The 110715-nt window shown below is 62.5% G+C and carries 92 protein-coding genes and 3 pseudogenes (1 of these 95 running past the window's edge); 49 read left to right on the forward strand and 46 right to left on the reverse strand.

What is annotated here, in order from left to right; genetic code table 11:
- Positions 1-242 carry the beginning of an alpha/beta hydrolase family protein gene (locus ACVJNE_RS20440; RefSeq protein ID WP_499568579.1) on the reverse strand. The gene continues 694 nt to the left of window position 1, outside the view, so only the first 242 of its 936 coding nucleotides appear in the window; the start codon lies at positions 240-242; the stop codon falls past the left edge of the window.
- A 166-nt stretch (positions 243-408) separates the two neighbouring features.
- On the opposite strand from ACVJNE_RS20440, the gene ACVJNE_RS20445 reads away from it, so the two are divergent.
- On the forward strand, positions 409-966 hold the full coding sequence (locus ACVJNE_RS20445) for a TetR/AcrR family transcriptional regulator (protein WP_499568581.1): 558 nt from the start codon (positions 409-411) through the stop codon (positions 964-966).
- Positions 967-1317: 351 nt separating this feature from the next.
- On the opposite strand, the gene ACVJNE_RS20450 is transcribed toward ACVJNE_RS20445, so the two are convergent.
- Positions 1318-2199, reverse strand: a complete 882-nt coding sequence (locus ACVJNE_RS20450; protein ID WP_499568582.1) for a LysR family transcriptional regulator — start codon at positions 2197-2199, stop codon at positions 1318-1320.
- A 106-nt stretch (positions 2200-2305) separates the two neighbouring features.
- Between ACVJNE_RS20450 and ACVJNE_RS20455 the strand changes: the two genes are divergently transcribed.
- The 6 genes from ACVJNE_RS20455 to ACVJNE_RS20480 all read left to right on the forward strand — a co-directional run bounded on the left by ACVJNE_RS20455 (position 2306) and on the right by ACVJNE_RS20480 (position 6036).
- Positions 2306-2833 carry a VOC family protein gene (locus ACVJNE_RS20455; protein ID WP_499568584.1) on the forward strand — a complete coding sequence of 176 codons (528 nt, stop codon included), beginning with the start codon at positions 2306-2308 and terminating at the stop codon, positions 2831-2833.
- Between the two features lie 93 nt (positions 2834-2926).
- Positions 2927-3190: a P-loop nucleotide/nucleoside kinase family protein gene (locus ACVJNE_RS20460; RefSeq protein ID WP_499568586.1), complete on the forward strand. Its 264-nt coding sequence runs from the start codon at positions 2927-2929 to the stop codon at positions 3188-3190.
- Between the two features lie 329 nt (positions 3191-3519).
- Positions 3520-3996, forward strand: coding sequence for a hypothetical protein (locus tag ACVJNE_RS20465; protein ID WP_499568588.1), 477 nt, complete (start codon positions 3520-3522; stop codon positions 3994-3996).
- 188 nt (positions 3997-4184) lie between these two features.
- A complete protein-coding gene (locus ACVJNE_RS20470; RefSeq protein ID WP_499568590.1) occupies positions 4185-4556 on the forward strand; it encodes a hypothetical protein in 372 nt (123 codons plus the stop codon).
- Positions 4557-5193: 637 nt separating this feature from the next.
- A complete protein-coding gene (locus tag ACVJNE_RS20475; protein WP_499568592.1) occupies positions 5194-5679 on the forward strand; it encodes a DUF421 domain-containing protein in 486 nt (161 codons plus the stop codon).
- Between the two features lie 39 nt (positions 5680-5718).
- Positions 5719-6036 carry a YrhK family protein gene (locus ACVJNE_RS20480; protein ID WP_499568593.1) on the forward strand — a complete coding sequence of 106 codons (318 nt, stop codon included), beginning with the start codon at positions 5719-5721 and terminating at the stop codon, positions 6034-6036.
- A gap of 184 nt (positions 6037-6220) precedes the next feature.
- Here ACVJNE_RS20480 and ACVJNE_RS20485 read toward each other — a convergent pair whose 3' ends face one another.
- Positions 6221-6679: a DUF1772 domain-containing protein gene (locus tag ACVJNE_RS20485; RefSeq protein WP_499568595.1), complete on the reverse strand. Its 459-nt coding sequence runs from the start codon at positions 6677-6679 to the stop codon at positions 6221-6223.
- A gap of 629 nt (positions 6680-7308) precedes the next feature.
- On the opposite strand from ACVJNE_RS20485, the gene ACVJNE_RS20490 reads away from it, so the two are divergent.
- The 3 genes from ACVJNE_RS20490 to ACVJNE_RS20500 all read left to right on the forward strand — a co-directional run bounded on the left by ACVJNE_RS20490 (position 7309) and on the right by ACVJNE_RS20500 (position 9279).
- Positions 7309-7794, forward strand: a complete 486-nt coding sequence (locus ACVJNE_RS20490; RefSeq protein WP_499568597.1) for a DUF1772 domain-containing protein — start codon at positions 7309-7311, stop codon at positions 7792-7794.
- 47 nt (positions 7795-7841) lie between these two features.
- A complete protein-coding gene (locus tag ACVJNE_RS20495) occupies positions 7842-8474 on the forward strand; it encodes a TetR/AcrR family transcriptional regulator (RefSeq protein WP_499568598.1) in 633 nt (210 codons plus the stop codon).
- A gap of 349 nt (positions 8475-8823) precedes the next feature.
- A complete protein-coding gene (locus tag ACVJNE_RS20500) occupies positions 8824-9279 on the forward strand; it encodes a Ros/MucR family transcriptional regulator (protein WP_499568600.1) in 456 nt (151 codons plus the stop codon).
- Positions 9280-9366: 87 nt separating this feature from the next.
- Here ACVJNE_RS20500 and ACVJNE_RS20505 read toward each other — a convergent pair whose 3' ends face one another.
- Together ACVJNE_RS20505 and ACVJNE_RS20510 are read right to left on the reverse strand one after the other, a co-directional pair.
- A complete protein-coding gene (locus ACVJNE_RS20505; protein WP_499568601.1) occupies positions 9367-9774 on the reverse strand; it encodes a VOC family protein in 408 nt (135 codons plus the stop codon).
- A gap of 150 nt (positions 9775-9924) precedes the next feature.
- The gene (locus ACVJNE_RS20510; RefSeq protein WP_499568603.1) at positions 9925-10524 is read right to left on the reverse strand and encodes a Crp/Fnr family transcriptional regulator; all 600 of its coding nucleotides are present in this window, start codon (positions 10522-10524) and stop codon (positions 9925-9927) included.
- Positions 10525-11171: 647 nt separating this feature from the next.
- Here ACVJNE_RS20510 and ACVJNE_RS20515 point away from each other — a divergent pair.
- The 7 genes from ACVJNE_RS20515 (at position 11172) to cysG (ending at position 21614) form a co-directional block, all read left to right on the forward strand.
- Positions 11172-11777 (forward strand): ANTAR domain-containing response regulator, encoded by a 606-nt coding sequence (locus tag ACVJNE_RS20515; protein ID WP_499568605.1) that lies wholly within the window; start codon positions 11172-11174, stop codon positions 11775-11777.
- Positions 11774-12985, forward strand: coding sequence for a CmpA/NrtA family ABC transporter substrate-binding protein (locus tag ACVJNE_RS20520; protein ID WP_499568607.1), 1212 nt, complete (start codon positions 11774-11776; stop codon positions 12983-12985). The genes ACVJNE_RS20515 and ACVJNE_RS20520 overlap by 4 nt, the downstream gene beginning before the upstream one ends.
- Before the next feature lie 367 nt (positions 12986-13352).
- On the forward strand, positions 13353-14654 hold the full coding sequence (locus ACVJNE_RS20525) for an MFS transporter (RefSeq protein WP_499568609.1): 1302 nt from the start codon (positions 13353-13355) through the stop codon (positions 14652-14654).
- A gap of 20 nt (positions 14655-14674) precedes the next feature.
- Positions 14675-17125 (forward strand): nitrite reductase large subunit NirB, encoded by a 2451-nt coding sequence (nirB, locus tag ACVJNE_RS20530; RefSeq protein ID WP_499568611.1) that lies wholly within the window; start codon positions 14675-14677, stop codon positions 17123-17125.
- A 4-nt stretch (positions 17126-17129) separates the two neighbouring features.
- Entirely contained in the window at positions 17130-17459 is a 330-nt protein-coding gene (nirD, locus tag ACVJNE_RS20535; protein WP_499568612.1) for a nitrite reductase small subunit NirD, read from the forward strand.
- 5 nt (positions 17460-17464) lie between these two features.
- Positions 17465-20140 (forward strand): nitrate reductase, encoded by a 2676-nt coding sequence (locus ACVJNE_RS20540; protein WP_499568614.1) that lies wholly within the window; start codon positions 17465-17467, stop codon positions 20138-20140.
- Positions 20112-21614, forward strand: coding sequence for a siroheme synthase CysG (gene cysG / locus ACVJNE_RS20545; RefSeq protein WP_499568616.1), 1503 nt, complete (start codon positions 20112-20114; stop codon positions 21612-21614). Before ACVJNE_RS20540 ends, cysG begins: the two co-directional genes overlap by 29 nt.
- On the opposite strand, the gene ACVJNE_RS20550 is transcribed toward cysG, so the two are convergent.
- The 3 genes from ACVJNE_RS20550 to ACVJNE_RS20560 all read right to left on the reverse strand — a co-directional run bounded on the left by ACVJNE_RS20550 (position 21602) and on the right by ACVJNE_RS20560 (position 24803).
- Complete coding sequence (locus ACVJNE_RS20550) at positions 21602-23383, reverse strand: sodium:proton antiporter (RefSeq protein WP_499568617.1); 1782 nt, start codon at positions 23381-23383, stop codon at positions 21602-21604. The genes cysG and ACVJNE_RS20550 overlap by 13 nt on opposite strands.
- Before the next feature lie 317 nt (positions 23384-23700).
- A complete protein-coding gene (locus tag ACVJNE_RS20555; protein ID WP_499568619.1) occupies positions 23701-24483 on the reverse strand; it encodes an SDR family oxidoreductase in 783 nt (260 codons plus the stop codon).
- Positions 24480-24803, reverse strand: coding sequence for a nuclear transport factor 2 family protein (locus ACVJNE_RS20560; protein ID WP_499568620.1), 324 nt, complete (start codon positions 24801-24803; stop codon positions 24480-24482). The genes ACVJNE_RS20555 and ACVJNE_RS20560 overlap by 4 nt, the downstream gene beginning before the upstream one ends.
- A gap of 100 nt (positions 24804-24903) precedes the next feature.
- On the opposite strand from ACVJNE_RS20560, the gene ACVJNE_RS20565 reads away from it, so the two are divergent.
- From ACVJNE_RS20565 to ACVJNE_RS20610, 10 genes and pseudogenes are all read left to right on the forward strand, one after another.
- Positions 24904-25797 (forward strand): LysR family transcriptional regulator, encoded by an 894-nt coding sequence (locus tag ACVJNE_RS20565; RefSeq protein ID WP_499568622.1) that lies wholly within the window; start codon positions 24904-24906, stop codon positions 25795-25797.
- Between the two features lie 95 nt (positions 25798-25892).
- Positions 25893-27008 (forward strand): nucleotidyltransferase family protein, encoded by a 1116-nt coding sequence (locus tag ACVJNE_RS20570; RefSeq protein WP_499568623.1) that lies wholly within the window; start codon positions 25893-25895, stop codon positions 27006-27008.
- Positions 27009-27705: 697 nt separating this feature from the next.
- The gene (locus tag ACVJNE_RS20575; protein ID WP_499568625.1) at positions 27706-28560 is read left to right on the forward strand and encodes a PRC-barrel domain-containing protein; all 855 of its coding nucleotides are present in this window, start codon (positions 27706-27708) and stop codon (positions 28558-28560) included.
- Between the two features lie 1235 nt (positions 28561-29795).
- Entirely contained in the window at positions 29796-36935 is a 7140-nt protein-coding gene (locus ACVJNE_RS20580; protein WP_499568626.1) for a hypothetical protein, read from the forward strand.
- Positions 36936-36942: 7 nt separating this feature from the next.
- Positions 36943-40626: a hypothetical protein gene (locus ACVJNE_RS20585; RefSeq protein WP_499568628.1), complete on the forward strand. Its 3684-nt coding sequence runs from the start codon at positions 36943-36945 to the stop codon at positions 40624-40626.
- A 1-nt stretch (position 40627) separates the two neighbouring features.
- The gene (locus tag ACVJNE_RS20590; RefSeq protein ID WP_499568630.1) at positions 40628-43798 is read left to right on the forward strand and encodes a phospholipase D-like domain-containing protein; all 3171 of its coding nucleotides are present in this window, start codon (positions 40628-40630) and stop codon (positions 43796-43798) included.
- A gap of 77 nt (positions 43799-43875) precedes the next feature.
- Positions 43876-44595: a GAF domain-containing protein gene (locus ACVJNE_RS20595; protein WP_499568631.1), complete on the forward strand. Its 720-nt coding sequence runs from the start codon at positions 43876-43878 to the stop codon at positions 44593-44595.
- A 151-nt stretch (positions 44596-44746) separates the two neighbouring features.
- The gene (locus ACVJNE_RS20600) at positions 44747-44944 is read left to right on the forward strand and encodes a hypothetical protein (RefSeq protein ID WP_499568633.1); all 198 of its coding nucleotides are present in this window, start codon (positions 44747-44749) and stop codon (positions 44942-44944) included.
- Positions 44944-45162: pseudogene (locus ACVJNE_RS20605) on the forward strand (aminotransferase class III-fold pyridoxal phosphate-dependent enzyme); the annotation flags it as partial. The gene ACVJNE_RS20600 and the pseudogene ACVJNE_RS20605, both read left to right, overlap by 1 nt.
- 28 nt (positions 45163-45190) lie before the next feature.
- Complete coding sequence (locus ACVJNE_RS20610; RefSeq protein WP_499568739.1) at positions 45191-45370, forward strand: hypothetical protein; 180 nt, start codon at positions 45191-45193, stop codon at positions 45368-45370.
- On the opposite strand, the gene ACVJNE_RS20615 is transcribed toward ACVJNE_RS20610, so the two are convergent.
- The 7 genes from ACVJNE_RS20615 to ACVJNE_RS20645 form a co-directional block, all read right to left on the reverse strand.
- Entirely contained in the window at positions 45371-46363 is a 993-nt protein-coding gene (locus tag ACVJNE_RS20615) for an SIS domain-containing protein (RefSeq protein ID WP_499568635.1), read from the reverse strand. It lies immediately after the preceding gene.
- A 19-nt stretch (positions 46364-46382) separates the two neighbouring features.
- On the reverse strand, positions 46383-47336 hold the full coding sequence (locus ACVJNE_RS20620; RefSeq protein WP_499568637.1) for an N-acetylglucosamine kinase: 954 nt from the start codon (positions 47334-47336) through the stop codon (positions 46383-46385).
- Positions 47337-47341: 5 nt separating this feature from the next.
- Positions 47342-48436, reverse strand: a complete 1095-nt coding sequence (locus tag ACVJNE_RS20625; protein ID WP_499568638.1) for an ABC transporter ATP-binding protein — start codon at positions 48434-48436, stop codon at positions 47342-47344.
- A gap of 20 nt (positions 48437-48456) precedes the next feature.
- On the reverse strand, positions 48457-49329 hold the full coding sequence (locus tag ACVJNE_RS20630) for a carbohydrate ABC transporter permease (protein WP_499568640.1): 873 nt from the start codon (positions 49327-49329) through the stop codon (positions 48457-48459).
- Positions 49326-50213 carry a carbohydrate ABC transporter permease gene (locus ACVJNE_RS20635; protein ID WP_499568642.1) on the reverse strand — a complete coding sequence of 296 codons (888 nt, stop codon included), beginning with the start codon at positions 50211-50213 and terminating at the stop codon, positions 49326-49328. The genes ACVJNE_RS20630 and ACVJNE_RS20635 overlap by 4 nt, the downstream gene beginning before the upstream one ends.
- A 79-nt stretch (positions 50214-50292) precedes the next feature.
- Positions 50293-51552, reverse strand: a complete 1260-nt coding sequence (locus tag ACVJNE_RS20640; protein ID WP_499568644.1) for an ABC transporter substrate-binding protein — start codon at positions 51550-51552, stop codon at positions 50293-50295.
- A gap of 131 nt (positions 51553-51683) precedes the next feature.
- Positions 51684-52850, reverse strand: a complete 1167-nt coding sequence (locus ACVJNE_RS20645) for an ROK family transcriptional regulator (protein ID WP_499568646.1) — start codon at positions 52848-52850, stop codon at positions 51684-51686.
- 163 nt (positions 52851-53013) lie between these two features.
- Here ACVJNE_RS20645 and ACVJNE_RS20650 point away from each other — a divergent pair, with 163 nt between their 5' ends.
- Positions 53014-54096, forward strand: coding sequence for a DSD1 family PLP-dependent enzyme (locus ACVJNE_RS20650; protein ID WP_499568734.1), 1083 nt, complete (start codon positions 53014-53016; stop codon positions 54094-54096).
- Positions 54097-54443: 347 nt separating this feature from the next.
- Here the strand turns inward: ACVJNE_RS20650 and ACVJNE_RS20655 are convergent, their stop codons facing one another.
- The 6 genes from ACVJNE_RS20655 to ACVJNE_RS20680 form a co-directional block, all read right to left on the reverse strand.
- On the reverse strand, positions 54444-55178 hold the full coding sequence (locus ACVJNE_RS20655; protein ID WP_499568648.1) for a FadR/GntR family transcriptional regulator: 735 nt from the start codon (positions 55176-55178) through the stop codon (positions 54444-54446).
- Positions 55179-55184: 6 nt separating this feature from the next.
- Positions 55185-56165: a galactofuranose ABC transporter, permease protein YjfF gene (gene yjfF / locus ACVJNE_RS20660; RefSeq protein ID WP_368805163.1), complete on the reverse strand. Its 981-nt coding sequence runs from the start codon at positions 56163-56165 to the stop codon at positions 55185-55187.
- The gene (locus ACVJNE_RS20665; protein ID WP_499568649.1) at positions 56162-57151 is read right to left on the reverse strand and encodes an ABC transporter permease; all 990 of its coding nucleotides are present in this window, start codon (positions 57149-57151) and stop codon (positions 56162-56164) included. Before ACVJNE_RS20665 ends, yjfF begins: the two co-directional genes overlap by 4 nt.
- Complete coding sequence (ytfR, locus tag ACVJNE_RS20670) at positions 57148-58692, reverse strand: galactofuranose ABC transporter, ATP-binding protein YtfR (RefSeq protein WP_499568651.1); 1545 nt, start codon at positions 58690-58692, stop codon at positions 57148-57150. The genes ACVJNE_RS20665 and ytfR overlap by 4 nt, the downstream gene beginning before the upstream one ends.
- 72 nt (positions 58693-58764) lie before the next feature.
- The gene (gene ytfQ / locus ACVJNE_RS20675; protein WP_499568652.1) at positions 58765-59721 is read right to left on the reverse strand and encodes a galactofuranose ABC transporter, galactofuranose-binding protein YtfQ; all 957 of its coding nucleotides are present in this window, start codon (positions 59719-59721) and stop codon (positions 58765-58767) included.
- Between the two features lie 84 nt (positions 59722-59805).
- Complete coding sequence (locus ACVJNE_RS20680) at positions 59806-60798, reverse strand: LysR substrate-binding domain-containing protein (RefSeq protein ID WP_499568654.1); 993 nt, start codon at positions 60796-60798, stop codon at positions 59806-59808.
- 173 nt (positions 60799-60971) lie between these two features.
- Here ACVJNE_RS20680 and chvE point away from each other — a divergent pair, with 173 nt between their 5' ends.
- The 7 genes from chvE to ACVJNE_RS20715 all read left to right on the forward strand — a co-directional run bounded on the left by chvE (position 60972) and on the right by ACVJNE_RS20715 (position 69500).
- Positions 60972-62042 (forward strand): multiple monosaccharide ABC transporter substrate-binding protein, encoded by a 1071-nt coding sequence (gene chvE, locus ACVJNE_RS20685; protein WP_499568656.1) that lies wholly within the window; start codon positions 60972-60974, stop codon positions 62040-62042.
- 79 nt (positions 62043-62121) lie between these two features.
- Complete coding sequence (mmsA, locus tag ACVJNE_RS20690) at positions 62122-63651, forward strand: multiple monosaccharide ABC transporter ATP-binding protein (RefSeq protein ID WP_499568658.1); 1530 nt, start codon at positions 62122-62124, stop codon at positions 63649-63651.
- A 4-nt stretch (positions 63652-63655) separates the two neighbouring features.
- Positions 63656-64858 (forward strand): multiple monosaccharide ABC transporter permease, encoded by a 1203-nt coding sequence (gene mmsB, locus ACVJNE_RS20695; protein ID WP_499568659.1) that lies wholly within the window; start codon positions 63656-63658, stop codon positions 64856-64858.
- A 10-nt stretch (positions 64859-64868) separates the two neighbouring features.
- Positions 64869-65873 (forward strand): AraD1 family protein, encoded by a 1005-nt coding sequence (araD1, locus tag ACVJNE_RS20700; RefSeq protein WP_499568661.1) that lies wholly within the window; start codon positions 64869-64871, stop codon positions 65871-65873.
- A gap of 36 nt (positions 65874-65909) precedes the next feature.
- A complete protein-coding gene (gene araD, locus ACVJNE_RS20705) occupies positions 65910-67652 on the forward strand; it encodes an L-arabinonate dehydratase (protein ID WP_499568662.1) in 1743 nt (580 codons plus the stop codon).
- Positions 67639-68565, forward strand: coding sequence for a Gfo/Idh/MocA family protein (locus tag ACVJNE_RS20710; RefSeq protein WP_499568663.1), 927 nt, complete (start codon positions 67639-67641; stop codon positions 68563-68565). Before araD ends, ACVJNE_RS20710 begins: the two co-directional genes overlap by 14 nt.
- 74 nt (positions 68566-68639) lie before the next feature.
- Positions 68640-69500: an SMP-30/gluconolactonase/LRE family protein gene (locus ACVJNE_RS20715; protein ID WP_499568665.1), complete on the forward strand. Its 861-nt coding sequence runs from the start codon at positions 68640-68642 to the stop codon at positions 69498-69500.
- Positions 69501-70055: 555 nt separating this feature from the next.
- Here the strand turns inward: ACVJNE_RS20715 and ACVJNE_RS20720 are convergent.
- Both ACVJNE_RS20720 and ACVJNE_RS20725 read right to left on the reverse strand, forming a co-directional pair.
- Positions 70056-71396, reverse strand: coding sequence for a cation:proton antiporter (locus tag ACVJNE_RS20720; protein ID WP_499568667.1), 1341 nt, complete (start codon positions 71394-71396; stop codon positions 70056-70058).
- Positions 71397-71878: 482 nt separating this feature from the next.
- A complete protein-coding gene (locus ACVJNE_RS20725; protein WP_499568668.1) occupies positions 71879-72793 on the reverse strand; it encodes a LysR family transcriptional regulator in 915 nt (304 codons plus the stop codon).
- Between the two features lie 120 nt (positions 72794-72913).
- Here ACVJNE_RS20725 and ACVJNE_RS20730 point away from each other — a divergent pair, with 120 nt between their 5' ends.
- The gene (locus tag ACVJNE_RS20730) at positions 72914-73810 is read left to right on the forward strand and encodes a polysaccharide deacetylase family protein (RefSeq protein WP_499568670.1); all 897 of its coding nucleotides are present in this window, start codon (positions 72914-72916) and stop codon (positions 73808-73810) included.
- Positions 73811-74324: 514 nt separating this feature from the next.
- Positions 74325-75866, forward strand: coding sequence for a Fic family protein (locus ACVJNE_RS20735; RefSeq protein ID WP_499568671.1), 1542 nt, complete (start codon positions 74325-74327; stop codon positions 75864-75866).
- Between the two features lie 7 nt (positions 75867-75873).
- Here ACVJNE_RS20735 and ACVJNE_RS20740 read toward each other — a convergent pair whose 3' ends face one another.
- The 11 genes and pseudogenes from ACVJNE_RS20740 to ACVJNE_RS20790 form a co-directional block, all read right to left on the reverse strand.
- A complete protein-coding gene (locus tag ACVJNE_RS20740; RefSeq protein ID WP_499568673.1) occupies positions 75874-76074 on the reverse strand; it encodes a helix-turn-helix domain-containing protein in 201 nt (66 codons plus the stop codon).
- Between the two features lie 441 nt (positions 76075-76515).
- Entirely contained in the window at positions 76516-77430 is a 915-nt protein-coding gene (locus ACVJNE_RS20745; RefSeq protein WP_499568675.1) for a MurR/RpiR family transcriptional regulator, read from the reverse strand.
- A gap of 7 nt (positions 77431-77437) precedes the next feature.
- Positions 77438-78481 (reverse strand): C45 family autoproteolytic acyltransferase/hydrolase, encoded by a 1044-nt coding sequence (locus ACVJNE_RS20750; RefSeq protein ID WP_499568676.1) that lies wholly within the window; start codon positions 78479-78481, stop codon positions 77438-77440.
- Entirely contained in the window at positions 78471-79199 is a 729-nt protein-coding gene (glnQ, locus tag ACVJNE_RS20755) for a glutamine ABC transporter ATP-binding protein GlnQ (protein ID WP_499568678.1), read from the reverse strand. Before glnQ ends, ACVJNE_RS20750 begins: the two co-directional genes overlap by 11 nt.
- Complete coding sequence (gene glnP, locus ACVJNE_RS20760) at positions 79196-79852, reverse strand: glutamine ABC transporter permease GlnP (protein WP_173194089.1); 657 nt, start codon at positions 79850-79852, stop codon at positions 79196-79198. The genes glnQ and glnP overlap by 4 nt, the downstream gene beginning before the upstream one ends.
- Positions 79853-79933: 81 nt before the next feature.
- Positions 79934-80671 carry a glutamine ABC transporter substrate-binding protein GlnH gene (gene glnH, locus ACVJNE_RS20765; RefSeq protein WP_499568680.1) on the reverse strand — a complete coding sequence of 246 codons (738 nt, stop codon included), beginning with the start codon at positions 80669-80671 and terminating at the stop codon, positions 79934-79936.
- A 278-nt stretch (positions 80672-80949) separates the two neighbouring features.
- Positions 80950-81378 (reverse strand): annotated as a pseudogene (locus ACVJNE_RS20770) (IS91 family transposase); the annotation flags it as partial.
- A gap of 501 nt (positions 81379-81879) precedes the next feature.
- On the reverse strand, positions 81880-82671 hold the full coding sequence (locus ACVJNE_RS20775; RefSeq protein WP_499568681.1) for a phosphodiesterase: 792 nt from the start codon (positions 82669-82671) through the stop codon (positions 81880-81882).
- 82 nt (positions 82672-82753) lie between these two features.
- On the reverse strand, positions 82754-83962 hold the full coding sequence (locus tag ACVJNE_RS20780; protein WP_499568682.1) for an MFS transporter: 1209 nt from the start codon (positions 83960-83962) through the stop codon (positions 82754-82756).
- Positions 83959-85383: an NAD(P)-binding domain-containing protein gene (locus tag ACVJNE_RS20785; protein WP_499568684.1), complete on the reverse strand. Its 1425-nt coding sequence runs from the start codon at positions 85381-85383 to the stop codon at positions 83959-83961. Before ACVJNE_RS20785 ends, ACVJNE_RS20780 begins: the two co-directional genes overlap by 4 nt.
- Positions 85384-85433: 50 nt before the next feature.
- Positions 85434-85766 (reverse strand): ArsR/SmtB family transcription factor, encoded by a 333-nt coding sequence (locus ACVJNE_RS20790; protein WP_499568686.1) that lies wholly within the window; start codon positions 85764-85766, stop codon positions 85434-85436.
- 298 nt (positions 85767-86064) lie between these two features.
- On the opposite strand from ACVJNE_RS20790, the gene phnD reads away from it, so the two are divergent.
- From phnD to ACVJNE_RS20815, 5 genes are all read left to right on the forward strand, one after another.
- On the forward strand, positions 86065-87012 hold the full coding sequence (gene phnD / locus ACVJNE_RS20795) for a phosphate/phosphite/phosphonate ABC transporter substrate-binding protein (RefSeq protein ID WP_499568688.1): 948 nt from the start codon (positions 86065-86067) through the stop codon (positions 87010-87012).
- Positions 87013-87094: 82 nt separating this feature from the next.
- A complete protein-coding gene (gene phnC / locus ACVJNE_RS20800) occupies positions 87095-87916 on the forward strand; it encodes a phosphonate ABC transporter ATP-binding protein (RefSeq protein WP_499568690.1) in 822 nt (273 codons plus the stop codon).
- Entirely contained in the window at positions 87913-88722 is an 810-nt protein-coding gene (gene phnE / locus ACVJNE_RS20805; RefSeq protein WP_499568692.1) for a phosphonate ABC transporter, permease protein PhnE, read from the forward strand. Before phnC ends, phnE (ACVJNE_RS20805) begins: the two co-directional genes overlap by 4 nt.
- Positions 88722-89537 carry a phosphonate ABC transporter, permease protein PhnE gene (gene phnE, locus ACVJNE_RS20810; protein WP_499568694.1) on the forward strand — a complete coding sequence of 272 codons (816 nt, stop codon included), beginning with the start codon at positions 88722-88724 and terminating at the stop codon, positions 89535-89537. The genes phnE (ACVJNE_RS20805) and phnE (ACVJNE_RS20810) overlap by 1 nt, the downstream gene beginning before the upstream one ends.
- A gap of 103 nt (positions 89538-89640) precedes the next feature.
- A complete protein-coding gene (locus ACVJNE_RS20815; RefSeq protein WP_499568695.1) occupies positions 89641-90045 on the forward strand; it encodes an OsmC family protein in 405 nt (134 codons plus the stop codon).
- A gap of 12 nt (positions 90046-90057) precedes the next feature.
- Here ACVJNE_RS20815 and arsH read toward each other — a convergent pair whose 3' ends face one another.
- From arsH to ACVJNE_RS20865, 10 genes are all read right to left on the reverse strand, one after another.
- Entirely contained in the window at positions 90058-90789 is a 732-nt protein-coding gene (gene arsH / locus ACVJNE_RS20820; protein ID WP_499568697.1) for an arsenical resistance protein ArsH, read from the reverse strand.
- A 117-nt stretch (positions 90790-90906) separates the two neighbouring features.
- Positions 90907-91329 carry an arsenate reductase (glutaredoxin) gene (gene arsC / locus ACVJNE_RS20825; RefSeq protein WP_499568698.1) on the reverse strand — a complete coding sequence of 141 codons (423 nt, stop codon included), beginning with the start codon at positions 91327-91329 and terminating at the stop codon, positions 90907-90909.
- A 5-nt stretch (positions 91330-91334) separates the two neighbouring features.
- On the reverse strand, positions 91335-91994 hold the full coding sequence (locus ACVJNE_RS20830) for a hypothetical protein (protein ID WP_499568700.1): 660 nt from the start codon (positions 91992-91994) through the stop codon (positions 91335-91337).
- 78 nt (positions 91995-92072) lie between these two features.
- Positions 92073-93155, reverse strand: a complete 1083-nt coding sequence (gene arsB / locus ACVJNE_RS20835) for an ACR3 family arsenite efflux transporter (protein WP_499568702.1) — start codon at positions 93153-93155, stop codon at positions 92073-92075.
- An 11-nt stretch (positions 93156-93166) separates the two neighbouring features.
- Complete coding sequence (locus tag ACVJNE_RS20840; protein WP_499568703.1) at positions 93167-93676, reverse strand: arsenate reductase ArsC; 510 nt, start codon at positions 93674-93676, stop codon at positions 93167-93169.
- 11 nt (positions 93677-93687) lie between these two features.
- Positions 93688-94020, reverse strand: a complete 333-nt coding sequence (locus ACVJNE_RS20845; RefSeq protein WP_499568705.1) for an ArsR/SmtB family transcription factor — start codon at positions 94018-94020, stop codon at positions 93688-93690.
- Between the two features lie 65 nt (positions 94021-94085).
- The gene (locus ACVJNE_RS20850) at positions 94086-95330 is read right to left on the reverse strand and encodes a molybdopterin molybdotransferase MoeA (protein ID WP_499568736.1); all 1245 of its coding nucleotides are present in this window, start codon (positions 95328-95330) and stop codon (positions 94086-94088) included.
- A gap of 2 nt (positions 95331-95332) precedes the next feature.
- Positions 95333-95668 carry a c-type cytochrome gene (locus ACVJNE_RS20855; protein ID WP_499568707.1) on the reverse strand — a complete coding sequence of 112 codons (336 nt, stop codon included), beginning with the start codon at positions 95666-95668 and terminating at the stop codon, positions 95333-95335.
- A gap of 115 nt (positions 95669-95783) precedes the next feature.
- On the reverse strand, positions 95784-98303 hold the full coding sequence (locus tag ACVJNE_RS20860; RefSeq protein ID WP_499568709.1) for an arsenate reductase (azurin) large subunit: 2520 nt from the start codon (positions 98301-98303) through the stop codon (positions 95784-95786).
- Between the two features lie 11 nt (positions 98304-98314).
- Positions 98315-98839 (reverse strand): arsenate reductase (azurin) small subunit, encoded by a 525-nt coding sequence (locus ACVJNE_RS20865; protein WP_499568711.1) that lies wholly within the window; start codon positions 98837-98839, stop codon positions 98315-98317.
- A 244-nt stretch (positions 98840-99083) separates the two neighbouring features.
- Between ACVJNE_RS20865 and ACVJNE_RS20870 the strand changes: the two genes are divergently transcribed.
- From ACVJNE_RS20870 to ACVJNE_RS20880, 3 genes are read left to right on the forward strand one after another with little or no spacing between them, the layout of a single operon-like run.
- The gene (locus ACVJNE_RS20870; RefSeq protein ID WP_499568712.1) at positions 99084-99974 is read left to right on the forward strand and encodes a substrate-binding domain-containing protein; all 891 of its coding nucleotides are present in this window, start codon (positions 99084-99086) and stop codon (positions 99972-99974) included.
- Positions 99971-101434 carry a sensor histidine kinase gene (locus ACVJNE_RS20875; RefSeq protein WP_499568714.1) on the forward strand — a complete coding sequence of 488 codons (1464 nt, stop codon included), beginning with the start codon at positions 99971-99973 and terminating at the stop codon, positions 101432-101434. Before ACVJNE_RS20870 ends, ACVJNE_RS20875 begins: the two co-directional genes overlap by 4 nt.
- Positions 101424-102746, forward strand: coding sequence for a sigma-54-dependent transcriptional regulator (locus tag ACVJNE_RS20880; protein WP_499568738.1), 1323 nt, complete (start codon positions 101424-101426; stop codon positions 102744-102746). The genes ACVJNE_RS20875 and ACVJNE_RS20880 overlap by 11 nt, the downstream gene beginning before the upstream one ends.
- 436 nt (positions 102747-103182) lie before the next feature.
- Here the strand turns inward: ACVJNE_RS20880 and ACVJNE_RS20885 are convergent, their stop codons facing one another.
- Positions 103183-103875: a DUF4336 domain-containing protein gene (locus ACVJNE_RS20885; protein ID WP_499568716.1), complete on the reverse strand. Its 693-nt coding sequence runs from the start codon at positions 103873-103875 to the stop codon at positions 103183-103185.
- 53 nt (positions 103876-103928) lie between these two features.
- Here ACVJNE_RS20885 and ACVJNE_RS20890 point away from each other — a divergent pair, with 53 nt between their 5' ends.
- Entirely contained in the window at positions 103929-104534 is a 606-nt protein-coding gene (locus ACVJNE_RS20890; protein ID WP_499568718.1) for a TetR/AcrR family transcriptional regulator, read from the forward strand.
- A 185-nt stretch (positions 104535-104719) separates the two neighbouring features.
- Here the strand turns inward: ACVJNE_RS20890 and ACVJNE_RS20895 are convergent.
- Positions 104720-105347, reverse strand: a pseudogene (locus tag ACVJNE_RS20895) (tyrosine-type recombinase/integrase).
- A 286-nt stretch (positions 105348-105633) separates the two neighbouring features.
- On the opposite strand from ACVJNE_RS20895, the gene ACVJNE_RS20900 reads away from it, so the two are divergent.
- The 3 genes from ACVJNE_RS20900 (at position 105634) to ACVJNE_RS20910 (ending at position 110331) form a co-directional block, all read left to right on the forward strand.
- Positions 105634-106593, forward strand: a complete 960-nt coding sequence (locus ACVJNE_RS20900) for a helix-turn-helix transcriptional regulator (RefSeq protein WP_499568720.1) — start codon at positions 105634-105636, stop codon at positions 106591-106593.
- A 207-nt stretch (positions 106594-106800) separates the two neighbouring features.
- On the forward strand, positions 106801-109599 hold the full coding sequence (locus ACVJNE_RS20905) for a vWA domain-containing protein (protein ID WP_499568722.1): 2799 nt from the start codon (positions 106801-106803) through the stop codon (positions 109597-109599).
- A 3-nt stretch (positions 109600-109602) separates the two neighbouring features.
- Positions 109603-110331 (forward strand): hypothetical protein, encoded by a 729-nt coding sequence (locus tag ACVJNE_RS20910; protein ID WP_499568723.1) that lies wholly within the window; start codon positions 109603-109605, stop codon positions 110329-110331.
- The last annotated feature ends 384 nt before the right edge of the window (positions 110332-110715 follow it).

Genomic DNA, 110715 nt, shown 5'->3' on the forward strand with positions numbered 1-110715 from the left:
TGTGTCGGCTGGATCACGACAAAGCCGTGTGCCGCCCAATGATCAGCCAGGGGACCATAGGCGTGAAGCGACTGACCATTGCCATGCGAGAAGATGATAAGGGGCAGTGCGTCGCCTTTGATCGGCGCGGATAGCCGTACCTGCAGGTCAATGCCCCGTCCGGTGGACGGCACCGTGATGGGAGCGATGGAAACCACGGGGGGCGTGCTGGATGCGTGGGGTGCGGGAATCGGGCTGGACATGGGGCGGCGAGCCTCCTAACTATCAAACGGATCAATGTTCCGATAGGCTATATACGGATCGATGTTCCGTTTATCAAGGGGGGTGAAAGTGGCCATGCCTAAATCCCGAAAACCGACGGGGTCAGCCTCACTGACCGGGTGCGATGGCGAGACGTCTGCGCCGCGAATGCGCGCCGACGCCCGCAGAAACGAGGAGGCGGTTCTGGAGGCCGCGAAGATCGTGTTCGCCCGGTCCGGAGTCGATGCGCCCATCCGCGAGATCGCATCGCAAGCGGGTGTCGGATTAGGCACGCTCTATCGCCGTTTCCCGACCCGCGCCAACCTGGTGGCAGCCGTGTTCCGCCGCGAGGTCGATGCCTGCGCCGATGCGGCCGCGCCGCTTGCCGCCCAGCGCGGGCCAGCCGATGCGCTGTCAGCGTGGCTGATGCTCTACACGCGCTTCCTGGCCACCAAGCAGGGGCTGGCCGCGGCGCTCCATTCCGGCGATCCCGCATTCGCTGCCTTGCCGGACTATTTCCGAAGCCGGTTCGAACCCGCTCTGTCGATGCTGCTGACCGCCGCTGCCGATGCCGGCGAGGTTCGTGCCGATGTCGCGCCCTATGATCTGCTGCGCGCGATCGGGAACCTCGCGGTGGCTTCCGGGCAAGATGGAGAAGCGCACACAGAACGCATGGTCATGCTGCTGCTGGATGGCCTGCGTTACGGCGCGGCCACGCCAAAATGACCGCCATATTGTGACATATAATGTCGCTGTCTGCCTTCCCTTTCCAAACTGAGGGCCTTTATTGCGACAAAGGTACCTTCTGGTCCTCCCCCGCTAAGACCTAAATGGGGCCGGGAACGGACAGTCTGGTTTTGGTGATTGCGCAGCGGTAAGCAGCCGTTCGGGGAGCCTGGATCGCTTGCCGAAGATGTCGCTCAGAAGGGCCCATTTTCCACTTAACGGCGCCATTGGCGATCGTCTGCTTAGGAAAGATCCGACACAGCAGCAATGTGGCTTGGTCGGACGTCTGAGATTGCGGCACAACTTCTGTTCGTTCGGGCGCCAACCGGATCAACATCATTGATCCCAGGCCTAGGCATGAAGCCCCTCACGCTTGACAGTGGAAACGGCGACTTCCATGAACTCCCTGACCCGCACCGGCACGAATTTCTGGGCCGGATAGGCAAAGTAGAGTCCCGTAAATGGTGATCGCAGGTCAGGCAGCACCCTCACGAGATCCAGCTGATGGGCGAGATAGCCGGGCAGGAAGCTGATTCCGAGCCCCATCGTGACGAGCGCCCTGACGGTCAACAAGTCGTCACATGCCACGCCACCAGACAGGTCGACGGAGATTTTCCTGTCGTCGGCCAGCATCGGCAATGGCCGCGCCCAAGGCTTGGTGATCGCGATCAGATCGTGATTCCGGAGTTCCTCGACTGTGTCAGGAGTTCCCCGACGATCCAGATAGGTCTGACTGGCAAACAGGCCTGACGGGCCTGTCACAAATGAACGTGCGATCAAACTTGAATCGCGCAAGGGGCCCACGCGCACGGCGAGGTCGATGCCATCCGCAACAAGATCGGCAACACGATCGGTGACAACGAGCTCAAGATTGACCCCGGGATGGGTACCGCGAAACGCGACGATGACGCGCGGCAGAAGGGTTTGCGCGATGTCGACCGACGCCGTCAGCCGAAGCGATCCGACCATCTCCGTCGACTCCGCGCGAAGCTCCGCTTCGGCGGTTTCGATCGAGCGCAGTGCGACGCGGCAGCGTTCGAAATAGGCCTGTCCCTCTGAAGTAGCGCGCAGCTTTCTTGTCGTGCGCCGGATCAGGGTCACTCCGAGGCGTTCTTCAAGCGCCGCAACCTTGGCGCTCACCGTCGTTGCGGGCATGCATAGACGCCGGGCCGCTCCAGCAAAGCTGCCGGCTTCGAGAACGTTGATGAAGACGCTGATTTCGTCGATGCGCATGTTACAATTATGCAGTTTTCTGCATGATCACTCCAGATTATTCCGTATTTCCCAAAAGGCGTAGTTGGGTGACCTTCCCCGGATCAGAGACTGGGAAGTGATGCTCATGACCACGCACCTCAATGCCTCCAACCCAGCGACCCCCGTTGACGAAAATTACAGAATCGACGCGCGCGTTAGGGTAGGTCACGTCCACCTCAAAGTCGCCGACCTAGAGCGATCGCTCGTCTTCTACCGCGACATGCTTGGCTTCAGCGTCACCATAATGCTCGGTGGTGAGGCTGCGTTTCTGGCTGCGGGCGACTATCATCATCATGTTGCCCTCAACACTTGGGAGAGTCGGGGCGGTGCTGCGCCTTCCGGCGGTACGACAGGTCTTTATCATGTCGCATTCCTCTACCCGACACGAGCCTCACTGGCCGCCGCGCTGCGCCGCCTGCAGACAGCTGGAGTGGCGCTAACCGGCGCAAATGACCACGGTGGGTCAGAGGCGATTTATTTTCGCGATCCTGACGGCAACGGCGTGGAGCTGTACTGGGATCGCCCGTCAGCGGAATGGCCACGCAACCCCGACGGCACGCTTAAGCTGGTCAGCAAGCCGCTTGATATCGAGGAGCTCGCCCGTTCCTTGTAATGCACCTCAAGGGGACCGGTCCTCCGGCCTTTGCTGCTCGGCGAGATGCAAAGGAGGCCGGGCAAGTTCAGGCGCGAGTGGGAGATTGTTTTGGTGGCGCTTCATTTCATCTGCGGAACGGCGGGATCCGGAAAGACCACGCTCGCTCGCGAAGTCGGTTATCGACTTCCCGCAGCGGTGTTCTGCGAAGACGAGTGGATCGCCACACTGGGCTTCGAAATGCGCACGGTTGAGCACTATACAGCTGCGTCGAAGAGATGCCGCGGCCTTATGGCATCGCTCGCTGTACAGCTCCTCCGCATGAATATTTCTGTCGTGTTCGATTTCGGAGGAAACACCGCAAGAGCCAGAGCATAGGCGCGAGAGGTTTTCGAAGCCGAAAATGCGGAGCATGTCCTGCATGTCATTCCTGCGAGTGACGAATGGTGCCTTTCTAACATCCATCGCCGAAACGAGGAGAAGCCGCCCGGCATCTATTGGGGGGAGCGTGAGTGATGAAATGTTCCATTCCGTAACCCGCTTTTCATGACGCCGCAGCCTTCGGAAGGGTTTAACATCAGGACGCATCACCCACGAGGCGATAGAAACAGGGGCGCGCCGTAGTGCGGCCCACCTCCTTCTGGAAGTCGTCCTCGGCCGACACGTTCGGAGGTCCTCGACGACTTCGCGGATGCCGCCGTTTTGGCGTGGACGATCGTCGGCTTGATCGGGACCGGGAACGGGCGGTCTGCTTTTGGCCACGCATCAAGCGAAAGCTGGCGTTCGTATTTCTGCTCCCAATTCGGATAACCTGCTCGCCACAAGCCGGCCTTCACGAACCGGGAACAGTTGGCCATATCGACAACGAGCCAAAGGAGGTCAGCTGGAATCTCGCGCCCGCTCTATCGGGGATCGAGGCGCTGGCCCGTAGGGTCGCCGTTGCCCTGCCGCTGATCGCGCTTGCGGTGCTGATCCTGCCGCTCGCGTGGTGGCTGTCGAGCGCGATCACCTCGCTCATGCGCCGGGTGCTCGCGCCGCGTGTAGCAGGACTTTCTGCGCAACGTCATCGCGCGGGCGATGGCAGTGATATCACCGAATTGCCGCAGGACATTGCAAACGCAACCATTCCCGAGGTTGCGTCAGGAAACCTCTTGTCGGGCCGAGAGCCACGACGAGATCTATAAAGCGAAATAACACTCAACTTGAGAGATGGCCTTTCAACGGCGGCGCGCATCACAACCGATATACGCCTCGTAGTATAAGCCCTTGAAGTCACTGAGAAGATTCGCCTATCGTTATCAGGGGTTGTGGCACGGGCAGGGGGCCTAAGCAGCACAATTCCGATTGTCTAATTCACAAGGGAAGTCGGAATATGAAAAGTTGGAACTTCGTTGCATTAGCAGCTGTGGCTGCGCTTGCCGGGTGTACGACAAGTGGCGCAGATGGTGGGGCCTCGTCGATGCACGCCCCCTATCAAATAAGCGACCAGGAACGCGAATTCGTCGTGAGTGCACTCGAAACCAAATTCGGCGCCAGCGGGATACAGCTAGAAGGAACCAAAGGCAGTCAGCACGTCGGAAGCGGCATGGTCGTTTACTGCGGCTACGCCTCTGGAACCGGGTTGGCGAGGACAGCCTTCGGTGGAATTTTTGGGCCCAATCGGGCTCACACGACGTTTTTGCCGTTCGCCGAAACCGAGGCGAAGATCAAGAGCTTATGCCGGACTAACGATATCTATATCTAAGCTGGCAGCAACATGAATGAAGCTGGGTGTGATGCAGGCGAAGGCGACTGCTAAGACACCGTTGATCACTGGGCCTCGCCATCCGGCAGGATGGGAGGCCGCCTGCGGGATAGGCGATCGCCCCTCGCGTTCGCATAGATGCACCGTTGGCTCAGGCTCGATTGCCAGCCGTGACCACCGCAATGGTCCGTCGTAGAGCCCATGCGCCACGAGTGGATCGTGAGATCGTAAGATTTTGACGCTCTGAGCTTTCGCTTCAAGAAGCGCGTCGGTCTGCCTGCGCGCAGGCCCTGTCCTGCTGGATCATGGAACTTCAGGCGAGCAGCTTGCGTTGGACTTCATCGAGTAAGAGAGAACGATGAGCTATGCCCGTTTCGAGCCGGTGATCGCCGTTTCGAGGCCGTTATTTTCGGGGCGATGTTGGACAACAAAACCTTCAAGGTGAGCTTTTCTTCTCTCCTCTTCTCGCCGCAGTAATCCTCTTCGCCGCTTCCTTCGGATTGGCGCGGAGTCAGGCAACTACAGGCGATGTCGCCGACAGGGCCATGATCCCATTTTACTTGCTGTCATGACCAGCGAGTCACTGATCGCCGATCTTGAAGGCCACGAATAGAACCACCGAACGCAGGAGACTCACATGAACTGGAGCGACATGTTCTTCCAGGACTGGGAGGGGATCGTGCGGGCAGTGATCGTCGGGCTTCTGGCCTACGCCGTCCTGGTGGTCTTCCTTCGCATTTCGGGCAAGCGAACGCTCGCTAAACTCAACGCATTCGACCTGGTTGTGACCGTGGCACTTGGTTCGACGCTATCTGCCATTATCCTGCAAGAGTCGATCGCACTTGCAGAGGGAGCGGTCGCACTTGCACTGCTCATCGCCGCCCAGTTCGCCGTCACTTTCACCTCCGTTCGCTCCCCGACCGCTGCGGATCTTATTCGTTCGGAACCCGCTCTTCTGGCCAAGGACGGACAATACTGCGAGGTCACCATGCGCCGAGAACGTATCACAAAGGATGAAGCTCTGAGCGCGGTTCGATCAAGCGGCGGCCATCGCATAGAAGATGTCGCGACCCTGATACTCGAGAGCGACGGAAGCATGAGCGTGGCGCTGGCCACGGGTTAACAAGCGCTTGGCGGCTTCTCAAACAAAGGAGACGGTCTCATGATCTCACGGATGTTCAATTATCACGATCCCGCGCAAACCGAACATCGCAAGCGGGTCTATGCCGCCTTCGAGCTGTGGTACACGATTGTGGACGTGGGCGCGGCCGTCAGTTTCCTCGCGGGCAGCATCTTGTTCCTTTGGGAGGGCACCAAGACGGTCGGAACGTGCCTGTTTATCGGCGGCTCCGCCCTCTTCCTGCTCAAGCCCGCAATCCGTCTTATGCGCGAATCTAAATACGCGGCCAGTGGCGAGATCGACACCCTGGCCCGTCGCGCCGGATGGGTGTCTGGTCGCACCGAAGGCTCGGGACGTTAGTGTCCGGCGAGCCTAATCGCCTTATTCACGTCAGCTTAGGCATAGATGGGAACTGTCACATTACACGCAGCTTGCTCTATTCTGTGAATTTCGGATAGCCGCCGTTGATTTCACGCGGGTGTCACAATGCAGCGCGTAGCCCGTCTCCGCTCCGCGCTCCACGGTCGGAGGGGAGCACTCTTGGTCAGCGCCTCCCGTCAATGTCGGAACCTTCGATAATCGCGCGCCCGGTGGCGAGGAGTGCGACGAAGGTACTGACTGCATTTACGGCATGTCCGTATTCCCACCTGCGTCTCAACTCCTCCCAGTTGTCCGGCGTCGAGGTCCAGTTCGCGGTCGCCTGGTTGCCCGGAAATACCCAGAGAAAAAAGAACACGAGTGTCAGACAGATGAGGATCGCTGAAACGAGCGCCCAGCGTGCCGCCCTCCTGTCTTGCCTGCGGAGCCTCCAAGCCAAAAATCCGTTTGCGGCGATCGCGGCGAAGATGGGGACCGCAAACAACGCCCACCCTTCATAGATCGGCTGGACCGTGAAATATTCAGCCTCATTCATGCCCATCTTGGCCGGAAGTTCGAAGAGGTGAGCTCCTCCGGGAATGACGATTAGGGCGGTCAGTGCAAGAGTCAGGAGTTTGAGTATCATGCCGGCCTCGATTCGGCGCGTAGGAGACATTGCGGCCAATGCGTCACCCTGGGGTACGGTTCCGCGTTGCGACAGGCCAGCAGACGATAATCCCCTGATGCCTCACCGCATGCCGCGTTTCGGCACTTGGTTTCGTCGTCGACCGAACGTTACGGGCTCCTGTCGTTTCGGCTGTTGAGCTGGCCTGCGATCTTTGGGAGCCCGTCGACGGATGGCCTTGGGCTTTTGCGGCAATAACTCAGCCAACAGGCTGCGAAAGAACGCCATCATGGTCGCCTCCTGTGTCTAAAGGTGCCAACGCGTGAGGACAGGTGCAGTTCCGAAAGTAGGCGCCCATGCATACAAGCGAAGCCGTCTAAAGCAGCGCATTTTGATCTATGAAGTTGTCGGGCTGGCATTCGTCTGCGGAAGGTCGGTCTGATCATCTACGGGCGGATGGCTGGAGCCTTTTCCAGCGTGCAGCTGCTCTTGCCGTAAAGCCCGAATGACATCTCTGGCTGTCCGGTGTCAGCACTCCCGGGACGATTCGCTATCTGAAAAACACGCTTTCGCGGCATTGCGCTTCCAGGATTCTAAATATACACTGTATATATATCTGAGATAAGATGACGCTCATGAGGTATCTATCAATGACCCAAGCGCTTGCCGTGATCGCGCTTGTCCTAGTTGCCGTCACGATGGGACTGGCCTTGGCCCACGCGCTCGAATTTCCCGGCAAGCTCCGGCTCGAGGAAAAAGACTACCGCCTTGTTCAGGCAATCTACTATCCGGGGTTCACCATCGGCGGGCTCGTCGGCGAGTTGGGTGCGCTGCTGTTGCTGCCCATCCTGCTCCTGCTCACGCCCTTCGGATCGGAGCGCTCCTGGTGGATCGCTGCCGCATTTGTGTTTCTCGTGGTCGGGCATCTGACCTACTGGTTCGTTACCCATCCCGTGAACAGTGTTTGGCTGAAGGACACACGCGTCTCAGGCTTGGGCTCGGGGTTCTTTTCCGCCTTTGCAGGTCAGGATGGGGATTGGCGCCAACTCAGGGATATCTGGGAGTATTCGCATATGGCACGCGCCGGACTTGCAACATTGAGCCTGATCGCCATGGCCGTCGCACTTACACAATAGGAGATGCGTATCCGCAGCGCCCAGATTCACCGTCCGCGAGTCGGTCTATGAGAGCCCGCGACCTAACACGGGGCAAGGTCATTGAGGCCGGCCTCCGTCTTCTCGACCGAGAGGGGGTGGAGGCCGTCTCTATGCGAGCCGTCGCTAAATCTCTGAGGGTGACGCCAATGGCCCTCTATAATCACGTCGACAGCAAGGACGATCTGTTGCGCGCGATTGCATCATATGTCCTCGACAAAGCAATGTTTGACGGCGGCGCCTCGGGCTGGCGCGACCAGGTAGTCTATTGCTTTAGTGAGTTTCGCGCCCTCTGCCTGCGGCATCCAGGCCTGAGTCGCCTGTTGGAGGGGCCTGATATCGCACCCACCAGCGCCTTCGCGCCTATGGAGATAACCCTAAGAGCTCTCGGCCAGGCGGGTCTGTCGGACCTTGATAGCGTGCGAACATATTTCACGCTCGTCAGCTTCACGCTCATGCAGGCTACCTACCAGAGCCGCGGAGACTACGTCGACCTGGAGCCAAATGCGGCCGCCCAGAGAAACCGCATTGCCGGGTTCAGTTTCAAGGTGCTGGAACAAATGGAGCTGCCGCGTCAGTGGGATTTCGATCGCGCATTCGAGTTCGGAATAGGTCTTATCCTCGACGGCGTCGAATCAGCCGTTCAGAGGAGGAGGGCTTGAAGATTGGCCGACCGCCATATTACCATCCTCATATTTCCGCCAACGATTTGGCTGCAAGCGCTCCAGACTATCTGATAGCGTCAGCGTCCAGCACGATGTTCTTGCGAAAGGATATGCTCAAACTTGACGGGGAACTGGCGTGCCTCCCCGCTCGATTTCCGCTCATCCAGACGCTAAAATAGCGTGCAGGTCTGCGCGATGAGCTACCGAGCGAGACTCTAAACGACTTCGGAACCGTTCCACCACGTACACGACGTTAGCAAAAGCGCGCGGATTGCGTTCCGCGTAAGAGCCGTCTATCGCTCCAACCGAATTCGGCAATCTCGCGAGTGACGACAGGAGTCAAGCTATGAATAAACAGGGAGAACGCGACCAGCTCGTCGCCCTGACAGCCGACATCGTGTCGGCCTACGTGTCCAAGAACCCCCTTCCGATGAGGGAACTGGCTGACCTGATCGAGAGCGTCCACAAATCGCTTGCCGGATTGACCAGCGGTGCAGTGCAGGAAACCGTGGCGGCACTGAAGCCTGCAGTTCCGGTGAAAAAGTCGGTGCATGACGACTACATCATCTGCCTTGAGGACGGCAAAAAATTCAAGTCGCTCAAGCGTCACCTCAGCGTCCATTATGGCCTCACGCCAGCCGAGTACCGCGACAAATGGGGGCTGCCGCACGACTACCCCATGGTAGCACCGGGCTATTCAGCAGCGCGATCCGCTCTAGCCAAGTCCATGGGACTTGGGCGGAAGCCGTCAGCGCCGGCTCCCAAGAAACGCAGCCGCCAGAAGGCTGCAGCCAGCGCTTGACCCGGCGCCCTGGCGCCGGAGCGACTCGACATTGGACGCGAGATCCACGATCCTTGGCGGTCCGATTTCAGGGCAGATCGATCGTGACTAATCTGTCGGCATGGTGCTCATGTCCATGTACATTGCTTCCCAGACGTGACCGTCGGGGTCAGCGAAGTTGCGGTTGTACATGAAGCCTAGGTCTTGGGCCGGGTTGATGTCGGCTGTGCCATCATGCTTCGCTGCTGCTGAATTCATTGCATCGACCGCGTCACGGCTGTCGCACGACAATGCCAAAAGCACTTCGCTTGAATGTGCGGGTGCGATCTGACGACTGGTGAAACTCTTCCATTTCGCGTGGGTGAGCAGCATGACATGGATCGTCTCCGACACCACCATGCAGGCGCTGCCGTCATCGCTGAATTGCGGATTTTTGGTGAAACCCAGCGCTTCGTAGAAAGCTTCCGACTTGGCCAGGTCGGTAACCGGCAGATTCACGAAAATCATCCTGGTCATTGTTCATGTCCCTCCATTTTCCGACGGCAACAGCTTGAGCAGTGACTGCCGGCAGGTTGAAGCGTCGGCGTGACCGCCACGGCGACTGCTTGGACATGACGCTTAGAGTGATCGGAGCGCGGGCGAATTGATGTTTGGTAAGAATGCGAGCTACCGCTTGCCCAAACGGCCAAAGGCAATCTTTTTACGCAAGCGGCTGAGGCTCTCCGGCGTGATGCCGAGCCAGGCAGCGATGTGATGCTGTTTCAAGCGCTTATGAAGATGCGGTTCCTTGCGAATGAAATCGAGGTAACGCTGCATGGCATCGTCATGGCGGAACGCGATCTCCACCGGCTCCTTTTCGATGATCCAGTGACGCTCCATGTAGGCGATATAGAAGGCTGCAATGTCCGGATATGTATAAACCAGCGCCTTGAAAGCCGCGAAGTCATATTCGAGGACATGACTGTTCTCGATGGCTGTAATCGTAAAGAGGCTGGGTTCGCGCAGCATCGTTGCACTCACAGACGCACCAATGCGGTTTTCCGGGAAGAAGTATTTGATGACCAGATCGCCCCCGCGACCGACATAGTGCTGGCACAGCAGACCTTCGACAACGAAGGCGAAAGTTGTGGGAACAGTGCCTGCCTGTACGAAGATTTCGTCCTTGCGATAATGGCGCGGACGCAGGAGGGACGCCCAGGCCTGCTCCGCTTCTCCGGACAGCTCAGCATAGGTGCGGATTTTGGCAAAGAATGCGGCCGTCGTCATTCCGTTGATCCCTTGGCGTTTGCGGATCAACTTGATGGCCTGTGGCTGCCTTGCCAAGTTGATTATGATTAGGCGGCGCGAAGCCGCCGAGAAGATTGAGGCCGCTGACGGCTGATTGTGAGGTATCCTCCGTCCGCCAATCTCGGTGACGCATTCGCGGAAGCATCGCTTTCGTGGCAATCCAGTCCTGTAGTGTGAGCTGCAGGTGATCAAGACCACCTATGGCGGGACCTCTGATCCTGGCCAGGAAGTCCGGGGGGGGAGTGCGTCGAGGCAAGAGCTGTGCAACCGACGCTAGCTTCGGGCTGGATTGAGGTGACCGCACAAGGTTGGTGCTCTCATGATTTCGCGCCGCCATGTAGTAGTGCCATTAGCGGGGTGTAAGGGCGCGCCGATCGGCTTCGTGGCTGTGACGATCGAGAAGATGGTTGTGGGCAGTGGCGAGACCCGTTGAAACGGTCCCAGGAAGGGGCAGTAGCCCCACTACAAGCCCACAAGACGGTCCTCTTTTTTGCGCGCTTATTCCGCACGGCCGTCCATGGTAGTGAGGCACTCTCCGACGCGGGGCTCACATACATGGACAGCCATATAAAGCTCAACGTATATGTTGCAACGCACAATAGGTTCGTTGATTCATGATGCTATGAATGAGTGTGCGTTCTAACCTTAAGATACTCGTCATCGACGAAAACACGATCCGTGCATCGATCATCGAGGCAGGACTGCGTGAGGCTGGCTACGCAGATGTTTGGGTCGTCAGCGAAATAGACGGGATCGCCACCAGGATCGAGACACTGGATCCAGATGTAATCGTGATCGATCTTGAGAACCCAAATCGCGATATGCTGGAAAGCCTCTTCCAGCTTGCAAAGGCAGTAAGGCGTCCCATCGCAATGTTTGTGGACCATTCGGATGCATCCTCGATCGAAGCCGCGGTCGAGGCCGGCGTATCGGCCTATGTGATCGATGGACTGCGCAAGGAACGGGTCAAGCCGATCGTAGACATGGCGATTAGCCGCTTCAACGCCTTCTCGCGCATGGCGCGAGAACTGGAGGAAGCGCGTACGGAACTGGAGAACCGCAAGCTGGTCGAGCGGGCTAGGGGCATCCTGATGAAGTCGCGCGGCATCTCGGAAGACCGAGCCTATGCGCTTTTGCGCAAGACGGCCATGAACCAGAATCGCAAGATCGCCGAGATCGCGCAGAGCCTCATCACCGCAGCCGGATTGCTCGAACCGGGAGACGAGACATGACCGCCGATTGCCGGATCACGGTCGGCTTCCTGCCACTTCTGGATAGCGCTCTGCTCATCGCCGCGCGCGAAAAGGGGTTTGCGGAAGCTGAAGGGATCGATCTCGTGCTGGTGCGCGAGAACTCCTGGGCGAGCGTCCGAGACAGGCTTGCGGTGGGCCATTTCGCCGCCGCACATATGCTGGCGCCGATGCCGATTGCCTTCAATCTCGGCCTTGCACCGCTGGCCACACCCACCATCGCGCCGATGGCGCTGGGGCTGGGCGGCAATGCGGTGACTGTTTCGGGACGACTGTGGGCGGCGATGCGGGAGGTAGGCGCTTCCCATGATCTTGACCCTGCCATCAATGGCGCGGCGCTGCGACAGGTGATCGCATCGCGGCAAGGGACAGAGAAGCTACGCTTCGCGGTGGTGCACCCGCATTCCGGGCACAACTACGAATTACGCTACTGGCTGGCCGCGTGCGGGATCGATCCACAGCGGGACACAGACATCGTGATCGTGCCCCCGCCGTTGATGCCTGATGCGCTGGCAGCGGGCCGCATCGACGGCTATTGCGTAGGTGAGCCTTGGAACAGCGCCTCCGTATTCCATGGAACGGGCCGCATCGTCACGACAAAATCGAAGATCTGGCGTTCGAGCCCGGAGAAGGTGCTGGGCGTGTCCGCCGAGTGGGCGGACGCCAATCCCGAGTCGCTCGGCATGCTGCTGCGCGCGCTCTATCGTGCAGCGCAATGGTGCGGCGAGGCCGCCAACCATGCGGAACTGGCGGCGATTCTCGCGCGGCCCGGCTATGTCGGATGCGATGTCGAATGGCTTATGCCGGCGCTGTCGGGGCAACTCCTGAATGGCGATGGGGGCGTGATCGCCGTCGACGACTTCTTTGTACCGCTTGCGCGGGCTGCCACCTTCCCGTGGCGAAGCCATGCGCTGTGGTTCTACAGCCAGATGGCCCGCTGGGGCCAGATCGAGGCCAGCGAAGCTGGCGAGCACATCGCGCGCGAGACTTATCGTCCGGATCTTTACCGCGCCGCGCTCGGCCCGCTCGGCGTCGCCCTGCCGGGTGCAAACGCCAAGGTGGAGGGATCGCTGGTCAAGGCGACGCCAGTCGGATCGGCGGGGGCAAGCCTTGTTCTGGGCCCCGACGGCTTCTTCGATGGCGGGGTCTTCGATCCGGACCAGATCGCTCGATATCTGAGCCTGTCATAGCGGCCTGGATCGCGTCCGGCACCCTGCCTTTTGTCGTGCAGTGCACAAATCTTGGGCTGGCAACAACGACGCTTTGAATAAAAAGTGGTCAGCCGCGTCAGCCCGCAACAAGTGGCGTTGGCGCGTAAATATCTGATATTGCTCGTTCTTCACTTCAATTCTGAAACTGGCACGTAAACTGCTTGGTTATTTGCAGGCCTGATGAAGGGCCTTCAGATTTCGCGTCCAATGACGGGCGCATCAGGCAAAGCCGCCGATCAGCTTCTGTCGCGTGCCCGTATACCGGTGCGCGTGAAGACTGATCGGCGGCTTTTTCTGTTTTCAGCCAGCGCACAGCCACTCCCAGGGGCTGATGATGGAGCCAGAAATGACTGAAGCCACCAAGACCACCCCAATTCCAGAAAGCCCCGCCAGCCGGGCGCTTGCAATGTCCACCATCGCTTTCACCGTCTGCTTCGCCGTATGGACGATTTTCTCGATCATCGGCGTTCGCATCAAAGACGAGCTCGGCCTGAGCGAAACGCAGTTCGGCCTCCTGGTCGGCATGCCGATCCTGACCGGATCCCTCGTCCGCATGCTGCTCGGCATCTGGACCGACCGTCTCGGCGGCCGGCTGGTCTACACCGCGACCATGCTTGCATCGGCGCTGGCGACGTTCCTGCTCGCCTTTGCCACTACCTATGCGCAGATGCTGGTCGCCGCCCTCGGTGTCGGCCTTGCGGGCGGCTCCTTCGCGGTCGGCGTCGCCTATGTCTCGCGCTTCTATCCGGCGGGGCGCCAGGGTACGGCGCTCGGTATCTTCGGCGTCGGCAATGTCGGCGCGGCCGTGACCAAGTTCGCGGCGCCCTTCGTGCTGCTGGCATGGGGCTGGCAGAGCGTGGCGCTGGTGTGGGCCGCCGCGCTTGTGCTGATGGCCGCTGTCTTCTGGCTCTCCACTGAGGATGACCCGGTGATCCGCCAGCGTCGCCTCACCGGCGCCGGCCAGCCGCGAAGCTTCCTGGCCGAATTTGCACCGCTGCGCGACATGCGGGTCTGGCGCTTCGCGCTCTACTACTTCTTCGCGTTCGGCGCCTTCGTCGCGCTGGCGCTGTGGCTGCCGCGCTACCTGATCGGCGTCTACGGCTTCGACATCGCCACCGCCGGCATGATCGGCGCGGCTTATTCCATCCCCGCCTCGATCTTCCGCGCTTATGGCGGCGTGCTCTCCGACCGCGTTGGCGCACGCACCGTGCTCTACTGGACCTTTGCGGTCTCCGCCGTGTGCTGCGCAGTGCTGTCGATCCCGGCGACCGACTATCTCGTGCAGGGCATCGACGGGCAGATCGCATTCCACATGGCCATCGGCCCGGTTGCCTTCGTGGCGGTTGCCTTCGTGCTGGGCTTCTTCATGAGCCTCGGCAAGGCGGCCGTCTACAAGCACATCCCGGTCTACTATCCCGACAATGTCGGCGCGGTGGGCGGCCTTGTCGGCATGATCGGCGGCCTCGGTGGTTTCATCCTCCCCATCGCGTTCGGCGCGCTCAACGACCTCACCGGTATCTGGTCGAGCTGCTTCATGCTGCTCTTCGTGCTGGTGGGCGTCTGCCTGATGTGGATGCATCTGGCGATCCGGCAGATGGAAAAGCGCGCTGCCGAGCCGTCGGGCTCGCTCGCCCAGGCCGCGGAATGATCGGGCGGGAGATGATGGCCATGACAGAGAAACTCGTCATCATCGGCAACGGTATGGCTCCCGGCAGGATGCTGGAGCATCTGCTGGAAGCCGCGCCCGGCCGCTATGACATCACGATCTTCAACGCCGAACCGCGCGTGAACTACGACCGCATCATGCTGTCGCCGGTGCTTTCGGGCGAAAAGAGCTTCGAGGAGATCGTGATCCATGGCGATGGCTGGTACGTCGCCAACGGCATCGTGCTCTACAAGGGCCACAAGATCGTCGCCATCGACCGCGAGGCGAAGACGGTGACGTCTAACCATGGCGTGACGGAATCCTACGACAAGCTCGTGATCGCGACTGGGTCCGTCCCTTTCATCATTCCGGTGCCCGGCAACGATCTGCCGGGTGTGCTGACCTACCGCGATCTCGACGACGTCGACGCCATGCTTCTGGCCGCCCAGTCGCGCCAGAAGGCGGTTGTGATTGGAGGTGGCCTTCTCGGCCTCGAAGCCGCCGCCGGCCTGAAGGAGCGCGGCATGGAGGTGACGGTGCTCCACGTCATGCCGACGCTGATGGAGCGTCAGCTCGATCCTGCCGCCGGCTACCTGCTGCAACGGGCGGTCGAGGCAAGGGGCATAAAGGTCGTCACGCGGGCAAACACCAAGCAGATCGTCGGCAATGGCAAGGTCGAGGGCGTCGAACTCGACGACGGCACGGTCATTCCAGCCACGCTGGTGGTGATGGCAGTAGGCATCCGGCCCAACGTGACGCTGGCAAAGGATGTCGGGCTGACGGTCAACCGGGGCATCGTCACGGACGACCGGATGCGCACGTCCGATCCGGATATCCTCGCGCTCGGCGAATGCGCGGAGGTGGGCGGGCATGTCTACGGCCTGGTTGCGCCACTTTATCAGATGGCGCGCGTGGCGGCGGCCGCGCTGGCCGAAACCGGCGAGGACCATTTCGCCCATGCAGACACGCCGACGAAGCTGAAGGTCACCGGCATCGATCTTTACTCCGTTGGTGATTTCGCCGATGGCGACGACCGCGAGGAAATCGTGCTGCGCGACGCTTCGGCCAGCATCTACAAGCGCGTCGTGCTCAAGGACGATCGCATCATCGGCACCGTGCTGTTCGGCGAGACGGCGGACGGGGCATGGTTTGCCGACCTTCAGAAGAAGCAGACCGATGTGTCGGAGATGCGCGACACGCTGATCTTCGGGCAGGCGTTTCAGGGGGGTGCCTCGGCGGACCCTTTGGCGGCCGTTGCGGCACTCGCGGATGATGCGGAAATCTGCGGCTGCAACGGCGTCTGCAAGGGTAAGATCGTTTCAACCATTACCTCCAAGGGACTGACGACGCTGGACGACGTGCGCGCCCACACCAAGGCGTCCGCCTCCTGTGGCACGTGCACCGGGCTGGTCGAGAAGCTGATGCAGCTTTCGCTCGGCGACAGCTACAACCCCACTGCGGTTCAGCCGATGTGCTCCTGCACGGAACTGGGCCATGACGAGGTGCGTCGGCTCATCAAGGCGAAGGGTCTCAAGACGATCCCCGCCGTGATGCAGGAGCTTGAGTGGAAGACCTCCTGCGGCTGCGCCAAATGCCGGCCCGCGCTCAACTACTATCTCGTCGCCGACTGGCCCGACGAATATGCCGACGACTACCAGTCGCGCTTCATCAACGAGCGGGTTCACGCCAACATCCAGAAGGACGGCACCTACTCGGTCGTGCCGCGCATGTGGGGCGGTGTCACCTCTTCGAAGGAATTGCGGGCCATCGCCGATGTGGTCGACAAGTTCGCGATCCCGACCGTGAAGGTGACCGGCGGCCAGCGTATCGACATGCTGGGCATCAGGAAGGAGGACCTGCCCGCGGTGTGGGCCGATCTCGGGCAGGCGGGTTTCGTTTCCGGCCATGCCTACGCCAAGGGGCTGCGCACGGTGAAGACCTGTGTGGGGTCGGACTGGTGCCGTTTCGGCACCCAGGATTCCACCGGTCTCGGCGTCCGCATCGAGAAGTTCATGTGGGGTTCGTGGACACCCGCCAAGGTGAAGATGGCGGTGTCGGGCTGTCCGCGAAACTGCGCCGAGGCCACCTGCAAGGATGTCGGCGTCATCTGCGTGGATTCCGGCTTCGAGATTCACTTCGCCGGAGCCGCCGGGCTCGATATCAAGGGCACCGAGGTTCTCGGTCTGGTCAAGACGGAGGACGAGGCGCTCGAGGTGATCGTCGCGCTGACGCAGATGTATCGCGAGCAGGCCCGCTATCTGGAGCGCATCTACAAGTGGGCGAAGCGCATCGGATATGACGAGGTGCGGCGGCAGTTGCTCGACGATGTCGAACGCCGCAAGGCCTATTACGACCGCTTCGTCTACAGCCAGCAATTCGCGCAGGTCGATCCGTGGTCGGAACGCGTGTCCGGCAAGGACAAGCACGAGTTCCAGCCAATGGCGGCCCTTTCCTTCCAGCAGGCAGCGGAGTGACGCGATGAACTGGCATGAAATCGGCACTATCGAGGACATTCCGGCGCGCGGGGCACGCTGCGTGACCACGCCGCAGGGCCGTATCGGCGTGTTCCGCACGGCGGACGACGAGATCTACGCAATCGAGGATCATTGCCCGCATCGCGGCGGTCCGCTGAGCCAGGGCATCGTCCACGGCGCCGCGGTGACGTGCCCGCTGCACAACTGGGTGTTTTCGCTCGAAACCGGCAAGGCGCTGGGTGCGGATGAGGGCTCCGTCAAGACCATCCCTGTGCGGGTGATCGACGGGCGCATCCTGCTGGGGCTCGAGCGCGCACTGATGGCGGCGGAGTGACGGCAATGCAGGATCTGCCGGCAACCGAAGTGAGGACGACCTGCCCCTATTGCGGGGTGGGTTGCGGCGTGCTGGCGCGTGTCGCCGCGGACGGCAACGTGACCGTCCGCGGCGACACCGACCATCCGGCGAATTTCGGCAGGCTGTGCTCGAAGGGTTCGGCGCTGGGCGAGACGACCGGCCTCGAGGGACGGCTGCTTGCACCGGAGATCGGCGGCCGCGAGGCGCCATGGGACGAGGCGCTGGACCTCGTCGCGCGCCGTTTTTCGGAAACCATCGAAAAACATGGACCGGATTCGGTCGCGTTCTACATTTCCGGGCAATTGCTGACCGAAGACTATTACGTGGCCAACAAGCTGATGAAGGGCTTCATCGGTTCGGCCAACATCGACACCAATTCGCGGCTCTGCATGGCGTCGTCGGTTGCCGGCCATCGCCGCGCCTTCGGCGAGGATATCGTCCCTGGCACCTATGAGGACCTCGATCAGGCCGACCTTGTGGTGCTGACCGGATCCAACACCGCATGGTGTCATCCGATCCTCTATCAGCGGTTGCTGGCGGCTCGCGAGGCGCGGGGCACCAAGATCGTCGTGATCGATCCCCGGCGCACGGCCACCGCAGAGGAATGCGACCTGCACCTCGCAGTCGACCCCGGCACCGACGTGCTCCTGTTCAACGGATTGCTGGCCCATCTCGATATTGCCGGCGTGATCGACCGCAATTTTGTCGACTCTTCGACGACCGGCTTTGCCGAAGCGCTTTCGGTCGCGAGCGCGGAAGCATCCTCGCCCGGCGCTGTTGCCGCCGGATGCGGGTTGGCGGAAGCCGACGTGCGGCTGTTGTACGAGCTGTTTGCCGCAACGTCGCGAACCGTCACCGTTTACAGCCAGGGCGTGAACCAGTCGGCGCATGGCACCGACAAGGTCAACGCCATCATCAACTGTCACCTTGCGACCGGTCGCATCGGCCAGCCCGGCATGGGGCCGTTTTCGGTCACGGGGCAGCCCAATGCGATGGGCGGGCGCGAGGTCGGCGGGCTGGCCAACCAGCTTGCCGCCCACATGAATTTCGACCGGCCGGAAGACGTCGAGCGCGTCGAACGGTTCTGGAGCGCCCCTGCGATGGCGCGGAAGGCTGGTCTCAAGGCGGTGGACATGTTCCGCGCCGCCGGCGACGGGCGCGTCAAGGCGCTGTGGGTCATGGGTACCAATCCGGCGGTCTCGATGCCGGATGCCACGCGCGTGCGAACGGCCCTGAAATCATGCGAGTTCGTCGTGGTCTCGGACGTGACCCGCACCGATACGACCCGCTATGCCGACGTGCTGTTGCCCGCCGCCGCATGGGGAGAAAAGAGCGGAACCGTCACCAATTCCGAACGCCGCATGTCGCGCCAGCGTCCGTTCCTGCCGATGCCGGGCAAGGCGCGGCCGGACTGGCGCATCGTCTGCGACGTCACACAGCGCATGGGTTTCGGCGATGCCTTCACCTATGAAGGGCCGGCCGACATCTTCCGCGAACATGCGCGCTTGTCGGGTTTCGAGAACCAGGGCGAAAGGCTGTTCGACATCGGTGCATTGGCGAAGATTGCCGATGCCGACTACGAGCGGTTCACCCCCCGCCAGTGGCCGCAGATGAGTAACGGCAAGCAGGCGGAGCGCCTGTTGAACAAAGGGTGGTTCCCGACGCCGGGCGGAAGGGCGCGCTTTGTCGCCGTGCGCCAGGAAGCTGTGGCCCTGCCGGTTGATGCTCAGCGCCCGATTGCGCTCAATTCCGGCAGGCTGCGCGACCAGTGGCACACCATGACACGGACCGGCAGGGTTCCGCGGCTGATGGCGAACGCGCCCGAACCGACACTCGACATCGCGCCGCGGGACGCGCATCGACAGGGACTGAAGGACGGCGATATTGCGCACCTGTCGAGCAGCTACGGATTTGCCCGCGCGCGGGTCAGGGTTTCGGACGGCCAGAAACCGGGTACCGCTTTCCTGCCGATGCACTGGAGCGGCCAGTTTGCTGCCAATGCGGGCGCGGGGTCGCTCGCCACGCCGCTGACCGATCCGTTCTCCGGCCAGCCGGAACTGAAGAACGTTCCCGTACGCATAGAACGCGAAGCCATCGCCTGGTCCGGGGTGCTGATGACACGGCGCGAACTTCGGCCGACCGGCTTCGTCCACTGGACGCGGCATCCGGTTGACGGGGGCTGGGTCTACGAACTGTGCGGCACCGAGACGCCGGACCAGGGCATCCTCCTGTCGCGACGGCTGCTGGACGGGTTCCCGCGCGATCAGTTGATGGAATACACCGACCGGCGCGGCCTGACCTATCGTGCCGCGGCCCTCGATGCGGCCGGTGCTCTCGCCGCGGCACTTCTGGTCGCACCGCCCGACCAGCTTCCGCCGCGCGACTGGCTCGTCTCGCTGCTTGGTTCGCGCGATCCGCTTCCGCCGGCGCAGCGCATGGCGCTTCTGTCCGGACGGTCGCCGGTGCCGATGCCGTCGGTCGGCCGCATCGTCTGCTCCTGCTTCAACGTCGGCGAACGTCAGATAGCGGCCGTGGCTGCGCGCGGGGTCGCTTCCGTAGAGGAAATCGGCCATCAGCTTCGCGCCGGCACCAATTGTGGCTCGTGCCGCTCGGAAATCAGGAAACTGCTGAATGAACATAGTCTCCAGGCAGCCGAGTGATCTGGCGCCGCGCATCGGTTCGCTGGGCGTCCTTCCCGTCTTCCTCGATCTCGCGGGCAAGCGGGCCATCGTCGCCGGTGGCAGCGAGGCCGCGGCTTGGAAGGCGGAATTGCTGGTGGCGGCAGGCGCCGAAGTCGACCTCTATGCCGGCGGGCTTTCAGAGAGCATGGGAGAATTGATTGCCCGCCACACGCGCGTCCGCCACTATCCGCGAAGCTGGCGAGCGGAAGACTTTCAAGGAGCGGCGGTGGCGCTGTGCGACGCCGAAGACGAGGACGAGGCGATGGCCTTCGAGCGTGCCGCGCGCGCATCGGGCGTTGCGTGCAATGTGATCGACCGGCCGGAGCACTGCCACTTTCAGTTCGGAACCATCGTCAACCGCTCGCCGGTCGTCGTCGGCATATCGACGTCTGGCGCTGCGCCGGTTCTGGGGCAGGCGATACGTCGTCGCATCGAGACGTTGTTGCCGTCCACACTCGCTGCTTGGGCCGGGTTGGCGCGGCAGTGGCGCAACCGCGTCGCCGAGGCGCTGCCGGCCGGGCCGGCAAGGCGCCGGTTCTGGGAACGCTTCGTCGACCGTGCGTTCGGCCCCGCGCCGGATGAATCCGACGAAGTCGCCCTGCTACACGGTTTGCAAGACTTCGACGGTCGCGGCCATGTCACCTTCGTCGGGGCAGGGCCCGGCGATGCGGAACTCATCACACTCAAGGCCGTGCGCGCGCTGCAGGCAGCCGATGTCATCCTGTTCGACGATCTCGTGTCGGACGCGGTGCTGGAGCTGGCCCGGCGCGAGGCAAAGCGCATTCTGGTCGGCAAGCGTGCGGGACGCCCAAGCTGCAAGCAGCACGAGATTAACGCCATGATGGTGTCGCTCGCCAAGGCCGGGCGACGCGTAGTGCGGCTAAAGTCGGGTGATCCGATGATATTCGGGCGGGCAGGCGAGGAGATAGCTGAACTGGAAAGGCATGGCATCGGCTACGACGTGGTGCCAGGGATCACTGCTGGGCTCGCATTGGCCGCCACTCTTGGCGTTTCTCTCACCCACCGTGACAAGGCGCGATCGGTTCGTTTCATCACTGGGCATTCACAGCATGGCGGCCTACCTGATGATATCGATTGGATGGCGATAGCCGACCCCTCGACCACGACGATCTTCTACATGGGCGGACGGACAGCTTCCTCGATCGCCTCGTTATTGATCTCTCATGGCATGCCGCCAGAGACGCCGGTGGTCATTGCGGCCGACATTGGCCGGATCGGGGAGACCAAGCTATGTTGCGATCTGGCGGATCTGTCCGAAGGGATCAACACCTTCCTCACCGGCCGCGCAGTGTTGATCGGAATCGGTTCCGTGTTCGCCGAGAGGGGAACGGACCAGCCACCCGCGTGGCTGCGGGGTCATCCTGGACGGTCGAGTTCGGCGGCACTTGCCCGCGAGTCCATTTGGGGCGGCGTGCAAGATCACAAACCGTAGTACAGATAGATCGCGTAACAGGATGCTAGTCCGACGACAATGTTCATCGGGAGTCCGATCTTGACGAAGTCGCTAAACCTGTAGTTGCCGGCGCCATAGACAAGCGTGTTGGTCTGATAGCCAATGGGCGTCGCAAAGCTCGCGCTTGCACCAAACATGACTGCTACAACGAGCGCCCTTGGCTCGATCCCTATTTGTTGGCCAAGCCCGATAACGATGGGCGTGAAGATGACCGCGACTGCGTTGTTCGTCACGCATTCGGTCAACGTTGAGGCGAGCGCGTAGACAATGAGCAAGGCGACGAAAGGTGAGACCACCGACATGACTGGCGTGACCGTCTCGACAACAAGCATCACGGCACCGGTCTCCTGCAGGCCTTGACCGACGATCAGCATTGCGAAAATGAGGATGAGGATTCCACCGTCGATCGAGCCCCATGCTTCGTCTTCATCGATGCAGCGCAGCACGAGAATGGCAGCCACTGCGATCATCGCTAAAATCCCGATATCCATCACATTGAACGCTGCAAGGACGACGACCAGGCCAAGCGCCAGCAGTGCCAAAGGAGCCTTGGTGCGGCGGAACGCGCGCGCCGTCGAGCGGGTGACGGAGACGAGTTCGCTCTGATCTGAAAGCTCGTCGAGTGCTTCAGGCGTGCCTTCGAGCAACAGCTTATCCGCAGGCCGCAGTCGCGTCGTGCCGAGATCGGGACCGGCGACATGCTTATGCCGGTGGACACCCAGAACCCGCACGCCGAAGCGACGACCCAGCGTCAGGCTTGAAAGAGGCGTGCCTTGGCTCATCCGGCCGGGCGCGACCACAGCCTCCACGGCAATCCGCTCGCCGTCGCCCGCTGCCCCCCGACGTTGCCCTACCCGTAGGCCTTCGCGCTCGTTTAGCGTCAACAGCTCCTGCGACTTGGCGACGACTATGAGGGAATCGCCCTTTTTAAGGACGATGTCTTGGTAATTCTTCCGCACCACGTTGCCGTCGGTGCGAACTCCCGTAATGCGGACGCCCGGCTGGTTGAAGTCGGCAATCTCCTCGATGGGCTTTTGGGTATAGATGCCGTCAGCCAGGATCGTAACCTCCGAGAGAAATTCGCCGTCGCCATCGGCGAACAGGTCTCCATTTTCCTCTCGTCGGTCCGGCAATAGGAATTTGCCGAGCACTAGCATGGTGATAATGCCCGTCGCGGCGGCGACAAGTCCGACGGGTGTGATCTCAAAGATCGAGAAAGACGCCAGCCCCTGTTCGCGAGCAACGCCATCAACCAGAAGATTGGTCGACGTGCCGATCAAAGTCAGCGTTCCGCCAAGAATGGCCGCATATGATATGGGTATCAGAAGCCGTGTTGATGCAATGTCGAGCGCAGCGGCTAGACGGATGACGATCGGGATCAACACCAGGACGACAGGCGTATTGTTCATGAAGGCGGAGGCCGCGAGCGCGGCCAGTAAGAATACGACCAGCGCCAGCCTTGGGTATTTCTTGGAGCGGTCGAGCACCACTCCGGCGACGTTCTCCAGGACACCTGTACGCACCAGGGCACCGGTGAGAACGAACATCGCACCAATTGTCAAAGGTGCGGAATTGGAGAATACCGCCATTGCCTTGTCAGTTGGCACAAAGCCGAGGACGAGGAAAAGCGCAGCCCCAGCGGATGCGGTGACGTTGGCCGGATACTTCTCCCAGACGAACATGACAAAGAGCAAAAATACGAGCCCGAGGGCAATTGGAGCCTCGTAGCTCGCAAGAAGTCCGGCCATCATTTCCTCATGCGCCCAGATCCGAGCCTCCTAAACGCGGAACCAGCGACTTTGGGTCCATCAGGAAAAGAGGGATTTATCAGTAGCAAACCGATTGACGTGGGACGCGCCCGCCGGGCTCAAGATGGCGGCTGAAGCCGGTGATCGGATTGATCTCCGTTTTGTGAGGAACTTGAGGCGCACATAAGAGCGTTGCCCGACCGCCTTGGATCGCGTCTACGTTTCCGTCTTTCGGATGTTCCATGCCTCGGGCGCTGTCGGCGGTGATCAACCGCCGACAGCCGTGGATCTGAATGTCGTGCGGTCGATTTACACGGTCAGACGGTCGGGATTGTTCCGCCGTCGATTATGTACTCGGCGCCAGTGATGCTGCCGGCGCGGTCCGAGGCAAGGAATGCGATCAGGTTCGCGACCTCCGCCGGCGAGGATGGCCGTCCAAGCGGGATACCTCCAAGTGAGGCCATAATGCGCCGCTTGCCCTCTTCAACGTCCATGCCGGCCTGCGTGCCGATACGTTCTGCAAGGTGCACAGACGCCTCGGTCTCGATCCAGCCTGGCGAAACGCGCACGACGCGAACACCTTTCGGGGAAACCTCCTTCGACAGCGCCTTGCTGTAAGTCGAGAGCGCAGCCTTCGCGGCCGCGTAGGCTGTTGTCGCCTCCGGCAGCGGCAAACTGCGCTGTATCGAGGTGACGTGCACAACCACGCCACCACCTTGAGAAATCAAGCCCGGCAGCAGCGCTCGATCAAGCCGAACGGCCGGCATGAGGTTCAGGTCGAACTCTCGCCCCCATTCTCTATCATCGAGCGCCGCGAACCCTCCGGCCGGCGCCGAGGAACCGCCGAGCATGTGGACGATTATGTCGACACCGCCCCAGCGCTCCTGTACTGCGGCTGCAAGGGTAGCGCAGCCCGCTGCCGAGGTCAGGTCAGCACCAACAAAATGCACACCGTCTTCGAGCTTGTCAGGCCGTGTGCGGGCGCTAGTGATCACCTCGGCGCCGAGTTCGCGGAAAAGCCGCACCGTTGCCGCCCCAGCGCCCCGCGTGCCAGATGTGATGAGCGTCCGTTTTCCCTCAAGGCTGAGGAAAGGGATCATGGCACGATTTCCAGTTCGGCGATCCTGTCGCCTACGAGGACAAAGAAATACCTCAGCTCGACCGGACTGCCCGGAAAGTTGCCGGTGACCGTGCTCTTCACGACCGTCCGATCTCCCTCCGTTCCAATGGTCTGCGGCTCAACCGTGTAGGTGTATGCCGTGGAAGCTTCAGCCGTCCAGCGGCGGATCGCGTCAGGTCCGACGTGAAGCTTGCGCTCATCTTTCACCATACCATCGGCGGTGAAACACATTGCAACGGCATCAGCGTTGCGGCTGCGATCGGCCTCAAAATAGCCAGCGATCGGTCTCGGTAGGTCCATCGTCTCTCTCCATGTGCACTCCGATGGAACCAACATAAGGCTCGACGTGCATCGCGATAATTGGGATAAAGATGGACATCACATTACGAAAAGCTGAACAATGTCGCGGCATGGACTAACCGAACTCGAAGCGGTTCTTGCTATTGCAACGCGCGGTTCCTTCCGCGCGGCCGCCCTCGAACTCGGCCTGTCAACCACGGCATTGAGCAACCTGATCGGCAAGGTTGAGAGGCAGCTCGGCGTGCGCCTCTTTAACCGTACTACCCGTAGTGTCTCGCTGACGGATGCAGGCCGGACGTTCGTTGACCAGGTCTCGCCGGCGGTACGCGATATCCGGGAGGCGATTGCTGCCGTTAAATCGCAGCAGGACACACCATCCGGCACGCTACGTATCAATGCGTTTGCAAGCGGCGCGCGCGAGATTCTTCAACCTTTGGTGCTCGAATACCTGCGGCGCTACCCGCAGGTCCATGTTGATCTGGTTACCGAAGGCCGGCTCATCGACATCGTTGCCGAAGGGTTCGACATGGGCCTTCGGACAGCCGACCTGGTACCAAGCGACATGATCGCGGTACCGCTCGGGCCGGCCCGCCGCTTCGCCGTCGTCGCGACGCCGCAATACCTTGAGGTCCACGGCAGGCCGCAGGTGCCGCCGGACCTCCTTGGCCATAGCTGCATTCGAGTTCGCCTTCCTAACGGTGCGCTCTATCGGTGGCATTTCGAGAAAGATGGCATCCCCATGCAGATCGACGTCACCGGTCAGATCACGCTCGATGAGACGACGCTTGCGCTGATCGCGGTAAACGACGGGATTGGGATCGGCTTCTTCATGGAAGCAGACGTTCGCAACGACCTCGTCGCCGGACGGCTGGAGCGTCTTCTGGAAGAATGGACGCCGCCGACGGCTGCCCTCTGCCTTTACTATCCTGGCCGCAGGAACCAGTCGGCCGCATTGCGCGCCTTCATCGAAATGGCGCGTAAGAGAATGGCATAAAGTTATTACCGTTTTCGCTGATATGGTAATAACTCATCTGGCGCCTGCAATGCAGCTGTGCTATTACCACTTTCGCGTAAACGGTAATAACGCAAATGCAGCACATCTCTCACAGCTACCAAACCATCTACTCAGAACTGGCTCAGCGCGCATTGGATGGTGCTTTCACCTCTGAGTTCAGCGCTGACGGCCGCTTCGTCACCGCTGCGGTAAAGGGCCGTCGCTACTGGTATTTCGACATGCCTGACGGGCAGGGGGGAAAGAAGCGAACCTATGTCGGTCCTGTCGACGATCCTGAGGTCACCAAACGGGTGGACAACTTCAAGGACCTGAAAACCGACCTCCAAGAACGCAGGAAACTGGTCTCTACGCTCGTTCGTCAAGCATATTTGCCACGACCTGAACGAGGCGTCGGCGAGATTGTCCAAGCGTTGGCCGATGCAGGCTTCTTTCGGCTTCGTGGTGTTTTAGTTGGGACCGTCGCCTACCAATGTTATCCGGCGGTTCTGGGGGTCCGTCTGCCCCGCACCTCCATGGCTACCGCCGATGCGGATTTTGCTCAATTCCATTCGATCTCGGTTGCCGTCGAAGATCAAATGCCGCCGGTGCTTGAGACGCTGAAGCAAGTGGATCCAACCTTTCGAGAGATACCACATCAAAATGACGGTCGCTTCACAACGCAGTATACGTCCCGCGCCGGATACAAAGTGGAATTTCTGACGCCGAATACAGGATCGGAAGAATATGGCGGACGCCCTGCTCCAATGCCTTCACTTGGAGGCGCGTCGGCGCAACCGCTGCGATTTCTGGATTTCCTGATATATAATCCGATCCGTGCCGTTCTGCTGCACGGGGCAGGCGTTCCGGTGAACTTGCCCGCACCTGAACGATACGCAATTCACAAGCTGATAGTCGCAAGCCGGCGCCGGACCGACGGCGATGGCACGGCAAAAAGCCGCAAAGATCTCGCACAGGCTGCAACGATCATGGAGGTCATGATTGCCCAGCATCAGGCGGAGGACCTGGCCGAGGTTTTCGTTGAGGCCTGGGAGCGCGGGCCCGCTTGGCGCGAAGCGATCCGCAAGAGCATACGTCAGATCGAAGACGGCGCCAGAACGCAGATCTACGCGGGTCTGTCTCATGGCATTCGGAATCTCGAAATAGATCCTGCTGATCTCGGACTCGACAAGATGTTGGAGAATGGCGAATAGCTGAGCAACCGACGATCGCAGCGACCGACTGGAAACTCCGGATCCTCTGACTTCATTTCGACAAGCCATCGCCGAGGGCAGGGGCTCTCGGATTACCGCGCTACGCTGATTTCTTCGGCCACAGGACGAACATCTCAACTGCGCTCGGAAGGGTCTCATTGACGTTGACTTCCGGCGGCACGGACGCTGATTGACAACAATCACTAAAACAAAAGAAGATCATATCGACACTATATATTTCCCTCAGGGTAACAACGAGACGAGTGTCGCGTCGTGCGCGCCGGTCATCGCTCGGTAGCGGTGTCGCATCAGAAAGACTGAAGTGACGGTACTTCTCTAGGGTCGGGTTTCGACATGGCGTTCTGCCAGCCAACATTATTCATGTCGGCCACGTCACTACGGCGCGCTGTTGCGTCGGCCTCAACCATTGATGCAAGGTGCTAGTAGCGTCGAGTGGCCGTCCCCGATGTGGGTGTCATTTCCGGGGCACCTATCAATTCGCCAGTGATGATAGCAATCTTGCCGACGAATGTTGAGGCATCCCGGCTATCGGTCAATTCGCACACCCGCCCCCGGACGGCCGTTCACATTACATTTCATTTTGGAACTTTTGCGGAGCGCATTCGGTTGGCCCCGTATCACCGCACCACGAGAGTGCCCAACCAACCTCGAATAGAAGGGTGGACCCACTATGTTAATGAGAACGCTGACCACAACCGCGATCGCAACAGGCTTCATTGCCGTGACAGCTACGGGCGCAGCCGCACAGACCTCCTCTGAGGAAAAGCCAGAGCTGGCTGAATCGTGCCTGACGGAGATCAACGACTTCGCGGCAACGATGAATGAGGACGAGTTCTGGCTTACCGGCTGGGGTACTGGCGGGTATGGCACGCCGCCTGGGCCGCAAGCTACTCGTTCACCGGCAAACTCGCCGTCAACGACCGACGACACAACCGCCAGAATGATGCAGGACCCGCGCGGGGAGGTGATCGGCATTGATACGCCACGATACCAGATCAGAGCGCTCTATGGAGCTAGCCGAGTGTTGCTTCATCGCGGCGACAATGAGGGTTGCGAGTACATCGTAGCCAAGATGAACGAGATTTACGACAGCTACTCACAGGAGTTGCGGGATGCGGGGGTGGACCCCGCGTCAGTCACGACCTGGCGGCAGGAACAGCTGGCGCTCGCTGAACCCTTGGATGCCCCCGGCAGTGCTACCTATCGCGTTGAAGACATCACCGGGACTGACGTGCGGAATATGCAGGATCAAGACCTCGGGAGCGTCAATGATGTGGTCATCGATCCCAAGTCAGGCACACCCTCGCATCTTATCGTAGCCCGAGGCGGCGTCCTCGGGATCGGCGAAGACTACTATGCGGTACCATGGAATGAACTGCGTGCAACTCCGGGAATGAATACGATCGTCGTAGATCGCACGCAGGCGGAACTTGAACAGGCCCCATCGGTCGATCCGGACCGGCTCCGCAATCCGGCCACAATGATGGAGGAGCGACGCAGGACCGATGAGTTCTGGACACAGCGCGGCTAGATGGCCGGCACAGTGAAAAAAAGGGGCCCCTTGACCGGGGCCCCACTGCTGATCTCGCATCTGACGTTTGGACGCTTGCGAACGTCTCGTATATCGGCGCTATCCCCGAGCCGTGGCGGTTGATTTGCAAGCCTGCTTGCCGGCGATTGCAGTGTAGAAGCGCCCTAATCCGGCGGTATGCTCCTCGCCTGACGTGAGCGGCTCAATCCGCGTCGGCGGTTGCCGCTAAGGCGCCCCGCACGGCTAGCCTCAAGAGTCTATCCTTGACCGCCCGCGACTGATCAAGCGCCGATCGCTCGAGACCGACAAGCTGGACCGGATTGGATCGACCGGCCACAATTCCCTTCCACGATAGGCTGGCCAACGCCGGCATCGATCCAGAAGCAGCTTTCTGGACCGAAAGGGCCGGGAGCAGCCTTTGCTCCACCTGGCTGAAATCAGTACCGAATGGGGAAAACCGGCAGCGAGCCGTCCCGAACGGCGGGAGAAAGCCAAGCTCGCAGCCGGTCCGGCCCTTAGCGCACCCACAGCAGCTATAGGTTTGCGCGAGACCCGCGCACTTGCTGGCCCGCCGCAATGATATCTTTACCTAGGCTGGAAGAGGCAGGCGGCAACGGGAGCCGCCTTCGACAGTTCGCAGGCAAGGCCCGCGAATCAGTTCTTCTCCGACGGGACTCGCGCTATCCACGATTGGCAGGCCTTGATTTCCTCGGCCTGCGTGTGCTGCCGAAATCGGGGATAAGCGCAACTGGCTGACGGGGTCTGTTTTCCTGGACGGCTCTGTACACACAGTAGCCAATGCATAGAATGCTGATGAATCGAAACATCTGCGGTTCTCCGGTTTGACACAGAAAGTCTCCAACGGCGCTGTAAGTTCCGTCCGTGGCCATCGCACTCTGTGCCGTTGTTTCATCCACCCATGTTTCGCCAGTTCAATCGGACGCGGATTGGAGTTCCCTTCCCCGCTACGCCTCACCTCGGCGCGGGTGATCACGCGTTCCCGAGTCAAGCTGCACGTCATCAACTGGCAAAGCGCATCGGCGGCTACAACCGGATAATCAGCGTAGCAATATTGCTCTCGAGGCCGACTGGCAAACCATGGCGTGCCTCATCCAATAAGCTCATCACCAAAGGTGATTGACAACGATTACCAAAACAGAAGAAGATCATATCGACACTTTACTTTTCCAACAGCCTAACGACGAGACAAGTGCCGCGGGGGCGGAGAGGTTCTCGTGCCACAGAGCCTTGCGCTCAGTGATCTGGTCGCTCCTTACTTCCTGAAGGGGCAGAACCTGAACGCGTTCCACGCGGCATTTTCCGTCCTACGCGTGGTCGAGCATGAGACGGCAAGCGACGCTTTCGGCATCTCCATCCGCGGCCGCGCCGAGTTTCAGGGCCGGCTGAGCATTCCCGGTCCCAACGGTGCGCTCTTCCAGTTCCGAAACGACGAGACCGATCCACCCTTCGACCCGGCGCAGCGCGACCCCGTCTTCGATCTGTCGGAGACGAGCATCGGCTTCGAATTGCATGTGCCGCGCACCGCGTCCACGATCATTGCGGCAGGCGCGGCGCAACTTGCGGGCGATGCCAACTTTGCCGCCGCTCGCGCGGTTCTGGCCGACTGGGACCCGGTCCCCCTCGACGCGCCGCCATCCGACTTTCCGGCGTCGGCCTTCACCCTGGACCTTATCGTCAACGCACCGACCTTCCGGCCCGGCGGACTGCGGCCGGCGCGGATGACCGATGACGGGCTTCTGGTTCCCGACACCACTTTCAGCCAAGTGGTGCTGAATCTCCCCAAACTCCGCTTTCGCCTTGCCCACGATCAGGGTGACGGCAGGCTGCGCTTCCTGCTTTTGTCGAGCGGTGTCGAGAGCCTCGACGACCCGACTGACATTGCCACATCCGAATTCATATCCATGGTTCCACCCTATGCGTTCGTAAACGGCACCGACATCGGCATCGGGTTCCGTGGCGGGACGCTGGACCTGTCCACCGAAAGTACCCCTCCGGACGTATTGGAGCGGATCGGCGTCGGCGACGATTGGCAGGGCATCTACCTGCCGGAACTGCGCGTGTTTGTCTCCGGCGGCCGCAACGGTTTCGCGTATCAGTTTGGCGTGCGCGATTTCCTCTTCGGCTTCGGTCCAAACGGCGGCATTTCGGGCGACTTCGAGGGCAGGATTTTCAACCAGGGCAGCGGTGACCTGACGGTGGGCGCACGCTTCTTCGACGCCTCCGGCCGGAGCTTTGGCCTCCTGGAGCGGGACGGCGCCTCCGCCTCCGCCGTGGTGCCGCCGATCACCCGGATGGTTGTGGACGTGGCGGGTGGGCGCACGCCCTATGCCGTGTCGGTCTCTGTCGACGGTGCTGCGCCAGCAACCGGTCGGATCTTCGAGATCGATTTGTCGGCCAATCCCACGGCCACAATCGCTATCGCCGTTGCGGACGCAACGTCCGGCGCGCCGGACAGCGCCGCGCTGACGATCGCCGCGCGCAGGGGCGATCCGCGCACCATTGTCGTCACCCCTGGCACCGCCGCCGAACCTGCCAGGCCGGCCACGATCGCCGTTGCCGCCGGCGCGAGCCCACGCATTGTCATAAAGGAGCAGAACGACCGCTACGTCACGTTGACCACAGAGCCTCTTGAGCGCGACGTGCGATGGTCGCTTGACGGCGCCGAAACGACGCCGCGACCGAATTTCACAGTCGAGGTCGTGGCCGGCGCATCACACCAGATTCGCGCGAGCATCCCAGGCATGACGGTCGAGGCGATGCCGGTCTATTTCTACTTCGACCTTCCGCCGAAGCCGGGCGCGGGCGCGGCTGAGCCGCAGATCCTTGCCTCCGTGCTGCCGGCGAGCAACGACCAGGTGTGGACCAGCCTGGCGCGCGGCAAATCGCCAGGTTCTGGTCGCGAGACCGGCGGCCACCGGCCGCTGACGGGCGGCAACCATCCTGCAATCTTCGAGGCGATCGATCCCGCCATCACGCAGATCCAGATCGTCGGCCATGCCAGCTTCGAGGACGATGAGAGCAAGCTGGAGCACAATTACCAGCTCGCTCGCCGACGTGCGATCGCAGTACGCGAACTGATCCACCATCACTACCCGGGCCGCTTCTCGCCCAGCATAGACCCCGAGCCACCCGTCAAGGAGAACTACGTCGCGCTGCCTGCCTGGAAGGCTGCCTGGATGACACACAAGTCGCCTTCCGATCGTGACTGGTGGAAGGCCGAGATCAAGTTCAATCCCGACCCCAGCCGTCCGCCGCGCGCCTCTGATGCAACATTGACCCGCGATTTGTCCGGCGGCGGGACGCCGCCAGTGATATCGGTCATTGACCCGCCAGTTCCGAACCCACCGCAGCGGCCCGACTGGTTCCGCAGTGCCGGCGTCAAGCTGCGAGTGATCGAAAGCCGCTTTGTTGCGATTCAGATCGACGGCGAGATCGATGTTCAGACCGCCGCCGAGGAAAAACTGCGCAATACGGGCCAGGTCCAAGGGCAGCCGGCCGAACGTGTTCGCACCCTGCAACGGGGTGTGCCGCTTGCACCCGACAATCCGGGTGACGGCATCACCGCGTTCCGGTTCCTGCTGCAGGAAAACGAGATGACCGGCGAGACGGTGGTGTCGTTCTCAATCGGCGCCGACCCGTCTGACACCGATGGCCTGCTCGCCGTCGGTTGGCTTCCCGGCGAGGCGAGGACGCAGAGTTTCTGGCGCGACCTGCTGGGCTCATACATCTCGTTCTGGCCGCTGCTTGCCAAGGCTGCCGACCGCGATGTCGGCTCGCCGGTCGATGCCGTGATCACGGGTGTCGAGCTGGCCCTTCCACCATTGATCGCCGCGCTGCCATGGTTCACGGTCGAACGCGTCATCCTGCATGGTGCTGAGTATCTGGCGCGCTGGCATGTGGCTGGCAGCGAGGGCAACGTCTACTTCGACCTTGAGGCGTGCTGGTCGGCCTCCCTGCCTTCCGAGAATGACTGGCTTGTCCGCATCGACCCTGCCGCACCGCTCTCCGTCCGCTACAAGGCAATCGGCGTGCGGCTTTCAGACTTTGACGATGATGGTGCCCCGATCGCGCCGCGTTACGAGTTCAGGCCGGTCTTCGACAGTTCGCGCGGCTACACGATCGGCCTGCAGAACTCCGGCGGGTTGATGCTGCGCCCGCCCTTCGACCGCATCTTCAAGATACTCGGCGCGCGGCTCTCACGCATCAATCCGATGACCTTCGAGGTCGAGATCGGAATGGGTGTCGATTTCGGCGTCGTCTCATTCGACAGGCTGGGCATACGTGCCTATCTCGACCAGCCCCGACCACCTGAGATTACCTCCATCGGGGCACGTGTCGACATTCCCGGGGCACTTGTCGGCGACGGTTACCTGTCCATCAGCAAGACCAAGATAGGAGGCCAGATCGACCTGACGGTCCGCGCCATCGGGTTGCGCGTCGCTGGAGCCCTTGAAATCGCGGACATCTCCGCAGCCGAAGGCGGCCCGGCGACCGGGCTCTTCGTCGGGCTTGACCTTCTCCTGCCGGTCGGCATCCCGCTTGGCTCGACCGGCCTGGGTATATTCGGCTTCCGCGGCCTGTTTGGCATGCACTATGCGCGCACGCCGATCGGCGCTGACAAATCGGTTCCATCTATCGAGTGGCTGAAGGCGGCAAAGGGGCGACCGAACCTGCTCAAGGGCGAAAACGGCGTCATTCTGTGGGAGCCGAGGATCGACCGCTGGTCGTTCGGTGTCGGGACCATAATCGGCACTATGGAAGGCGGTGTCCTCCTCAATCTTGACGGAACGCTGCTTCTGGAACTGCCGGGGCCAAACATCCTGATCGCGCTCAATGCGCGCTTTCTGACACCGCCGCCGGCGATGGAGGAGGCCGGGGGCGTTGGTGGCGTCCTGGCCGTCCTGGAGATCACCCCGCAGCACATTGCGATCGGCATCTACGCCACCTACGAGATCGAGAAGCTGATCGAGATCAAGATCCCGGCGGAGGCTTTTTTTTCCACCGGCAACCTGCGCAAATGGCACTTCTACCTCGGCTCCCGACCCGACATCCCTGGCCCTGGACCTGCAGTGGTGCGCGTACTCGGCATCGTCGACGGCACCGGGTACCTCATGGTGCGCGGGGAGGGGCTTCCCGCCTATAAGGCGCTGCCGGCCATTACGGGCTTCGGCATCGGCATCGGGGCCGGGGCTTCGTTTATCTGGGGTGATACCGACATCGGTCTCTATCTCAAGGTCGGCGGCAGCTTCGACGCCGTGGTCGGCTTCGACCCGATGCTGATCTCCGGCACCATGAGCGTCTATGGCGAACTTCGCCTGTTCATCGTTTCGGTCGGGGCGGATGCCCACCTGACAGTGACGGTACGTGAGCAGGATGGCCCCCTGCCAATCGCCGTTCGGGTCGACGGCAAGGCGTGCGGCCATGTCGATTTCTTCTTCTTCGAAATCAGCGAATGCGTGTCGATCTCCTTCGGGTCGCCTGGGATCGAACCGAACGTGCCGGGACTGATCGGCAAGGTGGCGCTCAAGAGTCGTTCGCCCGCATTGACCCAGGGAACCGGCGTCGACCGTCCCATCGACGGCAGTCTGGGCGATGCCCATGAGAACGTCGGCGTGCCGGCGGCCGATGCGCCGCTGCCGGTGGTGCCGATTGATTCCATCCCTGTCATCACCATGTTGGCGCCGCCCGCGATCGAGGGCGCTGCCTTCTTCGGGACGGCGCTCCAGCCGCCGCCGAACCTGACCGGCAGCGGCTTCGTGGACCGCGGCGGCGAGCGCTATCGCTACGGGCTGCAGGTTCTCGAGCTTGAACGCGTGGCGCCAGACGGATCGGTGGTGCATCCGCCCGTCCTCGGCATCGGCACACCGACGCGCTGGTGGACGCAGCAGGGTGCGACGGGAGACCCTTCAGCGGCCCAACTGGCGTTGCTGACCTGGGATCTCGACCCCGCGCCCAAGGCGATCGAGACGAGCGACAAGCGTACCGAGACGATCCGCGACCGCTGGGGCACAATCTGCGACGACGCCGCCCCGCCCGCCGCGGTGCTGTGGACTTTCCGTTTCGAACCGCTTGGCCCGAGCGCATCCGGTTGGGAACTTGCCGGCATCGCCTGGCCTGATCCTGATGGCACGCGGCGTTCCGAAGCGGCAGATGCCAGGCTCGTCGTCTACGAGAAGTGGCGCAGCGGTATAGCGTGGGTGGATGCCGCGCGCGGCATTTTGCCGGCGATCGTTGTGGGAGGTGCAGTTCCCTGCATCCGCCGCACGCGCCCGCTGCGTGACCTGGCCGAGATCGTGCGCGTCGGCGGCCGCGGTCCGGTCGTGCGCGACGAGGGCACCGGCGGTCGGGACGGGTTCTCGCTCGCGCCGGACGACACGGTCCTGGCAGCACTTGTGGGCTCCGACGAGGTCAAGCCCTTCAGGGTTCCAGAGGCAGTGCACGCCAAGGCGCTTGCCGACATGACGGCAAAGCCGCAGCGCGACCAATTCGCGGCGATAGCCGCGCTCGGCCGCGGCGAGGAGGTATCTCGGGCTGACATCCTGGGGGCATTTTCGCCGGTCGGCACGTTGGTTGCGGGCGAAAAACGCGCATGCGAAGCGCGGGTACTGCAATCGCCTCAGCTTGACGACGGTACCCTCGTGCGCTTCGCCGGCCCGCTGAAGGAAAAGCTGGTTGGAGAAGCGCTCGAAAAGGCCGGCATCGTACATGGACCGCTGGACGACACGCTGGTGCTTGACACAGGCGGGTTTGACCGACTGCGGCTACTTTTGTTCGTCACACCGATCGACGAGGCGGCGACGATCGTCATCCGCGTGCTGGACGAGGGCGGAAACGAGCTGGAATCGCGCCCCATCACAACCGACGATTTCCTCCCGCCACGCGAGCTGCCTGAAGAATGGAGTCGCCCCGACATGCCCTGGGCGGCGGGAATCACCGACGTGCTCGCATTTCTGAGGAGCGACAAGCGGCTCGGCCGTTATATGGCGGCGCTGGTCGAGCTTGGTCCACATGATAAGGCCGTGCGGGTGGAGATCGGCGTCAAGCGCTCCGATCCTCAGGTGCGTCCATTTCTGCTGCCTTATTACCTTGCCGCAATCGAACTGCTGCGCCAGTCCGAAACGCGTCGTTTTGACCATGACAGCACCACGATCGACCGGGAGCGAGAGATCGTCACTGAATCGCTCGGGCCGGCGAGTACCGACAACGCGTTCCTCTTCCCGTCCTCACTCTATCGTTGTCGTCTCGGCTGGGCTGGGACGCGCGAAAGTTCCGGCAAGACCGGACAGGGCGAGCAGAGCTTCTGGTTCCGCACCGATGCTGAGGCACCGGCGAGGCTGGACTCGTTCGTGCTGATGACCTCGCCGATGGAAGGCGAGACGCACTATTTCGGCGGCGAACCCCCGCGCCTGGTCTTCGCCACCGCCGACATCGATCGTCTCTACGGCGCCTACGGCAAGGAGCTGAAGGTCCGCTTTCAGGCGGCCTCCGGGCGGCACCCACCGGGACAGGATGGAACGGCGGGTCAGCTCGACATCTCGGCAGCGACGCTCGCCGGTGCGGGCGCGCTGGTCCTGTCACCGTTCGAGGACGCCCTCGTCGGCGTCCTTGATGGCCAGTGCATCCCGATCGACGGTGGCCGTACGCGCCAGACGGTGGTCGTGATCCCGATACCGCTGGAGCCTTTCACCGACTACATCATGGACGTGGTAGCGGTGCCGGTCGGTCAGCATGCGACGCACGAGACGCCGTTCATCTACCGTCGCCACTTCTCAACCGGCGGTCATGCCACGATGACGGATTTCGGCGTTTCGCTCGGCGGGTTGACGGCCGGCCATCGTGCCCTGCAGGCCGGCATGACCATGACACATCTGGCGCCGTTCGCCGGCCGTGCCCCGATGGGCCAGGAACTCGACGAGGCTTTTGCCCGCGCCGGGCTCGATGTCGACGGAGCGCCGCGGACGCCGAAGGTGACGGTGCTTTGGGAGCCTGCCCCTGGGGGCAGCCGACCGACGGCCATCCTCGTCGATGCGGACGAGCCGTTGTCGCGTGCCAGGCTCTATCCCGAAAGCGTGCCCGACCCGGACGGGCTGCCTGGCACGAGGCGCTGGAAACTTGTTGAGAAGGAATGGCTGGGCTTCCAGCCGGCGGCCGCAAGTGCGGGCCTGATTGAAGGTGAGCCTGTGATTGCCCCCGGCGGCCAACGGGCGCTGATATTGCTCAGACCCGGCGCGCTCGGCAGCCGCATCCAGCTTGAACTGGTCCGGCGACCGTTTTCCGAACCCTATCTGGCGGTTGCAGAGGAACGCAGGATTGTTGTCGACCTGCAGCTTTCCCAGCCGCCGTGGGAAGAGTGAGATCACCATGGAAGAGGAATTCATCCTCGATCCCGACCGCTTCCTGCTTGCCGCCGCGCTGGTGGACTGGGCCGCGCTTGCACGCCGCGACGAGACCCATATGGCGGCACTGAAGCAGAGCCGCGACACTTTGGTGCGAGGCGTGCAGCTGCGCTGGCTGCTGTCACCGGAGCTTGGTTACCCGACCGAACCCTTTGAAGTGTGGCGGCGGCCGGCGCTCAATGTCCATCTGGAAAAGGAGTTGCCGGTCGAGGACGAGACGCTGATCTCCCAGACGTTGTTCAACTGGCGGGCCTTCGCAGCGCCGTCGCCAATGGTTTTTATCCGTGCAACGCTCCAGGTGACTGCACCGCAGGCCAATGTCATCGCTTTTGCCGGCGCGCCCTTCGGCTCGGCTGTCGTCGGCATCGAGACCGTGTCGAGCGGCTTCAGGACGATCTCGTTTTCCGCACCGCAGATTGCCTGCCTGGTGCTTTTTGACGGGGTCGAGCTCCTGCGCTGGGTCGGCATTGACGGCCAGGACGCGAACCGGGGTGAGTGGACGCTCATCGAGCGCGTTGGGCTGCCCGTCGACCAGGGCGAGTGGAACGGCGTATTTGGCCTCGACGCGGATCAAGGGCCAGCAGGCATGCCTATGCCACCGGTAGACGCCGCTCTGTCGCGCTTTTCCCGGGGCGCTGCGCCGTTCGGATGGCAGAGCGCTTTCGCGGCAGGCCGTCTTGCCCCCCAATGGCGGAAAGCAGACCCCAAAGCCTTCCTCCGGGTGATGGAGGACGACGTCCTCGACGGGTTGCTGGAGATGGTGACCACCCGCCCGCCGAACCTGCACGGCACGCTGGAACGCTCGGTCGACCTGGACGCTGGGAACGGAGGGCAAACTGCTGCAGCCACCTTCTCGCTGCTTGGCTCCCTGATGTTCGCTGCTGCGACCGATCCTGTCGCGAGCCTGCTTGCCGGCTTTGGAACCGCGGTCGAGGAAATAGACATCCCGCCGATCTCCATTCGCGACGTCGAATATTTCAACGATCCCAACAGGAGCGACAGCGATTTCCGCGTCACTGCGCGTTTTGCCAACGGGCTCGACGGTCAGTCCGACAAGATAGCCTTTGCTGCCATTGCACTGTCGCCGCGCCGCGTGGTCCCGCCACCACCACCGGCCAATCTGGGTGTTGTGCAGGAAGGGATGCGCTCACCGCCCATGACTGATGGTGCATGGCGACCGGTGATGCGGTTGGGCTGGGATCGGTTGCCGCCCGGTCTGCCGCTTCGATCGGCCGCCTACGCCCATGCGCGCAGCGCCGACGGGGCCGGCACCGCGCAGGCGCTTATCCTGCCGCGCAGGGGCGACGAGGCGCTTCAGCCAATCGGCGTGACGACCGGCAGCGACGTACCTGCGAACGTGCCGCAACTCCGCGCCACGGACGACAGCTTCGCCATACCTGGTAGTCCGGCTGTCGTTCCGCTTCTCTACGGCGTCGCACATCAGGACATATTCGGTGTCTGGAGTGACTGGCGCACTGCCCCGATCAATGCGCAGGAACCACCCGTGCAGATCGTGCCCGTCTTGTCTGCGTCGCTCGACACGACAGCGTCGGCAGGAACCTGTCCGGCAGTGCTGACGGTGGAGTTTGCCTGGGACTGGGCAGCCCGCTCACCGGCCGATATCCGTTTCGCGGGAGTGCTCTACGTTCAGGCCCGTCGCGGCGATCCGCCGCTCGGGCCAACAGCACCTATCGGGCTGCAGAGGAGCCTTGGCGGTGCTGCGGGTACGCCGTTCGAGATCAGGTTCGACCCCGCCGGCAACGCGGCCGTCGATGCCGGAGGCACGCTCCAGCATCTGAGTGCGGACGGTCGCGACATCCTCGCTGGCCCGCTCAACGTTGCCGGCCCCCGCCGCTACCGGCTTCGCATCGACGGCTTCTCACTCGATTTCAACGCAGCCGGGCATATCGGATTGGCGCTGTCGGCAATGGCGATCGAGAGGCGCCCCCCCGGCCGTGCTGGTGGTTGGAGTGCGCCGCGCATCGCTTCGACGTCGGACCCAAGGCCACCCGTGATAACGACGGAACACGAAGATGTGCTGCTCGCCAGTATGGAAGACGCGGCCGGGCGACATCACGCGCTTGTGACGTGGCCCTCGGCACCTGGAGCGGCCGGCTATTTCGTCTATGCTGCCCAGGAGGGAAAATTAAGGGCCGACTGGGGACTCGCCGAGCCGGGGCTGGAACAAACCCTGTCGCAGCGCCTTGTGGAGTTGCGAAACGCCTTCGCGGCCAATCCGGCGAAGCGCTTCTTCACCCGGCTCAACGAGACCGCAGTCAGCGTAACGTCCTATCAGGCAACCTTGCCCCGCGGCAGCAAGGAGATTCATCTCTTCCTCGTGGTCGGAATCAGCGCCGGCGGCGTGGAATCCGAATGGCCTGGTGCCGGGGATCCGATGCTTCGCAAGCGGCCCATCGCCTATGCCGCGCCGCAGAAGCAGGTTCCCGACGCCCCGACATTGGAAGTGCGCCGCGCCGCAGATCCCGACAGCGGAACCGATGCCTTTCGCGCGGATTTGCGGCTCACCACGCTGCCGGGGGCGACGGTCGACCGCATCGACATTCACCGCGTTCGATCTGAAGCAGCCGCGATGGAGCTGGATACCATGGGACCGCCAGTGATGACGGTGCGTAGCGGTGAGCCGGCCTGGACAATACGTGCGCTCCCGCCGCGTGGGGCCGTGCCTGGCCAGGCGATCGGCGTCGCCAATGGCGTGGATCGGCCGGCGGGCAGCTGGTCGCCGCTTTACTACCGGGCCGTCGCATGGTCACTGCCGCGGCCCGAACGTGGCCTCCTGGGTGGACGTTCGAAGCCATCGGCGGCACGCAGTGTGATCATACCGCCACCCGGCCCGGCGGACCTCCAACCGCTGGAGCATTCCTGGCCTGGTGGCGACATTGCTCTGATCGAAATTGCGACGGCGACGCCGGCTCCCATCGAGGCGACGACGCTCGGGGCGCATCGACTGCGCGTGGAGGTAACCGGCCTTGATGAAAACGGGTCCGGAACCGCACTGTTCGCGTGGCCCGAGCTTGTCGATGGCGTGCCGGGAGACGGCGCACTCCGCGCATTGCCGACAGCCCCTCCAGCATCGGGAGAGAGTGGCATCTGGCGCGAGACGCCGGATGATACTACGCGAATCCGGCTGCGCATCGTGCGTCCGAATGTGGATACCGCGCTGTCGGTGCGGTTCCAGCTCGACGATCCTCTTGGCCGCGCGACGGAGCGCATTGCAGCGGTGCCCGCGGGTTCGCCGCTTCCGCCGCTTGCCTTCGGCGTGGTTGCCGTGAGGCGCATTGCCGGTAAGGGGTTCGTCGTCCGCGCACCGATCAACCTGCCGTTCAAGGTGCCTCCAGAAGCGGGATACCGACTCAAGGCAGCCTTCCGGCCGCACCTCGCTGTGCCAGGCCCGCTTCCGCGACCCATGGGGCGCGGGGTGACGCTCGACGTGGACTATGCCGACATTCCGCAATTGCGCCCTCTGGAGGACCCGTTCGCCGGCACGGTCCCGCTGCCGGTGCGCCGCGAGGCCGCCGGTCGAACGGGGACGGTGCTATCGTTCTACCTGCGCGGCCATGGCGGCAGTTTGCGTGCCACCCTTGGCGGCGTGGATGGAAACCCCGCGTCCTTCATGCATGAGGTGCCTTGACATGCTGCCTCTGATGCCGGCTCAGACTGTGCTCACCGCAAATTCTGCAGCCAACGACCTGCAGGCGCGCGGCCTCGAGGCGATGGGGCTGGCTGCGCCTGCGCTAAGCCCACTCTGGGCCGGGTCGAACCCGGCCCAGGGGGACTACGATCCGACCGCACTGACCCTGCGCCTTGCGTCCCCGCGCGCACCTTTCATGGGCATCGCAACCTGGCTTGCCTCGCCCGCCATCTATAGTGACGTCAGCGGTCAATCACTGACGGGTCCCGCCTTCGCGCTGACGTTACACCCGGAAGCCGCTCGTCGGCTTCAGGTGCTCGTCGACCTGCGCACCGGGACCAACGTCTATCCCGTGCCCGTTGCTATGCTTCTGCGCGACATCGCGCCGCCGTCTCCGCTGCCGCCCCCTCAAATCTATCTCGCAGGAGAAACACTTGACGACGGTACCGCCACCGTCAGCTTCCACGATGCGCGCGGGCTTCCCATAGATCCAGTCGCGATGGCGCATTTGTGGAACGACCTGATTGTCTTTCGTGCCGCGCTGCAGAATGCAAACACCTTCGCCGGCACACCCGCAGACCCTGGCGGCATCGGCTCGATGCTGGGCTTCGCCGCCGGCGATCTTTGCCACGTCGTAGATCCGCACGGCTGGCGCTATCAGGGCACACGCCCGGCGGCCACGTTGCGTGTACTTGACGGAGCGGGAGATGCGGTCCGCGATCTCGCTACCTTCGGTCTCGAGACGCTCGCCGCCGGTGAGACTTTCGGCCGCTCGAATGCGGATGTTGCCGCGGTACCGGCCAACACGGTTCCTCCGCTGCGTTGGGGGTTCGCGCGCAACGGCACGCTCGGGCAGGCGCGACTTGCCGCGCCTGCGCTGCCTGCAACGGTGGGGCTCGGCCGCCGCTTCTTCCGGATCATGGCCGTCGATCTGGATTGGCACATACTTGGCAATCGCACCATGGCGCCGGTCGCGAGCGTCGCCGGGGCTGCGATCCCGGCGGAGGACGGCGGCACGCCGACATTTCTGCACCCTGTCGTGCGAGACAGGGCGCCGGGCTTCGCCTATCTCGCCGATGGCGTGGATGTGTTGGGCGCGATGGCTGCGATGACGCAGGGCTTCGGCAATCCCAACGACCAGTTGTTCGCCGCCGCGGTTTCGCCGGCTCTGGACCCGGCGGTCCTTGCGCCGCCTGCACCGGGAGCGCAGTGGCCGGCCTTTCCGCCCGCCGTCGCGTCCTCGGAGATCGTGCAGACCGCGGACCCGCGTCAGGGGCTCACCGCATCGTGGCGCGCGCCGGGCGACGGCCCGGGCGCGGTGCAGGACGTGGTGCTGACCGTCGATGGAGCCCAATTGCCGCTCGGTGCTCATCTTCGCGCCTATCCGCGCAACTTTGTCGAAATCGCCTCGATCGGCGAGCAGCCATCCTTCGTACGCGGCGATGGCGGCGCGACCATCGTACAGGGAGGTCCCGCCAGGCTTCTGTTGGTCAATCCGTTCGGCCTATCGCCGGCCGAGCCGCATCCCTCACCGGCGATCCTGATCGTCGACCTGGTGGTCGTTTCGCGCAGCGGTCGGCGCCGCATGTATTCCGGCGTCCGGCTGGAGGTCGCGGCCGGACCGGACGCTTTTGTACCGGACACCAGTTTCGGCGGCGTGCCATTGCTCGCGCCGGGCACACTGGTCGCCACAATTCTCGACGGTTTCATGACACGGTCGATCGCACCGGTGCCGGCCTTTGGTCTGCCGCGTCCGCCCGCTTCCGCCGGTCCTCCGACGAGCCTTACCGAACTTTTGCGACGGCTGGCGAGCGACGAGCAGCCGCGGCAGGGACCGCGCCTGCCGACGCAGGCCCGCTTCGACACGCAATTCGTGATCGGCGTGTCGCCTGCACCTCCTGCAGGCAATCCGAACCCACCCTATAATTGGCAGGCGGTGACGACTGGTGCGCGATTGACGCCGGAGAGTCGCCACGCCCGGCCCGAACTCGCCAATGCCGGCCATCCCGCCGGACCGGACATCTTTGCCTCCGGAACGGCTTTTTCGGGCGCGCTGGCTCGCGACGCCGCACTGCATGCGATCAAGCGCGCGCAGCCGATCTTCATTCCGACCGGGGGCGCGAACTTCCGTGGCTGGCTCGCAACGACGATGGACGACAAATGGAATGACCCGCCCGGCCCACCGCCCGGTGGCACGGTGGCGGCCGCCGTTCTGGAAACGATTGCGCCCTTCTGCGACACGCCCGAGCTTGCTGCTGCACCCGCGCCCCAGCCCGGAGCGACCCTGCAGAACCTGATCAATCAGATCGCCGCCGACCTCGGCATCCAGCCGCCGACCGTGACACTTGGCAATGAGCAGCGCGTCGTGCCCATCGTCCAGCGCGAGATCGCAACCGCGCGCTCGGGCCAGCGCGATGCGTTGTGGTCGCTGGTACGTGCGATCGGTCAGGCGCGCGAGTTGATCTACGTGGAAGGCCCTGCCTTTGCCCGCACGTCACGGCCCGATGGGCCGCCACGCCCCGACGAGATCGATCTCGTAAGCCTTATAGCGGCGCGGATGGCAGCCAATCCTCGTCTCAAGCTCATTGTCTGCGTGCCGCGCGAGGGCGATTTTGCGCGCGAGCGCCCGCACTGGACAGTCACCGCATTGCGGCATCGCCGCGAGGCGCTGGCAGACCTGATTTCTGTCGACCCTCGCCGGGTCGCCGCGTTCCACCCGATCGGGTACCCCGGCCGCGCCGCGGCCATCCGTACAACCACGGTGATCGTGGACGACGTGTATTGCCTCAACGGGACGAGCCATTTCCGGCGCCGCGGAATGACGTTCGACGGCGGGCTCGACGTTGCGTCGATCGATACCGCGATAGGCGAGGGGTATTCGGCCAGCATCGCTAACTTCCGGCAACGCCTGATGGCTGCCAAGCTCGGCGTGAACCCTGCGGCGACCGTCGCGGCGGCAACGGCGCTATGGATCAGGCTCGCAAAGCCGGAAAGCGCTTTCGATGTTGTATTCGACCTGCTGGCAGGTGGTGGGGCGGGAAGGCTCCAGCCGATCTGGGCCGGGGCCGAGCCCGACAACATCATCCCGCAATCGGACGCGGTGGTCGATCCGGATGGCGTGGACACGGATTCGTTCCTTCAACTCTTCGCAGCCCTCATCGTAGAAGGCTGAACCGCACTAAGGCGATAATGGGCCAAGCCCGGCCGACACGCACAGAAAGCGTTGGGCTGTTGCAGGGATGGTCAGCTTTGTCTTACCAGCCGATCGAAGCTGCAAAACGAAGGTCCAGTTCTACCGTGAATTCGCGTTGGGGGCCGGCCAGCGGTTTTGATCCTGGATTGAAACCCGAGTGGATTGCCTTGGTGATCGCGGCAGATTCTGTCGCTGCATTCCATCCGCTTGTGACCAGCGCAGCGAAGCGGCACGCAAGGTCTCAACCTCCAGCCGCGTGCGGAACCAGAGCAGCAGTAATTCGTTATGGTGCACGCAGAAAAATTGGGGGAACGTTGAGCGCAAACTCAACCCCTGGCTACCGCAGTACCAACAGGGACGAAGCTGTTCTTGCTGCTTTGGGCGATAAAATCCGTGAGCTCAGCGATCCGGATGATCTGGCCTATGCAGCCGCCGAAATTCTGGGGAATGCGTTACAGGGCAGCCGCGTGGGATACGGCGAGATCGACATTGACCGCGAGACAATCACGATCCAGCGGGACTGGAACGCTCCTGGCATCAAGAGCCTCGCTGGCACGCTTCATTTCCGCGATTATGGCCCCTACATCGATGACCTCAAGCGTGGTGAGACCGTCGTTTTCAACGACGCCGCAACGGATCCAAGGAGCGAAGCCGGTGCGGAGGCGCTTAAGGCGATCAGCGCCCAGGCGGTGGTCAATACGCCTGTCACCGAACAGGGGGACCGTCGCTCTGCTCTACCTCAACCACGCTACTCCCAGAGCGTGGACCGACGATGAGATTGCACTGATCTCAGAGGTCGCGCAGTGCACACGGACTGCAGTTGAACGCCTACGCGCAGAGGAGGCCCTGCGGCAGAACGCCGAGCAACTCGCCTTTCTCGACCATCTCGGGAGGGCTGCAGGTCTCGCGACCGACGCCAGTGCCCTAATGGATGTGACGACGCGGCTGGTCGGCGAGCATTTGGCCGTGTCCATTTGCGCCTATGCGGACATGGAGCCTGACCAGGACCATTTCACCATCCGTGGGGACTGGAGCGCCGGGATCGGCGAGCATCGTTGGATGTTACAGGCTCGCGGAATCTGGAAAGATGGCGGTTTCGATGCCTGCCGCTTGGCGCCGTCATGATGACCGACGAGATTGCCAACACGCTGGTCTCTGGCGGATTTCTCTCGCACGGCTTCACCTATTCCGGCCATCCCGTCGCTTGTGCGGTCGCGGTACGCAACATCGAAATACTGCGCGATGAACGGATCGTGGAGCGGGTCGAGACGGTCGCCGCGCCTCGCTTCGCCGAAGCGTGGGATGGTCTGGCGGACCATCCGCTTGTTGGGGAAGCGCGGACGATTGGATTGCTCGGCGGGATTGAACTCGTTGCAGACAAAGCCGGCAACACACGTTTTGCGCCTGCGCCGCGGCGTCATCGTGCGCTCCATTGGCGACACGATCGTCGCATCCCCGCCGCTGTTCATATCCAACGACGAGATCGACGATCTTGCGAAACGCCTGCGGCTGGCGCTCGACGACACTGCGACGTCTCTAGGCACCCTTTAGCTAGTCGACGATCTTGGTGTCGGACTGTTTGTAGCGGAATTTGACGTCGGTCAGACCCGCAGCGTCCGACAGTTCTGCTGCCAGCAGCTGCGCGGTGAAAATGTCGATGATGCCGCGAAACACGAGATCGTCGCAGGCAGGCACATGCACCACTGTCAGTTTGCCTTTGTCCGAGATGTCGGTGTTGCTGGTCACCAGGAGGGTAGGGCAGCCGATATCGTTGAGGTTTTCGGCCAAGGGCAGCTCGCGGGCGTCACCGAACAGCACCACCCCCGTCGTCGCGTCCATCGCTTCCATCGGGCCATGCAGGTAGTGCCGCGTCTCATAACCGGAAGCAGGCAGGCGTGCGGCCTCGCGAACCAGCAAAGAGGCACCGTCGGCCGTCCCGATGGATGCGCCAGCACCGACACAGTCGATGGCACGGCGGTCGCGGAAGAGTTCGCCCAGACGGGGCATCTTTTCAGCTGCACGGCTCTGCACCTCTTTTGCCATAGACGGCAGGCCCGCCCAGTCGGCTCCGCCGCTCCCGTGGATGGCGTCGATGGCAAGCCCGGCAGCCAGTAGCGTCGCGGTGTAGCCGGTGCTGGAAGGGGTGGCATCCGAGCCATTGTTGAGACGGATGTGATAGTTCGCGGCCTGCGCAAGCGGACTTTCGGGATTGTTCGTGATCGCCAGGCTCTTGGCCTTGGGAAGCTTTCGTAAAGCGTCGACGGTCTCGATGCTGCGGCCGCGATGCGACAGGGCAAGTGCCGTATCGGCGATGTCGTAGCCCGCCATCATCTCGCCCGAGCGTACCGGAAATGCGCGGCGTCCGCGACGCTGCAACTCGGCGGCTACCACCACCGTGGCTGCGTAGGACGCGCCGATGCCGGTAACGGCCATGATGCCCGAGGCCAATGGCGAAAGGTCCAGCCCGGCCAGCTCGGCCTGTGCGGCGGTGAGGGTGTCGGCAAGCGATTCTGGCTGCCGGGCGACAGTGGAGCGATAGCTCATCGGATTGACCTTTCGTATGTTAGAAACGGGCGGTTCGAGGGCTGGCTTGCAGATCGGCAGCCACCCTGTCGGCAAGAACGACCGCGCCTTCGACCGGCGGCCCTTCATGCAGAGACATTGAGAATTCCGGACCGCAGAGCTCATCTACGCCGGCGCGGAACGCGTCCCACAGGCGCGGCTGCGAGGCGATGACGCTGCCGCCGGCGACGGCCGAACCGGCTTGCGAGCCACGTGCCTTGAGGCGCGCGACGAGATCGGCCAGCGCGCGGCCGCCGTCGCCTATCACCGCATCGGCAAGTGGCGAACCTTCGTCTGCCGCATCGAATATGAGGCTGGCGTGGCGGCCGACCGCCATGGCGCTGCCGAGGCTGCCGAGGCGGCTGCCTATGCGCGCGGCTGATGGAATTTCCAGAGAGGCAAACAAGCGGCGCACAAGCGGATCATCCTCTGACCCGCCGCGATCAAGATGGAGCGCGACCGCGCGTGCCGCCTCGCGCACCAGGCTCGCGGCACTGCCTTCGTCGCCGATGATCCATCCCCAACCACCAGCAACAAGCATTTCGTCATCGGCCGTCCGGCAGACAGCGATTGAGCCGGTGCCAGCCACCACGCCGATCTGCTGCTCCAGTCCGAACGCGGCTGGCATCAGCTCCGCATCATTGACCACGCGCACGGGCAGAGGGCCGGCGTTGCGGAACGCCTTCTCGAAAGCCTCGCATTCGCTCTTGTCATCACAGCCATGCGCCCCGATGCCGATTGCCGCGATCGGTGCGCCCTCGCTGAAGTGGGTGACCATCTCAAGCAGCGCGCGGGCATCGCGATGCCACTCGCGATGCCGCCAATCGCTTGTCGGCACGACAAGGTCGCGTTGGCCAGTTGCATCGCGCAGACGCAGGTGGGTTTTCGTACCACCAATATCGACGCCGACGACGCTGGCTTGCGGGGCCAGCGGCGCCACCTGACGGGTTGTCATGTTGGTCAGGCTCCACTTTCACGCAGCCGGCGGCCGTCGGTATGGAAAAGACGTATGCCGGCTGTATCGATCGCGATGGTGCAGCTTTCCGCGCCGTCATGGCGCATGCCGTCGCTGCGCACGATCATTGGCGTATCGGCCGACAGCTTGCCGTGAATGTAGGTCACGTCGCCAAGCTCTTCGGCGAAGCTGACAGTGATCGGCAGTCCGTCGGCAGCGCCGTTGCCGAGCCTGACATGCTCAGGACGGACGCCGAGCGTGACACTTCTGACGGACGCGTCAAAGCCGCGGAACGGAACTCGTAGGCTACGGTCGCTGCCGCCGATTTCTGTCAGCGTGACGTGGCTTTCGCCAACTTCCTGCACGGTCGCGTCGAGAAAGTTCATCTTCGGCGAGCCGATGAAGCCGGCGACAAAGCGATTGTCGGGATCGTCGTAAAGGTCGAGCGGGCGGCCATATTGCTGAACGACGCCGCCATTCATCACCACGATGCGGTCGGCCAACGTCATAGCCTCAACCTGGTCATGAGTAACGTAGACCATCGTCGCGCCGAGGCGGCGGTGCAGGTCAATGAGTTCCGCCCGCATTTGAACGCGCAACTCGGCGTCGAGGTTCGACAGCGGCTCGTCGAACAGGAACACTTTCGGCTTGCGGACGATGGCACGGCCTATGGCGACGCGCTGTTTCTGACCGCCCGAGAGCTGCCCGGGCCGCCGGTCGAGCAACTGATCCAGCTTCAGGATCGCGGCCGCCTGGCCCACCTTCTCGCGGATCGAGGCCTTCGGCTCGCCCGCCATCTTCAAGCCGAACCCCATGTTTTCGGCCACCGTCATGTGCGGATAGAGCGCGTAGGATTGGAACACCATCGCCGTGCCGCGTTTTGCCGGATCGACATCGTTGACGCGCTGGCCGTCTATGAAGAGGTCTCCGGCACTTTCTGTCTCGAGCCCGGTTATCATCCGCAGCAGCGTGGACTTGCCGCAGCCCGACGGCCCGACGAACACGACGAATTCGCCCGCATCGATCTTCAGGTCGACGTCCTTGAGCACCTCGACGGCGCCAAAGGATTTTGAGACAGATCTGATTTCTACTTCAGCCATGATTTTCTCACTGTGTCCGTTCAGCCCTTCGAGCCTGACATGGCGATGCCCTCGACGATCTTGCGCTGGAAGATGAGGAAGAAGATCAGCGGTGGCACGGCAGCCAGCAGGTTTGCCGTCATCACCACGTCCACCGTCTGGTGCGAGAAGGGCGCGTTGAACAGCCCGACCACCTGGGCAACCGTGTAGGTGTCCGGGCGCGGCGCCACGATCAGCGGCCAGGCGAAATTGCCCCACGTCTTCATGAAGGTCAGGATGGCCAGCGTCACCATCGCGTTCTTCGACAATGGCAGGGCGATGTACCAATAGATCTTGAAGTGGCTGGCTCCGTCGAGCCGAGCGGCCTCGATCATTTCCATCGGCAGGGAGCGCATGAACTGCACCAGCATGAAAAGGCCGAAGGCGGAAGCAAGTCCCGGCACCACCAGACCCTGCATCGTGTTCAGCCAGCCCAGATCGGCGACCAGAAGATAGGTCGGGATGATCGTCACCACCGTCGGCACCATCAGCGACAGCATCACCAGTCCGAACAGGATGCGCTTGCCGGGGAAGTCGAACAGGGCGAACTCGAAGGCGGCCATCGAGCCGATCAGCATCACGCCCAGAATAGTCAGAAGCGCATAGGCGATGGTGATGTAGTAGGCGCGCAGATATTGCGTCTCCGTCAGGATCATCTGGATCTTCGACAGGCCCGAACCGAGCGATGTCGGGTAGAGGCGCGGATTGATAGAGACCGGTGTGCCGGGGTCCGAGAAGACTACATTGATCATCCACCAGATCGGAAACACCGCCACAATCGCCACGCAGATGGCGACTACCCACTTCAGGAAGCGCCAGGTCCACAGATCGGCAATCACGTATCTGTTGTTGGCGGAGGCTTGGGTGGCGCTCATTTCGGCGTTCTCCAGGCGCGCACCGCGAACATGGCGGCGGTGAAGAGAATGATGACGGTCGTGAGGATGAAACCGTAGGCGGCGGCCTCGCCGAACCGGACCGACCCGAACGCCCGCCCCATCATGTCCATCACAGGGAACAGAAGCGCGCTGCGTCGGCCGCCATAGGCGGTAAACGACGATCCGGTGAGCAGCCAGGGAACGTCAAAGACCTGCAGCGCCGAGATGAAGCCGTAGGTGACGACGAAGAACAGCACCGGCGCCAGCATCGGAATGGTGATGTAGCGAACCTGCTGGATGCGGCTCGCACCATCGAGGCGCGCGGCCTCGTAAAGGTCTTGCGGGATGTTCTTCAGACCGGCGAGGAGGATGACCATGTTGAAGCCCGCCGACACCCACACGTCCACGGCAATCAGCGCATAGAGCATCATGCCGGTGTCGTTGAGGAAGTTGACCGAGGGCATTCCAAACCAGCCCAGAACCATATTCACCAGGCCGAAATTCGGAGCGTACATCCACCGCCAGATGGTCGCGGCAAGAAAGGCGGGTAGAACGACCGGCAGAAAGAAGGCACTGCGGAAGAAGTTGGCCCAGAACCCGCTGAAGCTGTCCACGAGCAGTGCCAGCCCGAGCGCTACCGTGATGCCCAACGGCACGGTAATGGCGATATAGGCGACGAGGTTCGACATGGAGCGCGAGAAATCGCGCGAATTCAGCACGGCTTCGTAATTGGCCCAGCCGACAAATCGTGCCTCGCTCGCGGCATTCCAATCGTGAAAGCTGTAGTAGAGCCCACTCACGATCGGGTAGAGGAAGAATGCCGCAAACAGCAGGCCGAATGGCAACACCATCGCATAATGCGGCAGAAGTCGTCTGGCACTCATGACGGCTCCAATAAGCTGACGGGCATGGACAGGTTGGAAAGTGGATGGCGCGGATGTCCGCGCCATCCTCGACATTTGCCTATCGAGCGAGGCAGTCGTTCAACTCGGCGATGAGTTCATCTGCGCCTTCTTCCGCCGTGTACTCGCCATCGGCGACTGCAGAAGCCATGTCGGTCATGATCGACCGGTAGCAGTTCGGCACCGCGCCGACGAAATAGGGCGGCATCACGTCCATGGCGTATTTCACCGCCTCGACCGACTTGACGATCAGCGGCAGCGCAGTGACTTCCGGATCGGCCATCGCGGCTGCATTGGCGTTGTAGCGCGACAGCAGCTTCGCCCAGCGCGCCATCTGGTTCTTTTCGGTGATGTAGGCGGCGAATTTCCACGCGATCTCGCGGTTTGGACCAGGAGCAATGCTGACGAACTCGTAGCTCTTAATGCCGCCGTGGTCGCCTTCCTCGGCGCCCGGCACGAGGACGAAGTCATATTTCAGGCCTGAATCAGCCGCTGCCTGTGCGTAGGTCGGATTGACCCAGGGGCCGACGACATGGAAGGCGAGCTGATTGGTGATGAACAGGTCGCGGGTGGCTTGGTCGTTGCGGCTGGTGCCGCTGTTCATGGGCGCCATGTCAACAAACATCTGCATGGTGCGCGCCATCGATTCAGGCTCGATCAGCGTCTCGCCAGCCTCGAAATCGATGCCCCACTTTTCCTTGTCACCGCGCACCGCATACATGCTGGCGACTGAGTTGAAGACCTGCGTCTGGTCCGGCACGGCGAACTTGCCGGCTTCGCTCACCTTCACCATCTGCTCATGCCATTCTTCCCAGGTGGCCGGCGGTGTGGCGGTATCGACACCGGCTTCCTCCAGCACCGTCAGGTTGCGGTACATGATTTCGCCGAAGCCAGTATAAGGAATGCAGTACATTTCGTCGGGCTTGGGCGTGCAGCTCGCTATGGCGGCAGCATCGAACTGGTCGCGAAACTCCTGCGGCATCGCCATCCATTCTTCATGGATGTTGGCCAGTGCGCCCACTTCCACGAGCTGCGCACCGACGGCGAGACCATTCATGAACACGTCGGGAAGCGTGCCCGATGCGGCACCTGCGATCTGACCGGAGGTCAGGTCGTCGTCGCCCCTGCCCGAGATCACGATCTTGACGCCGGGGTTTTCGGCTTCGAATTCGGCGATGAATTCCTGCTGAAGCGCAAGCGCATCGCCCTGCGCGAAGTCTGAATAGACCCAGTATTGCAGTTCCTGCGCCGAAAGGGCGCCAGCACCCAGAAAGGTTGCGCTTGTTGCCAGTATGGCAGCGCGGCACGTCGTTGCGATCATGATCGTCTCCCTTGTTGAACACCCTCGAAATACGGTCCGTCACAGCGACCGCTTATTATGTTAGGCAAGTTAACAAAAAAAATGGGGAGCGCAACATGAATCATCGTTGCCGGGCGTGGACGTCGAAGGATTCAGTCGTGGCGTTCGCCCAGAAGGAGGTCGACCGTCTGCTCGCAGGCCAGTTTTTCGATGCCCAGAACCGTGGCGTCCTGGCCCAGCGTGCTTGTTCGGATTTCGACAGGATAGCTGAGCTGGTTCGCGACTTCGAAGACTGTCGGCAGCAGAAGCGGACTGCTGCCCAGCCCGCCGCCCAGTACAACCAGCCCGGGGTCGGCGACGCTGACGCAGCTTGCGACAATCGCACCGATGTCCTCGGCGTGGCGCGTGACATGCGCGAGCGCGGTTGCGCAGCCCTGATCTGCCCGTGCCATCAGGTCGGCTGCATCCACAGGCGGATTTCCGGCGGCTTCGGGCCATGCCGCCACCACGCGCTGCATAAAGCCTTCGGTACCCATATATCGCTCGATCTCGCCCGCTACGGGTTTACTTCCGTCCGCCATCGGAAAGGCGAGATGGCCGATTTCGCCAGCCGCCCCGTTGCGTCCGCGTAGCAGCCGGCCTCCAAGCATCAGCCCCATGCCGATCTTCAACCCGATCTGCACATAGGCGAAAGTTTCTGAATCCTCCGCAATTCCGTTGGAACGCTCGGCGACTGCGGCGCAGTTGACGTTGTTTTCCAGCACCACCGGCACATCTGCCGGCGGCTCGAAGCAACTGAAAATTTCTTCCTGCCGAGTCGCGCTTCGATCACCGTGTGGGCCCACGACCCGGGAGGGCACCGCAATGCCGATCATGCGCAACGGCCCCCACCCGGGGTCCGTTTCGTTCAGCGTCGCCGTCACTTCGTCGGCCACGGCACGGCTTATCTCTTCGCCCAGCAGAAGCTGGCTTTCCGGCAGGCGATAAACGCGGCTGTGCAGAAGCCGCCTGTCGATCGTTGATACGCGCAGGCGCACATGGGTGGAGCCCGCGTCGATGGCGATGACATGCCCGGCCTGTGGGCCGGGACGGTAAATGGACGCTTTGCGCCCGATCTGGCCCTGCACCTCGCCGATCTTGGCGACGAGGCCCAGTTGTTCCAGCTCTGCAATGGCCGCCGACATCGTCGGCCGCGACAGGTTCAAGGTCTCTCCAAGCTGCGGTCGGGTTGCGGGACCGCCTTCTGCAAGCAGCCGGAAGATCGACCTGGCGCTCGCGGTCAGCGACCGCCCCGGGCTCGATTGGAATTGTAGCCGCAAACGATGCCTCTTTCTTTTGTTCCGCCGCTTTGCAAAACTATCTGCATTCGCTGACCGCCATCAACCTGCAACATCGACCGAGGAGATGTTTTTGACAAACTCGATCCGCCACCTGGCCCCCGTGACTGCTGAGCCTGGCTTCGATGTTCCCGCTCTGCCTGGAATGGCTTTACACGAAATTCAGACGCCGGCGCTACTGGTGGATCTCGACGCACTGGAGCGCAATATCGAGAGGATGCGTGTGGCCGCATCCCATGCGGGCGTCAGACTACGTGCGCACGCCAAGACCCACAAATCGGCCGACATCGCACGTATCCAGATGCAGCGCGGCGGTGCTTGCGGCATCTGTTGCCAGAAGGTTTCGGAAGCCGAGGCCATGGTGCGCGCCGGCATCAGCGACGTTCTCATCGCCAACGAAGTGCGCGATCCGGCCAAGCTCGACCGTCTGGCCCGCCTGGCCCGATCGGCGCGCGTTATCGTGTGCGTGGACGATCCGGCTGCCATTGCCGACCTCTCCGCTGCCGCGCAAAAGGCCGGCGCGACGTTGGAGGTGCTGGTTGAAATCGACTGCGGTGCCGGACGTTGCGGCATTGCGCCCGGCGAGGCGGCGCGTGACCTTGCAGTGGCGGTTTCCCGCGCATCCGGCTTGCGGTTTGCCGGTATCCAGGCCTACCACGGGCGCGCCCAGCATCTGGGGTCCGAGCACGAGCGCCGTGCGGCCATCTCCAAGGCACGGACGCTTACGAGCCAGACTGTCGAGCTCATCGCCCATGCGGGACTTTCTTGCGACATCGTTGGTGGCGCGGGCACCGGGACCTATCCGCTGGAGGCCGCCAGCGGCGTGTGGAACGAGCTGCAATGCGGCTCCTACGTCTTCATGGACGCAGATTATCGGCGCGCCCTCGGCCCCACCGCCAATGACGGATTCGAGCACTCCCTGTTCGTGCTGGCATCCGTGATGAGCAGGGCGCCCGGCCGTGCGGTGGCGGATGCAGGGCTAAAGTCGTTCTCGGTGGATAGTGGTCTGCCGGTGGTTCACGATCTCGACGAGGTGGCCTGCATTGGTCTTTCGGACGAGCACTGTCAGCTCGACGATCCGCATGGCGCGCTTGCCATCAACCAGCGGCTCCGTCTGATTCCCGGTCACTGTGACCCCACATGCAACCTCTATGATTGGTATGTGGGAATCCGCGACGGCAAAGTCGAGACACTTTGGCCGATTACCGCCCGGGGAAAGCTCTACTGACGTGAGCGACGGCCGATGCCGTACTTCTTGCGATCCAAGAACCAGCAGTTCTCGTTAGATCTTTGCGAGACGGGGTCTCGGGTATATAGGCCCAATTGTCTTTCAAAGAGGCCATAGTCGCCTCGTCCGAGTTCCGGTCGAAGGCGACGCATCCTACTGCCGCGGCGGGATGTTCTCGCGGAAGATGACTTCCATGCTGAGGGGGGACTGGCGCGCCTCGCCGTTCGGCTTCACGAACAGCCGATCTTTTCGCAGACGCTTAGCAATTAGACGACAGTGACCACCCACACGGCCCGGTTGTCTACTCCGGAGGGTTCATCAAGGTTTGCCGCGATGACGCCCTTCCATCAACGTCGGGGTGACAGCGCTCCGGTAATACGGTCGCGACCCACGACGATGACCGTGTTCATAGCTTCAGCAGCGTCTTCCGGATTCCGGGCCGCGATCGCATCCACGATGCGGCGGTGGGCAAGCGCGGTGTCCTGCTGGCGTTCGGGCTCGCCGAACGGCGAACTCAATCGGAAGCTCGTGGCCAATGCCGCCTCGATCAGGGCGCCGAGGGAGTACATGAAGGGGTTTCCCGAGGCACCCAGCAGGGCCATGTGGAAGTCCAGATCGGCGAGCGCGAAACTCTCCATGGAATTCGCCGTCTCCATTGCCTCGACCTGCGCGTAGAGCGACCTGACGTCCTCGCGGGACGCCCGCTCTGATGCAAGGCGGGTGGCGAATGGTTCGAAGGACAGCCGCATTTCGGAAAGATGTTCTAGGAAGCGCGTATCGGTGGCGCTCTCCAGGTGCCAGGCGAGAACGTCCGCGTCGAACAGGTTCCAGTTGTTGCGGCCGGTGACGCGGGTGCCGATTCTGGTCTTCGGGACGACCATGCCCTTTGCCGCCAGTGTCTTCATGGCCTCCCGCAAGACCGTACGCGACACCTTGAAACGCTGCGCGAGTTCTATGTCGCCGGGCAGGATGGTCCCGCTGACGAAGGTGCCGCCGACAATTGCGCGGCCCAGCTCGTCGACGACCCGCGAATGGCTGTTGCGCGGTGCGCTTCCTGAAATCGCGGATTTCAACACGTCCATTTCCTTTCAGCCGGATGCATGCCCGGCGCCTCGTCTTCGGTCGCCCAGCCAGACGAGTGCCCGCTGCAGCGCGATGAAGACGAGCAGGAGCACACCGATCGCGATCTTGGTCCACCAGCTTGAAAGGGTGCCGTCGAAGACGATGTAGGTCTGGATCAGCCCCATGATGAGGATTCCGACCAGCGTACCGCCGACGAACCCGCTGCCCCCCGACAGCAATGTTCCACCGATCACCACCGCCGCGATCGCGTCCAGCTCGACGCCCACGGTCGCCAGCGAGTAGCCGGCCGATGTATAGATGGCAAAGACAATTCCCGAAAGGCCCGCCAGAAAGCCGGAGAGGGCGTAGACGGCAATCGTGGTCCGCGCCACCGGCACGCCCATGAGACGGGCCGTGTGCGTGCCGCCGCCCAGCGCGTACACGTTCAGCCCGAAGCGGGTGCGGTGGGCTATGACCATGCCTGCCACGAAAACCACCAGCATCAATATTCCGATGAAAGTCAGCCGCCCGCCGCCCGGTACCACCCAGCGCAGGCGCTGAAGGGAACTCATGACCTCGTTGTCGATCGGCACGCTGTCGATCGAAAGCACATAGGCCATGCCGCGCGCCAGGAACATGCCGGCTAGCGTCACGATGAAGGGCGGCATCTCCAGATAGTGCACGGTGGCCCCCATCGCGGCACCAAAGAGCGTGGTGATCGCAAGCAGCATCGCGAAGACCGCGAAGACCGGCATGCCGGTGTCGCGCAGAAGCACGGCGATGAAGACGCCCGAAAAGGCGATTACCGACCCGACCGACAGGTCGATTCCTCCCGACAGGATGACAAATGTCATGCCGACCGCGGCAATGCCGATGAAAGCGTTGTCCGTCAGCAGATTGCCGATGACCCGCGTCGACAGGATCATCGGATATTGCGAATAGCAGACGGCATAGGCGGCGATGAAAATGGCGATCGTGGCCAGAAGAGGCAGGAGGCGTTCGTTCATCCGTCGCGTCTCCAGGGTTTCAGATAGAGCAGGGCGACGCGCGCCGCCGGCGACTGCACGACGAGTATGGCCAGTATGATCGCCGCCTTGATTACGAGATTGAACTCGGGCGGGAAGCCGGAGAGCAGTATGCCGGTGTTGATCGACTGGATGATCATGGCGCCGATAAGCGATGCGACCAGCGAAAACCGCCCTCCAAGCAGCGATGTGCCGCCTATGACGACCGCAAGGATCGCGTCGAGTTCCAGCCACAGGCCGGCATTGTTGGCGTCCGCGCCGCGAATGTCGGCTGCCACGATCATGCCCGCGATCGCGGCGCAGAGACCGGAGGTCATGTAGACCGTGACAATCAGCACCTTGGCGTTGACCCCGGCAAGGCGGCTCGCACGCTGATTGATACCAACCGCCTCGATGAGCAAGCCGAGCGCGCTGCGCCTGACGATGGCCGTCACGAGCAAACCCATCGCGAGCCAGATCAGCACAGGGGTGGGCAGGCCAAGCACTGTACCGGAACCGAGGAAGATCAGCCCCGGATGGTTGAAGGTGAGGATCGTGCCTTCGGTGATGAGCTGGGCTATGCCGCGCCCCGCGACCATCAGGATCAGTGTCGCCACGATCGGCTGTATCTTGAGCACGGCAACCAGCATGCCGTTCCACAGGCCGCAAGCGAGCCCCGCCGACAGGCTGAGCGCCAATGCGGAGGGCAGGCCATGGCCTTGGTCGACGGCCCATGCTGCCACTGCGCCGCAGATGGCCATCACGGCGCCGACCGACAGGTCGATGCCGCCCGTGGCGATTACCAGCGTCATGCCGATGGCCAGCAACGCGACAGGCGCGCCGCGATTGAGGATATCGATCGGGCTGCCGTACAAGCGGCCATTGGCGAAAGACACGTCGAAGAAGCCGGGAAACACGACCGCAATGAGGAGCAGCACCGTGGCGAAGGTGGCGAGTTGCGGCAGAAGGCGGCGGGCAAGGGCCATCATGTCGTCTCGTCCTTGCCATGGTCCGGCTGGTCGCCGGCAATCGCCTCGACGATGCGTTCGGCCGTGATCTCGTCGCCGATCAGCTCGGCGACATGGACCCTGTCGCGCACGACCACCACCCGGTGGCTGTAAATCACGAGCTCTTCCAGTTCCGAGGAAATCACGAGAAGCGACATGCCGGCTTCGCACAATTCCTCGATCAGCCGGATGATCTCCGCGTGCGCGCCGACATCGATACCGCGGGTGGGTTCGTCGAGAATGAGGAAATCGGGATTGGTTGCAAGCCAGCGCGCAAGAAGCACCTTCTGCTGGTTGCCGCCCGAGAGCTGACCGACCGGCTTTTCGGCATCGGACGTGCGAATGTCGAGACGGCGGATGAAGTCGTCCGCCATCGCCTTTTGCCGGTGCGAGGGGATCGGCCTCGACCAGCCGAGCCGCGCCTGCAGCGCGAGCGTGATGTTCTCGCGCACCGAGAGCTCGCCAATGATCCCGTCGGACTTGCGATCCTCCGGCAGGAAGCCGAAGCCTGCGGCGATCGCGGCGCGGGTCGAGGTGATGCGGATGGGTTTGTCGTCCTTGAAGGCCTCGCCGGTGTCGGCGGGCTTTGCGCCGAAGATCACTTCCGCCGTCTCCGTGCGGCCCGAACCCAGCAGGCCAGCCATGCCGATGACCTCGCCGCGATGCAGCGACAGGTCGAAAGGCTCGATCTGGCCGCGACGGCCGAAATGCGAGAAGGCAATGCGAGGCCCGTCCGATGTCGCGACGGGGGGCTTACCGGTCTTTCGTGTCTCCTCAGATAGGTCGCGACCCAGCATCATGTTGACGAGTTCGACCCTGTCGACTGAAGCGGTGTCCCTGCAGCCTATAAGCCGGCCGTTGCGCAGGACGGTCAGCCGGTCGCTGATGCGGAAGACCTGATCGAGGAAATGGGAGATGAAGACGATGCCCAGTCCCCGTTCCTTCAGGCGTCGTATCGTGGCAAACAGCACGTCGACCTCGTGCTGGTCGAGGCTTGCCGTCGGCTCGTCGAGGATCAGCACCTTGCCGGACAGGTCGACGGCACGCGCGATCGCCACGATCTGCTGGATGGCGACGGAATAGCCGGCCAGTATGCGAGTCACGTCTATGTGGAGATCGTATTCGGCCAGAAGCTCCTGCGCCTGCCGGTTTCGCCGTGCCGATTGCACGAAACCGAACCGGCGCGGCTCGTGGCCAAGAAAGAGGTTTTCGGCAACGGACAGGTTCGGCAGGAGATTGACCTCCTGGTACACCGTGCCGATGCCGAGACGCTGGGCGTCCAGCGTGTTACGCGGATGGATCGATCGCCCTTCGAGCCGGACGTCGCCGCCGTCGCGCAGATAGGCGCCGGTCAGGCACTTGATGAGCGTAGACTTGCCGGCTCCGTTTTCACCCAGGAGCGCGTGAACCTCGCCACGCCGAAGCGAGAAGTCGACCCGCTCCAGCGCCCTGGTGCCGGGAAAGGTCTTGGACAGGGCAGAGGCGTGCAGAAGCGGCTCGGGGCCGTGCGTCGGCTCAGGCATGGATCATCTTAGCGGGACAACGCCGACAAGTCAGGCCGGCAGCGGATGCCGCCGGCCCTGGTTGTGGCGGGCTCAGTAGCCGAGATCTTTCTTCTGCTCATAGATCGCCTGCGGGTCGTCCGCCTGCGTGTAGAGCTTCGACTCGGTCTGGATGAAATCCGGCGGTACGGTGCCGTCGTTCCAGAAGGCAGCCAGCGCGTCGAAGGCGGGGCCGGCCATGTTGGGCGTCAGCTCCACCGTGGCGTTGGCCTCACCGGCCGCCATCGCCTGGAAGATATCGGGCACAGCGTCGATGGACACGACCTTGATGTCTTCGCCAGGCTTCAGGCCCGCTTCCTTGATGGCCTGGATCGCGCCGACGGCCATGTCGTCATTGTGCGCGTAGAGCGCGCAGATCGACCCCTGTGCCTCGGCCTTGAGGAAGCTTTCCATGACCTCCTTGCCCTTGGCGCGGGTGAAATCGCCGGTCTGGCTGCGCACGATCTTGATGTTGTCGTGGCCGGCGATGCCTTCCTCGAAGCCCTTCTTGCGATCGATGGCGGGCGACGAGCCGGTCGTGCCCTGAAGCTCGACGACGTTGCAGTCGGCATCGCCGACCTCGCCAACGAGCCATTCGCCCGCGACCCTGCCTTCATGGACGAGGTCCGAGCCGACGGCAGTGAGGTACAGATCCTTGCTGGAATCGACCATGCGGTCGAGCAGCACTACGGGGATCTCGGCCTCCTTGGCTTCTTCCAGGACGTCATCCCAGCCCGTTGCCACGACCGGCGCCAGCAGGATCGCGTCGACGCCCTGGGCGATGAAGGACCGAACGGCCCTGATCTGGTTCTCCTGCTTCTGCTGGGCGTCGGCGAATTTCAGGTCGATGCCGCGCTCTTCCGCTTCCATGCGCGTCAACGTCGTTTCCGCAGCGCGCCAGCCCGATTCCGAACCGATCTGCGAGAAGCCGACCGTCTGGGCAAGCGCCGCAGACGACATCAGGCATGCGGACGCGAGCAGGCTCGCGCCGAGAGTCAATTTCCGGATCATGTGTCTCCTCCACAAGATGGGGCTGTTTGAGGCCCACGATCCAAAAAAAATCATATTATATTACTTTTGTAAACACGATTCCCCTCAGGCGCCGCCGGCCGACTGAAGCCGGCGTGCGCGCTCGCAGATGAAAGACCACAGCGTGTCGGAGGCCGGTGAGAGCGGCTTGTTCGACGATCGCAGCACCGAATAGGACGACACGGCGAGCTCCTCCGCGACGGGCAGCGCGCAGAGCTTGGCGCCCAGCCCCTCGGGCCCGGCAAAGAAATCGATGGCTGCGCGGGCGAGCGGTGCGATGGCATTGGATTGCGATATGATGGCCAGCGTCATCAGCGTGGAGGATGTGCTGACGATGCGCTCCGGCAATTGCAGCCGGCGTTCGAGCAGATACGTCTCGACCGCGTGACGCAGCAGGCTGCCGACCGGTTGCAGCACCCAGTCATAGGCGATGCAGGCCTCGATCGAGGCGCGGCCGGGACGCATCAGAGGGTGCCCGTCGCGCACGACCAGGCTGACCGGCTCAGGGCCGATCGGCTCGGCTGCAAAGTGGCTGTGGTCGAGCTCCTGGGGGATGCGGCCGACATAGAAGTCGAGCTTTCGGGCCAGAAGAAGCTCGGCCAGCTTGTCGCTGGTGTCGACCGAGACGTCGATGGTGATGCCCGGGTGGGTGACGCGTGCCTGCCGCAGCACGGGAAGGACGAGTTCGAGTGCCGGGCCCGTGACCGAACCGATGGACACCGTGCCGCGAACCCCGGAGGCCATCTCGCCGATCTCGCGGTCGGCGTGGTCGAGATCGTCCAGCACCTTGCGTGCCCACTGCACCAGCGCCAGACCCGCCTGCGTCAGTACGATGCCGCGCGCGTGCCGCTGGTAGAGCGGGGCCTCGACGATCTGCTCCAATTCGGCGAGCAGTCGGGACGCCGCCGGCTGCGACAGAGCAAGCTGGCCGGCCGCCGCGCTGACCTGGTTGGTCTCCCCGAGCTTGGCGACGAGACGCAGGTGGTTGAATTTCAGTCCTCGCCGCACGAGCCTGTCCGGACTCGTCGCGTCACGTACCGGCGTTCGGCGCCAATCCATCCTCATCCTCCCTGGATATGCCGATTCAAGCATATCAAAGCGATCGATCTGAATTTGACGGTTATATCAACAGAACCCTATCGCTTGTAGGCCGATGAAACGATCGGGAGGAAAAGCTGCGGCCGGCGGAAAGTCGGCGGAGCTGGCATCATCTGAATCGGGAGGATTCACCCATGCATTTCTTGAAGGCCGCCCTGGCGGTCACGGCTCTGTCTGCGAGCTTGATAAGCGCCCCCGCACTTGCCCAGGACAAGGGTTTCGTCGGCATCGCCATGCCGACGCAATCGTCCGCACGCTGGATTTCCGACGGAAACTCCATGGTCGAGCAGTTCAAGGAGGCCGGCTACGAGACCGACCTTCAGTACGCCGAGGACGACATTCCCAACCAGCTCGCCCAGATCGAGAACATGATCACCAAGGGCGTCAACGTGCTGGTCATCGCGGCCATCGACGGCACGACGTTGTCCAACGCGCTTGCCAACGCCGATGCGGCCGGCATCAGCGTCATCGCTTACGATCGCCTTATCCGCGACAGCGAGCACGTCGACTATTACGCCACCTTCGACAACTTCAAGGTGGGCGTGCAGCAGGCCAACACGCTGGTCGAAGGGCTGAAGGAGCGCTTTGCCGACGTGAAGCCCTGGAACGTGGAGCTGTTCGGCGGTTCGCCGGACGACAACAATGCCTACTTCTTCTATGACGGCGCGATGTCGGTGCTTCAGCCGATGATCGATGCGGGCGATATCGTCATCAAGTCCGAGCAGAGCGGGATGCAGACCGTCGGCACGCTGCGCTGGGACGGGTCCGTGGCGCAGGCGCGGATGGATAACCTGCTCTCCGCCAATTACACGGACGACCGTGTGCACGGCGTGCTTTCGCCCTATGACGGCCTGTCCATCGGCATCATCTCCTCGCTGCGCGGCGTCGGCTACGGCACCGGCGACATGAAGATGCCGATCGTCACCGGGCAGGACGCCGAGGTTCCGTCGGTCAAGGCGATCCTGCGGGGCGACCAGTATTCGACCATCTTCAAGGACACGCGCGAGCTTGCCCGCGTCACGGTCGGCATGGTCGAGGCGGTTCTCAACGATGGCGAGCCCGAGATAAACGACACCGAAACCTACGACAACGGGGTCAAGGTGGTGCCGTCCTACCTGCTCGAGCCCATGCCGGTGACCGAAGCCAACTGGCGCGAGGTGCTGGTCGACAGCGGCTATTACGAGGCCTCGCAGATCGAGGACTGAGCCAAGGGCAATCGCATCGAGGATCGGGTCCGCAGTGCCGGGCCCGATCCTGCGGCGCGGCGATGATGCGGCATACGCGATGAGCGACACCATTCTGGAAATGCGCAACATCACGAAGGCCTTTCCCGGCGTGAAGGCACTCGATGATGTAAGCTTCAAGGTCCGCCGCGGGGAGATCCACGCGCTCGTCGGCGAAAACGGCGCCGGCAAATCGACGCTGATGAAGGTGCTTTCGGGCGTCTATCCGCACGGTGAGTATGAAGGCGACATCGTTTATGACGGCGAGGTCAAGCGCTTCTCGGGCATCGCCGGAAGCGAGCGCGACGGCATCATCATCATCCATCAGGAACTGGCGCTGGTGCCGCTGCTTTCCATTGCCGAGAACATCTTTCTCGGTAACGAATGCGCGCGCGCCGGGGTGATCGACTGGCGCGAGACCAACCGGCGCGCGGGCGAGCTGCTGGCCCGCGTCGGTCTGCAGGAAAGACCCGAGACGAAGGTGATGCATCTTGGCCTGGGCAAGCAGCAGCTTGTCGAGATCGCCAAGGCGCTGTCGAAGGAAGTGCGCCTGCTCATTCTCGACGAGCCGACGTCGTCGCTCAACGAGAAGGACAGCGACGCGCTTCTGGCGCTGCTGAAACAGTTCCGTGAGCGCGGCATTTCCTCGATCCTGATTTCGCACAAGCTGAACGAGGTATCGAAGGTCGCCGATTCCATCACCGTCCTGCGTGACGGGATGGCCGTCTCGACGCATGACTGCGCGGCCGGCCCCGTGCCGGAGGACCGCGTCATCCGCGACATGGTGGGCCGTCCTCTTTCCGACCGGTATCCCCCGCGAGACCCGCGGATCGGCGAGACGGTCATGGAGGTGCGCGGGTGGAGCGTGCACCACCCGATCGACCGCAGCCGCAAGGTGGTTGACGATGTTTCGCTGGTGCTTCGTAAGGGCGAGGTGCTGGGCATCGCCGGCCTCATGGGCGCAGGCCGCACCGAACTCGCCATGAGCCTGTTCGGCCAGTCATATGGCAGCGGCATTGTCGGCGAGGCGCTTATCCACGGGCGCAAGGCGGACCTGTCCACCGTTCCCCGCGCGATCGCCGCCGGCCTTGCCTATGTCACCGAGGATCGTAAGAGCTACGGTCTCGTCCTGGACCAGACCATCCGCCGCAACGTGCCGCTCGCCAACCTCGGCGCCATCGCGGTCAACGGCGTTGTCGACAAGCATCGCGAGGGCGAAGTCGCGGAGGACTACCGCAGGCGCATCAACATCAAGAGCCCGTCGATCGAACAGCAGACGGTCAATCTTTCGGGCGGCAACCAGCAGAAGGTCGTTCTGGCCAAATGGTTGTTCGCCGATTCCGACATCCTGATCCTCGACGAGCCGACGCGGGGCATCGATGTCGGCGCCAAGTTCGAGATCTACACCATCATCCGCGACCTGGCGGCGAGCGGAAAGTCGATCATCGTCATCTCCTCGGAAATGCCCGAGCTGCTCGGCATCACCGATCGCCTCTACGTCATGAGCAAGGGCCGCTTCGTGGGCGAATTGCCTTCAAATGAAGCGACCCAGGAAAAGATCATGTCCTTGATCGTCAAGTCAGGTGGATAGAACCATGGACCAGACAGCCAATCGCGAGGAGATAGCCCATTCGCAGCCACAGGGTCGCGCCGGCTTCCTTCGTAGCCACATGCGCGAATACGGCATACTCATCGCGCTCGTGGCGATCATGGCGTTCTTCCAGTTCGCCACCGGCGGTATCCTGCTGCGACCGGTCAACCTGACCAATCTGATCCTCCAGAACAGCTACATCGTCATCATGGCGGTTGGGATGCTGCTGGTCATCGTATCAGGCCACATCGATCTGTCGGTCGGCTCGGTGCTGGGCTTCGTGGGCGCGCTCGCCGCCGTGATGATCGTGCAATGGGACATGAATTTCGTGGTCGCGGCGATCCTGTGCCTGGCCGTAGGGGCTGGGATCGGCGCCGCGCAGGGCTTCTGGATCGCATATTACCGGATACCATCCTTCATCGTGACGCTGGCCGGCATGCTTGTCTTCAAGGGCCTGACGCTGTGGCTGCTGGCCGGCCAGTCGGTCGGCCCGTTCCCGCAAGCCTTCCAGCGCATCGCCTCGGGGTTCGTGCCGGACTTTCTGGGCGGTACGGACATCAACCTGTTCTCGCTGGTGATCGGCGTGGCGGTTGCCTGCCTGCTGGTCTATCTGGCGCTGCGCGCGCGCCGGCAGGAGCAGAAGCGCGGCATCGAAAGCGAGCCGCTGACCGCATTCACCATCAAGAACGCGCTGATATTCGCGGCACTTGCCTATATGAGCTGGCTGATGGCCTCGTTCCGCGGCCTGCCCAACGTCTTCATCGTGATGGCGCTGCTGATCGCCGTCTATTCCTTCGTCGCCAACCGAACCACGGTCGGCAGGCGCATCTACGCCACAGGCGGCAACGAGAAGGCTGCGAAGCTGTCGGGCATCCGCACCGAACGGCTGGTGTTCCTGACCTTCGCGAATATGGGGATGCTGGCCGCGCTTGCCGGCCTTGTCTTTGCCGCGCGGCTCAATACGGCGACGCCCAAGGCCGGTCTCGGCTTCGAGCTGGACGTGATCGCGGCCGTCTTCATCGGCGGCGCGTCGATGTCGGGCGGCGTCGGCACCATCGTGGGCGCGGTGATCGGCGCCTTCATCATGGGGGTCATGAACAACGGGATGTCGATCCTCGGCATCGGCATCGACTACCAGCAGGTCATCAAGGGCCTGGTGCTGCTCGCTGCCGTGATCTTCGACGTCTACAACAAGAACAGGTCGTAAGGAGCGATCCATGCATTTGTCGCAAATCAGCAGGCCGGACGGCTCCGTGGCGGTGGTCTCCCGCGAGGGGACCGAGGCCTACGAGGTGCGCGGCGCCGAAAGCGTCTATCAGCTCGCGCGCGACTGCGCCGCATCCGGCGTCGACATGGCGACGAGGATCGCAAGCCTCGGCCTCGGACCCGCCGTCGACCTCGAAGACGCCTACGAAACGGGACGGTTGCTGGCTCCCATTCATCATCCCGATCCGGCCCATCTGCACCTGACCGGCACGGGCCTTACCCATCTGGGTTCGGCAGCCACGCGCGACGCCATGCACCAGAACGCGAACGCGCAGGAGGAGGAAAAGCTCACCGACTCCATGAAGATGTTCAAGATGGGGCTCGAAGACGGAAAGCCCGCCAATGAGGGCCCGGGCGTGCAGCCGGAATGGTTCTACAAGGGCAACGGCGCCAATGTCGTCGCGCCGGGTGCCTCGCTGCTTTCTCCCGTCTTTGCAGAAGACGGCGGCGAGGAGCCGGAGATTGCCGGCATCTACGTCATCGATGCAAACGGCGTTCCGCGCCGCGTCGGCTTTGCGCTTGCCAACGAGTTCTCCGACCATGTGATGGAGCGGCGGAACTATCTCTATCTGGCTCACTCGAAGCTCAGGCCGGCCTCGTTCGGTCCGGAAATCCGCATCGGCGCGCTGCCGGCGGACGTGCGCGGCGCCTCCCGCATCCGGCGCGGCGGTGCCACCATTTTCGACAAGCCGTTCCTGTCCGGCGAGGCGAACATGTCCCACAGCATCGCCAATCTGGAGCACCATCATTTCAAGTACGACCTGTTCCGGCAGCCGGGCGACGTGCATGTCCACATGTTCGGCACGGCAACACTGTCCTTTGCCGACGGCGTGCGCACCGAGCCCGGCGACGAGTTCGAAATCGAAGCCGAAGGATTCGGCCTCCCGCTCCGCAACCGCCTGACGATCGACGGCAGCATGGTGCGCACCGGGCGGGTCAGCGTGCATGCTCTCTAGCGACGGCGGGACCCTCATGCGGAAGGCCTCATTGCCATGACATTTCGAAAGGCCGAATGGCCGCGCCGGCTGCGCTCGCAGGAGTGGTTCGGGGGCACCAGCCGCGACCACATCTACCATCGCTCCTGGATGAAGAATCAGGGCCTGCCTGCCGATCTCTTCGACGGGCGGCCGGTCATCGGCATCTGCAACACATGGTCGGAACTAACGCCGTGCAACGCGCATCTGCGTGACCTGGCGCAGCGGGCGAAGCACGGCATCTATGAAGCAGGCGGCCTGCCTCTGGAGTTTCCGGTCTTCTCCACCGGTGAAAGCGCGCTGAGACCAACGGCGATGATGTATCGCAACCTGGCGGCGATGGACGTGGAGGAGGCGCTGCGCGCCAATCCGCTCGACGGGGTCGTGCTGCTGGTGGGATGCGACAAGACCACGCCCGCCCTGCTGATGGGCGCGGCAAGCGTCGATATTCCCGCCATCGCCGTTTCCGGCGGTCCGATGCTCAATGGCTGGTTCCGTGGAGAGCGCGTCGGCTCAGGCACTGCGCTCTGGCAGATGAGCGAGGCGATCAAGGCCGGCGCCATGACGCGCGAGGACTTTCTAGACGCCGAGCAGGCCATGTCGCGCAGCCCCGGCTCCTGCAACACGATGGGCACGGCCTCGACGATGGCGTCGATGGCCGAGGCGCTCGGCATGGCCTTATCCGGCAACGCCGCCATTCCCGCCGTCGACAGCCGTCGCCGCGTGATGGCGCATATGAGCGGCCGCCGCATCGTCGACATGGTCAAGGACGACCTGAAGCCTTCGGACATTCTCACACGCGAGGCGTTCGAGAATGCGATCCGTGCCAATGGCGCGATCGGAGGCTCCACCAATGCGGTGATCCATCTGCTCGCTCTCGCCGGCCGGATCGGCATCGACCTGACGCTGGACGACTGGGACAGGCTCGGCCGCGACATTCCCACCATCGTCGACCTGATGCCTTCCGGCCGCTTCCTGATGGAAGAGTTCTTCTATGCCGGCGGCCTGCCGGTGGTGATCCGTGCGCTGGGGGAGGCGGGCCTTCTGCACAAGGATGCTCTCACCGTGTCTGGCGCATCGGTCTGGGACGAGGTGAAAGACGTCCGCAACTGGAACGAGGACGTGATCCGGCCGGTCGGGCAGGCACTGACGCCGCACGGCGGGATAGCGGTTCTGAAGGGCAACCTCGCGCCCAAGGGCGCGGTGCTGAAGCCGTCCGCCGCCAGTCCGCATCTCATGCGCCATCGCGGCCGCGCCGTCGTCTTCGAGGACATCGACGACTACAAGGCGAAGATCGCCGACGAGGCGCTCGATATCGACGAGAACTCGATCATGGTGCTGAAGAACTGCGGGCCGAAAGGGTACCCGGGCATGGCAGAAGTCGGCAATATGGGCCTGCCGCCCAAGGTGCTCAGGAAGGGCATCACCGACATGATCCGCATCTCCGATGCGCGCATGTCGGGTACGGCATACGGCACCGTGATCCTGCATACGTCGCCCGAAGCCGCCATTGGCGGGCCGCTCGCGATCGTGCGGGACGGCGACATGATCGAGGTGGACGTGCCGGCGCGCCGCCTGCATCTCGACGTGCCCGAGACGGAGATCGAGGCACGCCTGAAAGCGTGGCACCCCAATGTGCCGGTTCCCGAAAGCGGCTATGCGCGGCTGTTCCACACTCATGTTCAGGGAGCCGACACCGGAGCGGACTTCGACTTCCTCACGGGCCAGCGCGGAAAGGCGGTTCCCCGTGACAGCCACTGACATCGCCATCGTCGGGGTCGGCAAGATCGCGCGGGACCAGCATGTTCCCTCGATCGGCCGGAGCGAGGCATTCAATCTCGCCGCGACGGTCAGCAGCCATGGCGGGGTGGAGGGCGTTGAGAACCATGCGACGCTGGAGGGCCTTCTCGATACGCGGCCGGACATTCCGGCTGTCGCGCTCTGCATGCCCCCGCAGAACCGCTTTGCCGCGGCCAAGGCCGCGCTCTCGGCGGGGCGCCATGTTCTCTTGGAAAAGCCACCCGGTGCGACCGTTGCGGAGGTTCACGCCCTGAAGGCGCTGGCGGAGCGTCGTGGTGTCACGCTTTTCGCGACCTGGCATTCCCGCTTTGCCGCAGGCGTGGAGCCGGCACGCCGATGGCTTGCCGACAAGACGCTCCGCCGTGTCCATGTGACATGGAAGGAGGATGTGCGCCGATGGCATCCGGGGCAGGAGTGGATCTGGCAGCCAGGTGGTCTCGGGGTCTTCGATCCCGGCATCAATGCGCTCTCCATTGTGACCGCCATCCTGCCGTTTCCGGTTCACATGACGACTGCGGAACTGAAGTTCCCCGAGAACCGAGAAGCCCCGATCGCAGCGGCCCTTGCCATGACGGGCAATGGCAATGTGGCGGTCGAGGCCGAGTTCGACTGGCGCCATACCGGAGCGCACACATGGACGATCGAGGTGGACACGACGGAAGGGCCGCTGGTTCTGGCAGATGGCGGAGCAACCCTTGCCGTGGCGGATGGGCCGCCGTCGAAGGCACCCGATCGCGAATATGACGCCATCTATGACCGTTTTGCCGAGCTCCTCGCCGACCGTCAGATCGATGCGGATCCGACCCCGCTCGTTCACGTGGCCGACGCCTTCATGCTGGGCAAAACGATCGTCGTCGAACCCTTTTTCGACTGATTTTGCCTGAGGGCCTTCCCTTCTGGCCACCATCATATCCGTCGCCCGCTTGAACCGAGACCAAGGAACGCTGCATGGAAGCGCAACTTCACGATGCCCGTCTTTGCAAGCTCGGCGAGGGGCCGCTTTGGCATCCTGAGCGTGGACAATTGTTCTGGTTCGATATTCTCGGACAGAAGTTGCTGTCGAGACGGGGCGAGGAGACCCTGGAATGGAATTTCGACAGGCCAGTCTCCGCAGCAGCCTGGATTGACCATGACACTCTGCTAATCGCGGGCGCTGGCACCCTTATGCGCTTTGACGTCACAAGCGGCCACAGGGAGCAGATTTGTCCACTTGAAAGCGACCGGCCGGGCAACCGCTCCAATGACGGCCGTGCCGACCCGTGGGGTGGTTTTTGGATCGGCACGATGGGCCGAAGCGCCGAACTGGGTGCCGGTGCGATTTGGCGCTACTACCGGGGGGAGTTGCGCGAGCTCTTCGGGTCTATCACGATACCTAACTCAATTTCGTTCACTCCCGATGGTCGGTTCGCTCACTTCAGCGACACGCACGAAAGACTTGTCTGGCGCCAACGGCTCGGAAAAGGAGGCTGGCCGACGGGTGAGCCGGAGATTTATCTCGATCTGCGAGCGCAAAAGACAAACCCCGACGGAGCGGTATGCGATGCGGACGGGTTCTTGTGGCTAGCGTGCTGGGGAAATTCCCACATTGCGAGATACACGCCCGACGGCCATTGCCACACAACGCTCGCTTTGCCGGTCGAGCAACCGTCATGCCCAGCCTTCGGAGGAGCCGACTTTACCACCCTTTACGTAACAAGTGCTCGAGACGGGCTTCAGCCCAAAGAAGAAGCGCTGATGAACATGGACGGAGCTACACTCAGTTTCAACACAGGGGTTTCGGGATTACGTGAACCCTCGGTGATACTGTAGCGCAGCCGACATTCGAAACGGCGCCGTTTGCGTGCACTTGCAACGACGCGGGAAGAATCCGACCGCCTCGCTGCCCTCCGGGTAAGGATCCGGTGTCGCCACCAAGGTGATTGGCTCTCGTTAGCCGGTGTTGAAAGCGAAGGCTTCCTTTGGTGGGTGAGCTAACGCAGCCTCGATCAAGCTGAAAAAGGCGAAGGACCTAAGGGTAGGGGGAAGATCATCGAGACGACATCTGGGCCATTCGGCATGGCGGTAGCACTCTTGGCCGCTGCTCGCTCGAATCGCCTGACGCCTGACCCCTATAACAGCCGAAAACACAATTGATCTAGCTTGCCGGCAGCATCTGGATCTTCGTTACCTCGGTCGCGCTTCTGACCCTGGACCACGATCTCTTTGCCGACATCGATGCCGGACAGGATCACATATTGGCGCTTGCCGTTCAGCCGCCCGAGGCGGGCCTAGCGCGTGTTCAGAATTTGATGCAAGCAGATGAGCGACGCCGCCTCAACACGCAACCGGGCAGCACCAGGCAAAATTCAGTTGTCGGGTGCGCAACTATGCACGATCGGCAGGTCCCTGCAGTCCAGGCGGTGGCGCCGCATCGTCGGCGTCCGGATCGCGTCCCCGCAATCTGTCGAGGCTTCGCATGATAGGCGTCACGGTTAGCCCATGCATCACAATCGAGAGCAGGACGACCAGACCAACGATAGCCCACAGTCGTTCGCCGCCTTCAACTTCGATGTGGTTTAGACCGTAGGCCAGATAGTAAAAGGATCCGACGCCGCGAATTCCAAAGAAGGCAATCGTGAGCTTCTCAGTCCAAGGGGCCTTCAGCCCAATCAGGCCGATGAGGCCGGTTACGGGCCGCACAATTATAAGGATGACAACCACAGCAACGATGTCTGCCCAGGTGAGTGGCGTGAGCAGCCCGCTGACCAGAGCGCCACCGAACAACAGCAGCAGCACCATCATTGTCAGCCGCTCGATCTGCTCAGTGATGTTGTGCATGTCGCGATGGAAGTCGTGCTCACGTTGGGAATGTCGAAGCGTCAACGCCGTCACGAACACGGCCAGAAATCCATAGCACTGGATCATCTCTGTCAGCCCGTAGGAAATGAAGGTCGCCGCAATGGCAATCAACCCGTCTCCCGTTTTTGCTAGTTTCGTGTTCGCGGGTACATGGAATGTCAGCCAGCCAAAGACTTTGCCCACTATCCAACCGCCGGCGATCCCGGCCCCAATTTCCCATATGACGCTGTGGCCAATCCATCCGATCAGCCATGGCTCTCCGGTCGCTGACGCCAACCCAAGGGCGATAGCCAGATTGACGAAGGGAAAAGCCAGCCCGTCGTTGAAGCCCGCTTCGGAGGTCAGCCCGAAGCGAACCTCGTCCTCCTCGCCCGTCCTGGGAGGCCCGACCTGAACGTCGGATGCGAGGACAGGATCGGTGGGTGCAAGACTTGCCCCGAGTAACAGTGCAATTATCCAGGGCAGGCCTAGCCACCACGCGCCTATGACCGTGATTGCCGCAATTCCAAGCGGCATGGTGATGCCCAGCAATCTCCAGGTAATTGCCCAGTTGCGGTAGCTGAACGCTCTATCGAGCTTCAGGCCGGCGCCCATCAGGGCGATGATCACCACGAGCTCAGTGAAACGCTCCGTGATCTCAGGAAAATCCATTGGCAACGGCTCGTCCGTCACCTGCGGGATGGAGAAGAGCCCGGCTCCCAGCGCAATACAAACGATCGGGAGTGATAGTGGCAGGCTCTTGATCGCCAATGGTAGCCACGCGACCAGCGCAATGAGGAACCCCATCCCGGTCAGGACGAGGATATAGGGGTCGATGGACCAATTGCTGAAGTCGAGCATGCTCCCTAACGAATTGGTCAGGATCACGATCCATTCGGTCTAGAATCGCATAGACGCCTCCCGAGCCTTCGCGAAGGCGACCATCTGGGGATCATCGAGGACACGAGCGTCTGTTTCAGCGACTACAAGTGGTTCGTCGTCGCAAGTCCCTAGGGGCCGGGCTATCGCTGGACCGCTGCCACCCATCCCACACTAACGGAAATACGCTACAGGCTCCGATTGTTCTCCCGGAACTTGGCAGCGTAGGCGTCCCTGCCGGTTGTCTTGTCCGGGACTGGAACAGACGATCTCCTTCCCCCTGCGGGTCGTAGGATGGCTAACGTTCGGCCACCGACCGCATCTTAGCCATTTAGCGGGCCCTCGTTTGGCTGTTTCCATTGCCGCCCCATTGGGCGATGGCGACAGATTGCTCCGATGTCTATCTGCCCGAGGCAGACATTGAGAACGCGACTTGAATACGAGACAGCGTCGCTGGTTGAGCTTAACGAGCCATCCCGGGTATTCGCCGGTTATGCAGCGGTCGGCTCCCGTTGAGGAGAGACTGGGAAGAGGTTCGCCGCCATGAAATCGACGAAGACTCGGAGTTTGGGCGCAATGTGACGGTTGGTCGGCCAAAGCAGGCGAAACGAACCTTCGTGCCGGACAAAGTCCGGCAGGACGGCAACGAGGCGGCCTGTGGCGAGTTGGTCGGCGATTGCGAAATCGGCCAGGGAGGCGATCCCCATGCCGCGTTCCGCCATCATGATCAGCGGCTCGATCGTGTTGACGACCGCGGTCGTCGGCAGGTCGGGGCGCAGCTCTGTTTCGCCCTCTTGGAGCGGCCATGGCTCCAATTTGCCGCTCGTGGCATAGCGATGGTGCAGACAGGCATGCCTCATCAGATCGTCTGGCACGCGTGGTGTTCCGGCCCGTTCGAGATATTGAGGGGCAGCGACCAGAATGAGGCTGAATTGCCCCAGCATGCGTGACATGAGACGGGAATCCGCCAGGTTCCCGGCTCGAACGACAGCGTCGAAACCTTCATCGATGACATCGACAAGGCGGTCCGAGAAATCGAGATCCAGCTCTATCTCGGGGTAGAGATCCATGAACCGCAGGATCGCGGGCATCATCAGCATCGACACGATCGGCATGCTGACCTTGAGTTTACCGCGCGGACGCTCGATCGTCTGAGACAGCTCCAGCTCAGCCGCTTCCACTTCCGCCAGAATGCGCCGGCACCTTTCGAGAAACAGCGCGCCTTCACCGGTCAGCGTGATCGTCCGGGTCGACCGGTGCAGCAACCGGACCTGTAGCCGCTCCTCGAGCCGGGCGACTGCTTTGCCGACCGCCGATGCCGAGATGCCGAGTTGGTTCGCCGCCGCGGTGAAACTGCGAAGTTCCGCAGCGTGCACGAAGGCGCTGAGAGATCCAAGGCCATCCATTTCAATCTTTCCGGACAAATTATCTTGAGTGTCTGGAACTATCTCTCGTTGTTCTCTAATTCAAGTCACACCTATCTTGGCGGTCACAGTCGGATTGTTCCCCAGTAAGGAGTGAATTTTATGCCTCATACCGTCGGCACTGCGCCGCAGGAGCACGGTCGCTTTGATTTCTCGGCGATCACAAGCCGCCCAAAGCTGGAATGGCCCGATGGGGCGCGAGTGGCGTTGTGGGTGATCCCGAACATCGAGCATTTCCTGTTCGATCGCCCGTCGAGCTCCATCATCCAGTCGACGACAAGCTTCGTGCCCGATGTCCTAAACTACGCGTGGCGGGATTACGGGGTGCGCGTCGGAATCTGGCGCATGATGGAGATCATGGAAAAATACGGGGTGAAGGGCACGGTCGCCCTCAACTCGGATGCCTGCGTCCACTATCCTGCCGTCATCCAGGCCGGGCAATCGCTCGACTGGGAATGGATGGGACACGGCACGAACAACTCGTCGGTGATCACCGGGATTCCCGAAGACGAAGAGCGCAGGATCGTCAGGGAGGTCGTGTCCACCATCACCCAGGCGACGGGTACGGCGCCTCGTGGCTGGCTAAGCCCCGCCCTGACGGAAACCCATCAGACACCGGATATCCTGGCGGAAAACGGCCTCCGGTACGTCGCGAACTGGACCAATGACGATCAACCCTACGAGATGCGCGTGCGCTCAGGCTCCATGCTGTCCATGCCGTATTCAGTGGAAATGAACGACTACACCGCCTTCCTCGAACAAGGTCTGTCGGGCAGGGATTTCGGCGACGCGATCTGCGACCAGTTCGATCAGCTTTACGCTGACGGCGCATCGACCGGCCGGGTCATGTCGCTTTGCCTGCATCCGTTCCTGATCGGGCAGCCGCACCGGGCGAAGCACTTCGAGCGCGCGCTCAAACACATCACCGCGCATGACGCCGTCTGGCTGGCCAAGGGCGGCGAGATTGCCGACTGGTACACATCGACCAGGGGCAGATAGCGAAAACTACGTCGCCTTCCATGACGAGGTGAGGCCGGCTGCTTGGTGCCGACCTTCTTTCCGGCGTTCCAAGCTGCGTGCTCGCGGCTGGCATCATCGAATATGGAATGGCCCATGTGAGTTCTCCTCGGCCTTGATTGGCCGATAGAGAAACGTCGCAGGACAATGCCGCACATGGGCCGTTTCCGGATCGTCCGGTTTCGGTTCGAAAAACGAGAAAGTCGGCGGTTGGCCACCTAAACCTGCTGGTCCCTCTCGGACCCACATACTCCAATGCAATCCAAGCAGTCGGAATGGCAGGTTACCAGCTGACGTCGCCAACAGCCGACGGTCCCCTCCCGTCTCCTGCCGGTCGCTAGGGCAGGGCTCAAGATTCAGATGAAATCACCGATCAGATGGAGGCGCATCAAAAATCGCATGTACCACGCTGAAAGAATCAAAATTCATTGCCTGTGAACGTTTTTCAGGCGATACTCTCCTTGTCATAGATTTTCAGGTATGAGCATCGCAAATCATGGAGCAGGGGCAGAGGAAGCCGTTTTCAGGAAGAGTCAGCGTCCTTCACGGCCGCTGGCTGCCTGAGACCGCGCTCCCTGTGGGCTATGCCGCTCTGATAGACGCCTTTGATCTGGCTGTCCCGATCCCCATCACCCTCGCTGCGATCGGCCCCCGGCATAAGGTCTATCAGGAGGCGGGATGGAAACTCTATACACCTCGCCACGAGCCTGAAGTCAGTCTGGTCGGCCACCTGACCTTTGCATTGCGCTACGAGGGGCTGGATCTCGCCGTCCTGAAAACGCTTTTTCGCGCGACGGGTCCGGAAGCCATCATCGAGATCGTTCACGCGGCCCCGACCGGGGCCTATGCGCGACGGCTTTGGTTCCTCTACGAATGGCTGCTCGACGAGCGGCTCGATCTGCCCGACGCCACCCGCGGCACCTATGCCCTTGTCGTCGATCCTGAACAGCAATGGGCATCTCAGGGCGAGACCTCTTCACGCCATCGGGTGAAAAACAATCTGCCCGGAACACGTGCCTGGTGTCCGTTGATTTTCCGTACGCCGGAATTGGACGCCTTTGTGGCCCGGAATCTCGCCGAGGAAGCTCGGCGCGTGATCGCCGATGTTCCGGCGGACCTTCTGGCTCGCACCGCTGCTTTCCTCCTGCTCAAGGACTCGCGATCCAGTTTCCAGATCGAGGGCGAAGACCCGCCTCAGGATCGCATCCAGCGTTGGGGCCATGTTATTGGCGAGGCGGGGCGCCGCCCGGTGGCCCGTGCGGAGCTGGAGCGATTGCAGCGCATCGTTATCGGCGATGCCCGCTTCGTTCACCTCGGTCTGCGTCAGGAAGGCGGGTTTGTCGGCGAGCACGACCGTGTAAGCGGTGCTCCGATCCCGGACCATATAAGCGCCCGGCATGAGGACCTGCCGGACCTGATCGACGGGTTGGCCGCTTTCGATCTGGGGGCGGCCCGGCATATCGATCCGGTTCTGGCCGCTGCCGCGATGGCTTTCGGCTTCGTCTACATTCATCCCTTCGAGGACGGGAATGGCCGCCTGCACCGCTACCTCATCCATCACGTGCTTGCCGAGCGTGGTTTCAATCCGCCCGGACTGGTCTTTCCGGTCTCGGCCGTCATCCTCGACCGCATCGATGCGTATCGCCGTGTCCTCGAAAGCTATTCGCGGCGCCTGCTGCCCCATGTCCGCTGGAGGCCGACCGACAGTGGCAATGTCGAGGTGTTGAGCGACACCGCGGATTTCTACCGCTATTTCGATGCGACACCGCATGCGGAGTTTCTGTTTCAGTGCGTGGCGCGGACGATCGATGTCGATCTGCCGGAGGAAGCCAAGTTCTTAAAAGCCTATGATGGGTTCAAGGCCAGCGTGTCGCTTATGATCGATATGCCGGATCGTCTGCTCGATCTTCTGTTCCGCTTCCTGCATCAGAATGGCGGCAGGCTCTCGAGGCGAGCGCGGGAGAAGGAATTCGCGCCGCTGACAGAAGATGAGATCGCGAGGATCGAAGCGTTCTATGCTGATCAGTTACACAGTTGATCGACCCTCAATCGAGCCGGATCGCCTCGATTGGATCGGGCGGATCCATCGGATGGTGTTTTTCCTCACAGACCTCGATCAGCGTCGCCAGAACGTCGAGCCTGTCGGCATCGGGTGTGCCGCTGGCAGAGCCCCACAGTCGTTCGACTTCGGCGAACGCCGCGTCGTAATCCGCTTCGGTATGGATGGGTTCAAGCTCAGTCACCATGTCCTAACCTCCGGTGACGGTCTGTGCAGGTTTATTCATCGCCTTGTGCGGACCGCCTAGTGCTGTTGGTCCGCCCAGGGTGCGCCACTTGAGGCAACAAAAGACATATCATACTGGCGCTACCAATGATTGTTGGCATCGGTAACTGCGAGCCCCTGCAACCACTTCTGTCATAACTTCCTGGAAATCGAGGTGCGACGTAAGCGCGACGGCATCCCCCGATGTGTCGAGGCTTGACGTCTGATTGAAGCGCCATGCCATAGGATTTCGATGTCGCTTGGCGAGTGACCGTCGAGGATCGCACGCAGGGTGGCGACGAGCGAGGCCAGCATGGCCCGGTTTTCAGCACCGATTTCGTTTCCAGCGAACAGTGCACTTTCCTCGTGAAGGCTAGCGGGCGGATCCGGTTCTCCACCGGGTTGGTATCCAGTTCGCGCGCCCTCAGGGCGTCTCGATACCCAGGGCCTCAATCAGGTTTTCGCGCCGCTGCAGCGCCTCCAAGGCCGCATCGCCCAGTTGCCAGGCGACAAGGTTCAGCAAGCCCTCGCTGAAAACGATATAGGCGCCCATGCTGTTGGAGATGAAGGAGCTGGCGTGTGGGATGAAGAACGCATGCTCGGCCAGCGCGACGAGCGGCGAACTGCGCGAATCGGTGATGGCGATAACCCGCTGGCCGTTCCGTGCGGCCGCCTTGGCCACATCGGCGACCGAGCGCGTGTAGGGTGCGCAGCTTGCAACGACGACCACGTCGCCGGGTTCGAGCTGCGAGATAGCCTCGGCCAGGCCGAGCCGCGGCGCATCCAGCAGCGCCGCATCGGACCGCAGCATGCCCAGCCCGTAGGCAAGAAAGCTTGCAAAGCCGTGGAACTGGCGCTCGCCATGAACGCGGACCCGCTTGGCCTTGGCGAGAAGTCCGGCTGCAGCGGCGAGCTTGTCGGCCTCGAGCTGGCCGATGAACCCCTCGATATTGGCGATCGATTCCCTGCCAAGGCGCGCCATCGTCTCGATCTCGCTCGCTTCGGCATCGGCGTTGTGGAGCAACTGGTCGGCCTGCCGGCTGTAGAAATAGCGGGGCTCGCCGGCGATGGCGTTGCGAAACACCGACTGGAACTCGCCGAAACCCTCGAAGCCGAGACGCTTGGCAAGCCGGGTCAGGGTCGAAGGATTGACGCCGAGCAGAGCGGCCAGTTCCGAGATGGAGCGCACCGCCGATTGTTCGGGCATGTCGACCAGCCGCGCGAAAACCTGCTGCGTCTTGCCTCCGAGCGCGTCGCCTGGCTCGGCCCGCGCAAATTTCAGCGCCAGTCCGCGCAGTTCGTCCAATGTCTTTGGTGGTGTTGGCGTTCTGGCCTGCATGGCGTGATCAGTCGGCACCCGTAATGACGCCCGAATGGACCGGCGCCCGATGCCGGCCGTCATAGACGGTCCATGCCACCCTGTCAGCAGTGAGTTCGAAAACGGCGGTCGCGAGCGTGTTCTCGTGGTCGGGATCGTCCGCCTGCCGGCGATAGATCGGCAACGCACCGGTCTGGTCGAAAAGGATGCCGAGAGCGAGCGCGCTACCCTGCGCGCGCGCCATGGTCAGCAGTGCATCCGCATGCTGTTGTCGGCTGCCCGAAGAGGCAGTGATGCGCTGGGCGAGACCTGCCATCCTGGAATGGACAAGATGATTGGCGTGGATTGCCGGTGCTTCGATCTCCAGCGTAGACAAGGCGTCGGCGTTGAACTCAACGCTGACGATCCGTGGATCGCCCATCATGGCTAGAGTCACGTGGAAACCGCCGGCGCGCGGAACATCCTGCAGCACTGCCACCGTCGCATCGATGCTTTCGCAACCCAGCATCGCCCGCGTCAGAACCATGCGCGGGAGGCCCGGCCGATGCGAGGTGCAACGGATGTTGTTGACCGTCTGCACGAGCCCCCGGCCGTTCACCGAGAAAGTATGGCCGGGGATCGAGCCTGGATAGACGAAGGCCGTGAAGGACGGACCTACCGCCGGATGGACGGTGGCGAGGGCGCAATTGCCGTCGAATTCCGGCATGCCGTCTTCGTTGTGGGCCACCAGATTGGTCGATCCTGGCAATTGAACGGTCGTGCAGCCATCGGGCGCATGCGTGCGCAGGTCACCACGGCAATTCCAGGCGAATATATCGGCAAAAGGCATGTCCAGCCCGTCTGCCAGTCCACGCAATTCTTCAAGGACTGCGGGATAATGCCGCTCCGTCAGCGCCACCATCGCCGGCACGCGCGGATCGTCCCGCGCAGGAACCACGATCTCGCGCCAGTGCGGCGAGGGCACCAGCCTGTCGTGTACCGCGCTCGCACCGAACTGGCCCAGTGCGAAGCCGGTCTCGTAGGGCGTGCCTGCGATCTTGATGGCGGCCAGGCCGCATTCCTTACTGGACATGCTGGAGGAACTCCCGCAGGCGCGGGTTTTCCGCGCGATCCAGAAGCTCGGCCGGTGCGCCGTCCATAGCGATCTTGCCGTCTTCCATGAAGATCAGGCGAGAGCCGACACGGCGCGCAAAACTCATCTCGTGGGTGACGACGATCATCGTCATGCCTTCTTCGGCAAGCACCTGCATGACCCGCAGCACCTCGTGGCGCAGCTCGGGGTCCAGCGCTGAGGTGGGTTCATCGAAGAGTACGAGCTTGGGTTTGACGGCCAGCGCGCGGGCGATGGCGACGCGCTGCTGCTGGCCGCCTGACAGTTCGGACGGATAGTGATGGGTGCGCTCGGCAAGCCCGACCTTGGCAAGCAGGTCGCGTGCAGCCTCGCGAGCCTCGGTGCGCGACAGGCCGCGCACGTGCTGCGGGCCGAAGGCAACATTGTCGAGCGCGGTCATCTGCGGGAACAGGTTGAACTGCTGGAACACCATGCCGGCTTCCTGCCGGATCAGCCGCACATTCTTGCTGCCCGAACGCACGCTGATCCCGTCGACGACCAGATCGCCGCCGTCGATCTCTTCGAGGACGTTGATGCAGCGGAGCAGGGTGGACTTGCCGGAGCCCGACGGCCCGATCACCACGACGACCTCGCCATTTTCGATGTTGAGGTCGATCTGATCCAGCACGACCAGGGAGCCGAAGCGTTTGGTGACGTTGGCGAATTCGACGATGCTCATAGGATCCGCATCCTCTTTTCGATGATCCGCAGGATCAGCGTCAGCGTGCCGGTCAGGATCAGGTAGAAGATCGCGACGGCGGACCAGACTTCGACGGCGCGGAAATTAGCCGCCATGATTTCCTGGCCCTGGCGTGTGAGCTCACCCACGCCGATGACGATGAACAGCGATGTGTCCTTGAGGCTGACGATAAACTGGTTGCCGAGCGGCGGTATCAGCCGCCGGAACGCCACCGGGCCGATCACGTAGACGAGTACCTTCCACATCGGCAGGCCCAGCGCGAGACCGGCCTCCTTCAAGCCCTTGTGCACGGAGATGAAGGCGCCGCGCACGATCTCGGCGATATAGGCGCCGGCGTTCACGGTAATGGCGATGATGGCCGCCGAAAGCGGATCGATCCTGATGTCGGCTAGCGTCGGCAGGGCGAAATAGATGAACATCACCTGGACGACGATCGGCGTGCCGCGGATCAGCTCGATGTAGAAATAGGCGATGCCGTTCACGATCGCGTTGCCATAGGCGCGCATCAGCCCTGCAACGGTGCCTATGATAACTCCGCCGACAAGGCCGGCCACGGTGATGAAGACGGTAAGCTGCGCGCCGCGAAACAGCGCCGGAAGCGCGTCGACGACGGCGGACCATTGAAAGTCCATGACGGATCAGTCCTCTCGGTCTGGAAAAGGAGCGGGCCGCCGCGCGGGAAGACGCAGCCGGCAGCGGCCCTTTGGCGGAACTCAGCTCTGGGGCTTGGTTCCGAACCACTTTTCGTAGATCGCGTCGTAGCGGCCGTCGGCCTTGATCTTGGCCAGCGCCTCGTTGACCCGCGCGACCAGCTCGCTGCCCTTCGGGAAGGCGATGCCGTATTCATGCGCCATCATCTGCTCGCCCACCGCCTTGACGCGGCCCTGGCCCGCCTTGGCGATGTAGTAGAGCACGTTTGGCGTGTCGTGCATGGCGGCATCCACGCGGCCGGTCTGGAGCTCCAGATACGCATTGTCGATGTTGGGGAACTGCCGCAGCTCGGTCTCGGTGAAGTGCTCCTTGGCATAGTCGGTCGCCGATGTGCCCGTCTTCACTGCGAGCGTCTTGCCTGGGAGGTCGGCGGCGCCGGTAACCTCGCTGTCGACCGGCACCATCAGCAGGAAGCCGCTATCGTAGTAGCCGTCGGAGAAGTCGATGACCTGCTTGCGTTCGTCCTTGATGGTGATGCCGGCCAGCGCCACGTCGACCTGCCTGGTCTGCAGCGCAGGGATGATGCCGTTGAAGTCCATCGGCTGAAGCCGGTACTCGAGGCCGAGATCGCCTGCGATTGCGTCCCAGAGGTCTATGTCGAAGCCGACATAGGTGTCGCCTTCCTTGAATTCGAAAGGCACGAAGGCCGTGTCGGTGGCGACGACAAGCTCCTCTGCTGAAACTTGAACGACGGCGAAGCCCATGGTCATCGCCGCAACGGCACTGAGAAGTCGGTTCATGGCTGGTGGTCCCTCTGGTTCTTTTTGTGAATGCGAAGCCGAGGCTAGCACGCACATTTGCATGATGCAAATTATGAATGCATTTCGCCGGTGATGCATTGTGAATTTGCGTATTGCTCCTCTGCCTGGAAGCTTTCGCCATGGAGAGACGGTCGCGATGGAAAAATTGTCTTAGCGGTCAGGCTTTGCGATCAATGTGACCGGTTTGGATTTGTCAGGAGGAACCCACGTCCCAGCGCACGTCTGGCTTCAACACGCTCGCAATCCATGGGGAGAGGAAGGGTCGCGAAGACGCCGAGCAGCACGGCCTCGTGCAGCACGAGCAGCCGTGTGAGGAAGAGCCGTCGGACCAGCTTGCCGAGCAAGCGCACCGGGAGCAGGAAGGCTGCGCGTGACGGGATCCAGTGGTTTCCGTCAGGCGCGATGCCGCCGCCCAGCACGACCATGTGCACGTGCGGGTGGCGGGTCATCGCCGAATCCCAGGTGTGGAGCACGGTGGTGATACCGATCGCGCGCCGAGGTGTTTTTGATCAGCGGCGATCGTCAGCATCGTCTCCGACGCCGCCTTGAACATCAGATCGTAGACCAACGCCCTGTTCTGGAAGGCGATGTCGGCGACCTCGGCCGCTGGGCGAACACGACGTGGAAGTAGCCGAGAGGAGCAGGTCGGCCTCGCGCTCGGCAAGCCATGTCCGCGCCAGCTGCCCGAGCCGGCGGTGTTGAAGACCGTGATGGAGACCGTCGAGCGCGTCAACGAACACCGGGGGGACTGCCGGAACGGGCCGTGATTCCGGAGAAGGTGCTCCAGCGGATCGATGACCATGTGAGGACGATGACGCCAATACTGATGACCTGCGCCGGACAACAATCGCGTTAGCTAGCCCCAAGATAGCAGCTTTGGGGCCGTCTGCTGCCTGTCCGGTTTTGGGAAACGCGCGGCGGCAAGCTGCCGTTCTGCGGCTGCCCCGTCAGGCAAAGTTTGCCCAGTCAGCTTGCGGACCCCATCCCGGTCGTTCGGCTTGGTTTGCCCGCGACTCGAAACCCGCCCTTCGAAAGGATTTCGGATTTCGGCATGAACGCGGGCGTCTTCTGCTCGTCCGGTTACGGTCAAGGCATATAGAGAGCCGCCGTCCGCTCCTCTCGTCGGTGTTAATCGCTGGAGCAGGCCAGTCAGTTGCTGGCAAGTCTACCAGTTGGAGGAGTTGGTCCTAGCTAACCGCCGATAGGATTCCAGTACCTCTGGGCGAGATATCGCGGTAATTCGTAACAGTATCGCCGTCCCGAATTTCGATTACCGCGTAGGCAGGCGGCTCGGAGGATCGGGTAAGCCTCTCACCCGTCATATCGAGAGCGAACTGAACATGGGTGCTTTTGAGAACCTGGATTGGATGGCCCTTCCAAGCCCCCGACACGTTCCTGTGCAGGTGTCCGCAAAACAGATGTGTTGGCGCCGTACGGTTCTTAAGGAGTCGCGCCAACCCATCGCTGTTGAGGAGGCGAAGCCGATCGAGCGCCGGAACGCCGATAGCGAACGGGGGATGGTGAAGAAACAAGAGCAGCGGACGACTTCCAGCCAAGTGAACCTGGTCGGCGAGCCATTCGATACGGACGTCACAGAGTTCACCGTGGTGGCTGCCGTCTGACGCCTTGGTATCCACATAGATCAATCTTCCCGCCTCTACATCTTCCGCTTGCTGAACGAATTCGCCTTGTCCGGCTTCGGGAAAGATATCGAGCAGTGCTTCTCGGTCGTCATGGTTTCCCGCAATCAACCTGACGGGGATGGAAAGCGACGCAAGCTCCTCTCGCAGGATGCGGTAGGCGCCGGGGTTACGCTGCTGCACAAGATCGCCGGAGATGACAAGTCGCACAGCGTCACTATGGAATCGCTTGATCTCCTCAATCGCGTCACGCAGCCCCGTCAACGGGTCGACACCTGCTGGAAGATCAGAGCCGCTCTCGACAAGATGAAGATCGGTCATCCACACAAGCTTGGTCATTCCTGCACTTCCTTTTTCTGATGGATCGATGCAATGCGCGGAAGGTCGATGACCGGGTCCGATCCAAGTTGGCTCCACGCGCTCAGCTCCGCGCCGCTGCGAACCAGAACCCGGCGCATAGCGTCAGCGAGCCGATGAAGATCGCGGCCAGAACCGCGCCGTAGCCGCCACTCGCCTGCCAGAGAAGCGCTGCGCCGAGGGGCGCGAGCGCGGTCATGATGTTCATCGGCGCGACGAGCGAGCCATTGACCGCGCCATAGCCGTCCCGTGTCACCATCTCCGGCACGGCCATGCCGCGCACGATGGTGATCATGCCGTTCGCCCCACCATAGAAGGCGGCTACGCCCGCGATGACGAGGACTTCGGGTGGGGCGAAGGCCAAGCCAATCACGGCCAGTGGAAAGACCACGACGACGACCGAGCCAACTGACCGCACCGGGGCTTCGGCGGCAAACGCGCGGATCAGGATGCGGCCTGCGACCTGTGCCGGACCGATGACCGTCAGGACAAGCACGGCGCCGGCCGAATCGAGGCCACGTTCGAGCAGCAGCGGAAAGAAGTGATAGGTCAGCGACGAGAAGGCGAGGGCATAGGACACCCAGGCGAGCATGAGGCCCCAGTAGGACGGTTTGCGCATGGCGGCTGCGACCGCTGCTCGTCCCGCCGCTGGCGGGGTCTCGTCGGGCTCGGCAGCCCGGATCGGGGCATCGTGCAAAGGGTCGATGGCCAAGAGATAGAGCCCGCCGCAGACGACGATGTTCACTCCGGCCATGACGAGCAGCGCACCGCGCCAGCCCTGCATCTCGATCAGGAACTGGATGACGGGGATGAAGACGGTGCTGGCGAACCCGCCCCACAGCGTTAGGGCGGTTATGCCCTTGCGGGCGTTGAGCGGACCGACGCGGCGCGCGATGACGGCAAATGCGGGCTCGTAGAGCGTGGCAGCCTGCATGCATCCCAACCCGGCGAGCACGATATAGAAGACAACGAGTCCTTCCACCTGCGACCAGGCTGCCAGAAGGATCCCCGCCAAGACCGAAGCTCCGGACATCAGCATCCGCCCATGGCCGCGGTCGATCGCGGCGCCCACAGGATAGGCCGCAAGTCCGGCGAGCAGCACGCCGAGAGTGGCCGCGCCGTAGAGCGTCGGCTTCGACCAGCCGAGATCGGCTCGCATCGCCTCGGCGATCAGGGGGAAGCCATAAAACAGCGTCCCCCACGAACAGATCTGGGCGGCACCGAGCGCGCTGATGAACCAGCCTGACGCAGCAGGTATGGATGAAACCTTCACGCCGCGCTCTGGCAGCAGGCGGCTTTGGCCGTAACAGGTTCGGCAGTCGTCGAAGCACAGCCGCAGCCGGCCTCGCCTTTGGCCTTGGCTACCGCGTCGTCGACGCAGCATGCATCGACAGCCGCCGGCACTGGACCGCCGCAGCACGATGTGGCCGTAATCTCGGTCGGCGCGCTGCAGACGCCGGTTTCGGGAAGCACGAGGTGTATCTGGCGGGCAGCGACCGGATCGCCGGCAATCTCGGCGACGATGGAGCGTACCTGCTCGTAGCCTGTCGCCATCAGGAAGGTCGGCGCGCGGCCGTAGGACTTGGAGCCGACGATGAAGAAACCCGGTTCCGGATGGGTCAGTTCATCCACGCCATGCGGAGGGACGGTGCCGCAGGAATGAAAATTTGGGTCGATCAGCGGCGCAAGCGCCGGCGTCGCCTCGACCGCGGGATCGAGTCCCAGGCGCAGCTCGCGCAGGAATGAGAAATCCGGACGGAATCCTGTTGCAACGACAATGCGGTCGACATCCTCCATGACTTTTCGGCCACCCAGCGTGGCTTCGACCCTCAGGCCGGTGCTGGTGCGTCCAACACGCTCGACGACGAAAGGAGCCAGCATGTTCAGCCTGCCCTCGTCGATCGCCTGCTTCGCGGCAAGTCCCAGCGCACCGCGCCCCGGCAATTGGTCGTTCACACCGCCGCCGAGCAGGCGCTCGATACGGTCGCGCCGGAGCGCCCACAGCACCTGCGTGCTTGGCGCCTTCACCTGCAGGTCGAGCAGCGCCAGTGCCACATTGATTGCGGAGTGCCCGCTGCCGAGAACCAGCGTACGCTTGTCCGCATAGGTGTCGCGCTCAGCATCCTCCACATCGGGAATGCCGTAAGCGATCAGGTCCGAAGCCTCGGCTTCACCCGGCACGGTAAGTCCGTCCGCCCCGATCGGGTTGGGACGCGACCAGGTTCCCGAAGCGTCGATGACTGCGCTGGCGAGCAGGCGCTGCTCGCCCTGGGCATCGCGATATCGCACCACAAACGGTGCGTCCGCGCGTCCGTCATTTGACATCAGGTCGTGCCCCTCGCGGGTAATGCCCGTCACTTCTGCGCCGAGACGAAGCCCGGCAGCGATGGAAGGGAGCTTCGAGAGCGGCTCCAGGTACTGCGCTACGATCTCCTCGCCCGTAGGCAGGTATTGGCCGAAAGGCGCCACAATACCCTCCGCAGCCAGCAGTCCTCTGGCCGCGGCATCGACATTGTAATCCCACGGCGAGAAGACGCGGACCTGGCTCCATTCGAGGATTGCCGCGCCGACGCGGGCGCCTTTTTCGAGAAGGATGGGGCGCAGGCCGCGTTCAACCAGACGTGCGGCGGCCGCAAGGCCCACCGGACCGGCGCCGATCACTGCAACGGGCAATTCTCTCGTGATCTTGTTCATGTTTCGATCCTTCCCGAATATTCGAATTAAATGGCCAAAAAAAGGGAACGCTATGCCTGCTCGGTGGTGACCCGTGGTATTTGGTCCGGCGGGCAGCTTCCGTCCGCGCAGCATTCGTCGGCGAGGTACCCAATCAGTGCCTGCATCGCCGGATACTGGGCGCGGCAGATGAGCGTCGTGGCCTGCCGCTCCTGGCTCACCAGTCCGGTATCGACCAGCCGTTTGCAGTGATGTGACAAGGTGGAGGCTGGAATGCCCAGCTTCTCCTGGATGCTTCCAACGGCCAGTCCTTCAGCGCCCGCACGCACGAGGATGCGATAGATGTTCAGTCGGGTGGCGTTCCCGAGCGCTTCGAGTTGCGTGGCTGCCTGTTCGATCCTCATGCGACAAACGTAGCTAGGGTGGAGCTTGCGGTCAATTGAATTTCGATGAACGTCGAAATTAGAATCATTTGTTGTGGACGCCAACTCGCGCTCCCGCGGTCTCCAAGGTAGTTGACTGTTTCGTGACCCACATCTGTCGAGTCAGGACGATTGTGCAGTGCGCATAGCATTTGGCGACACGCCGGCTAATGTTCGTTTTCGGGCCGCAGGTCGGACTGGGAGAATTCGAGACCGTCACAAATCTGAAATCGAACCGCGATAGCCGGCAAGGGAACAAAATCAGGAACGGGAGCCAGATATGAAACGGATGATCATCGCCCTCGCGCTCGGCACTATGCTCAGCGCGCCCGCATCGGCAGAGTTCATGCTCGACAGTCGTTTTCAGGACGCTGACGGCGACCTGATCGCTGATATTCCGGCCGACGCGGCAGATCAGGTCGATCCTGACACACTCATCTTCGCTTATACGCCGGTCGAGGACCCGGCGGTCTATGCCGAGGTTTGGCAGGAATTCCTCGACCACATGACCGAACTGACCGGAAAGCAGGTTCAGTTCTTCCCGGTTCAGTCGAACGCCGCGCAAATCGAAGCGATGCGGGCCGGTCGCCTGCATATCGCAGGCTTCAATACCGGTTCGAACCCACTCGCAGTCGCCTGTGCCGGATTCCGTCCCTTCGCCATGATGGCGGCCGCCGACGGCTCTTTCGGCTACGAGATGGAGATCATCACCTATCCCGATTCCGGCATCGACAAGGTCGAGGACATCAAGGGCAAGACGCTCGCCTTTACGGCCGAGACTTCGAACTCAGGCTTCAAGGCCCCTTCGGCACTGCTTAAGGCCGAGTTCAACATGCTGCCGGAGACCGACTACACGCCAGCCTTCTCGGGCGCGCATGATAATTCGGTGCTAGGCGTTGCCAACAAGGACTACGACGCGGCAGCGGTCGCCAACTCGGTCAAGGCCCGCATGATCGAGCGCGAGGTCGTCACCGAGGATCAGCTCAAGATCATCTACACGTCGCAGACCTTTCCAACGACAGGCTACGGCGTCGCCCACAATCTCACGCCCGAATTGCAGGAGAAGATCAAGGAGGCGTTCTTCTCCTTCGACTGGGCCGGCACCAAGCTGGAGGAAGAGTTTTCCAAGTCGGGTGAGGCGCAGTTTATTCCCATTACCTTCCAGGAGGACTGGAGCGTGATCCGCCAGATCGACGAGGCAAATGGCGTCTCATACACTTGTGGCTGACGGCAAAAGATCACCGACACCAACACCTCGCGCGGCGCCGCCGCGCGAGGTGTTGGTGTAAGGACGGCAGGAGAACCGCCACATGCTTCGCATCGACAACCTCGCCAAGCAATACAAGGCCGGCGACCGCGCCCTGCGTGGTGTTACGTTTTCAGTCGGCGCCGGCGAGGTTGTGGGCCTGATCGGACCCTCCGGAGCTGGAAAGTCGACGCTCATAAGATGCGTCAACCGGCTGGTCGAACCAACGTCCGGCAGCATCATGCTGGGCGACCGAGACATCGCCAGGATCGGCCGTGGCGAATTGCGGCGAGTGCGCCGCCGCATAGGCATGATCTTCCAGGAATACGCGCTGGTCGAACGGCTCACGGTGATGGAAAATGTGCTGTCCGGACGGCTCGGATACGTTCCGTTCTGGCGTTCGTTTTCGCGTCGTTTTCCGCAGACCGATGTCGACAAGGCCTTCGCCCTGCTGGAGCGCGTCGGCCTGACCGAGCACGCGGACAAGCGCGCCGATGCGTTGTCGGGTGGCCAACGCCAGCGCGTCGGTATCGCCCGCGCGCTGGAACAGGATCCCGAATTGCTGCTGATCGACGAACCGACGGCGTCTCTCGATCCGAAGACTTCGCGCCAGATTATGCGGCTGATCGCCGAAATTTGCCGCGAGCGCGGCCTTCCCGCAATCATCAACATACACGACGTCGTGCTGGCGCAGATGTTCGTCGATCGCATCATCGGACTGCGCGCCGGCGAGGTCGTGTTCGACGGGCCGCCCGCCTCGCTCGACAACGACGCACTGACCTCGATCTACGGCGAGGAGGACTGGACGCAGATGCGCCAGCAGCGCGACGAGGACGAGGCGGAAGAAGCGCACGCCCTTGAAGAGCGCATGGCCGGCCTTGCATGAGCGTCGTTTCTCAACCTTCCCGCAAATGGCGCCGGCCGCCTCTCTTCATTAAGCGCGACTGGCTGCGCTGGCTCATCTATCTTGGCGCGCTCGCCTATCTGGTCGCGGCGATCTCGACGGTCGATGTCAACTGGATGCGCGTCTATGACGGTCTGGACCGCGGCTTGCGCTTTATCCAGGGTTTTCTGGTTCCAGACTTTTCCAGCCGCGCGCGTGACATCTGGCGCGGCATGGAAGAGAGCCTGACGATGACGGTCACCTCGACGGTTGTCGGCGTTCTGATATCGATCCCCATCGGCATAGGCGCGGCGCGCAACGTCGCGCCGCGGCCCGTCTACGCCGTATGCCGTGCCATTATCGCGGTGTCGCGCTCGTTCCAGGAAATCATTATCGCAATCCTGTTCGTCGCGATGTTCGGCTTCGGACCCTTCGCCGGCTTCCTGACCCTTTCCTTCGCCACGATCGGCTTCCTGTCCAAGCTGCTGGCCGAGGACATCGAGGACATCGACGAGGCGCAGGCCGAGGCGGTGCGGGCGACCGGCGCGGGCTGGTGGCAGGTGATCAACTACGGCATCCAGCCGCAGGTGATGCCGCGCCTGATCGGCCTGTCGCTGTACAGGCTCGATATCAATTTTCGCGAGAGCGCGGTCATCGGTATCGTCGGCGCCGGTGGCATCGGCGCGACGCTGAACACCGCGATGGACCGCTATGAATATGACACCGCAGGCGCGATCCTCATCCTCATCATCGTCATCGTCATGCTCGCGGAATATTCATCGGGCTACGTTCGCAGATGGGTGCAGTGATGCCGGTTTCAACGTCAAACACCGGACCAATCTGGCGTCGGCGCACGAGCGCGGCGCAATGGAGCATGTGGATCGGCTGGCTGGCGCTTGTGGCCTTGTTCGTCTTCTCCTGGCAGGTGATGAATAAGAACACGATCTGGATGTTCGTCGAGGATGCGCCGCGCCAGGCCGCAGACCTTCTGTCGCGCGCCTGGCCGCCGCGATGGGCCTATATGGAGCGCCTGTGGCTACCGATCTGGGACACGCTCAACATCGCGACGCTGGGTACACTGCTGGGCATCTGCTTCGCCATCCCCGTCGCTTTCCTCGCGGCGCGCAATACCACGCCAAGCACCACGTTCATTCGACCACTCGCGCTGCTGATCATCGTCGCGTCGCGTTCCATCAACTCACTGATCTGGGCACTTCTGCTTGTGGCCATCATCGGTCCGGGTTTGCTCGCCGGCATCCTGGCGATAGGGCTGCGCTCGATCGGATTCATAGCCAAGCTGCTCTATGAGGCGATCGAGGAGATCGACGAGAGTCAGGTCGAGGCAGTCGAGGCAACGGGCGCCTCGCAGTGGCAGGTGATGGATTATGCGATCGTGCCGCAGGTGCTGCCTGCGTTCGCCGGCATTTCGGTTTTCCGCTGGGACATCAATATTCGCGAATCGACGATCCTCGGACTGGTCGGCGCCGGTGGCATCGGCGTCCAGCTCGAATCTTCGCTGGCACGCCTCGCTTGGGCCGAAGTGACGGTGATTTTCGCGGTCATCCTCGCCACGGTGGTGCTGTCGGAAGGGGTATCGGCGAAGGTGCGTCAGGCGATCATCTGAACTGGCGCAACTCGCAGGGGGAGGCGGGTGTTGTTGATCTCGATCATGGCATGCGGAGGGCGGGAAAGAGATAGTGTATCCAATGACCGGGAGGACGGTTCCCATGTTGGAGTACACTATCGAAGCTACACGGCTTGATGCGCACGGGAGCGTGGCGCATTGCAAGAACGCCGAGGTGCGGCTCGACACGGATGTGAGCGGTAGCCGCGACGCCTTCAATCCCGCCGAGATGCTGCTGGCATCGTTGGCGGCCTGCATGATCAAGGGAATCGAGCGCGCGGCACCGATGCTGAAATTCGGCTTTCGGGGTGTCGAGGTGCGACTGCACGGCGTGCGCCAGGACGCCCCGCCGAGAATGTCCGACATCGACTACGAGATCGTCGTGGATACCGACGAGGACGACCGTCGCATTGAACTGTTGCACACGAATGTCCGGAAGTATGGCACGATCTACAACACCGTGTCCGCGGCAGCCAGGCTCTCCGGCCGCATGGTCCGCAAGGATTGACGTGCCCGCGTGTCAGATCGACTTCTGGTTCACCCGTTTCGACACTTCCTCCGCGCTTTCGACGCGCTCGGAGTAGCGGTCTGTCAGGTAGTCGGTCCTGTCGCGCAGCAGGAGCGTGAACTTCATCAGTTCCTCCATCACGTCGACGATGCGGTTGTAGTAGGGCGACGGCTTCATGCGGCCCTCGGCATCGAACTCGTTGAAGGCCTTGGCGACCGCCGACTGGTTCGGGATGGTGACCATACGCATCCACCGACCGAGCACGCGCAACTGGTTCACCGCGTTGAAGCTTTGCGAGCCGCCGCAGACCTGCATTACCGCAAGGGTCCGACCCTGAGTCGGCCGCACGCCGCCAAGCGACAGGGGCAGCCAGTCGATCTGCGCCTTCATGATGCCGGTCATCGAGCCGTGACGCTCGGGCGAGCACCAGACCTGCCCCTCCGACCACATCGAAAGCTCGCGGAGTTCCTTGACCTTCGGGTGGTCCGCAGGAACGGAATCCGGCAAAGGCAATCCCGCCGGATTGAAGATGCGCACCTCGGCGCCCAGCCGGCGCAGGATGCGCGCTGCCTCCTCTATCGCCAGTCTCGAATAGGAGCGCTCGCGCAACGAGCCGTAAAGCATGAGAATACGCGGCGGGTGTGTTGAGCGCGGTGCGTCGAGCAGCGCTTCGGGATCGATTGGCCGAAACTGCTCCTCAACGAGGTTGGCGAAGCTGTCCATCGGCTGGGCGGTATCGGTCATTCGCATTCTCCAGGGCACGCGCGGCAGCGCCGCTCGCTACTTTATTTCGAGTTTTCTAGAAATAGAAATAGCGCCGCGCGAAAGCATAGTCAACTCTATTTCGAATTTGTTCGAAATTCAGCGAACGCGTCGGCCATCCGCATCGATGACGACCTCGCCGTCATCCTTCGTGAAGGGACCGATGTCGGGATTGGGTAGAATGTCCAACACGGCCTCCGAAGGTCGGCACAGCTTCGTCCCAAGAGGCGTGACGACGATTGGCCGGTTGATGAGGATCGGATGGGCCATCATGAAATCGATCAACTCGTCGTCGGTCCACTTCGCGTCGCCGAGACCAAGGTCGGCGTAGGGCGTGCCTTTCTCGCGCAGGAGGTCGCGCGGTACGATGTCCATGGCCGCGATCAGTTCGAGCAGCCGTTCGCGCGAGGGCGGTGTCTTGAGATACTCGATCACCTCCGGCTCCTCGCCGGACTGCCGGATCATGGCCAACGTGTTGCGCGACGTGCCGCAGTCGGGATTGTGGTAGATCGTGATGGTCATTCGGGTCAGAGGTCCTGGTAAGGGTTGATCGGTTGATTTGGCAGCCCGGCCGCGAGCCATCGGCCTACCGACGTTCCGGCTATTGACGCAGTCGCCCCCATGACAGCGAGAATGGCATAGTCGCTCAGGCTCCGACCTTCGCAGGCAAGGGCCAGCCCAGCGCCCGTGACAGTGGTCACGTTAAAGAAGCCGTACCAGGGCGCAATCCACGCAATTCCCACCCAGATCACGTGCACAACAGCCGATCTGTTCTGCCTGCGGCCGAGTTCGCTGAGAACCGCGAGCACGTATGCGCCTCCGGCGAAGATCGCGGGCGACCAAGGAACGGTGCTCGCGCAAAAGAACTCCTGCGGGGCGTCTGACACCTGGTTTGCGAGGAACACCACTGAATAGACGATCGCGAAAGCGGAGCCATGTTGCACAAGGGCATTTGCGGTGCGTCGAGGCTCTGCATGACGCGCCGGATCCGTGGGCCATGCGGTCAGAAGCAGGCTCGCGGCGGCGTACGCAGCGCCGCCCGCCAATGCGGCTACCACCAGGGAACTCGACGAATGAATGGCAAACGCCACCAGGAGAGCGGCTGCTCCCGCCATCGCCGCTGTGATCGGGTTATGGACCACACGATCTAACCCGGCCCCGGAGGCGCTGGAACTGGCGTTCTCCATTCTCATAGCAGGCCAGTCTTGCGTCGCAGATCCGAGTGACGGGAGGCATCGTGCTTCCAATCGATGGCCTCCATTCCCTCAGCCTTTCGGAAACCAGTGCTGGGTGCGGTTGGCGAAGGCGACGAGCGACAGCATCACCGGCACTTCGACGAGAACGCCGACCACTGTGGCGAGTGCCGCGCCCGAATGCAGACCGAACAGGCTGATCGCCACCGCTACCGCCAGTTCGAAGAAGTTGGACGTGCCGATGAGCGCGCAGGGCGCGGCGACGTTGAAAGGCACCTTCCAGGCCTTGGCCGCCGCGTAGGCGATGGCGAAGATGCCATAGGACTGGAGCACGAGCGGCACTGCGATCAGCACGATCAGCATCGGGTTGGCGAGGATCACATTGCCCTGGAAGCCGAACAGCAGCACCACGGTCGCCAGCAGGCCGATGACCGAGATCGGCTTGAGCCGTCCGGTGAACTCCGACACGGCCTGCTCGGCATTCCCCCCGCCGCCAGCGCGGCCGACGAGCCAGCTCCTGGTGATCGCGCCGGCGGCCAGCGGAATGACGACGTAGAGGACCGTCGAAAGAATGAGCGTCGCCCACGGCACGACGATGTCGGTCACGCCCAGCAGCAGCGCCACGATCGGCGCGAAGGCGAAGATCATGATGACGTCATTCACCGACACCTGCACGAGCGTGTAGGTCGCGTCGCCGCGTGTCATCTGGCTCCAGACGAACACCATAGCGGTGCAGGGCGCGGCCCCCAACAGGATCAGGCCGGCGATGTATTGCTGCGCGTCGGCAGGTTCGATCCACGGCGCGAAGATGTATTCGAAGAACAGCACGCCGAGGGCTGCCATCGTGAACGGCTTGATCAGCCAGTTTACGACGATGGTAAGCACAAGCCCCTTGGGCCGGTCGCCGATATGGCGCAGGCTGGCGAAGTCGACATTGACCATCATCGGGAAGACCATCGCCCAGATGAGCACGGCCACGACCAGGTTGACGGAGGCATACTCGATTCCCGCAAGGACGCCGAACACGCCCGGCAGCAGGGTGCCCAGCGCAATGCCGGCGACGATGCAGAGCGCCACCCACACAGAGAGCCACTTCTCGAAAAAGCCGATGCCGCCGGGCGCGGCGCGGCCCGGTTCCAAGGTCGTGTCCGTCATGGTTGAATCCTTCAGCCGGCCATCGACCGGTCTTGCCCGATCTCGCTGAGCTTCGTCTGCAGCGACATTCGGTCGATCGAGGCAAGCGGCAAGGACAGGAAAGCCGAGAGCCGGTTCGAGAGCTGCCGATAGGCCTCGGCGAAAGCCAGATGTTTCTCGACGTCAGTGCCTTCGGCCGCGGCCGGATCGGGAATTCCCCAATGCGCGGTCATAGGCTGCCCCGGCCAGACCGGGCAGGATTCGTTGGCCGCGTTGTCACAGACGGTGAAAACGAAATCCATCTTCGGCGCATCAGGTCCCGCGAACTCGTCCCAGCTTTTGGATCCGGCGAACGAAGTGTCCTGTTTAAGGCTACGAAGCAGTTCGAGCGCGAAGGGATGAACTTCGCCCTTTGGCTGTGAACCTGCGGAAAACGCGTTGAAGCGGCCGGCTCCGAGATTGCGCAGGATCGCCTCGGCGAGTATCGAGCGGGCGGAATTGCCGGTGCACAGGAAGAGGACGTTGTAGAGTTTTTGGGACATGTCGGTCGCTCCTAGCAATCGCAGGTGACGGCATCGATGACGGGGCGGCAGAGCTCGGGCGAACCGTTGCAGCAATCCTCCATCAGGTAGGCGAGCAGGTCGCGAAAGCCGGTCATGTCGGCCACGTATCGAACGATGCGCCCGTCGCGCACGGGACGGATGAGGCCGGCATGGGCGAGAATCTTCAGATGCGAGGATGTCGTGTTCTGGACCGCACCCACCCCGGTCGCGATCTCGCCGGCCGGAATGCCATCGGCTCCGGCTCGAACGAGCAGGCGAAAGATGTCGAGTCGCGTCTCCTGGCCGAGGGCTCCCAGCGCCGCCAGCGATGCCTTCTTGTCCATATATCTGCCTTTCTCGATGAATCGACTTCTTGGCAGTTAGCATGACGAGACGATGACGAAAAGGTCTAAATCGCTTCGAAGGCGAGACGCATCCCCGGCTCGATGCGATCTACGCCGGGTGGTAGCAGCGCAATGCCCTCGGCTTGCGAGATCGCTCGCAGGCTGGCGGAGGATCCGCGCCCGATCATGCTCAGGCGTTTCAACCCATCCGAACCGTCTGCGCCGACGCGCACCGGGACAAATTCCGTCCGGTCACTACGCTTCTCGTAAGCGAAATCGGCGACGGCCTGCGTCCAGATCGGTGCCGTGTTCGACAGGCCGGCCAGCTTCCGGAGCGCCGGAAGGGCGATCATGCGGAAGGTAACCAGAGTGGCGTTTGGATTGCCGGGTAGGCCGAGGACCAGCGCCGTACCGAGCCTTCCGACCTTCACAGGTTTGCCCGGGCGCATCGCAACCTTCATGACATCCAGCATGCCGCCCACGGCCGCCACCGCGGAGGTGACATGGTCTTCCTCTCCAGCCGAGACGCCCCCTGTCGTGATGATCGCGTCGCAGTGCGTCGATGCGTCGGCCAGCGTCGCGGCGATCGTCTCGCGCCTGTCGGGAACGATGCCGAAGTCAATCACTTCAACCCAATGAGCCCGCAGCATGACGCGGTTCGAGTTGAAAATCTGTCCCGGATGAAGCGGTTGGCCCGGCTCGCAAAGTTCCGTTCCGGTCGAGATCAGGCCGACACGAACCTTCCGGCGAACTTCGATCTTGGCGATCCCTTGCCCGGCAAGAAGGGCAAGCTGCTGGGCCTTCAGGAGGTCCCCTGACTTCACGAGCATATCGCCGCGACGCAAATCTTCGCCCGCGATCCGCACGTTCTGGCCAATGCGCGGTCTCTCTCCAACGATGATGACGTCGCCCTCGACGCGGCATTTCTCCTGCATGATGACCGTATCGAATCCTCGTGGAACCGGCGCTCCGGTCAGGATGCGAACCGAGCTTTCGAAGGATTGCCTGGGAACGTCACCTGCCGCGATGCGCCCTTCGACCCGGAGCCGCCACGGCCCCGGTTTCGCGAAGTTGTCCGCCTTCACCGCATAGCCGTCCATCGCTGATGCGTCGAACGGCGGCAGGTCGAGCCTTGCGACCAAATCTGGCCCCGGTATGCGCCCGTTGGCAGCGAGCAGATCGAGCGTTTCTGTTTCTGCGACCTGGACCACTGCGGCAACCGCCTTGGCCGCGGCCATATCAACCGGAATGACGGCTCCGGCGGCACCGGCTTGGCAGGGGTTCGAAAGAGCGAGCCCGGTCGAGGACATGGTCACTCCGGCAAGGTCTCCAGGTAGGCGACGAGATTTGCCAGTTCATCGGGCTTCTTGATGCCAGCGAAAGCCATTTTGGTGCCAGGCACCTTGCTTCTGGGAGCGGCGAGGTACTCGGTGAGGCTCGCCTCATCCCAGACGAGACCATCCTCGCCGGCCTTCTTCATCGCAGGCGAAAAATTGAATCCTTCCGCCGTGCCCGCGGTACGGCCCACGACATCGCCGAGATGCGGACCAACCTTGTTCGTGGTCGTGTCCGTGGCATGGCACGCGACACATTTCCTGAAGGCAGCCTTGCCGGCTTCGATGTCCTGGGCTTGGGCGTAGGCGGCCACGAGAAGAGAGGCCACGAGAGTGGCGCTGCGTATAACTGCTATTCTCACTATGAACTCCGGATAGATGTCGAGGTTGCCGCCGGGACTGCCCCGGCGGCGTGATCACGCGCTGCGGTCAAGCGGTGGTGTATTCCTTCGACTTAAAGGACAGGTGAGCAACCGAAGCCGGTGCGTCCGCGATCTTGCGGATGTTGCCCCAAGTCTGCTTGTAGTTGGGGATGTGCAGTTCGTTCGTCCCCGCATTGACGACGTTGCCCTGTACGCCAGTCGGATAGGCAAACAACATGAACGTCTCGCCGGGCCTTGCCGATGGTGTCGGATAGACCATGGCCTGCGTTGCGCCCGCATCGTTGTAGATCTCGACCAGATCGCCTTCCTTGACGCCGATCTCGGCCATGTCGTCGGGATGCATCTCGATGAACGGGAATGGCCACCGATCCATGACGAAGTCGTTCTCGACGTCGAGATAGGCCGATTGCCAGACCTGATTGGCGCGACCGTTGTTGATGAGGAACGGATACGCCGCCTGCTGCTCTGTCTTGCCGGGCGCCTGCAATCCCCGCCACGCCGTGACCATGAAGCGCGCCTTGCCGTCTTCCGTTCCGAACTTGCCGTCGGTGTAGAGACGCTGTGTCCCGATGATCTTGCCGTCCTCGAAACCGGTCGCGGGTTCCTGGAAGCCGTTGGTTCCCATTGCCCGCAAGCGCTCGTAGGTGACGTGCTCGCCACCGCCGGCAGTCGCATGGTAGCCGTCCATGAAGGCGTCTTCCTCGGTCTCCCAGTCGAAACCATCGAAATTGGCCGCAATGTCGGCCTTGCCAAGATCGGTGAAGACCCCCTGCATGTGATTGGCGATCCGTGCCGCGATCAGGCAGTCGGGCATCGCCTGTCCGGGCGGGTCCATGTAGCGCTCGGTGATCCGCATGCGCCGCTCGCCGTTCATCGAGGTGAGGTTCATCTCGCCCGATGTCGCTGCGGGCAGCATCACATGGCAGGCTTCGCCGATCTTGGTCGGCACGATGTCGACATCCACCGCGAACAGGCCGCCATCGTCGATCGCCGCCACGATGGCCTCGACCATGGCGTCGCGGTCGCCGTAAGGCACGGCGTTCATCGCATCCTTCACCTTGTCGGTGCGCTGCTTGTAGACGCGCTTGAACTCGCCCGCGTTGAGGGTCGTCTTGTAATGATCGCAGCCCCAGATGTGGTGCACGCCGCCCTGGCCCTCGATCAGCAGGCGGTCGACATAGGCCGCCGGGCGGCCGACATGGCCGTCTGCGGGACGCGCATAGCCTTCCTGATGGCCACCGAGCCGCACCACCCCGCCGCCGGGGCGACCGACATTGCCGGTGGCAAGCGCGATATTCACCAGAGCGCCATTGGTGCGGTAGTTGTCGTTGCCCCAGATCAGACCCTTCTCATAGGAGAACATGGTGCGGCGGCGGGCTCCCCCTTCCTTTGGCTCGGCGATCCACGCGGCCGCCTTGCGGATGTCGTCCGCGGAGACACCGGTGATCTCGGCGGCTTCTTCCACCGTTACCCTGTTGCCCTCGCGCGCTGCCGCGAAGCTTGTCAGCACACCGGGCCGTGCGGGATCGGAACCATCGCCTTCGCCCTCCTGATCGGAGGTGCTGGCGTCGATGAACTCCTGGTCCACCCATCCCTTCTCGGCGATCTCGGTGAAAAGCGCGTTGAACAGGACCAGATCCGTGCCGGATTTGATCTGAAGATGCAGAACGTTCTCCGGGCTCGCTTCCGCTTCGCAGGCGGCGACGGTAACGGTGCGGCGCGGGTCGACGATGACGATGCGGCCCGGTTCGTGCGCCTCCCCGGAAAGCTGCTCTTCCTTCTTGCCAAGGGAAGTTCCGCGCAGGTTCGGTACCCAGTGGTTGAGGAAGTAGTTGGTCTGGGTCTCGAGCGGATTTGCGCCGACGACCATGATCGTATCGGCGAGTTCGGCATCCTCGTAGCAGTTGTTGAGCTCGCCCACGCCCATGTCGCGGGTTGCATGCACCTCCGAATTGTAGGCAGGGCGATTGTGGATGCGGATGTTCTTGACCTTCATGGCACCGAAATAGAGCTTCCCGGTGCCCCAGGTGTTCTCGTATCCGCCGCCGGCACCGCCATGGTCGAAGGCGGACACGAACAGCGCGTCCTCTCCCTTGTCGGCGACCACGCGCGCGGTCACGCGCGCAACGAGGTCGAGCGCGTCTTCCCAGGACGTCGGCTGCATCTGGCCATAGCGCCAGACCAGTGGATCGGTCAGGCGCTGCTGTTGGGTGGAGCGGGCCTGCGAGTAACTCATTTCGGCCATGCGCGCGCCGCGCACCGAGCCGAGGCCGGAGTTCACGACGCATTCATGGTCGGGCTTGATCACAATGTGGACGTCTTTGCCGTCCTGCTTGACGATGTTGTACATCGACGGCGCGTACCATGCGTCGGTCTCGGCATATTGCTGCTCGGAGAGGTCAACGCCAAAGGCGTTCTGCTCGGGCGAGGTGCCACCCTGCTTGTTCGCGGGCCATGAGTACGCATGATAGCCGCAGCCAACGATGCAGTAGTGGCATACGACGTTCTGTTTCCTGGCATCGGCGGGGATGATCGGCAGTCGATCGATCTGTCTCTTGTAGGCCATGTTTTCCTCCCTCAGAGCACGTTCGACAGGCGGCCGTAGAGGAGCTCATCCACGCCTTCGGCGTAGATGTCGCCCTTCTCGTCCACGCGCAGCGCGTATTGCGGCAGGTTCTGCGTCGCTTGCCCCCAAATCTGCTGGCCCCCCGCTTCACAGTCGAAGCGCGAATAGTGGCCGGGGCAGTTCAGCGTGCGGTCGCCGGCGCTATAGTTCAGCGGATATCCCTTGTGCGGGCATACTGTGGAGAAGCCGACAACGTCACCGTCCGGACCCGCGCCGCCCTCGACAGGCGTGCCGAGCTTGAGCAGCACGCCAGGTGCCTCTTCGTCGGGATAGGTCACATCGAAAGGTTCGTTGACGGCCAGGTCGGCGATATTGCCGAGGCGGTTCGAGGGATAGTCCACGCGAGCAAGAGCCGCCTGCGCCCTGGCCGGTGCGGCCGGAAGGCTCACTGCGGTGGCGGAGGCTGCAGCGGCAAGCGCTCCGCCTCGCAAAAACTGTCGACGGCCGAAATCGACCAATTTGTTGCAGCGATCCATTCCATCCTCCCTGGTTTGCGACTGGGTACGCAGGGGAGGGAGCAAGGACAGTGCCAGACCTGTAGGCACCTCCGAATCTCACGTTTGCGCGCATCACCGGGCCCCGGCAGACATGGCGGCGTCCGGATTTCCGGACATGCTGCGCCGCCGTTGGTCCGGAAACCCGGACAGAGCCGAAACTGCAGGATTGCGGTCGATTTCAGCGGGCGGGAGCGCTAGTCTGTCCGCAGGGAGGATCGACGATTTGACCGCTCGGTACCCAGCCACGAGCCAGGGACTCACGCGCCGCTCGCTGCTTGCACTGAGCAGCGGCGCAGCCGCGTCGCTTGCGCTGTCGCACGGCTCGGTCTCCGCACAGGACGGGTTCAAGTTCGGCCTGACCCCGGTCTTCCTCTCCAACGACCTCGAACTGCTGGCGCTTCTTCGTGCATATCTCACCGAAGCGATCGGCGAGCCCGTGGAACTTGTAAGCCGACGCACCTATCAGGAAATCACGGCCCTGCTCGTCGCAGGTCAACTCCATGCGGCGTGGATCTGTGGGTATCCCTATGTCCAGTTCAAGGCAGAACTCGATCTCGTCGCCACCCCCTCCTGGCATGGCAAGCCGCTCTACCAGTCCTACCTGATCGCGGCCGCTGACAGGCCGAGCGAGCGGTGGGAGGAGCTGAAGGGCGACATCCATGCCTTCTCCGACCCCGACTCAAATTCCGGCTTCCTCGTCACACGCGCGCTACTCGCCGAAAACGGCTTGAAACCCGAAGGCTTCTTCGCCCGCACCTTCTACACATACGGCCACCGCAACGTGATCCGCGCCGTCGCTTCCGGACTTGCCCAGTCCGGCAGTGTGGATGGCTATGTCTGGGATGTCATGCGCGAGATGGAGCCCGACCTCGTCAACCAGACGCGGGTCGTGCGCCGTTCAGAATGGCTCGGCTTTCCTCCCGTAGCCTCGTGCAGGGCGCTTGCCGGGGATCCGCGAATTCGGCGGCTAAAGGAGGCGCTGACGGCGATGGATCGACACGAAGAAGGACGCAAGGTCTTGGCCCTGCTTCGACTGGACGGCTTTGTCGCGACAGAGCCATCCCTGTTCGATGCGATCGCCGCCAAGGTCGATGCGGTGAGGCGGTTCGGATGAGATTTTTCCAACGCCTTCGCGCCATCCCAATTTCCTATCGGGTGCCGATCCTCGTCGCACTACTGATGGTGGGGATCAGCGCGGTTATTTCCGAGCGGGTGCTCGACCGCCTTTCCCGCACGCAGGAATCCTCGCTCGACGGTCTCGCCGGCAGCTATCTCGACGGTCTGACCGCGGCTGTCCTGCCGGCTGTCCTGCGTGGCGATGTGTGGGAGGTCTTCGACGCGCTCGATCGATCGCAGAAATCCTACCAGGCCCTGTCGCCACTAGAAGCCGTCGTCACGGGGGATGACGGCCGGGTCCTGGCGGCCACCGACCCCACTCGCATCCCGTCCTTCTCGGAGCTGCCGGAAGCCTACGCCTCGCGTTACGGCGCGAGCACGGTGACCTTCGACCGGGCGGCGGACACCGGTTTCGTCTATCGCGATCTCGTCTATCAGGGCCAAAAGATCGGTGCGATCCACACGGCCTTCGATGCCTCGCACATCTTCGCCGAGCGCCGCGAGATCCTGGTGACGCTGCTCGTCACCAACGGCATCCTCGCCGCGATCTTCTCGCTTGGCGGATTTCTGCTGGTCCGCCGCATGATCATGCCGATGCGGGTGCTGGAGGATCACATGCGTGCCGCCGCAAACGGCGTCGCCGAGCCTATTCCCGCACGGGAGTTCCCCTCGCGCGGCGGCGAGGTGGCGAGCCTCTTCAACGGCTACAACGCGCTCGTCCATGCCGAGCGGGAGCGTGCCAATTTCGCCATGCAGCTTTCCGAAGAGGAGAAGCTCGCAAGCCTTGGACGACTGGCTTCCGGCATGGCCCACGAGATCAACAATCCTCTCGGCGGCCTGTTCAACGCCATCGACACGCTGAAGACGCATGGCAGGACACCCGGCGTGCGCGATACCTCGATCAGCCTGATCGAGCGCGGGCTGAACGGCATTCGCGAGGTCGTCGAAGCCGCCCTTGCCACCTATCGTCCGGAACGCTCGGCCCGGCCGCTCGGAGCTGACGATCTTGAGGACGTCAAGGTGCTGATGAAACCGGAACTGCGCCGGCGCAGACAGAGACTGGACTGGAAGGTCGACTGGCCCCTCGAGTTCGCCACACCGATACCCGGCGGCCCGGTCCGCCAGGCGGTCCTGAATCTGCTGCTCAACGCGAGCGCAGCCACGCCGGAAGGCGGCGCGATCGGATTGAGCGTCGAGCGGACGGTGGATTGCTTGAAGATTTCAGTGTCCGACGAAGGTCCAGGAATGCCCGGGGATTCCATCGCGATGCTAGGCGACGACGATCCCGGGCCGGCGGTCCGCGCCGGAAAAGGATTGGGGCTCTGGATGGTCCGCCGCATGGTTGATGCCTGCGGAGGCAAGGCAACTGTAGAAGCCAGTCTGCCGGTCGGATCGGTCGTCACGCTGACCCTGCCAATCATGGAGGAACCGCACAGTGAGCGCAGCCATGCCGCCTGAGCGTGCACGTGCGGGGTTGGTCGAGGACGATCCGGTGATGGGCGGCTCGATCGTCCAGCGACTGGAACTCGAAGGCTGGGACGTGACATGGTGGCAAACGGGACGCGAGGCCGTCAAAGGGCTCGGACGTGCCGCGGGCTCGCTCGACCTCGTGATCTGCGACATCCGGCTGCCGGACATGTCCGGCGAGGCTGTGTTCGAGGAGATGACCCGGCAGCCTGACACGCCGCCCTTCCTGTTCGTTACCGGATTCGCCGAGATTGACCAGGCGGTGCGCCTGATGCGTTGCGGCGCCGTCGACTTCATGACCAAGCCCTTCGCAATGGACGACTTCCTGAAGCGGATCGAGAGCGGGCGGCGCACCAACCGCTCGGGTATGCGGCTGAAGGAGTACGTTCTGGGCCAGTCGCCGGCGATCCAGCACGCCGAAGACCTGATCCATCGCTATGCGGTGCACGACCTGCCGGTGTTGATCACGGGAGAGACCGGATCCGGCAAGGAGGTCGCAGCGCGGCTTCTGCATCAGGTTTCCTCGCGAGCGGAGCAGCCCTTCGTCGCTGTGAACTGCGCCGCCATCCCAGCCGACCTGCTGGAAAGTGAACTCTTCGGCCATGAGAAGGGCGCCTTCACCGGCGCCCACCAGCGCCATCTCGGCTATGCCGAACGCGCCAAGGGCGGGACGCTGTTCCTCGATGAAATCGGCGACATGCCGCCCACCCTCCAGGCCAAGCTGCTGCGCCTCATGGAGAACGAATCTTTCACGCGGTTGGGCGGCGAGACAGCCGTCCCCTTCCGCGCTCGGATTGTCGCAGCCACGCACCGCGCCCTTGCACCGGGACAGGCATCCGGATTCCGCGAGGACCTCTATTTCCGCCTCGCCGTGCTTCCTGTCGACATCCCGCCGCTCAGGCAACGACCGGAGGACATCGTCTGGCTGCTCGAACGCTTCCTGGAGAATGCCGCAGCACGCACCGAAGCCCGAATCCGTGGCTTCAGCGCCCTGGCGGAGGAAGCAGCCCTGGCGCATCCATGGTCCGGCAACGTTCGGGAGCTGCGCAACCGCGTCGACCGCGCCGTCGCGCTGACGGCGTCGGAATGGATCATGCCCGGTGACCTTTTCCCGGATCGCCCTGGGAGCGAGCCCAGGGCGGGTTTCCTCCCGCTGGCCGACGTCCGCGACGCGGCCGAGCGGCGGCAGATAGAGCGCGCGCTCGAACAGACCGACGGCCAGGTCATCAAGGCCGCAGAACTACTCGGCATAGGCCGCTCGACGCTGTGGGAAAAGATGACGCGGCTCGGGGTTCGAGGTTGATTGTGGGCTGCATGTCAACGGTGCCGAGAAACTCGCGGCCGCGCCGGATGGGCACTTAATTGAACGAACGGGCGCTTGCAGGATCGGCGATCCCGGCCCTTGTTGCTTATTTGAGGCGCGTCGCCGCCGCAGTGCTGCGACCACCTGAACGGCCACTTTCCCACCTTCGCGCCCACAAGCCGTGGGGCAGGAAGGCACCTAGGATGGACATCCGCGCCATCCCACACCCGTCCACTGAGAAAGTGAGCTTCCGCGGCCGTTACGGCGCCGACAACGGAAAGTCCGGTTCTGGCTCAGAAACTGAGAAAGCCGCCGTTCGGCCAACGACGCCATTGCGGTCATTAACCGCAACTGATGATGTCGCATAAAGCGGACACCCCAATGGCCAAATGTGTCGACGTTTCGGCCGTTTCACAACAGCTCGTTGAATCAGAACCTATTTGGCCAACCAGCGAAACGCCCGACGTAGAAATGCGTGCCCGCCATTGGTGATCGGGGGGCCGTGGGCGACAATCAGCTTTTCGGTAGGCCACGCCAGAATGTGCCGCAGAGACTGGCGAGCTGCGGATCGGTCGGTGAAGGCTACCCGAAATTTCCGTGGCACTGAGGGTTCGGCAGCTGTCATCAGGTCAAGCCGTGCGACCAGCGCCCGCCAGCCTCTGAACCACCCGTGCGGAAATTGCTGTATCAGATCGGTGAAGATCGCGGTCCCACTCTCACGGTGAAAGAAAACAACTTCCTTCGTGATCCGGTTGCCCCACATAACCGCATGGTCGATCTCCTCTGCCCATGCCGCTATCGGGCTGTCGGTGAGATCAGCGTCGAACCTGATATCAGGGCGTTTCTCCCGCAGGCCAGGCGGCGCATAGACAGTGGCGCCAGGATATACCCGCTGCCAGTCGCCAAGGAATGTATGGTGGAGCGAATTTGGAGCGAGCAGATGCTTGACCGTTCCCAATGTCTCGATCGTGGAGAGAAGTGCTTCCGTAATCGCCGTTGGTGACCAAAGGACGAGGTCATCGTTGGCCAATTTGATGACAACCATGCGCGTGGGATAATGAAAACGGGCCGCTGCCGTGACCGTTGGTCCGTCCGCAATCCAGATGTTGGGGCCGAATTCGGCTAGCATGGCAGTGTCTCGCATATGTTTACATGAGTGTAAATTTATACCACTGTATAGAAATGACAACACCGAAGCGAACCGACCGCTCCCGAAATCTCATCCTCGACGCTGCCGACGCGGCATTTGGTGAGAAGGGATTTGCCGCGACCTCCGTTGAGGAAATCGCGACACGGGCAGGTCTGACCCGCAAGACGGTCTACAACCTGTTTGCTTCGAAAGATGACATCGCCTCGCAGCTTATTGCCCGCGTGGAAGCGAATGATGCAGCCTATCGAGATCGCATGGCCGCCGGTGAAGACGCGTTGCGCATTCTCGAAGACGTCTTTCAAGACAGCGCGGGTTGGTGCTTGGCCAATCCCTCACTTGCGAGGCTGGCGCTTGCTCCGGTCGACCGGCCATCCCTTGAACCGCCTCCGGGCCGGCCGTCATTTCAGGGGCTTGTCAGGGATATTCTCATCTTGGGCCAACGGCAGGGTGTTATCCGTAAGGACGACGATTCCAATTTCATGGCGCTGGTTTTGCTCGGAGTTTACGGGCAGGCAATGCTCTCGGCTCTTGCGGGAGAGCGGTTTGGCAATGAGGAAATCAAACACATCATCCGTGTCGTTGTTGAAGGTATCGGGGAGCCCTCATTACGGCGAAGCGTCGTGTCGCGTAGCTCATAAGTGTTCTTGCATAAGCGAATGTCGGATCTGTCCTTCGCCGCCTCCAAAGCAGACCGTCCGCTCCCCACTCCGGTCGGGCCGTCGGCGTCAGGCGGCGTGGCACGCTGGGAAACGATTTCGTACCGACGCCTTAGAACGAATGCCGTGAGCGGCCATCCGCGTCAGGTCCGGATGGCCGCTCAAGGTCAGATCTCGGTTCGTTCAGCCAAAAGCAGCGGGTCCTCCACATCGACGCCGAGATACCGCACCGTGTTCTCGATCTTGGAGTGACCAAGAAGAATCTGGATAGCGCGGATGTTTCCGGTCGCCCTGTAGATCATCGACGCCTTCGTGCGCCGAAGCCAGTTCGTGCCATACTCCTCCGGACAGAGACCAATTGCGATCACCCACTCATCCACCAGGCGAGCGTACTGCCGCGTGCTCATGCGGTGTGCATGGTCGACCCGGCTCGGAAACGCATAGTCCTCGACCGAGCCTCTACCTCGTTCAAGCCAGGCCAGAAGGCTGGCTCTCGCTGGTGATCTCGAATTGGACCGGCCGCCCCGTCTTTTGCTGAATGACGATCGCCCGAGTCCGTATCTCGGGTCCGGCGACCACATCGCGGATTCTGATCTTGACGAGGTCACAGCCGCGAAGCTTGCTGTCGATTGCTAGATCGAACAGCGCCCGGTCCCGTACGCGTCTCTCGCGATCAAGGAAGAAGCGGATCGCCCAAATTTGCTTCTGGGTGAACGGGCGCTTGGTGCCGACCTTCTTTCCGGCGTTCCAAGCTGCGCGCTCGCGGATGGAATCATCGAATTGAGAATGACCCAACTAAGTTCTCCTGGGCCTTGATTGGCCTGGAGAAGAATGCCGCAGCTCACTGCGGCTGAGGGGCAGGGTGTGGCTGTCCGGTTGTGGATCCGATTCCGAGAGGCCGACACTCAGCCTACCGTAGCATGGCACACGATGGTGGCGAGTCCCCCAACAACAGCAAACAACGTGCAGTAGAGCATCGATTGATGTCGTCAAGGGTCGTGAGTCTGGAGGGAAGATGAACTCGTTGCGTCACTGCGACGCGCAACGCATATTGGATGACCCGGTTCAACCCTGAGGGCGCATGACAGTTCTATCGATACGCTCGCACGATTTCGAAGTTTCCCGCCGTGTTGAGGAATTTCAGTCTATAGTTGGGGCGATTACAAAGGTCGACTTCATTCCGGACGATCCTGGATCTTTCCAATCGGAAACAACAATCGGTGTGCTACAGAACCTGATCGTCGGACACGGTCGGCACTCTACATCGACCGCTGTGCGCACGAAAGGCCATGTCGCCGATGCCGAAGACAATGTGATGTTCCATGTCCCTTTATCGGGAAGCTGTTCCATCGAACAGCGTGGTGGCGAGCGCACGGAACTGAAGTCGGGGGTCGTCTATGCAGACCCCGCCGAGGTTCCCGGTGTTATCCGCTTCAATGGTGAACCCAGCGAGGGGTTCTACGTCTCCGTTCCGCGCATCCACCTCTCGGCCGCGACACTCGGGCTCAACGCCGTGTTGCGACGCACCGCCCCGCTGACCCCGCAATGGCGGCTGTTCTTCAATTACTCACGCAGCCTGCATCAGGAATTGGCTTCACTCGCGCCGGTAGACGCCGCGCAATGCGCATCACATGTTCAGGATCTGGCATTGATGGCGCTGGGCGCCACGCGGGAGGCCGCAGAGGTCGCAGCCGGTCGAGGCGTGCGTGCGGCACGGCTCAGAGCGGTGAAGGCGGATGTCGAACTCCATCTGACCGCACCGGATCTGACGGCTGATGGGATTGCGACGCGCCACGGGATCAGTCCCCGCTATCTGCGCTCGCTGTTCGAGCGCGAGGGCACGTCGTTCGGGGACTTTGTTGCGACACGCCGACTGGCCTTGGCTCACCGCATGCTGAGCGACCCGCGCAACGCGGCATCGAGCATCGCGAGCGTGGCCATGAGCGCCGGCTTCGGCGACCTCTCGTGGTTCAATGCCAGATTTCGCCGTGTCTATGGCATGACGCCGAAAGAAGTACGCGCTTTGTCGCGCATGTTCTGAGCGACGCTAGGCGGCGCTGTTCCGTTCTCCCCCTATCTCGGTGCCTCTGCCCCCAAGACCACGGGCGTCCGTGCGCTTACCTTGCGGCACAGATTTACGTTCGGATTCCGGAGAACGGCCCCTGAACCACAGCAAATTGGCATCGCCAGATTTCATCCGCCCGTTGTCGGTCGTGGTGTCGAGAGCGACGTCCTGTCGAGGAAAACCATGAGACGATCGAGCTTCAGTGCCATCCTGAGCGTGGCAGCGTTTTCGCTGCTGAACCTGTCGACCCCCGCCCTCGCGCAATCCGCTAATGTCACGCCCGAGAAGGCGGCCATGCTCATCTTCGATGCGTCCGGCTCGATGTGGGGACAACTCGATGGCGGCATCACAAAGATCGAGGTAGCGCGCGACGTGATGGGGCAGTTCTTTTCCAGGCGCGATGCGGCGATCCCGCTTGGCGTCATCGCCTACGGCCACAACCGTCGCGGTGACTGCGCCGACATCGAGGTGATCGCGCAGACCGGTGTGCAGGACGCCGCTTCGCTGTCACAACGACTCACTCGCATCAACCCGCGCGGCATGACGCCTATCTCGGAAAGCCTGCGCCTTGCCGCCGGCCAGATACCGCCGACGGCCGAGGAAGCCGACATCATCCTCGTCACCGACGGGCTGGAGACCTGCGACGCCGACCCCTGCGCGGTCGCGGCACAGCTCGCGAATGAAGGCATAAAGATCCGTGCCCATGTCGTCGGCTTCGGCCTGACCGAGCAGGAGGCAGAGGCGCTAGCCTGCGTGCCGGACCAGACCGGCGGACGGTTGCTGCGCCCGCAGTCCGGCACCGAGCTCGCCGACGCGCTCAACCAGATCGCGGCGGCGGAACCAATACCCGAGCCCGCGCCACCTATGCAGGAGGCGTTCTTCGACATCGGTCCCAAGGCCGAGGCAGGACACACCTACCGCATTTCGTATCACGGCACCGCACGACCGGCCGACTATGCCGGCTTCACGCGACGCGGCGAAGGCTCCCCCGACGTCAGCCCGTCCTACGGCGTCATCGGTGGCGGCAGCACTGCCAACAACCCGTTTTCCCGGCAGGCGCCACAGGAGCCGGGCGAATACGATCTCATCCTGTTGGTGACGGGCCAGGGCATCATCGCGCGCCAGCCGGTCGAGGTGGTAGCCGCATCTAACGGCTTCGACCCGATCGGGTCGGTGGAGCCGGGCAAGCGATTCCAGTTCACCTGGCGCGGTCCCGATCGACCGGAGCAGCGTGTCGTCATCGCGCAGCCAGGAGACCCGGCGCAAACATATGAGGGCGACTGGGGTTATTCCCTGAGCAAGAACGGCCGCATGGGTCTGCGTGCTCCCGCTGAGCAGGGCATCTACGAATTGCGATACCTCTCGGCCGATCGAAAGGAAATCATGTTCTTCCGCAAGTTCGGCGTCGGCGTGCCCTATGAGGACGTAGACTTGACGACGAGCGATGAACTGGCCGTGCGCGCTGCGGCCGCCACGCAGGCTGCGCCCGGACAGGACGCGCTGCCGATGGTCCTCGCGACGTTCCGCCTTCCCGATGGTTTCCCGGAGGTACCCTTGTCCTGGTCGGCGGTGCCGCTCGATCCCGACATGAGCCCCGAAGCCTGGGCGCCGCAGGACCAGACCTTTGTCGCCCAGGGCGCGTTAGAGCCGGGCCGCTACGAAGTCTCGACCATGGGGGCAGGCGAGGTCGAGTTCCGCGGCGTGGTCGAGATCGTGCCGGGACAGTCAAACGACTTCGTCATTCCGCTGGTCGACGACTCCGACGACGAGGCTTCTGCGACGACGCTTGCCGGCCCTTGGCAGGTGATCGGTGTGCCGCCCTATCAGGCTCAGGCGGGAGCGGATCAGTTATTGACGCTCGCCCTTGAACAGGCTCAGCCCAATGGCCCGATTGGCGGAAGCTGGACGGCTGGGGAAAAGCTTGCCGGACCGCAGGTCGCCGGGCGCGAAGGCGTGTTCACGACCGCAACGCGCGATGGTGACGCGCTGCGCATGACCTTCACGGTGGGCGAGCCGATCCCGGCTCCCATGACGCTCTATCTCACGCCTTACGGCATCGGTTATGCAGGCTCGCTGTCGTCGGGGGCGCAAGGCATGAGCGTGGTCATGTGGCCGGGCGGCTACGTACCACCTTCGCTGGCCGAAATGCGCGAGGCCGTGCATGGTCCCGCACCCTCCGATTTTGTCGATATGAGCGGCACCGCCCCAGTACGATCCGACGGCCCCTCGCAGGATACCCAGACGGTTCGGGTGCGGTTGCTCACCCCTTTCGAGATCGGCGGCAAGCGGGTCCAGTGGTCTGCGATCCGCACCGACACGCCCGTCTCCGATGTCGCTTTTGCCATGAACGATTTTGAGCAGATGCTGATCGTTGATCTCGCGCCGGGGACCTATGCGGTGGAAGGTGTCAACGAAGCTGAAGGCATCTTCCTCGCTGACACCATTTCCGTGACCGTCGGGGGCAACGACAGCTTTGAGATTCCGGTCGCAAAGGACGGTGAACGTGGCAGCGCTGAAACCGTACATGGCGAGGACCTCGCCTTCGCCTGCACCGATGCGCCCGCAGGCTGTGAGGTGCGCCATGAAGCAAGTGGCATTTCTCTGACGCTGCCCAACAACTGGAGTATGGGCGAGCCTTATTTCTACGAAACCGCCGGTGGCGTACGCGCCGGTCAGCCGACTGTCACCTTCTTCACGGAAGACTTCGGCAAGGTCGTCAGCGTGGAACTCAACCCGCGCCAATGGATGCAATCTAGCGGTCCGTGCCGATCCGTGGGCACTAATCAGCTCTGCATGTTCGGTGGGCAGGGTATGACTTCGGAGATCGGCTTCGAGGGGATCGCTTCCTCGCTTCAGGTTACCTCGTTGGGATCGGACGATGGGACAGCAGCAGAATTGGACGCCGTCATTCCGATAGACCTTGGAGGGCGTGATCCGCAAAGGGTCCTGCGTTCCCTTTTCGGCAACCGGGCGGAGCATTAGACCATGAGAAACAAGCTGGCATCCGTCCTTTTCGGTTTGGCCTTGTCATTCGGTTTCATTCCTGCGGCGCAGGCCCAGATGGTGCAGATCGCCATGTGCATGGAAGGCGGTTGTAGCTGCCATGTTCCGGGCACGACCCTGGCTGATGTCGAGATGATTCTGGGCGCTCCCAATCCCCCAGGGGCTACCGACATGACCCTCGTGGTGTATCAGAATGAATATAGCTGGCGCTCCCAAACGCTAGCGCAGATTGATGCGTCGTTCGGCGGGCCGGGCGAGTGTCCCATACAGCTTGAAGCACCGATCATTCCCGAAGACGGAATGTGGCGCATCACCACCGGGGCCACCGACGCCTCAGCCTGTCCGTTGTTTTCGCTCACTGGCCAGGCCGTGCCGAGCCAGATCAGCGGCGAAACGCGACAGATCAACTGGGGCGGATGGTTCTCGCCCAGCAAGCTGATGTCCGGAGCCGTCGGTCATGTAAACTGGACATCCACCGGTGGGCATTCATGGCGCGGCGTTTTCGTGGACAAGCGCCTGTCAACCGCCACCGCCACCACGGGTGCAAGCGTCATCTGGACGTTGAGGCTGGTGAGCCCAACCGAGATCAACGGGTTGAGCCTTTTCGAGTATGACATTTCCTCAGGATCCGCAGATGCTCCCGCACAGGCCGTCCTTAAGAACATGCAGTGTCGAACGGTTACACCGTTCACCGCACGAAAGGTGGGCTGATTGGCCCGCGGTCGGCGCCTGCTGTTTGCTCACCCGGCCGATTTTGGCAGCAACGGGGCCGTAAGCCGATCGGCAGGTTTCGGATCGCGACTGTGCAAAGCTGCCATTTGCCACAGCATGTTTGTGCGGGCAAAACATGCTTGTGCTGATCAGCACGCCCTCTGACGCGATAATATCGGACGTTCTGCTCACCAATTGCTTCGGTGGCATCAGGCCAAGCGGCCCTCGCCAAGCGGATAGTGTTTTCCATAAGGCTAAGCTTCGCATTCCTCGTGCGAAGCGGACCGTACTAAGAGCCCGTCTCGAAAGGGTTGAGTAGCTGGCGCGGTCGTGATTCCGAATTGGGTGTCGAAGCCTATTCGGAGAGACCTGATGTGGACGCCA

The sequence above is a fragment of the Mesorhizobium sp. DxT genome, assembly GCF_058448885.1.

Coding starts and splice junctions, on each gene's coding strand:
- ACVJNE_RS20445 (WP_499568581.1), top strand. CDS start 409: ATGCGCGCCGACGCCCGCAGAAACGAGGAGGCGGTTCTGGAGGCCGCG.
- ACVJNE_RS20450 (WP_499568582.1), bottom strand. CDS start 2,199: ATGCGCATCGACGAAATCAGCGTCTTCATCAACGTTCTCGAAGCCGGC.
- ACVJNE_RS20455 (WP_499568584.1), top strand. CDS start 2,306: ATGACCACGCACCTCAATGCCTCCAACCCAGCGACCCCCGTTGACGAA.
- ACVJNE_RS20470 (WP_499568590.1), top strand. CDS start 4,185: ATGAAAAGTTGGAACTTCGTTGCATTAGCAGCTGTGGCTGCGCTTGCC.
- ACVJNE_RS20475 (WP_499568592.1), top strand. CDS start 5,194: ATGAACTGGAGCGACATGTTCTTCCAGGACTGGGAGGGGATCGTGCGG.
- ACVJNE_RS20480 (WP_499568593.1), top strand. CDS start 5,719: ATGATCTCACGGATGTTCAATTATCACGATCCCGCGCAAACCGAACAT.
- ACVJNE_RS20485 (WP_499568595.1), bottom strand. CDS start 6,679: ATGATACTCAAACTCCTGACTCTTGCACTGACCGCCCTAATCGTCATT.
- ACVJNE_RS20490 (WP_499568597.1), top strand. CDS start 7,309: ATGACCCAAGCGCTTGCCGTGATCGCGCTTGTCCTAGTTGCCGTCACG.
- ACVJNE_RS20495 (WP_499568598.1), top strand. CDS start 7,842: ATGAGAGCCCGCGACCTAACACGGGGCAAGGTCATTGAGGCCGGCCTC.
- ACVJNE_RS20500 (WP_499568600.1), top strand. CDS start 8,824: ATGAATAAACAGGGAGAACGCGACCAGCTCGTCGCCCTGACAGCCGAC.
- ACVJNE_RS20505 (WP_499568601.1), bottom strand. CDS start 9,774: ATGACCAGGATGATTTTCGTGAATCTGCCGGTTACCGACCTGGCCAAG.
- ACVJNE_RS20510 (WP_499568603.1), bottom strand. CDS start 10,524: ATGACGACGGCCGCATTCTTTGCCAAAATCCGCACCTATGCTGAGCTG.
- ACVJNE_RS20515 (WP_499568605.1), top strand. CDS start 11,172: ATGAGTGTGCGTTCTAACCTTAAGATACTCGTCATCGACGAAAACACG.
- ACVJNE_RS20520 (WP_499568607.1), top strand. CDS start 11,774: ATGACCGCCGATTGCCGGATCACGGTCGGCTTCCTGCCACTTCTGGAT.
- ACVJNE_RS20525 (WP_499568609.1), top strand. CDS start 13,353: ATGACTGAAGCCACCAAGACCACCCCAATTCCAGAAAGCCCCGCCAGC.
- nirB (WP_499568611.1), top strand. CDS start 14,675: ATGACAGAGAAACTCGTCATCATCGGCAACGGTATGGCTCCCGGCAGG.
- nirD (WP_499568612.1), top strand. CDS start 17,130: ATGAACTGGCATGAAATCGGCACTATCGAGGACATTCCGGCGCGCGGG.
- ACVJNE_RS20540 (WP_499568614.1), top strand. CDS start 17,465: ATGCAGGATCTGCCGGCAACCGAAGTGAGGACGACCTGCCCCTATTGC.
- cysG (WP_499568616.1), top strand. CDS start 20,112: ATGAACATAGTCTCCAGGCAGCCGAGTGATCTGGCGCCGCGCATCGGT.
- ACVJNE_RS20550 (WP_499568617.1), bottom strand. CDS start 23,383: ATGGCCGGACTTCTTGCGAGCTACGAGGCTCCAATTGCCCTCGGGCTC.
- ACVJNE_RS20555 (WP_499568619.1), bottom strand. CDS start 24,483: ATGATCCCTTTCCTCAGCCTTGAGGGAAAACGGACGCTCATCACATCT.
- ACVJNE_RS20560 (WP_499568620.1), bottom strand. CDS start 24,803: ATGGACCTACCGAGACCGATCGCTGGCTATTTTGAGGCCGATCGCAGC.
- ACVJNE_RS20565 (WP_499568622.1), top strand. CDS start 24,904: ATGTCGCGGCATGGACTAACCGAACTCGAAGCGGTTCTTGCTATTGCA.
- ACVJNE_RS20570 (WP_499568623.1), top strand. CDS start 25,893: ATGCAGCACATCTCTCACAGCTACCAAACCATCTACTCAGAACTGGCT.
- ACVJNE_RS20575 (WP_499568625.1), top strand. CDS start 27,706: ATGAGAACGCTGACCACAACCGCGATCGCAACAGGCTTCATTGCCGTG.
- ACVJNE_RS20585 (WP_499568628.1), top strand. CDS start 36,943: ATGGAAGAGGAATTCATCCTCGATCCCGACCGCTTCCTGCTTGCCGCC.
- ACVJNE_RS20590 (WP_499568630.1), top strand. CDS start 40,628: ATGCTGCCTCTGATGCCGGCTCAGACTGTGCTCACCGCAAATTCTGCA.
- ACVJNE_RS20600 (WP_499568633.1), top strand. CDS start 44,747: ATGGATGTGACGACGCGGCTGGTCGGCGAGCATTTGGCCGTGTCCATT.
- ACVJNE_RS20615 (WP_499568635.1), bottom strand. CDS start 46,363: ATGAGCTATCGCTCCACTGTCGCCCGGCAGCCAGAATCGCTTGCCGAC.
- ACVJNE_RS20620 (WP_499568637.1), bottom strand. CDS start 47,336: ATGACAACCCGTCAGGTGGCGCCGCTGGCCCCGCAAGCCAGCGTCGTC.
- ACVJNE_RS20625 (WP_499568638.1), bottom strand. CDS start 48,436: ATGGCTGAAGTAGAAATCAGATCTGTCTCAAAATCCTTTGGCGCCGTC.
- ACVJNE_RS20630 (WP_499568640.1), bottom strand. CDS start 49,329: ATGAGCGCCACCCAAGCCTCCGCCAACAACAGATACGTGATTGCCGAT.
- ACVJNE_RS20635 (WP_499568642.1), bottom strand. CDS start 50,213: ATGAGTGCCAGACGACTTCTGCCGCATTATGCGATGGTGTTGCCATTC.
- ACVJNE_RS20640 (WP_499568644.1), bottom strand. CDS start 51,552: ATGATCGCAACGACGTGCCGCGCTGCCATACTGGCAACAAGCGCAACC.
- ACVJNE_RS20650 (WP_499568734.1), top strand. CDS start 53,014: ATGGCTTTACACGAAATTCAGACGCCGGCGCTACTGGTGGATCTCGAC.
- ACVJNE_RS20655 (WP_499568648.1), bottom strand. CDS start 55,178: ATGGACGTGTTGAAATCCGCGATTTCAGGAAGCGCACCGCGCAACAGC.
- yjfF (WP_368805163.1), bottom strand. CDS start 56,165: ATGAACGAACGCCTCCTGCCTCTTCTGGCCACGATCGCCATTTTCATC.
- ACVJNE_RS20665 (WP_499568649.1), bottom strand. CDS start 57,151: ATGATGGCCCTTGCCCGCCGCCTTCTGCCGCAACTCGCCACCTTCGCC.
- ytfR (WP_499568651.1), bottom strand. CDS start 58,692: ATGCCTGAGCCGACGCACGGCCCCGAGCCGCTTCTGCACGCCTCTGCC.
- ytfQ (WP_499568652.1), bottom strand. CDS start 59,721: ATGATCCGGAAATTGACTCTCGGCGCGAGCCTGCTCGCGTCCGCATGC.
- ACVJNE_RS20680 (WP_499568654.1), bottom strand. CDS start 60,798: ATGGATTGGCGCCGAACGCCGGTACGTGACGCGACGAGTCCGGACAGG.
- chvE (WP_499568656.1), top strand. CDS start 60,972: ATGCATTTCTTGAAGGCCGCCCTGGCGGTCACGGCTCTGTCTGCGAGC.
- mmsA (WP_499568658.1), top strand. CDS start 62,122: ATGAGCGACACCATTCTGGAAATGCGCAACATCACGAAGGCCTTTCCC.
- mmsB (WP_499568659.1), top strand. CDS start 63,656: ATGGACCAGACAGCCAATCGCGAGGAGATAGCCCATTCGCAGCCACAG.
- araD1 (WP_499568661.1), top strand. CDS start 64,869: ATGCATTTGTCGCAAATCAGCAGGCCGGACGGCTCCGTGGCGGTGGTC.
- araD (WP_499568662.1), top strand. CDS start 65,910: ATGACATTTCGAAAGGCCGAATGGCCGCGCCGGCTGCGCTCGCAGGAG.
- ACVJNE_RS20715 (WP_499568665.1), top strand. CDS start 68,640: ATGGAAGCGCAACTTCACGATGCCCGTCTTTGCAAGCTCGGCGAGGGG.
- ACVJNE_RS20725 (WP_499568668.1), bottom strand. CDS start 72,793: ATGGATGGCCTTGGATCTCTCAGCGCCTTCGTGCACGCTGCGGAACTT.
- ACVJNE_RS20730 (WP_499568670.1), top strand. CDS start 72,914: ATGCCTCATACCGTCGGCACTGCGCCGCAGGAGCACGGTCGCTTTGAT.
- ACVJNE_RS20735 (WP_499568671.1), top strand. CDS start 74,325: ATGGAGCAGGGGCAGAGGAAGCCGTTTTCAGGAAGAGTCAGCGTCCTT.
- ACVJNE_RS20740 (WP_499568673.1), bottom strand. CDS start 76,074: ATGGTGACTGAGCTTGAACCCATCCATACCGAAGCGGATTACGACGCG.
- ACVJNE_RS20745 (WP_499568675.1), bottom strand. CDS start 77,430: ATGCAGGCCAGAACGCCAACACCACCAAAGACATTGGACGAACTGCGC.
- ACVJNE_RS20750 (WP_499568676.1), bottom strand. CDS start 78,481: ATGTCCAGTAAGGAATGCGGCCTGGCCGCCATCAAGATCGCAGGCACG.
- glnQ (WP_499568678.1), bottom strand. CDS start 79,199: ATGAGCATCGTCGAATTCGCCAACGTCACCAAACGCTTCGGCTCCCTG.
- glnP (WP_173194089.1), bottom strand. CDS start 79,852: ATGGACTTTCAATGGTCCGCCGTCGTCGACGCGCTTCCGGCGCTGTTT.
- glnH (WP_499568680.1), bottom strand. CDS start 80,671: ATGAACCGACTTCTCAGTGCCGTTGCGGCGATGACCATGGGCTTCGCC.
- ACVJNE_RS20775 (WP_499568681.1), bottom strand. CDS start 82,671: ATGACCAAGCTTGTGTGGATGACCGATCTTCATCTTGTCGAGAGCGGC.
- ACVJNE_RS20785 (WP_499568684.1), bottom strand. CDS start 85,383: ATGAACAAGATCACGAGAGAATTGCCCGTTGCAGTGATCGGCGCCGGT.
- ACVJNE_RS20790 (WP_499568686.1), bottom strand. CDS start 85,766: ATGAGGATCGAACAGGCAGCCACGCAACTCGAAGCGCTCGGGAACGCC.
- phnD (WP_499568688.1), top strand. CDS start 86,065: ATGAAACGGATGATCATCGCCCTCGCGCTCGGCACTATGCTCAGCGCG.
- phnC (WP_499568690.1), top strand. CDS start 87,095: ATGCTTCGCATCGACAACCTCGCCAAGCAATACAAGGCCGGCGACCGC.
- phnE (WP_499568692.1), top strand. CDS start 87,913: ATGAGCGTCGTTTCTCAACCTTCCCGCAAATGGCGCCGGCCGCCTCTC.
- phnE (WP_499568694.1), top strand. CDS start 88,722: ATGCCGGTTTCAACGTCAAACACCGGACCAATCTGGCGTCGGCGCACG.
- ACVJNE_RS20815 (WP_499568695.1), top strand. CDS start 89,641: ATGTTGGAGTACACTATCGAAGCTACACGGCTTGATGCGCACGGGAGC.
- arsH (WP_499568697.1), bottom strand. CDS start 90,789: ATGACCGATACCGCCCAGCCGATGGACAGCTTCGCCAACCTCGTTGAG.
- arsC (WP_499568698.1), bottom strand. CDS start 91,329: ATGACCATCACGATCTACCACAATCCCGACTGCGGCACGTCGCGCAAC.
- ACVJNE_RS20830 (WP_499568700.1), bottom strand. CDS start 91,994: ATGGAGAACGCCAGTTCCAGCGCCTCCGGGGCCGGGTTAGATCGTGTG.
- arsB (WP_499568702.1), bottom strand. CDS start 93,155: ATGACGGACACGACCTTGGAACCGGGCCGCGCCGCGCCCGGCGGCATC.
- ACVJNE_RS20840 (WP_499568703.1), bottom strand. CDS start 93,676: ATGTCCCAAAAACTCTACAACGTCCTCTTCCTGTGCACCGGCAATTCC.
- ACVJNE_RS20845 (WP_499568705.1), bottom strand. CDS start 94,020: ATGGACAAGAAGGCATCGCTGGCGGCGCTGGGAGCCCTCGGCCAGGAG.
- ACVJNE_RS20850 (WP_499568736.1), bottom strand. CDS start 95,330: ATGTCCTCGACCGGGCTCGCTCTTTCGAACCCCTGCCAAGCCGGTGCC.
- ACVJNE_RS20860 (WP_499568709.1), bottom strand. CDS start 98,303: ATGGCCTACAAGAGACAGATCGATCGACTGCCGATCATCCCCGCCGAT.
- ACVJNE_RS20865 (WP_499568711.1), bottom strand. CDS start 98,839: ATGGATCGCTGCAACAAATTGGTCGATTTCGGCCGTCGACAGTTTTTG.
- ACVJNE_RS20875 (WP_499568714.1), top strand. CDS start 99,971: ATGAGATTTTTCCAACGCCTTCGCGCCATCCCAATTTCCTATCGGGTG.
- ACVJNE_RS20880 (WP_499568738.1), top strand. CDS start 101,424: ATGCCGCCTGAGCGTGCACGTGCGGGGTTGGTCGAGGACGATCCGGTG.
- ACVJNE_RS20885 (WP_499568716.1), bottom strand. CDS start 103,875: ATGCTAGCCGAATTCGGCCCCAACATCTGGATTGCGGACGGACCAACG.
- ACVJNE_RS20890 (WP_499568718.1), top strand. CDS start 103,929: ATGACAACACCGAAGCGAACCGACCGCTCCCGAAATCTCATCCTCGAC.
- ACVJNE_RS20900 (WP_499568720.1), top strand. CDS start 105,634: ATGACAGTTCTATCGATACGCTCGCACGATTTCGAAGTTTCCCGCCGT.
- ACVJNE_RS20905 (WP_499568722.1), top strand. CDS start 106,801: ATGAGACGATCGAGCTTCAGTGCCATCCTGAGCGTGGCAGCGTTTTCG.
- ACVJNE_RS20910 (WP_499568723.1), top strand. CDS start 109,603: ATGAGAAACAAGCTGGCATCCGTCCTTTTCGGTTTGGCCTTGTCATTC.